At 72.9% G+C, this 114,772-nt stretch carries 111 protein-coding genes, 3 tRNA genes and 2 pseudogenes (2 of these 116 running past the window's edge); 69 read left to right on the top strand and 47 right to left on the bottom strand.

What is annotated here, in order from left to right:
* The 4 genes in view from BJ989_RS02140 to BJ989_RS02155 are tightly spaced (at most 30 nt apart) and all read left to right on the top strand, a layout consistent with a single transcriptional unit that may run on beyond the window.
* Positions 1-27: the end of an extracellular solute-binding protein gene (locus tag BJ989_RS02140; RefSeq protein WP_179516809.1), read on the top strand. The gene continues 1,227 nt to the left of window position 1, outside the view; 27 of the gene's 1,254 nt are visible here — the last part of the coding sequence; its start codon lies beyond the left edge, outside the window; the stop codon is at positions 25-27.
* Positions 28-978: an ABC transporter permease subunit gene (locus tag BJ989_RS02145; protein WP_218848676.1), complete on the top strand. Its 951-nt coding sequence runs from the start codon at positions 28-30 to the stop codon at positions 976-978.
* Complete coding sequence (locus tag BJ989_RS02150; protein WP_179516810.1) at positions 978-1,832, top strand: carbohydrate ABC transporter permease; 855 nt, start codon at positions 978-980, stop codon at positions 1,830-1,832. Before BJ989_RS02145 ends, BJ989_RS02150 begins: the two co-directional genes overlap by 1 nt.
* Before the next feature lie 30 nt (positions 1,833-1,862).
* Complete coding sequence (locus BJ989_RS02155) at positions 1,863-2,189, top strand: DUF202 domain-containing protein (RefSeq protein ID WP_179516811.1); 327 nt, start codon at positions 1,863-1,865, stop codon at positions 2,187-2,189.
* A gap of 3 nt (positions 2,190-2,192) precedes the next feature.
* Here BJ989_RS02155 and BJ989_RS02160 read toward each other — a convergent pair whose 3' ends face one another.
* The 7 genes from BJ989_RS02160 to dnaB form a co-directional block, all read right to left on the bottom strand.
* Positions 2,193-3,116 (bottom strand): MBL fold metallo-hydrolase, encoded by a 924-nt coding sequence (locus BJ989_RS02160; protein ID WP_179516812.1) that lies wholly within the window; start codon positions 3,114-3,116, stop codon positions 2,193-2,195.
* A gap of 36 nt (positions 3,117-3,152) precedes the next feature.
* A complete protein-coding gene (locus tag BJ989_RS02165) occupies positions 3,153-3,518 on the bottom strand; it encodes a hypothetical protein (protein WP_179516813.1) in 366 nt (121 codons plus the stop codon).
* A gap of 19 nt (positions 3,519-3,537) precedes the next feature.
* The gene (locus tag BJ989_RS02170) at positions 3,538-4,788 is read right to left on the bottom strand and encodes an MFS transporter (protein WP_179516814.1); all 1,251 of its coding nucleotides are present in this window, start codon (positions 4,786-4,788) and stop codon (positions 3,538-3,540) included.
* 125 nt (positions 4,789-4,913) lie between these two features.
* Positions 4,914-5,858, bottom strand: coding sequence for a GNAT family N-acetyltransferase (locus BJ989_RS02175; protein WP_179516815.1), 945 nt, complete (start codon positions 5,856-5,858; stop codon positions 4,914-4,916).
* Positions 5,859-5,925: 67 nt separating this feature from the next.
* Positions 5,926-6,309, bottom strand: a complete 384-nt coding sequence (locus BJ989_RS02180) for a DUF4232 domain-containing protein (RefSeq protein ID WP_179516816.1) — start codon at positions 6,307-6,309, stop codon at positions 5,926-5,928.
* A gap of 420 nt (positions 6,310-6,729) precedes the next feature.
* Positions 6,730-6,888 (bottom strand): hypothetical protein, encoded by a 159-nt coding sequence (locus BJ989_RS02185; protein ID WP_179516817.1) that lies wholly within the window; start codon positions 6,886-6,888, stop codon positions 6,730-6,732.
* A 104-nt stretch (positions 6,889-6,992) separates the two neighbouring features.
* Complete coding sequence (gene dnaB / locus BJ989_RS02190; RefSeq protein ID WP_179516818.1) at positions 6,993-8,402, bottom strand: replicative DNA helicase; 1,410 nt, start codon at positions 8,400-8,402, stop codon at positions 6,993-6,995.
* 534 nt (positions 8,403-8,936) lie between these two features.
* Between dnaB and BJ989_RS02195 the strand changes: the two genes are divergently transcribed.
* The 3 genes from BJ989_RS02195 to BJ989_RS02205 are packed head-to-tail and all read left to right on the top strand — an operon-like array spanning position 8,937 to position 12,173.
* Positions 8,937-10,313: an MATE family efflux transporter gene (locus BJ989_RS02195; protein ID WP_179516819.1), complete on the top strand. Its 1,377-nt coding sequence runs from the start codon at positions 8,937-8,939 to the stop codon at positions 10,311-10,313.
* The gene (locus BJ989_RS02200) at positions 10,310-10,876 is read left to right on the top strand and encodes a hypothetical protein (protein ID WP_179516820.1); all 567 of its coding nucleotides are present in this window, start codon (positions 10,310-10,312) and stop codon (positions 10,874-10,876) included. Before BJ989_RS02195 ends, BJ989_RS02200 begins: the two co-directional genes overlap by 4 nt.
* 58 nt (positions 10,877-10,934) lie before the next feature.
* Complete coding sequence (locus BJ989_RS02205; RefSeq protein ID WP_179516821.1) at positions 10,935-12,173, top strand: hypothetical protein; 1,239 nt, start codon at positions 10,935-10,937, stop codon at positions 12,171-12,173.
* A 111-nt stretch (positions 12,174-12,284) separates the two neighbouring features.
* Here BJ989_RS02205 and rplI read toward each other — a convergent pair whose 3' ends face one another.
* The 4 genes from rplI to rpsF form a co-directional block, all read right to left on the bottom strand.
* Entirely contained in the window at positions 12,285-12,731 is a 447-nt protein-coding gene (gene rplI, locus BJ989_RS02210; RefSeq protein ID WP_179516822.1) for a 50S ribosomal protein L9, read from the bottom strand.
* Between the two features lie 14 nt (positions 12,732-12,745).
* Positions 12,746-12,982, bottom strand: coding sequence for a 30S ribosomal protein S18 (gene rpsR / locus BJ989_RS02215; protein ID WP_154612378.1), 237 nt, complete (start codon positions 12,980-12,982; stop codon positions 12,746-12,748).
* A 100-nt stretch (positions 12,983-13,082) separates the two neighbouring features.
* Complete coding sequence (locus tag BJ989_RS02220; protein ID WP_179516823.1) at positions 13,083-13,649, bottom strand: single-stranded DNA-binding protein; 567 nt, start codon at positions 13,647-13,649, stop codon at positions 13,083-13,085.
* Between the two features lie 98 nt (positions 13,650-13,747).
* Positions 13,748-14,038: a 30S ribosomal protein S6 gene (rpsF, locus tag BJ989_RS02225; RefSeq protein WP_179516824.1), complete on the bottom strand. Its 291-nt coding sequence runs from the start codon at positions 14,036-14,038 to the stop codon at positions 13,748-13,750.
* A gap of 193 nt (positions 14,039-14,231) precedes the next feature.
* Between rpsF and BJ989_RS02230 the strand changes: the two genes are divergently transcribed.
* The 4 genes from BJ989_RS02230 to BJ989_RS02245 all read left to right on the top strand — a co-directional run bounded on the left by BJ989_RS02230 (position 14,232) and on the right by BJ989_RS02245 (position 18,575).
* The gene (locus tag BJ989_RS02230; protein WP_179516825.1) at positions 14,232-15,050 is read left to right on the top strand and encodes a deoxyribonuclease IV; all 819 of its coding nucleotides are present in this window, start codon (positions 14,232-14,234) and stop codon (positions 15,048-15,050) included.
* Positions 15,047-16,216, top strand: a complete 1,170-nt coding sequence (gene galK / locus BJ989_RS02235; protein ID WP_179516826.1) for a galactokinase — start codon at positions 15,047-15,049, stop codon at positions 16,214-16,216. The genes BJ989_RS02230 and galK overlap by 4 nt, the downstream gene beginning before the upstream one ends.
* A gap of 98 nt (positions 16,217-16,314) precedes the next feature.
* Complete coding sequence (locus BJ989_RS02240; protein WP_343049016.1) at positions 16,315-17,463, top strand: lipid II:glycine glycyltransferase FemX; 1,149 nt, start codon at positions 16,315-16,317, stop codon at positions 17,461-17,463.
* Entirely contained in the window at positions 17,460-18,575 is a 1,116-nt protein-coding gene (locus BJ989_RS02245) for an alanine racemase (protein WP_179516827.1), read from the top strand. Before BJ989_RS02240 ends, BJ989_RS02245 begins: the two co-directional genes overlap by 4 nt.
* Here BJ989_RS02245 and BJ989_RS02250 read toward each other — a convergent pair.
* Positions 18,536-19,957, bottom strand: coding sequence for a glycosyltransferase 87 family protein (locus BJ989_RS02250; RefSeq protein WP_179516828.1), 1,422 nt, complete (start codon positions 19,955-19,957; stop codon positions 18,536-18,538). The two genes, BJ989_RS02245 and BJ989_RS02250, sit on opposite strands and share 40 nt — an antisense overlap.
* Positions 19,958-19,961: 4 nt before the next feature.
* On the bottom strand, positions 19,962-22,253 hold the full coding sequence (locus BJ989_RS02255) for a transglycosylase domain-containing protein (protein ID WP_179516829.1): 2,292 nt from the start codon (positions 22,251-22,253) through the stop codon (positions 19,962-19,964).
* A gap of 157 nt (positions 22,254-22,410) precedes the next feature.
* On the opposite strand from BJ989_RS02255, the gene BJ989_RS02260 reads away from it, so the two are divergent.
* On the top strand, positions 22,411-23,004 hold the full coding sequence (locus BJ989_RS02260) for a PadR family transcriptional regulator (RefSeq protein ID WP_179516830.1): 594 nt from the start codon (positions 22,411-22,413) through the stop codon (positions 23,002-23,004).
* A 97-nt stretch (positions 23,005-23,101) separates the two neighbouring features.
* Positions 23,102-24,184: an inositol-3-phosphate synthase gene (locus BJ989_RS02265; protein WP_179516831.1), complete on the top strand. Its 1,083-nt coding sequence runs from the start codon at positions 23,102-23,104 to the stop codon at positions 24,182-24,184.
* Between the two features lie 252 nt (positions 24,185-24,436).
* Here the strand turns inward: BJ989_RS02265 and BJ989_RS02270 are convergent, their stop codons facing one another.
* Positions 24,437-25,393, bottom strand: a complete 957-nt coding sequence (locus tag BJ989_RS02270; protein ID WP_179516832.1) for a hypothetical protein — start codon at positions 25,391-25,393, stop codon at positions 24,437-24,439.
* 368 nt (positions 25,394-25,761) lie between these two features.
* On the opposite strand from BJ989_RS02270, the gene BJ989_RS02275 reads away from it, so the two are divergent.
* Positions 25,762-29,130, top strand: coding sequence for an immune inhibitor A domain-containing protein (locus tag BJ989_RS02275; protein ID WP_179516833.1), 3,369 nt, complete (start codon positions 25,762-25,764; stop codon positions 29,128-29,130).
* A 73-nt stretch (positions 29,131-29,203) separates the two neighbouring features.
* On the opposite strand, the gene BJ989_RS02280 is transcribed toward BJ989_RS02275, so the two are convergent.
* Positions 29,204-29,689, bottom strand: coding sequence for an SRPBCC family protein (locus BJ989_RS02280; protein WP_179516834.1), 486 nt, complete (start codon positions 29,687-29,689; stop codon positions 29,204-29,206).
* 182 nt (positions 29,690-29,871) lie between these two features.
* The gene (locus BJ989_RS02285) at positions 29,872-31,287 is read right to left on the bottom strand and encodes a CCA tRNA nucleotidyltransferase (RefSeq protein WP_343049483.1); all 1,416 of its coding nucleotides are present in this window, start codon (positions 31,285-31,287) and stop codon (positions 29,872-29,874) included.
* Between the two features lie 180 nt (positions 31,288-31,467).
* On the opposite strand from BJ989_RS02285, the gene BJ989_RS02290 reads away from it, so the two are divergent.
* The 7 genes from BJ989_RS02290 (at position 31,468) to trxA (ending at position 41,288) form a co-directional block, all read left to right on the top strand.
* Complete coding sequence (locus tag BJ989_RS02290; protein ID WP_179516835.1) at positions 31,468-33,834, top strand: hypothetical protein; 2,367 nt, start codon at positions 31,468-31,470, stop codon at positions 33,832-33,834.
* Positions 33,831-35,693, top strand: a complete 1,863-nt coding sequence (gene murJ, locus BJ989_RS02295) for a murein biosynthesis integral membrane protein MurJ (protein WP_343049017.1) — start codon at positions 33,831-33,833, stop codon at positions 35,691-35,693. Before BJ989_RS02290 ends, murJ begins: the two co-directional genes overlap by 4 nt.
* 117 nt (positions 35,694-35,810) lie before the next feature.
* On the top strand, positions 35,811-38,003 hold the full coding sequence (locus tag BJ989_RS02300; protein WP_179516836.1) for a protein kinase domain-containing protein: 2,193 nt from the start codon (positions 35,811-35,813) through the stop codon (positions 38,001-38,003).
* Between the two features lie 20 nt (positions 38,004-38,023).
* Positions 38,024-38,728, top strand: a complete 705-nt coding sequence (gene sigM, locus BJ989_RS02305; protein WP_179516837.1) for an RNA polymerase sigma factor SigM — start codon at positions 38,024-38,026, stop codon at positions 38,726-38,728.
* A 51-nt stretch (positions 38,729-38,779) separates the two neighbouring features.
* Entirely contained in the window at positions 38,780-39,670 is an 891-nt protein-coding gene (locus tag BJ989_RS02310) for a hypothetical protein (protein WP_179516838.1), read from the top strand.
* A gap of 125 nt (positions 39,671-39,795) precedes the next feature.
* Entirely contained in the window at positions 39,796-40,848 is a 1,053-nt protein-coding gene (gene trxB / locus BJ989_RS02315) for a thioredoxin-disulfide reductase (RefSeq protein ID WP_179516839.1), read from the top strand.
* Between the two features lie 113 nt (positions 40,849-40,961).
* The gene (trxA, locus tag BJ989_RS02320; RefSeq protein WP_343049018.1) at positions 40,962-41,288 is read left to right on the top strand and encodes a thioredoxin; all 327 of its coding nucleotides are present in this window, start codon (positions 40,962-40,964) and stop codon (positions 41,286-41,288) included.
* Here the strand turns inward: trxA and BJ989_RS02325 are convergent.
* Positions 41,278-41,994 (bottom strand): GNAT family N-acetyltransferase, encoded by a 717-nt coding sequence (locus BJ989_RS02325; RefSeq protein ID WP_218848682.1) that lies wholly within the window; start codon positions 41,992-41,994, stop codon positions 41,278-41,280. The genes trxA and BJ989_RS02325 overlap by 11 nt on opposite strands.
* A gap of 102 nt (positions 41,995-42,096) precedes the next feature.
* Between BJ989_RS02325 and BJ989_RS02330 the strand changes: the two genes are divergently transcribed.
* Entirely contained in the window at positions 42,097-42,897 is an 801-nt protein-coding gene (locus BJ989_RS02330; protein ID WP_179516840.1) for a 1-acyl-sn-glycerol-3-phosphate acyltransferase, read from the top strand.
* Between the two features lie 130 nt (positions 42,898-43,027).
* Here the strand turns inward: BJ989_RS02330 and BJ989_RS02335 are convergent, their stop codons facing one another.
* From BJ989_RS02335 to rpmH, 8 genes are all read right to left on the bottom strand, one after another.
* On the bottom strand, positions 43,028-44,146 hold the full coding sequence (locus tag BJ989_RS02335; protein ID WP_179516841.1) for a ParB/RepB/Spo0J family partition protein: 1,119 nt from the start codon (positions 44,144-44,146) through the stop codon (positions 43,028-43,030).
* Complete coding sequence (locus tag BJ989_RS02340; protein ID WP_179516842.1) at positions 44,143-45,081, bottom strand: AAA family ATPase; 939 nt, start codon at positions 45,079-45,081, stop codon at positions 44,143-44,145. Before BJ989_RS02340 ends, BJ989_RS02335 begins: the two co-directional genes overlap by 4 nt.
* A 165-nt stretch (positions 45,082-45,246) precedes the next feature.
* Positions 45,247-45,978, bottom strand: coding sequence for a 16S rRNA (guanine(527)-N(7))-methyltransferase RsmG (gene rsmG, locus BJ989_RS02345; RefSeq protein WP_343049019.1), 732 nt, complete (start codon positions 45,976-45,978; stop codon positions 45,247-45,249).
* Positions 45,979-46,031: 53 nt separating this feature from the next.
* A complete protein-coding gene (locus BJ989_RS02350; protein WP_179516843.1) occupies positions 46,032-46,634 on the bottom strand; it encodes a Jag family protein in 603 nt (200 codons plus the stop codon).
* Positions 46,635-46,726: 92 nt separating this feature from the next.
* The gene (gene yidC, locus BJ989_RS02355) at positions 46,727-47,797 is read right to left on the bottom strand and encodes a membrane protein insertase YidC (protein WP_179516844.1); all 1,071 of its coding nucleotides are present in this window, start codon (positions 47,795-47,797) and stop codon (positions 46,727-46,729) included.
* A gap of 13 nt (positions 47,798-47,810) precedes the next feature.
* Complete coding sequence (gene yidD / locus BJ989_RS02360; RefSeq protein WP_179516845.1) at positions 47,811-48,050, bottom strand: membrane protein insertion efficiency factor YidD; 240 nt, start codon at positions 48,048-48,050, stop codon at positions 47,811-47,813.
* Complete coding sequence (rnpA, locus tag BJ989_RS02365; protein WP_179516846.1) at positions 48,051-48,422, bottom strand: ribonuclease P protein component; 372 nt, start codon at positions 48,420-48,422, stop codon at positions 48,051-48,053. It lies immediately after the preceding gene.
* Between the two features lie 25 nt (positions 48,423-48,447).
* Positions 48,448-48,585, bottom strand: coding sequence for a 50S ribosomal protein L34 (gene rpmH, locus BJ989_RS02370; RefSeq protein ID WP_011758123.1), 138 nt, complete (start codon positions 48,583-48,585; stop codon positions 48,448-48,450).
* A gap of 414 nt (positions 48,586-48,999) precedes the next feature.
* Here rpmH and dnaA point away from each other — a divergent pair, with 414 nt between their 5' ends.
* The 12 genes from dnaA to BJ989_RS02425 all read left to right on the top strand — a co-directional run bounded on the left by dnaA (position 49,000) and on the right by BJ989_RS02425 (position 62,675).
* Positions 49,000-50,649, top strand: a complete 1,650-nt coding sequence (dnaA, locus tag BJ989_RS02375; protein WP_179519303.1) for a chromosomal replication initiator protein DnaA — start codon at positions 49,000-49,002, stop codon at positions 50,647-50,649.
* A gap of 414 nt (positions 50,650-51,063) precedes the next feature.
* Positions 51,064-52,203: a DNA polymerase III subunit beta gene (dnaN, locus tag BJ989_RS02380; RefSeq protein WP_179516847.1), complete on the top strand. Its 1,140-nt coding sequence runs from the start codon at positions 51,064-51,066 to the stop codon at positions 52,201-52,203.
* A gap of 125 nt (positions 52,204-52,328) precedes the next feature.
* Positions 52,329-53,303 carry a phosphogluconate dehydrogenase (NAD(+)-dependent, decarboxylating) gene (gnd, locus tag BJ989_RS02385; protein WP_179516848.1) on the top strand — a complete coding sequence of 325 codons (975 nt, stop codon included), beginning with the start codon at positions 52,329-52,331 and terminating at the stop codon, positions 53,301-53,303.
* Positions 53,304-53,311: 8 nt separating this feature from the next.
* On the top strand, positions 53,312-54,505 hold the full coding sequence (gene recF, locus BJ989_RS02390; RefSeq protein WP_179516849.1) for a DNA replication/repair protein RecF: 1,194 nt from the start codon (positions 53,312-53,314) through the stop codon (positions 54,503-54,505).
* Complete coding sequence (locus tag BJ989_RS02395) at positions 54,502-55,242, top strand: DciA family protein (RefSeq protein WP_343049020.1); 741 nt, start codon at positions 54,502-54,504, stop codon at positions 55,240-55,242. The genes recF and BJ989_RS02395 overlap by 4 nt, the downstream gene beginning before the upstream one ends.
* A gap of 340 nt (positions 55,243-55,582) precedes the next feature.
* Positions 55,583-57,661 (top strand): DNA topoisomerase (ATP-hydrolyzing) subunit B, encoded by a 2,079-nt coding sequence (gene gyrB, locus BJ989_RS02400; RefSeq protein WP_179519305.1) that lies wholly within the window; start codon positions 55,583-55,585, stop codon positions 57,659-57,661.
* A gap of 138 nt (positions 57,662-57,799) precedes the next feature.
* Complete coding sequence (gene gyrA / locus BJ989_RS02405; RefSeq protein ID WP_218848977.1) at positions 57,800-60,475, top strand: DNA gyrase subunit A; 2,676 nt, start codon at positions 57,800-57,802, stop codon at positions 60,473-60,475.
* Positions 60,475-61,092 (top strand): DUF3566 domain-containing protein, encoded by a 618-nt coding sequence (locus tag BJ989_RS02410; RefSeq protein WP_179516851.1) that lies wholly within the window; start codon positions 60,475-60,477, stop codon positions 61,090-61,092. The genes gyrA and BJ989_RS02410 overlap by 1 nt, the downstream gene beginning before the upstream one ends.
* A gap of 128 nt (positions 61,093-61,220) precedes the next feature.
* Positions 61,221-61,294, top strand: a tRNA-Ile gene (locus BJ989_RS02415).
* 24 nt (positions 61,295-61,318) lie between these two features.
* Positions 61,319-61,444, top strand: a complete 126-nt coding sequence (locus BJ989_RS17390; RefSeq protein ID WP_343049021.1) for a DLW-39 family protein — start codon at positions 61,319-61,321, stop codon at positions 61,442-61,444.
* A 35-nt stretch (positions 61,445-61,479) separates the two neighbouring features.
* A tRNA-Ala gene (locus BJ989_RS02420) sits at positions 61,480-61,555 on the top strand.
* Between the two features lie 64 nt (positions 61,556-61,619).
* The gene (locus BJ989_RS02425) at positions 61,620-62,675 is read left to right on the top strand and encodes a hypothetical protein (protein WP_179516852.1); all 1,056 of its coding nucleotides are present in this window, start codon (positions 61,620-61,622) and stop codon (positions 62,673-62,675) included.
* 31 nt (positions 62,676-62,706) lie between these two features.
* On the opposite strand, the gene BJ989_RS02430 is transcribed toward BJ989_RS02425, so the two are convergent.
* Both BJ989_RS02430 and BJ989_RS02435 read right to left on the bottom strand, forming a co-directional pair.
* Positions 62,707-63,435, bottom strand: coding sequence for a sterol desaturase family protein (locus BJ989_RS02430; RefSeq protein WP_179516853.1), 729 nt, complete (start codon positions 63,433-63,435; stop codon positions 62,707-62,709).
* Positions 63,432-64,157, bottom strand: a complete 726-nt coding sequence (locus tag BJ989_RS02435; RefSeq protein WP_179516854.1) for a FadR/GntR family transcriptional regulator — start codon at positions 64,155-64,157, stop codon at positions 63,432-63,434. Before BJ989_RS02435 ends, BJ989_RS02430 begins: the two co-directional genes overlap by 4 nt.
* Positions 64,158-64,328: 171 nt before the next feature.
* Here BJ989_RS02435 and BJ989_RS02440 point away from each other — a divergent pair, with 171 nt between their 5' ends.
* From BJ989_RS02440 to BJ989_RS02455, 4 genes are read left to right on the top strand one after another with little or no spacing between them, the layout of a single operon-like run.
* Complete coding sequence (locus BJ989_RS02440) at positions 64,329-65,219, top strand: SURF1 family cytochrome oxidase biogenesis protein (RefSeq protein ID WP_179516855.1); 891 nt, start codon at positions 64,329-64,331, stop codon at positions 65,217-65,219.
* Positions 65,216-65,611 (top strand): DUF3817 domain-containing protein, encoded by a 396-nt coding sequence (locus tag BJ989_RS02445; RefSeq protein ID WP_218848684.1) that lies wholly within the window; start codon positions 65,216-65,218, stop codon positions 65,609-65,611. The genes BJ989_RS02440 and BJ989_RS02445 overlap by 4 nt, the downstream gene beginning before the upstream one ends.
* Positions 65,612-65,649: 38 nt before the next feature.
* Complete coding sequence (locus BJ989_RS02450) at positions 65,650-66,492, top strand: patatin-like phospholipase family protein (protein ID WP_343049022.1); 843 nt, start codon at positions 65,650-65,652, stop codon at positions 66,490-66,492.
* A 35-nt stretch (positions 66,493-66,527) separates the two neighbouring features.
* Complete coding sequence (locus BJ989_RS02455) at positions 66,528-67,547, top strand: 1-acyl-sn-glycerol-3-phosphate acyltransferase (RefSeq protein ID WP_179516856.1); 1,020 nt, start codon at positions 66,528-66,530, stop codon at positions 67,545-67,547.
* A gap of 22 nt (positions 67,548-67,569) precedes the next feature.
* Here the strand turns inward: BJ989_RS02455 and BJ989_RS02460 are convergent, their stop codons facing one another.
* The gene (locus BJ989_RS02460; RefSeq protein WP_179516857.1) at positions 67,570-68,334 is read right to left on the bottom strand and encodes a F0F1 ATP synthase subunit B family protein; all 765 of its coding nucleotides are present in this window, start codon (positions 68,332-68,334) and stop codon (positions 67,570-67,572) included.
* A gap of 209 nt (positions 68,335-68,543) precedes the next feature.
* Between BJ989_RS02460 and BJ989_RS02465 the strand changes: the two genes are divergently transcribed.
* Both BJ989_RS02465 and BJ989_RS02470 read left to right on the top strand, forming a co-directional pair.
* Complete coding sequence (locus tag BJ989_RS02465) at positions 68,544-69,059, top strand: peptidylprolyl isomerase (RefSeq protein WP_179516858.1); 516 nt, start codon at positions 68,544-68,546, stop codon at positions 69,057-69,059.
* Between the two features lie 51 nt (positions 69,060-69,110).
* The gene (locus BJ989_RS02470; RefSeq protein ID WP_343049023.1) at positions 69,111-70,055 is read left to right on the top strand and encodes a rhomboid family intramembrane serine protease; all 945 of its coding nucleotides are present in this window, start codon (positions 69,111-69,113) and stop codon (positions 70,053-70,055) included.
* Positions 70,056-70,282: 227 nt separating this feature from the next.
* Here BJ989_RS02470 and BJ989_RS18555 read toward each other — a convergent pair whose 3' ends face one another.
* Positions 70,283-70,747 (bottom strand): cell division protein CrgA, encoded by a 465-nt coding sequence (locus BJ989_RS18555; RefSeq protein WP_179516859.1) that lies wholly within the window; start codon positions 70,745-70,747, stop codon positions 70,283-70,285.
* A gap of 51 nt (positions 70,748-70,798) precedes the next feature.
* Between BJ989_RS18555 and BJ989_RS02480 the strand changes: the two genes are divergently transcribed.
* Positions 70,799-71,545, top strand: a complete 747-nt coding sequence (locus tag BJ989_RS02480; protein ID WP_179516860.1) for a DUF881 domain-containing protein — start codon at positions 70,799-70,801, stop codon at positions 71,543-71,545.
* Positions 71,546-71,576: 31 nt separating this feature from the next.
* Here the strand turns inward: BJ989_RS02480 and pknB are convergent, their stop codons facing one another.
* The 7 genes from pknB to BJ989_RS02515 are packed head-to-tail and all read right to left on the bottom strand — an operon-like array spanning position 71,577 to position 80,584.
* Positions 71,577-73,340, bottom strand: coding sequence for a Stk1 family PASTA domain-containing Ser/Thr kinase (gene pknB, locus BJ989_RS02485; protein WP_179516861.1), 1,764 nt, complete (start codon positions 73,338-73,340; stop codon positions 71,577-71,579).
* Positions 73,337-75,031 carry a protein kinase domain-containing protein gene (locus BJ989_RS02490; protein ID WP_179516862.1) on the bottom strand — a complete coding sequence of 565 codons (1,695 nt, stop codon included), beginning with the start codon at positions 75,029-75,031 and terminating at the stop codon, positions 73,337-73,339. The genes pknB and BJ989_RS02490 overlap by 4 nt, the downstream gene beginning before the upstream one ends.
* Entirely contained in the window at positions 75,028-76,494 is a 1,467-nt protein-coding gene (locus tag BJ989_RS02495) for a penicillin-binding transpeptidase domain-containing protein (protein ID WP_179516863.1), read from the bottom strand. The genes BJ989_RS02490 and BJ989_RS02495 overlap by 4 nt, the downstream gene beginning before the upstream one ends.
* A complete protein-coding gene (locus BJ989_RS02500; protein WP_343049025.1) occupies positions 76,491-77,906 on the bottom strand; it encodes an FtsW/RodA/SpoVE family cell cycle protein in 1,416 nt (471 codons plus the stop codon). The genes BJ989_RS02495 and BJ989_RS02500 overlap by 4 nt, the downstream gene beginning before the upstream one ends.
* Positions 77,903-79,321 (bottom strand): PP2C family protein-serine/threonine phosphatase, encoded by a 1,419-nt coding sequence (locus tag BJ989_RS02505; protein WP_343049027.1) that lies wholly within the window; start codon positions 79,319-79,321, stop codon positions 77,903-77,905. Before BJ989_RS02505 ends, BJ989_RS02500 begins: the two co-directional genes overlap by 4 nt.
* A 43-nt stretch (positions 79,322-79,364) precedes the next feature.
* Entirely contained in the window at positions 79,365-79,844 is a 480-nt protein-coding gene (locus BJ989_RS02510; protein ID WP_179516864.1) for an FHA domain-containing protein FhaB/FipA, read from the bottom strand.
* A complete protein-coding gene (locus tag BJ989_RS02515; protein ID WP_179516865.1) occupies positions 79,841-80,584 on the bottom strand; it encodes an FhaA domain-containing protein in 744 nt (247 codons plus the stop codon). Before BJ989_RS02515 ends, BJ989_RS02510 begins: the two co-directional genes overlap by 4 nt.
* A gap of 217 nt (positions 80,585-80,801) precedes the next feature.
* On the opposite strand from BJ989_RS02515, the gene BJ989_RS02520 reads away from it, so the two are divergent.
* Positions 80,802-80,885, top strand: a tRNA-Leu gene (locus tag BJ989_RS02520).
* Positions 80,886-80,993: 108 nt separating this feature from the next.
* Positions 80,994-82,352, top strand: coding sequence for a tyrosine-type recombinase/integrase (locus tag BJ989_RS18560; protein ID WP_179516866.1), 1,359 nt, complete (start codon positions 80,994-80,996; stop codon positions 82,350-82,352).
* An 84-nt stretch (positions 82,353-82,436) separates the two neighbouring features.
* Here BJ989_RS18560 and BJ989_RS18950 read toward each other — a convergent pair whose 3' ends face one another.
* Positions 82,437-82,694: a helix-turn-helix domain-containing protein gene (locus BJ989_RS18950; RefSeq protein ID WP_179516867.1), complete on the bottom strand. Its 258-nt coding sequence runs from the start codon at positions 82,692-82,694 to the stop codon at positions 82,437-82,439.
* Positions 82,691-82,939, bottom strand: coding sequence for a hypothetical protein (locus BJ989_RS02535; protein ID WP_179516868.1), 249 nt, complete (start codon positions 82,937-82,939; stop codon positions 82,691-82,693). Before BJ989_RS02535 ends, BJ989_RS18950 begins: the two co-directional genes overlap by 4 nt.
* Positions 82,940-83,141: 202 nt before the next feature.
* Between BJ989_RS02535 and BJ989_RS18955 the strand changes: the two genes are divergently transcribed.
* The 5 genes from BJ989_RS18955 to BJ989_RS02560 all read left to right on the top strand — a co-directional run bounded on the left by BJ989_RS18955 (position 83,142) and on the right by BJ989_RS02560 (position 87,429).
* Entirely contained in the window at positions 83,142-83,594 is a 453-nt protein-coding gene (locus BJ989_RS18955; protein ID WP_179516869.1) for a helix-turn-helix transcriptional regulator, read from the top strand.
* A 303-nt stretch (positions 83,595-83,897) separates the two neighbouring features.
* Complete coding sequence (locus tag BJ989_RS02545) at positions 83,898-84,584, top strand: SAF domain-containing protein (RefSeq protein WP_242530422.1); 687 nt, start codon at positions 83,898-83,900, stop codon at positions 84,582-84,584.
* A gap of 3 nt (positions 84,585-84,587) precedes the next feature.
* The gene (locus BJ989_RS02550) at positions 84,588-85,427 is read left to right on the top strand and encodes a MinD/ParA family ATP-binding protein (protein WP_179516870.1); all 840 of its coding nucleotides are present in this window, start codon (positions 84,588-84,590) and stop codon (positions 85,425-85,427) included.
* Positions 85,424-87,103 (top strand): TadA family conjugal transfer-associated ATPase, encoded by a 1,680-nt coding sequence (locus BJ989_RS02555; protein ID WP_179516871.1) that lies wholly within the window; start codon positions 85,424-85,426, stop codon positions 87,101-87,103. Before BJ989_RS02550 ends, BJ989_RS02555 begins: the two co-directional genes overlap by 4 nt.
* A complete protein-coding gene (locus BJ989_RS02560; RefSeq protein ID WP_179516872.1) occupies positions 87,100-87,429 on the top strand; it encodes a hypothetical protein in 330 nt (109 codons plus the stop codon). The genes BJ989_RS02555 and BJ989_RS02560 overlap by 4 nt, the downstream gene beginning before the upstream one ends.
* On the opposite strand, the gene BJ989_RS18960 is transcribed toward BJ989_RS02560, so the two are convergent.
* Together BJ989_RS18960 and BJ989_RS18965 are read right to left on the bottom strand one after the other, a co-directional pair.
* Positions 87,390-88,082: a DDE-type integrase/transposase/recombinase gene (locus BJ989_RS18960; RefSeq protein WP_179516873.1), complete on the bottom strand. Its 693-nt coding sequence runs from the start codon at positions 88,080-88,082 to the stop codon at positions 87,390-87,392. The genes BJ989_RS02560 and BJ989_RS18960 overlap by 40 nt on opposite strands.
* 59 nt (positions 88,083-88,141) lie before the next feature.
* The gene (locus BJ989_RS18965; RefSeq protein WP_218848685.1) at positions 88,142-88,435 is read right to left on the bottom strand and encodes a transposase; all 294 of its coding nucleotides are present in this window, start codon (positions 88,433-88,435) and stop codon (positions 88,142-88,144) included.
* Between the two features lie 56 nt (positions 88,436-88,491).
* Between BJ989_RS18965 and BJ989_RS02575 the strand changes: the two genes are divergently transcribed.
* Positions 88,492-88,794: a DUF2243 domain-containing protein gene (locus BJ989_RS02575; RefSeq protein ID WP_218848686.1), complete on the top strand. Its 303-nt coding sequence runs from the start codon at positions 88,492-88,494 to the stop codon at positions 88,792-88,794.
* A gap of 51 nt (positions 88,795-88,845) precedes the next feature.
* On the opposite strand, the gene BJ989_RS02580 is transcribed toward BJ989_RS02575, so the two are convergent.
* Positions 88,846-90,024, bottom strand: coding sequence for a cytochrome P450 (locus BJ989_RS02580; RefSeq protein ID WP_179516874.1), 1,179 nt, complete (start codon positions 90,022-90,024; stop codon positions 88,846-88,848).
* Between the two features lie 623 nt (positions 90,025-90,647).
* Here BJ989_RS02580 and BJ989_RS02585 point away from each other — a divergent pair.
* Both BJ989_RS02585 and BJ989_RS02590 read left to right on the top strand, forming a co-directional pair.
* A complete protein-coding gene (locus tag BJ989_RS02585) occupies positions 90,648-91,247 on the top strand; it encodes a TetR/AcrR family transcriptional regulator (protein ID WP_179516875.1) in 600 nt (199 codons plus the stop codon).
* A gap of 29 nt (positions 91,248-91,276) precedes the next feature.
* The gene (locus tag BJ989_RS02590) at positions 91,277-93,595 is read left to right on the top strand and encodes an MMPL family transporter (protein ID WP_179516876.1); all 2,319 of its coding nucleotides are present in this window, start codon (positions 91,277-91,279) and stop codon (positions 93,593-93,595) included.
* A 575-nt stretch (positions 93,596-94,170) separates the two neighbouring features.
* Here BJ989_RS02590 and BJ989_RS02595 read toward each other — a convergent pair.
* From BJ989_RS02595 to BJ989_RS02610, 4 genes are all read right to left on the bottom strand, one after another.
* Positions 94,171-94,806, bottom strand: coding sequence for a hypothetical protein (locus tag BJ989_RS02595; protein WP_179516877.1), 636 nt, complete (start codon positions 94,804-94,806; stop codon positions 94,171-94,173).
* A gap of 58 nt (positions 94,807-94,864) precedes the next feature.
* On the bottom strand, positions 94,865-95,452 hold the full coding sequence (locus tag BJ989_RS02600) for a TetR/AcrR family transcriptional regulator (RefSeq protein WP_068124016.1): 588 nt from the start codon (positions 95,450-95,452) through the stop codon (positions 94,865-94,867).
* A 224-nt stretch (positions 95,453-95,676) separates the two neighbouring features.
* Complete coding sequence (locus BJ989_RS02605; protein WP_179519313.1) at positions 95,677-96,171, bottom strand: PaaI family thioesterase; 495 nt, start codon at positions 96,169-96,171, stop codon at positions 95,677-95,679.
* 1 nt (position 96,172) lies between these two features.
* A complete protein-coding gene (locus BJ989_RS02610; RefSeq protein ID WP_179516878.1) occupies positions 96,173-96,784 on the bottom strand; it encodes a TetR/AcrR family transcriptional regulator in 612 nt (203 codons plus the stop codon).
* Between the two features lie 100 nt (positions 96,785-96,884).
* Here BJ989_RS02610 and BJ989_RS02615 point away from each other — a divergent pair, with 100 nt between their 5' ends.
* The 3 genes and pseudogenes from BJ989_RS02615 (at position 96,885) to BJ989_RS17410 (ending at position 99,448) form a co-directional block, all read left to right on the top strand.
* A complete protein-coding gene (locus BJ989_RS02615) occupies positions 96,885-97,982 on the top strand; it encodes a BtrH N-terminal domain-containing protein (protein WP_068124011.1) in 1,098 nt (365 codons plus the stop codon).
* 823 nt (positions 97,983-98,805) lie between these two features.
* Positions 98,806-98,994 (top strand): annotated as a pseudogene (locus BJ989_RS17405) (transglutaminase); the annotation flags it as partial.
* A 58-nt stretch (positions 98,995-99,052) separates the two neighbouring features.
* Positions 99,053-99,448, top strand: a complete 396-nt coding sequence (locus tag BJ989_RS17410; protein ID WP_246284552.1) for a hypothetical protein — start codon at positions 99,053-99,055, stop codon at positions 99,446-99,448.
* An 11-nt stretch (positions 99,449-99,459) separates the two neighbouring features.
* On the opposite strand, the gene BJ989_RS02625 is transcribed toward BJ989_RS17410, so the two are convergent.
* Entirely contained in the window at positions 99,460-100,431 is a 972-nt protein-coding gene (locus BJ989_RS02625; protein ID WP_277500430.1) for a helix-turn-helix domain-containing protein, read from the bottom strand.
* Between the two features lie 165 nt (positions 100,432-100,596).
* On the opposite strand from BJ989_RS02625, the gene BJ989_RS02630 reads away from it, so the two are divergent.
* The 15 genes and pseudogenes from BJ989_RS02630 (at position 100,597) to BJ989_RS02700 (ending at position 114,340) form a co-directional block, all read left to right on the top strand.
* Positions 100,597-100,917 carry a 2Fe-2S iron-sulfur cluster-binding protein gene (locus tag BJ989_RS02630; protein ID WP_068121188.1) on the top strand — a complete coding sequence of 107 codons (321 nt, stop codon included), beginning with the start codon at positions 100,597-100,599 and terminating at the stop codon, positions 100,915-100,917.
* 16 nt (positions 100,918-100,933) lie between these two features.
* Positions 100,934-102,331 (top strand): annotated as a pseudogene (locus tag BJ989_RS02635) (cytochrome P450); the annotation flags it as partial.
* A 5-nt stretch (positions 102,332-102,336) separates the two neighbouring features.
* On the top strand, positions 102,337-103,539 hold the full coding sequence (locus tag BJ989_RS02640) for an NAD(P)/FAD-dependent oxidoreductase (RefSeq protein ID WP_179516881.1): 1,203 nt from the start codon (positions 102,337-102,339) through the stop codon (positions 103,537-103,539).
* A 194-nt stretch (positions 103,540-103,733) separates the two neighbouring features.
* Positions 103,734-104,366 (top strand): lysophospholipid acyltransferase family protein, encoded by a 633-nt coding sequence (locus tag BJ989_RS02645; RefSeq protein WP_179516882.1) that lies wholly within the window; start codon positions 103,734-103,736, stop codon positions 104,364-104,366.
* A 66-nt stretch (positions 104,367-104,432) separates the two neighbouring features.
* Positions 104,433-105,044, top strand: a complete 612-nt coding sequence (locus BJ989_RS02650) for a TetR/AcrR family transcriptional regulator (protein WP_246283383.1) — start codon at positions 104,433-104,435, stop codon at positions 105,042-105,044.
* Positions 105,045-105,177: 133 nt separating this feature from the next.
* Complete coding sequence (locus BJ989_RS02655; RefSeq protein ID WP_179516883.1) at positions 105,178-106,275, top strand: BtrH N-terminal domain-containing protein; 1,098 nt, start codon at positions 105,178-105,180, stop codon at positions 106,273-106,275.
* Positions 106,276-106,519: 244 nt separating this feature from the next.
* Positions 106,520-106,723, top strand: coding sequence for a hypothetical protein (locus BJ989_RS02660; RefSeq protein ID WP_179516884.1), 204 nt, complete (start codon positions 106,520-106,522; stop codon positions 106,721-106,723).
* 173 nt (positions 106,724-106,896) lie between these two features.
* A complete protein-coding gene (locus BJ989_RS02665; protein ID WP_179516885.1) occupies positions 106,897-107,118 on the top strand; it encodes a hypothetical protein in 222 nt (73 codons plus the stop codon).
* A gap of 79 nt (positions 107,119-107,197) precedes the next feature.
* Positions 107,198-107,557, top strand: coding sequence for a hypothetical protein (locus BJ989_RS02670; protein WP_179516886.1), 360 nt, complete (start codon positions 107,198-107,200; stop codon positions 107,555-107,557).
* Between the two features lie 791 nt (positions 107,558-108,348).
* Positions 108,349-109,422: an NAD-dependent epimerase/dehydratase family protein gene (locus BJ989_RS02675; protein ID WP_179516887.1), complete on the top strand. Its 1,074-nt coding sequence runs from the start codon at positions 108,349-108,351 to the stop codon at positions 109,420-109,422.
* Positions 109,419-110,270 (top strand): UbiA family prenyltransferase, encoded by an 852-nt coding sequence (locus BJ989_RS02680; RefSeq protein WP_218848688.1) that lies wholly within the window; start codon positions 109,419-109,421, stop codon positions 110,268-110,270. Before BJ989_RS02675 ends, BJ989_RS02680 begins: the two co-directional genes overlap by 4 nt.
* The gene (locus BJ989_RS02685; protein ID WP_179516888.1) at positions 110,270-111,448 is read left to right on the top strand and encodes an NAD(P)/FAD-dependent oxidoreductase; all 1,179 of its coding nucleotides are present in this window, start codon (positions 110,270-110,272) and stop codon (positions 111,446-111,448) included. The genes BJ989_RS02680 and BJ989_RS02685 overlap by 1 nt, the downstream gene beginning before the upstream one ends.
* A 53-nt stretch (positions 111,449-111,501) precedes the next feature.
* On the top strand, positions 111,502-112,629 hold the full coding sequence (locus BJ989_RS02690; RefSeq protein WP_179516889.1) for a 3-oxoacyl-[acyl-carrier-protein] synthase III C-terminal domain-containing protein: 1,128 nt from the start codon (positions 111,502-111,504) through the stop codon (positions 112,627-112,629).
* Positions 112,626-113,306, top strand: coding sequence for an isoprenylcysteine carboxylmethyltransferase family protein (locus tag BJ989_RS02695; RefSeq protein ID WP_179516890.1), 681 nt, complete (start codon positions 112,626-112,628; stop codon positions 113,304-113,306). The genes BJ989_RS02690 and BJ989_RS02695 overlap by 4 nt, the downstream gene beginning before the upstream one ends.
* The gene (locus tag BJ989_RS02700; RefSeq protein ID WP_179516891.1) at positions 113,303-114,340 is read left to right on the top strand and encodes an NAD(P)/FAD-dependent oxidoreductase; all 1,038 of its coding nucleotides are present in this window, start codon (positions 113,303-113,305) and stop codon (positions 114,338-114,340) included. The genes BJ989_RS02695 and BJ989_RS02700 overlap by 4 nt, the downstream gene beginning before the upstream one ends.
* A 14-nt stretch (positions 114,341-114,354) precedes the next feature.
* Here the strand turns inward: BJ989_RS02700 and BJ989_RS02705 are convergent, their stop codons facing one another.
* Positions 114,355-114,772, bottom strand: partial view of a phospholipase D-like domain-containing protein gene (locus tag BJ989_RS02705; protein ID WP_179516892.1) — the final stretch only. The gene runs 710 nt beyond the window's last position; 418 of the gene's 1,128 nt are visible here — the last part of the coding sequence; its start codon lies beyond the right edge, outside the window — the gene reads right to left on this strand; its stop codon occupies positions 114,355-114,357.

Here is a 114,772-nt window from a genome sequence, read left to right on the forward strand (position 1 = left end):
GGCGTCGACGCGGCGATCGCCGGCTAGGTGGCGAGCGAGGTCGGGGTGGGCGCCGCTCGGGTCGCCCGCCGCGGGGGCACCGGCACCGGGCGCACCCGGCGCACCCGGCGCTCGCGCAGCACCGCCTTCTCGTGGGCGATGGCCGGGCCCAACACCGCGGTCGTCGCGCTCTTCCTGCTGCTGCCGCTCGGCTGGGCGGTGTGGCTGAGCTTCCGCGACGCCGGCACCTTCGGGCCGACCCGATTCACCGGCCTCGAGAACTACCGCCGGATGTTCTCCGACGAGGTGTTCTGGCAGGCCGTGGTCAACACCGCGGTCTTCACGCTCGCCACCGTCCCGACCTCGATCCTCCTCGGCCTGGGCCTCGCCGTGCTCCTCGACAGCGCGCTGCCCGCGCAGCGGGTGTGGCGCACGGTCATCTACCTGCCGATCGTCCTCTCGGGTCTGGCCACCGCGCTGATCGGCTCGCTGCTCTTCGAGCAGAGCATCGGCATCGTCAACAAGCTGCTCGCGGCCGTGGGCGTCACCGGGCCCGACTGGCAGACCGACGGCGCGTGGGCGATGGCCTCGCTGGTGCTGGTGACGGTCTGGGTGCGCGTCGGCTTCTCGATGGTCATCTACCTCGCCGGGCTGCAGGACGTGCCGCGCGACCTCTACGAGGCGGCCCGCCTCGACGGCGCGGGCGCGTGGCAGCAGTTCCGGCAGGTCACGGTGCCGCTGGTGCGCCCCACGACCTTCTTCCTGGTCGTCCTCAACGTCATCTACTCCTTCCAGGTCTTCGACCTCGTCTACGCCATGACCAACGGCGGGCCCGGCTTCGCGACCACCACGCTGCCGTTCTTCGCCTACCAGTACGGCTTCGAGCAGCGCCAGCAGGGCTACGGCTCCGCGATCGGGCTCGTGCTCTTCCTCGTCGTGCTCGCCTTCACCGCGCTGCAGTGGCGCGGCCAGCGCGGCGCCGTCCAGGGAGGTGCGTGATGGCCGCGCGCGACGGCGTACGCCCGTCCCGGCCGCCGCGGGTGCGCCTTGGGCTGCTGGCGCGCACCGTCGTGGCCGCGCTCGCGGCGCTGGTGGTCTTCGTGCCGATGTACTCCATGGTGGTCATCGCCTTCTCCCCGCGGCGCGACGTCTTCGACCGCGAGCTGCGCCTGCTGCCGTCGTCGTGGACGACCGAGAACTTCCGCGAGCTGTTCGCCGACTACCCGGTGTGGCTGTGGATGGGGAACTCGTTCACCGTCGCGGCGCTGACGACGGTGCTGACCGTCGCGCTGAACCTCTCCGCCGGCTACGCCTTCGCCAAGACCCGCTTCCGCGGCGACACCCTCGTCTTCCTGCTGCTGCTCTCCACGCTGATGATCCCGCTGCAGGCCGTGGTGATCCCGCAGTTCCGGCTGGTGTCCGAGCTCGGCATCTACGGCACCTTCTGGGCGGTGATCCTGCCCGGCGCGGCCTCGGCCTTCGGCATCTTCCTGGCCCGCCAGTTCATGACCGCCATCCCCGACGAGCTGCTCGAGGCGGCCCGCATCGACGGGGCCGGGGAGCTCGCGATCTTCTTCCGGATCGTCCTGCCGCTGTGCCGGCCGCTGATCGCGGTGCTGACGCTGCTGACCTTCATGTACCACTGGAACGACTTCCTGTGGCCGCTCATCGCGCTCAAGGAGCGCGAGCTGTACAGGCTGCCGGTGGCGCTGGGCTTCCTCAACGGGCAGTACGAGACCAACTACGGCGGCGTCATGGCCGCCACGCTGGTCAGCTCGATCCCGATGGTGGTGCTGTTCCTGCTCTTCCAGCGCTCCTTCGTCGCCGGCTTCGCGCGCTCCGGCATCCGCTGAGGCGGCGGCGCCGGGTGCGAGACTGCCCGGGTGGACCCCGACCCGGCCGACCCGCGCTACTCCCTGGCCAACGAGCGGACCTTCCTGGCGTGGATCCGCACCGCGCTCGGGCTGCTCGCCGGCACGGCCGCCCTGCTCGCGGTCGACCTGCCCTGGCCCGAGGCCGCCGTGGAGGTCCTCGCCTGCCTGCTCGCCGCGGTCGCCGCCCTCGCCGCCGGCCTCGCGTGGGACCGGTGGCGGCGCGTCGAGGCCGCGATCGCCGCAGGCCGGCCCGCCCCGCCACCGCGTGCGCACGTGGTGCTGGCGCTGGCGGTCGTCGGCGTGGCGGTGGCCGCGATCGTGCTGACGCTGGCCTGAGGCTCACCGCCGCGGCGGCAGCGGCACCCGGTCGAGGTCGCGCGCGGCGTGCACGTCACCGTGGTGGCGGCCCGCCTCGAGCGCGAAGACGTCGGTGCCGGGGTGGCGCGCCGAGAAGTGCATGAGCACCAGTCGCCGCGCCCCGGCGTCGGACGCGAGGCGGCCCGCCTGGTCGGCGGTGAGGTGGGCGTAGCGCTCGGCGAGCTCGGCCTCGTCCGCCAGGTAGGTCGACTCGGTCACCAGCAGGTCGACGCCGCGGGCGAGCGCGGCGACGCCGTCGCAGACCCGGGTGTCCATCACGAAGGCGAAGGCCTGCCCGGGTCGAGGGGTGCTGACCTCGTCGAGCCGGACGACGCCGTGCGGGGTCGTCACGGAGCCGTCGCGCACCAGCCGCCCGACGGCGGGCCCGGCGAGGCCGCGCGCGGCCAGCCGTTCCGGGAGCAGCCGCACGCCGTCGTCCTCCTGCACCCGCCACCCGAGCGCGGGCACGCGGTGGTCGAGGGGCGCGGCGAGCAGCCGCAGGCCGCCCCAGCGGTCGACCACCTCCGGCTCGGGCCCGCCGACGGTGACCGGGTGCTCGCGGACCTCGGGGAGCACCGCGGTGGCGGTCGAGCGGCGCAGGCGGTCGACGTACGCCTGTCCCGCGGCGGGGTAGTAGAGGTCGACGGGGGCGGTGGTGCCGTCGTGCAGCCGGCGCTGGAGCACGCCGGGCAGGCCCAGGCAGTGGTCGCCATGCAGGTGGGTGAGGCAGATGCGGGTGACGCTGGCGGCGGAGACGCCCGCGAGCGTGAGCTGGCGCTGCGTGCCCTCGCCCGGGTCGAGCAGCACGACCTCGTCGTCCCACAACAGCACGGCGCCGGGGTGGGCGCGGTCGCGGGTCGGCACCGCCGAGGAGGTGCCGAGGACGACCAGCTCGCGGCGGCTCACCTGAGGTCCCTCCCGAGGCGTGCCACCGCGCGGCCCTCAGGCCCGGCGGTGGGCGTCGAGCGCGGCGCGGAGGCGCATGGCCACCTCCGCGGCGTCGGGCAGCGAGACGAGCAGCTCGTCGACCCGCTGCCCTGCGAGCGCGACCCGCACCGCCGGCACGCCGCGGCGCACCGAGACCACGCAGCGGTGGCCCCGCTGCCGGCGCCAGGTGCCGAGCCTGCGGCCGGGCACTGCCAGGCCGGGGGCGCGCAGCCCGGCGACCGCGGCGACCGCGTCGGCCTCGACACGGACGTCGGTCACGGCGCTGAGGGGGACCTCGAGGTCGCGCAGCAGTCCCCCCACCTTCTCGGCGCGGGTGAGCCGGAGGGTCAGCGAGCCGGACGCGGTCTCGAGGGTGGCCATGCCGGCATCCTCCCAGGGCTCACGCCCCGACCGGCGCGCCCACCCGCTCGAGGTGACGCTGCGCCGCCCGGGCGGCCGGGTGCGCGACCACCGCGGCGGCGACCCCGATGGCGGCGATGACCACCCAGCCCGGGGTGCCCCACTCGAGCGCGAGGTAGGTGAACAGCGCCGGGAAGACCAGCGGCTCGACCTGGTAGCCCAGGCCCCACACGCCCTGGTAGTCACCGAGGCGGCGGTGGTCGGAGAGCTCGGAGGTGAGACCCCAGTCGGCGGCGGACTGCCACAGCTCGGCGCCGGTGATTGTGATGTGTCCCGCCCAGATCAGCACGATCGAGACCCAGCCGACGGTGTCGTGCGTGACGGCGATGACCGCGCACGAGACGACGAAGGCCCAGCCCGACCACCGCACGGCCCGCAGCGACCCCTGCACCGAGTCGGCGACCCGCGAGGCGCGCACGGTGAGCAGCACGGCGAGCACGGTGTTGGTGCCGAAGAGCCACGCCAGCAGCACCGGCGGGGCGTCGGTGCGCTCGACCAGCCACAGCGGCACCACGACGTTGAGGAGCACCTGGTTCGAGGCGAGCACGCCGTTGCAGGCGGACAGCACGACGAAGCCGGTGTTGCGCCAGGCCGCGGGCGAGGCGGCGATGCCGTCCTCGACGGTGTCGACGTGCACGGTGCGGCTCACCGACGGCAGCACGAGCGCGATCATGACCGCGTTGACGACCAGCAGCACGCCGGTCAGCAGCGGCACGAGGCGCACCGCGTCGGTCCCGAGGCCGAGCGCGACGCCGGCCGCGCCGGCGCCCAGGGTGTAGCCGACGTTGCGGGCGGCGCGCATGTAGGCCAGCGCGCGGACCCGCACCTCGCGCGGGAAGACCGTGATGCGGTAGACGTTGCGCGCGTTGCGCCCGGCGGTCTCGAAGACCGCGAGGACCGACAGCATCGCGACGAAGCCGACCATGCCGCCGATGAGCGGCCACGCGAAGTAGAGGGCCGCCTCCACCGCCGACGCGACCACCCAGAGCGTCTTCGCGCCCACCCGGTCGGCGAGCCGTCCCGCGGGCAGCTGCAGCAGCAGCGCGACGGCGGCGGAGGCCGAGAGGCCGAGGCCGACCTGCGCTCCGGACAGGCCGACGACCTGGGTGAAGAAGACGGCGGTGCCGGTGAGGAACGAGCCGGTCGCGAAGGCCGACAGCACGCACTGCACCGCCAGGTCGCGCTCGAGCCCCGACTGCGGGAGCGCGCCGCTCCACCACCTGGTCCGCACGACCGCTCCCCCGTGTCTCTCGACGTCGAGACATCCTCGCCCGTGGGGTGCGTCCGGGTCCAGCCGGTTCCGCGCGCGCCCGGTCGCGCACGTACCGCCCGGTGGGTCGGGCCGGCCGGGCGGCGTCAGAGCGTCAGGGCGCGGTTGACCCAGGTCGAGGCGACCTCCATGCCGACGCGTTCGTAGAGCCCGCGCGCACCCGCGCGGGTGTCGGTGGAGAGGTAGCAGCGCTCGGCTCCGTGGGCCCGGGCGAGCCCGAAGGCGTCGACCAGCATCGCCGGGGCCAGCCCCCGTCCGCGGTGGTCGGGGCGCACGGCGACCTTCGCGACGTACGCCGCGTCGCCCGCGAGGTGCACGTGCGTCGCGCCGACGAGGGTGCCGTCGGGGGCGTGGAGGAGGCGCAGGTTCCACGGCTCGGCACCGGGTCGCCCCCAGACCCGCGCACCGAAGTCGTCGAGGGACACCCGCGCGCGGTCGGACCACTCGAGGAAGCAGTCCTCGAGCAAGGTCCAGGCGGCCTCGTGGTCGGCGGGCGCCGCGTCGCGCAGGGCGTAGCCCTCGGGCAGCGGCCGGGCCTCGAGCTCGCGGCCGGGCGGGAGCTCGAGGTCCCACGCCGTCCAGCGCAGCGCGTAGCCGTGGTCGCGCATGAAGCGGTCCGCCGCGCTGCCCTCCGGCACCTGGGTGCCGATGCGCGTCGCACCGGCCGCCCGGGCGGTGGCCTGCAGCCACGCCGCGAGCGCAGTGCCGATGCCGCGACCCTGGTACGCCGGGAGCACGGCGGTGTAGACGACGTCGCCGCCGCTGTGGTCGGCGTAGGCGACGAGCAGGTCGCCGTCGAGGACACCGACCGTGCTGGCGGTGATGTCGTAGCTCGGGCGCTGCCAGTCGGACAGCACGTCCTCGAGGGTCATCTCGGCCTCGCCGAGGTCGGCGACCTCCTCCGCCGCGATCGCGGCGTGCACCGCTTCGGCGTCGGCGAGGGTCAGTGGGCGGCTGGTGAGGCCGGCCGGCAGGCCGGTCAGCGGGCGAGGCGTGGTGGCGGCGGGGCCGGCTGCCGTCGTGGGAGTCATGGCAGGAGTGTGGGTGACAGGCCGTGCGGCCCGCTCGCGGTTTTCCGGTGCCCGGGCCGGTCGGACCTCAGAAGACGCCCTCGGGGTCCCGGGTCCAGGGGTAGTGGTCGATCCGGCTGTCGAGCCGCAGGTCGAGCACGTCGAGGGTCAGCAGGTCGGGAAGGTCCTCGCGCGCGCCGGTCACGAGCCGCAGCTCGACCAGTCGACCCGAGCGCGGTGCCGCTCGCCATGCGATGCCCGCACAGGCAGTCCCGCCGGGCGGGAGCACGAGGGGCTCGTCCGGCCTGCCGGCCACCGGGGTCGCGGTGACCCGCAGCGTCCCGCGGCGCCCTGACGCGGTCTCCCCCGTGAGCACCGGTTGCTTCAGCACGACCTCCCGCGTCGTGCAGTTGCGTGCGTCGACCCGGAGGAAGCGCCGGCCCAGGGCGCTGTCGACGACGCCGTGGCCCACGGCGACCGCGTCGCCGCTGCGGCACACAGGCGCGACAGGCGTCGGCGGGCTGGCGAGCGGCGCCTGCGGCACGGGCAGGGCCGGCGTCGGGGACGGGCGTACGCCGGCTGCTGCCGGACCCGGGTCGGCGGCTCGGTCCCCGCTGCGGGCCTCCCCGCACCCGCCGAGAACGGCCAACGCGCAGACGGCCGCGACCACGGCCGCCGTGCGACGCCACCGCCCTGTGCGCCTCAGCATCCCCCCACCCCCACGTCGCCCATCAGACCACGGCTCGTCGGCCGACGGTCGAGGCGTCGGGGAGGGCCAGCGCCCCGAGGTGGGCGATGTGCCCGGCGCGGTCGGTGCACGTCGTCAGGCGACCGCGGACCACGAGTGACGCGTACGGCACGGGCCGGCGGTCCGCGAGGCGTGCCCCACGCGTCACTCGATCGCCGACTCTGCGGCGCGATCTGTCGCTGACTCGACCAGGTCCGCGTCGAGGCCCGGGTCGAGGACCGGCCACGCGTAGGCGACCAGGAACTCCACCGCCAGCAGCAGCGGCACCCCGCTGCGACGCTCCCACCGCCCCACCCGACTCATGCCCGCACTCTGGCGCAGACCACGGCGCCGGCCTCGACCGCGCGCACTCGAGCCCTCGCGAGGCAGGCCTCCGCGCGGTCACGCATCACACGGTCGCGGCCTCGTCAGTGCGCCATGTCGACGAAGCGGCTGTAGTGGCCCTGGAAGGCCACGACGATGTCTCGAGTAGGTCCGTTGCGATGCTTCGCCACGATCAGGTCGGCCTCGCCCGGCCGCGTCGACTCCTTCTCGTAGACGTCGTCGCGGTGCAGCAGGATCACCATGTCCGCGTCCTGCTCCAGGGACCCGGACTCGCGCAGGTCGCTCATCATCGGGCGCTTGTCGCCGCGCTGCTCGGGGCCACGGTTCAGCTGGCTCAACGCGATGACGGGCAATTCGAGCTCCTTGGCGAGGAGCTTGATGTTGCGCGAGAACTCCGAGACCTCGAGCTGACGCGACTCGACCTTCTTGCCCGAGCTCATCAGCTGCATGTAGTCGATGACGATCAGCTTGAGGTCGTGCTTCTGCTTGAGCCGCCGCGCCTTCGCGCGGATCTCCATCATCGTCATGTTGGGGCTGTCGTCGATGAACATCGGCGCCGAGGAGACCTCGCCCATCTTGCGCGCGAGCTTGGCCCAGTCGTCGTCGTTCATCTGCCCGGTGCGGATGTGGTTGAGCGGCACCTTCGCCTCGGCCGAGAGCAGGCGCATGAGGATCTCGGAGCGGTTCATCTCCAGCGAGAAGAAGACGCTGGTCATGTTGTGGTGGATCGACGCGGCGCGGCAGAAGTCGAGGGCCAGCGTCGACTTGCCCATGGCAGGGCGCGCCGCGACGATGATCATCTGGCCGGAGTGCAGGCCGTTGGTGAGGTCGTCGAGGTCGGCGAAGCCGGTGGGCACGCCGTAGAGCCCGGCCTCGCGGTTGCCGATGGCCTCGATCTCGTCGAGGACGCCCTCCATGATGTCGCTCAGCGGGGCGTAGTCCTCGCTGGAGCGCTTCTCGGTGATCTTGTAGACCTCGGCCTGCGCCTCGTCGACGACGTCGTCGACGACGCCCTCGCCGGCGTAGCCCATCTGCACGATCTTGGTGCCGGCCTCGACGAGGCGGCGCAGGATCGCCTTCTCACGCACGATCTCGGCGTAGTAGCCCGCGTTGGCGGCGATCGGCACGTTGGCCGACAGGGTGTGGAGGTAGGGCGCGCCGCCGACGCGCTGCAGCTCGCCGCGCCGCTGCAGCTCGGCGGCGACCGTGATCGGGTCGGCCGGCTCGCTGCGGCCGTAGAGGTCGACGATCGCGTCGTGGACCAGCTCGTGGGCCGGACGGTAGAAGTCGGTGCCGCGCAGCACCTCGGAGACCTCGGCGATCGCGTCCTTCGAGATCAGCATCGAGCCGAGGACCGATTGCTCCGCCGCCATGTCCTGCGGCGGGGTGCGGTCGCCGGGCCCGCTGCGCGGGGCCTCGCCGGGCGCGAACGTCGCCGGCCCGTCGTCCCACTCCGCCGGCGGCTCGGTGTCGAACAACCCGGTCGAGCTCATCGCGCTCCCTCCTGCCGGACCCGCTCAGGGCCCGTCCCGACGACGCCTCTGACGCTAGGACGCGCCACCGACACCCGGCCCGGCACCGAGGCCGACCCCAGGGCCGGCACGGGCACCGGTGCCACCGTCCGCCCCACGCGGACGAGCGACCGTACGTCGCCCGGCAGGCGCCCGGACAGCACCTTGTCCACAGCCCCCTGTGGAGAACTCCCCGCACCCGTGGACGACACGCCACCGGGGTGTGCACAGCCTGGGGAGCACGTTGTGGACGACCGGGAGTCCAATGTCGAGAAATGGGCTGTGACCTGGGGAAATGCTCCTCCCCACCTGTGCACGAGGAGAAAGTCCGGGCGAGTCGTCACCGTGTTGGCCGGCGACCCAGCGGCCCTGTGGTGGCTTTGTCGACACGGCGCGTCAGCATCGACATCCACAGCCGGACCCGCATTACCCACAGGTCGCGCCGCTGTCAAAGGGTAGGCCTCGAGTCACCCCCACGTGGCCGAGTGGTCCTTACCCGGGTCTAGACTCCCGGCGGTGCCCACCCCCGCCGCCACCCGGGCCGAGCGCCGCGCTCAGGACCGCGAGATCGTGCGGCTCGCGGTGCCGGCCTTCCTCGCCCTCGTCGCCGAGCCGCTCTTCCTCCTCGCCGACGCGGCGTTCCTCGGGCGGGTCGGCACCACCGAGCTCGCCGGCCTCGGCATCGCCGCCGCCGTGCTGCAGACCGTGGTCGGCCTGTGCGTCTTCCTCGCCTACGGCACGACGGCCGCGGTGGCGCGCCGGCTGGGCGCCGGGGACACCCGCGGCGCCCTCGCCCTGGGCGTCGACGGCCTGTGGCTCGCCGTCCTGGTCGGCACCCTCGTGACGGCCGTCGGCATCCCGCTCACCGGTCCCTTGGTCGCCGCCTTCGACCCGGGCGAGGCGGTCGCCGCCGAGGCCGTCACCTACCTGCGCATCGCGTGGCTCGGCACGGTCCCGCTGCTGGTGCTCCTCGCCGCCACCGGCGTGCTGCGCGGTCTGCAGGACACGCGCACCCCGCTGGTGGTCGCCGTGGGCGGCAACGCCCTCAACGTCGTGCTCAACGCGCTGCTCGTCTTCGGCCTCGGCCCGCTCCCCGCGCTCGGCATCGCGGGCTCCGCGGTCGGCAGCGTCCTCGCCCAGGTCGCCATGGCCCTCGCCGTGACGGTCGTGGTCGTGCGCGGCGCCCGCCGCGCCGGTGCCCCGCTCACCCCCGACCGCCGCGGCATCCGCGCCGCCGGCCGCGCAGGCGTGCCGCTGGTGGTGCGGACCCTCACCTTGCGCGCGGCCCTGCTCGTCACGACGTACGCCGCGACACTCGCGGCCACCTCGGGCCCCGGCGACGGCGCGCCCGGGATCGCCGCGCACCAGCTCGCGCTCACGCTGTGGAGCTTCCTGGCCTTCGTGCTCGACGCCGTCGCCATCGCGGCCCAAGCCCTCACCGGCCGCTCCCTCGGCGCCGGCGACGTCGCCGGCACCCGCGCCACCACCGCGCGGATGGTGCGCTGGGGCCTGGCCAGCGGCGCCGTCACCGCGGTCGCCCTGGCCGCGGCCGCGCCCGTCCTCGGCCCCGTCTTCTCCCCCGACGAGGCCGTCCACGACCTGCTGTGGCCGCTGCTCCTCGTCGCCGCGCTCGGTCAGCCCCTCGCCGGCGTCGTCTTCGTGCTCGACGGGGTGCTGATCGGCGCCGGCGACGGCCGCTACCTCGCCTGGGGCGGCGTCGTCACCCTGGTGCTGCACGCGCCCGTCGTGCTGCTCGTCGCGGCCGCGGGTGGCGGCCTGGTCGGGGTGTGGGTCGCCCTGGTGGGCGTCTTCATGGGGGCGCGCGCCGTCGTGCTGCTGCGCCGAGCCCGCGGCGACGCCTGGCTGGTCACCGGCCCTACCATCACCGCGTGACCCCCCTGCAGCAGATCGCCGTCGGCCTGCTGCTGGTCGTGCTCGACAGCACCACCGCCTACGACACGCTGCCGGACCCCGTCGGCTGGGTGCTGGTCCTGCTCGCCGTGGCGCTCCTGCCCGAGCGTCGGCGCGGCGCCCCGCTGGCGGTGGGTGCCGTCGCCGCCGTCGCCGCGACGGCCACCTACCTGCCCGCGGCCCGCGCAGCCGTCGCCGACGCCGACGCCTCCCTCGAGTGGGCCTTCCTGCTCGTGCCCGACCTCGCCTTCGCCTGGGTGCTCTGCCGTGCCCTCGCCGCGACCGCCGGCGACGCGGGTGACCTGCGCAGCGCCGCGTGGCTGCGCATCACCGGCACCGTCCTGCTCATCCTCGCCCTGGCCCCGGTCCCGTTCCTGGCCACGGACCGCGCGGTGCCGGGCGACCTCGGCTTCGTGCTCCAGCTGACCTGGCTGCTGGTCGTCGTCCTGCTCTTCGCCTACCACCGGCGGCCCTGGGCCCCGCCGCGCCGCGGCCGGGCCGTCCAGATGCCCGGTTCCGGCCCGGAAGCGCCTGCTTCGTCGTAGCCTCAGCACGATCCGGGCCTCGGGCACCCGGTCGTCGACACCCGGGGAGCACACACGCATGCGCACGACCACCACCCGCCGTACGTCCGTCCGCCGCGCCGCGGCCGCCACCGGGCTCGTCGTGCTCGGCGGCCTGCTGCCCGCCCTCGCGATCGCCGCACCGGCGCAGGCCGCGCAGGAGTGCACCGACGAGACACCCGAGGTGTTCCTCGGCGTCGAGACCGGTCGCTGCGACGACGTCACGCCGCCGCAGACCACCCTGCAGCCCGTCGCGCCCGCCCCCAACGCCGCGGGCTGGCTGCGCACCCCCGACGTCACCCTGACGTTCGGCTCCGACATCGTCAGCACCCGGGACGAGACCGACCAGGGCGTCGTCACCTTCCAGTGCCGCCTGACCGGCCCGAGCCAGGCCCACGGCTGGCAGGCCTGCACCAGCCCGCGCACCTACACCGGCCTGGCGGACAGCCCGGCGGGCAGCTACGCCTTCTCCGTGCGTGCGCTCGACTCCGACGACCACGACACGACCCCGCTCAGCACCGACCCCGACGGCACGCTCTACCCCGCGGGCGGGCCGCTCGCGCCCCTCGGCCAGCCGGCCTACCCCGCCGAGGCCGTGGCCGACTTCGACGCCACCCCCGCCACCACGTCGTGGCGCATCGACACCCGCGCGCCCGTCGGCCTGCTCTTCGGCGCCCCGGTCGACGCCTTCACCCCCGACGAGCCGGTGCTCCCCTCGCAGGTGCTCGCGCTGACGCTGCGCGCCAACGAGACCGGCGCCACCTTCACCTGCCTGCTCGACGACCGGTCCGTGCCCTGCGCCGCGGGCCGCAACACCTTCGGGCCCCTGCGACCCGGCGCCCACACCTTCCGGGCCGCGCTGGTCGACCCGGCGGGCAACGTCGGCTCGGGCGACCTCGAGACCGCCTTCTGGTCGGCCCACGACCTGCTCGGCACCCGCGCCCAGCGCGCACGCTGGAAGGTGCGCCGAGACCCGGCCGCCGTCGGCGGGTCCTACCTCGAGACCACCACCCGCGGTGCACTGCTGACCGTGCCCGCGCGCCGCCTGGGCGAGCTGCGCCTCATCGCGCGCACCGGCCCCGGCGCCGGCAAGGTGCGGGTCCGCGTCGGGCGGGCCCGCTGGACCACCTACGACCTCAGCAGCACCGCGGCCGAGGCGCAGGACCTCGCGCAGTTCCAGGTGCGCGGCCCCTTCCGGGCGCGCACCACCGGCACCGTGCAGGTGCAGGTCACCAGCTCGGGCAAGCCGGTGCGCGTCGACGGGCTGGTCCTGCGCTGACCGAGCGCCGACCTGCTGCCTGGCCCGGCACCTGACCAGGCTCCTCGTCCTGGACACGCAGCGAGGCCCGCCCCCCGACGGGGAGCGGGCCTCGCTGCTGTGCTGGGTGGCTCAGCCGGGGACGACGTTGAGCGCCACGGTGGCGGAGACGTCCTCGTGCAGCTTGACGACCACCTGGTGGGCGCCGAGCGAGCGGATGGGCTGGTCGACCACGATCGTGCGCTTGTCGACCGACGCACCGGTCGTCGCGGTGATCGCCTCGGCGATGTCGGCGACCGACACCGAGCCGAAGAGGCGACCGCCCTGGCCGGCGCGCACGGTCACGTTGACGGTCTGGCCCTGCAGCGCGCCCTGGAGCTGCTCTGCGTGGCCGAGGTCGCGGACCGCCCGCGAGGAGCGCGCAGCCTTGATCGAGTCGACGGTCTTCTGGCCGCCGCGGGTCCAGCGGGTCGCGAGACCGCGGGGGACGAGGTAGTTGCGGCCGTAGCCGTCCTTGACCTCGACCACGTCGCCGGGGGCACCGAGGCCGGTGACCTCCTGGGTCAGGATGAGCTTCATGTCTCCCGCCTTCCTCAGCGACCGGTGGAGGTGTAGGGCAGCAGGGCGACCTCGCGGGCGTTTTTGACCGCGGTCGCGACGTCGCGCTGGTGCTGCACGCAGTTGCCGGTCACGCGACGCGCGCGGATCTTGCCGCGGTCGGAGATGAACTTGCGGAGCAGGGTGGTGTCCTTGTAGTCGACACCGGTCGCCTTCTCCTTGCAGAACTGGCAAACCTTCTTCTTCGGCTTGCGCATCACTGCCTTGGCCATTGTGGTGCTTCCTCTCTCGAAGCCCGGCGAGCGCCGGAATGGTTCAGGGGATGGGTGGTGGGTGGTGCTGCGGTCCGCCGGGACCCGGCGGACCGGACGATCAGAAGGGCGGCTCGTCCGAGCCGACGCCCGGGGCACCCCAGGGGTCGTTGCTCGGCGCGCCGCCACCGCCCGAGGGCGGAGCGGGGGTGGCCCACGGGTCGTTGTCGCCGCCGGACTGCTGCCCGCCGCCGTAGCCGCCCTGCTGGCCGCCGCCCTGGCCGCCCTGGCCGCCGCCGTAGCCGCCGCCCCCGCCACCCTGCCGGCTGGCACGGGTGACCTTGGCGGTGGCGTACTTCAGCGAGGGACCGACCTCCTCGACCTCGATCTCGAAGACCGTGCGCTTCTCGCCCTCGCGGGTCTCGTAGCTGCGGGACTTCAAGCGGCCCTGGACGACGACGCGCATGCCGCGCTGCAGCGACTCCGCGACGTTCTCCGCGGCCTGGCGCCACACCGAGCACGACAGGAAGAGGGCCTCGCCGTCCTTCCACTCGTTGCTCTGGCGGTCGAAGGTGCGCGGCGTCGAGGCGATCCGGAAGTTCGCCACGGCCGCACCCGAGGGGGTGAAGCGCAGCTCCGGGTCGTCCACGAGGTTGCCGACGACGGTGATGACGGTCTCGCCTGCCATGGGGTGGCTCCTAGGGGTGGTCTCGCTGGTCTGGGTCCTGCGTGGTCGCGCTCATCGTCGCCGTTGGCGCCGACATCCGCGACCGGTCGTCCCCAGGCTCAGTGGAGCTCGGGGCGGAGCACCTTGGTGCGCAGGATCGACTCGTTGAGCGTGAGCTGGCGGTCGAACTCCTTGACCGTGGCCGGCTCGGCGCTCAGGCGCACGATGGCGTAGATGCCCTCGGCGTTCTTCTTGATCTCGTAGGCGAGACGACGACGGCCCCAGACCTCGACCTCCTCGACGGTGCCACCGTCGGTGCGGATGACGTTGAGGTACTTGTCGAGCGACGGCGCGATGGTGCGCTCGTCGAGGCTCGGGTCGAGGATGACCATGACTTCGTAGGCACGCACGGCGTGGCCCACCTCCTCTGGACTCGGCGGCCACGGTCTCTCCGTGGCAGGAGGGTCTGCTTCGGTCCGGCACGGGTGCCGGGTCGTCCCTGGCACTCCCGTTCGGCGGGCGCTCGGAGACGACGGGCCAGGCTAGCAGCGCAGCCGGACCCCCCGGAAATCGTTGTCGGCGCCGGGTGGCAGTCTCGGACGCATGGCTGCCGCACCGACACCCGCACCGCTCCCGGCACTCGGGGCCCACGTCGCCCAGGAGGACCCCGTCGGCGAGGCGCTCGCGCGCGGGGCCGCCCACGTGCAGGTCTTCCTCGGCGACCCGCAGTCCTACAAGGGCCCCGCCCTGCGCCACGACGGCGGCCTCGCGGGCCTGCGCGCGGCCGCGGAGGAGGCAGGTGTCGGCATCTACGTCCACGCCCCCTACGTCATCAACGTCGCGACCACCAACAACCGGGTGCGCATCCCCAGCCGCAAGCTGCTGCAGCAGCACGTCGACGCCGCGGCCGAGCTCGGTGCGCTCGGCGTGGTGGTGCACGGCGGCCACGTCGGCAAGGACGTCGACCCCGCGGTCGGCGTCGACAACTGGCGCAAGGCGGTGGACGCGACCGACCTGAAGGTCCCGCTGCTCCTCGAGAACACCGCCGGCGGCGAGGGCGCGATGGCGCGACGCCTCGACCGCCTGGCCGAGGTGTGGGAGGCGATCGCCGGCTGCGAGCAGGCCGACCGCGTCGGCTTCTGCCTCGACACCTGCCACGCCCACGCCGGCGGCATCGAGCTCGACCAGGTGGTCGAGCGGGTGCGGGCGATCACCGGTCGCATCGACCTGCTGCACTGCAACGACAGCCGCGACGACTTCGACTCCGGCGCCGACCGCCACGCCTCCGTCGGGGCGGGTCGCATCGGCGCCGACGTCCTCGCCGACCTGGTCCGCGCGGCCGGGGCACCGGTGGTGCTCGAGACCCCCGGCGGCGCGGAGGAGCACCGCGCCGACATGGAGGCCCTGCGGAGCCGGCTGTGACCGCGACCCCCTCCGCCCCCTCGGCAGGCACCGCCTCCGGCACCTGGTCGGCGCCCGGTCGGGTCAACCTCGTCGGCGACCACACCGACTACAACGACGGCCTCGCGCTGCCCTGCGCGCTGCCCTTCCGCACCACCGTGCACGCCCACGCGGTCGAGACCGGCGAGCGCGTGCTGCGCGCCTCGTCGGCCGGTCACGACGACCTCGAGGTCGCCCTGCCCGGCGCACCGGGCGAGGTCGCCGGCTGGGGGGCCTACGTCGCGGGCACGGCGTGGGCGCTCGAGCACAGCGACCTGCTGGGCGGGCGGCCGGTGCCGTCCGCCGAGCTGCGCGTGAGCGGTGACGTGCCGCTCGGGGCCGGCCTCTCCTCCTCCCACGCGCTGCAGTGCGCGGTGGCGCTCGCGCTCTGCGGCCTCGCCGGCGTCGACGACCCCGACCGCGACGCGCTCGTCGAGGTGGTGCGCCGGGTCGAGAACGACTACGTCGGCGCCCCCACCGGCACCCTCGACCAGTCCGCGATCCTCCACGGCCGCACCGACCACCTGCTGCTCTTCGACGCCCGGTCGGGCGAGGTCGACCCCGTGCCGGCGCCCTTCGACGCCGCGGGCGCCGCCCTGGTGGTCGTCGACAGCCGGGCACCGCACCGGCTCACCGACGGCGCCTACGCCGAGCGCCGCGAGCAGTGCGCCCGCGCGGCGCAGGCACTCGGCCTCGCGGCCCTGCGCGACCTCGACGTCGACGGCCTGCCCGCGGCGGCCGAGGCCCTCGTCGGTCTCGACGACGGCGAGGTGCTGCTGCGCCGCGCCCGCCACGTGGTCACCGAGGACGCCCGCGTGCGCGCGGTGGTCGACCTGTTGCGCGACGGTCGCCGGGAGGCCGTCGCGGCCGTCGGACCGGAGCTCACCGCGTCGCACCTGAGCCTGCGCGACGACTTCGAGAGCTCCGTGCCGGAGGTCGACCTCGTCGTCGACACCCTCCTCGAGGTGGGCGCCCTGGGCGCCCGGATGACCGGCGGCGGCTTCGGCGGATCCGTCGTCGCGCTCGTGCCGCTCGACCGGCTGCCCGCCCTCGCGCCCGCGCTCGGCGCCGCCACCGCGGGCGCCGGCCACCCCACGCCCGAGGTGCACGTCGTGCGCCCCGCCGACGGCGCCCGCCGCGACGGGTGAGCGACCGAGCCGCCGACCGGTGGGCGACACGTGAGCCCCTGGCGGCGGCCCACCCCGACCGTCCGGCGGCGACCCCGGCCACGGGTAGCCTCGCCCGGGTGACCACCCCCCTGCACGTGCGCCCGGTGACCGAGGCCGACCACCTCGCCTTCGTGCGCAGCCGGCCCTCGGCCAGCTTCCTGCAGACGCCCGCCTGGGGGCAGGTCAAGACCGAGTGGCGCCGCGAGTCGATCGGCTGGTTCGACGACCGCGACGAGCTCGTCGGCGCCGCGCTCGTGCTCTACCGCCAGCTGCCCCGGCTCACGCGCTACCTCGCCTACCTGCCCGAGGGCCCGCTCGTCGACTGGGAGAGCGCCGACCTCGCCGCCTGGCTCGACCCGATGGTGGCCCACCTGCGCGGGCAGGGCGCCTTCGGCGTGCGCATCGGCCCGCCCGTCGTCGTGCGCCGCTGGGACACCGCCGCGGTCAAGGACGGCATCGCCGACGAGGGTGTGCGGCTGCTCTCCGAGGTCCCGCCGACCGAGCGGTCGCAGGTCGGCGCCCGCGTCGTCAGCCAGCTGCACGAGCTCGGGTGGCGCCCGCAGTCGGTCGCCGGCGGCTTCGCGGCCGGCCAGCCGCAGTTCGTCTTCCAGCTCCCGCTCCGCGACGCCGCAGGCGAGCCCCGCAGCGAGGACGACCTGCTCAAGGGCATGAACCAGCAGTGGCGGCGCAACATCAAGAAGGCCGACAAGGCCGGTGTCGAGGTCACGCTCGGCGGCCCCGCCGACCTGGCGGCCTTCCACGCGCTCTACGTCCACACCGCCGAGCGCGACGGCTTCACGCCGCGCCCGCTGTCGTACTTCCAGAAGATGCAGGCCGCGCTCGGCGCCGAGGAGCCCGACCGCTTCCGCCTCCACCTCGCCCACCACGAGGGCGACCTCGTCGCCGCCACCATCGCGATCCGGGTCGGCGAGCACGCGTGGTACTCCTACGGCGCCTCCTCCACCGAGAAGCGCGACGTGCGCGGCTCCAACGCCGTCCAGTGGGCGATGGTGCGCGACGCGCTCGCCGCCGGAGCGGCCGTCTACGACCTGCGCGGCATCACCGAGACGCTCGACGGCGACGACCCCCACGTCGGGCTGATCCGCTTCAAGGTCGGCACCGGCGGCGAGGCCGTCGAGCTCGCCGGCGAGTGGGACCTGCCGGTCAACCGCCCGCTGTACGCCGCGTTCGCGGCGTACCTGCGTCGGCGCGGGGGGTCCTCGTGAGCCTCGACCTGACCGTCGACGGTCCCCGCTGGCGCGCCCACCTGGAGCGCACCGCCGCCGAGGTGCCGGGCCTGGTGCCGGTGTGCAAGGGCAACGGCTACGGCTTCGGGCTGGGCCGGCTCGCCCGCAAGGCGCAGTGGCTCGACGACCGCGCCGCCACGGCGCGCGAGGCCGACCCCGACGGTCCCGGCGCGGGGCGCACGCCGGTCGACACCATCGCCGTCGGCACCTACGACGAGCTCGCGCACGTGCGCACCCGCTTCGGCGGCTCGCTGCTGGTGCTCACCCCGTGGCGCCCCTTCGGCACGGCCGCCGAGACCCGCGACCCGCGCGTCGTGCACACCGTCAGCCGCCTCGACGACCTCGAGGCGCTGCTCGCCCAGGACCCCGACGCGCGCTACGTGCTCGAGCGCCGCACCTCGATGCTGCGCCACGGCATGGACGCCCGTGACCTGTGGCGGGCCGCCGACCTGCTGCGCCGCCCCGCGGCCCGCGGCGGACGCGGTCTGGAGGGCGTCGCCTTCCACCTGCCCCTCGAGCAGGGGTCGCACCTGGGCGAGGTGCAGCGGCTGATGACCGACGTCGTCGCCGCCGGCCTGCCCACCACCACGGTGTGGGCCAGCCACCTGACGCACCACGAGCTCGCGACGCTGCGCACGCAGTACGCCGACTACACCTGGCGCCCGCGCGTCGGCACGTCGCTGTGGCTCGGCGACCGCAGCGCGCTGAGCGTCACCTCCACGGTGCTCGACGCGCACCCCGTCGAGCGCGGCGACGCCTTCGGCTACCGCTCGCGCACCGCCCCGAAGGCCGGGCACCTGCTCATCGTCTCCGGTGGCACCGCCCACGGCATCGGCCTCGAGGCGCCGACCGGCGAGTCGTCGGTCAAGGCGCGGGCGGCAGCCCTGGCGCGCGGCGGCCTCGACGCCGTGGGCTTCGTGCGGTCCCCCTTCTCCACCGACGGCAAGCAGCGGCTCTTCGCCGAGCCGCCCCACATGCAGGCCTCGATGCTCTTCCTGCCCGCGGGCGCACGGGTGCCCGAGGTCGGGGAGAAGGTGCCGGTGCGGGTGCGCTACACGACGACGACGTTCGACCGGGTCGTCGTCAGCTGAGGTCCTGACCGCTCCTCCACCACGGGGTCGTGCGCGGGCCGCAGCACGTCGCGCGTCACGACGCCGACCAGCCACAGCTGCGCCAGCACCCGCACGACGATCGCCACCCAGTAGGCCCCGGCGTCCCCGCCGCCGCCCGGCTCGAGCACGCCGCCGAGGTACCACCACACCATCGCGAAGTAGAAGACCTCGCCCGCCTGCCACACCAGCAGGTCGCGCCACCGCGGTCGCGCGAGCACGGCGAGCGGCAGCAACCACAGGACGTACTGCGGGGAGTAGACCTTGTTGACCAGCAGGAAGCCGGCCACCACGAGGAAGCCGAGCTGCGCCAGCCGGGGGTCGAGCGGTGCGCGCAGGCCGAGCACCAGCACCCCGAGGCACCACAGGCCGAAGCCGGCCGTCGAGACGTCGTTGAGCACCGACGGGCTGATCGCGAGGTCGCCCGCCTGCGCCACCACCAGCCACAGGGACCCGAGGTCGGGGCCGCGGTCGGCGTTGAAGCTCCAGAAGACCTGCCACTGCGCCGGCCCGCTCAGGTAGGCCGGGAGGTTGGCCACCACCCAGGCCGCGGTCGCCGCGCCGACCACGACCGCGAGCTCGCGCCAGCGACGGCGGCGCCAGCAGAGCACCAGCACCCCGCCGAGCAGGAAGAGCGGGTAGAGCTTGGTCGCGGTCCCGAGCCCCACGAGCACCCCCGTCAGCACGGGTCGCCCGCGCGCCCACGCCCACAGCGCCGCCGCGACGAGCACGACCGCGAGCAGGTCCCAGTTCACCAGCCCCGTCAGCGCGAGCGTCGGGGCCGCCGCGAAGCCGGCCGCGTCCCACGGCCGTCGGCGGTGGACGCGCGCGAGGAACCAGGTGGCGAGCAGCGCGCACACCGCGAAGAGCAGGGCGTGGACCACCACGAAGGCGCGCACCTCGGCGAGCACCTCGGCGTACGCCGGGGCCACCGCGGCGCGGGCGTCGAGGTCGGGGCGGCCGGTGACCAGGTGGGTGACCGCGGCGGCGGCCCACGCGGCGTACCCGATGCCGACGGGGTACTCCATGACCTCGTAGCGCTCGCGCACGACGGCGTCGTCGGTCCACGGCCACGCCAGCTCGGCGAACCCGCGGCCGGTGTAGAGGTAGGGCAGGTCGGAGTAGCACATCGCGGCGTACGACTCCTCGGTCCAGGAGTCCTCCCAGCAGGGCGCCTTCTGCAGCATGCCGACCGCGAGCACGACGGCGGTGAGGGCGAGCAGCACCCGCACCGGGCTCCACCACGGGTGTCGACCGGCGCGGGTGCCGACGGGACCGCCGACCGAGGCCGACCAGCCCGCCAGCACCGCGTCGTCGCGGGTGGGGTGCACGTGGGGCTCGGCCGACGCCCCCGCGCGGGTCACGCCGTCACGGCCTGCCGGTCGGGCTCGGGCGCGTGGACGGGCGACTGCCGGCGGTCGGCGACGGCGAGGAGCTCGTCGGCTGGGGCTCCGGCGTCGGGGTGGGCGTCGGTTCCTGCGGCTCCTCCGTCTCGCAGCCGCCGATGAGCGAGCAGTCCGTCGGCTCGGGCTCCGGAGTCGGCGTCGGGGTCGGCTCCTGGGTCGGCGTCGGCTCCTCGCTCGGCTCCGGCTGCGGCTCGCGGGTGCGGGTGGGCTGCGGGGCCGGCTCGGGCTCGGGGGCCTCGGTGGGCACCGGCTCGTAGCCGTCGCTCGGGGCGTCGCCGTCGACGAAGGCCGGCTCGGCCAGCTCGAGGACCTCCTCGCCCTCGAGCGCCCGGGTCATCACGTCGGTCCACGTGCGCGCGGGGTAGGACCCGCCGAAGAACTCCGGCAGCCATCCGTCGAGCTGCCCGGTGCCGTCGCCGCGGACGTACATGACCGCGGTGGCGAGCTGCGGGGTGAAGCCGGCGAACCACGACGACGACACGGCGCCGCCGGTCTTGGTCGCGGTGCCGGTCTTGCCGGCGGCCGGGCGACCGAGGCCGAGCGCCGCGGTGCCGGAGCCGGACTGCACGACCTGCTCCATGGCGTAGGAGACGTCGGCCGCGATGTCCTCGCTGATCGCGCGCTCGGACTCGTCGCGGTGCTGGTAGCGGGTCTCGCCGCTCTCGTCGACGACCTTCTCGATGACGTACGGCGCCGCGGCGCGACCGCCGGCGGCGATGGTGGCGTAGCCCGCCGCCATGTTGACCGGGCTCACCGTCTGCGAGCCGAGCGAGACGCCGAGCACGGGCTCGAGGCCGGGGGTGCGGTTGGGGAAGCCGGGGGCCTTCGCGAAGCGGGGCTCGGCCGGCGGGATGCCCATCTTGACGGCGGTCTCGATGATCGACTCGGGGCCCTCCTCCATGCCGAGGGTCATGTCGATGAAGGCGGTGTTGATGGAGTTCTCGGTCGCGGTGAGCATGTCGACGCGGCCGTAGTCGCTGTCGCCCTGGTTCTCGACGTCGGTGCCGTCGGGCAGCACGAGCGGGCTGTTGCCCTCGAAGGTGTCGCGCAGGCTGAAGCCCTGCTCCAGCGCCGCCGCGACCGCGAACGGCTTGAACGTCGAGCCGGCCTGGCCGCCCGCGACCGCCCAGTTGATCTGCGACTGCAGGTAGTCCTGGCCGCCGTAGATGCCGCGCACGGCACCCGTGCCGGGCTCGACGCTCGCGACGCCGACGTGCAGCTGCTGGGGTCCGAAGCCCTCGGGGCGCTGGGCCTCGACGCCCTCGCGCGCCGCGTCCATCGCCTGGCGGGTGAAGGTGGTGGTGACGCGCAGGCCGCCGCCCTCGATCTCCTCCTCCTGGAAGCCGAGGCGCAGCAGCTCGTCCTTGACCATGGTGAGCACGTGGCCGCGCTGCCCGCCGTACTGGTTGTCGGCCTCGATCTCGGGGAACTTCGGCAGCCGCTGCATCGCGCGCTCGGCGCGCTGCTCGTCGATGGCCTCCGTCTCGGCCATCTGGGTCAGGACGTACTCGTAGCGCCCGCGCAGTCGCTCGCGCGCGTCCTCGCCGTTGGCGGGGTCGAGCGCGCTGGGGTTGTTCAGCACGCTGGCGAGCACCGCGGCCTGGCGCAGGTTGAGGTCCTTCGCCTCGACGTCGAAGAACGCCTCGGAGGCGGCCTGGATGCCGTAGGCGCCGCGGCCGAAGTAGATGGTGTTGAGGTAGCCCTCGAGGATCTCGCGCTTGCTCTGCTGGCGCTGGACCTTCAGCGAGAGGAAGGCCTCCTTGATCTTGCGCTTGAGCGCCCGCTCCTGGGTGAGGTAGAGGATCTTGACGTACTGCTGGGTGATGGTCGACGCACCCTGGACCGCGCCGCCCTGGGCGTTGTTGAACGCCGCGCGCACGATGCCCTTCGGGTCGATGCCCTGGTCGGTCCAGAAGGTCTGGTTCTCCGCGGCGACCACGGCGTCCTGGATGTTCTGCGGCATCTCGCTGAGCGGGATGGAGTCGCGGTTCTGCTCGGCGAACTGGCCGAGCTCGCGCTCGCCGTCGGCGTAGTAGACGAAGGTGGTCTGGGTCTGGAAGTCCTCGTTGGGGTCGGGGATCTCGATCGCCTGGTAGAGCACGACGAAGGTCGCCGCGCCCAGCAGGGTCAGGACGAGGAAGCCGATGCCGCCGAAGGCGGCCGCGCGCTGCAGGCGCTGCTTGCGGGTGCGCTTCGGCCCGGGCTGGGGGCGCTTGGTCGAGGCGGGGCCGTCGGCGCGGCGCTTTCCACTCACTTCGCTGGATCTCCGGATCGGTCCGAGGCAGGGTCTCTGGGCTCGCCCCGGGCGGCTGAGGGCAGGGGGCACCGGCGCCAGGGGCACCACGAGCGTACGCCGGGACCCCGGCACGGGGTGGTTCGACACCGTGCGATGTATCGCTACGATAGGTCGCATGGCACGTCGTGGGGAGACCGTCGAGCTCGCAGTCCTCGGACTGCTGCACGAGTCACCCATGCACGGCTACGAGCTGCGCAAGCGGCTCAACCTGATGCTCGGGTGGGGTCGGGTGCTCTCCTACGGCTCGCTCTACCCCGCGCTGAAGAAGATGCTCCGCGCCCAGCTGATCGCCGAGTCCACGACGGTGGCGCCCGTCGTCGGCAAGCGCCCGCGCATCGTCTACCAGCTCACCGAGGCCGGCGAGCGGGAGTTCGCGCGGCTGATGGCCGAGGTCGGCCCGACGGCGTGGGAGGACGACGGCTTCGACATCCGCTTCGCCTTCTTCAGCCGCACCGACATGGAGATCAGGCTGCGGGTGCTCGAGGGCCGGCGCAGCCGGCTGCAGGAGCGGCTCGACCGGGTGCAGGGCCAGCTGGCCCGCACCCAGAAGGAGGTCGACCGCTACGCGGCCGAGCTCCAGCGCCACGGGGTGGAGTCGGTCGAGCGCGAGGTGCGCTGGCTCTCCGACCTCATCGACGCCGAGCGCCAGGACGGCGACCGTCGCACCCGCGACGAGCGGCTCGAGGAACCACCCACCGCCAACCGCTGAGCGCGGCGGGCGAGCGCATGACGTACGACACCACCAGCACGACACCACCAGCAGGAGCGGAGCCCACGGCCCGCCGAGAGAGAACGAGGGGAATCCCATGGGTTCGGTTCGAGTAGCGATCGCGGGGGTCGGCAACTGCGCCGCCTCGCTGGTCCAGGGCGTGGAGTACTACCGCGACGCCGACGCGTCGACGACGGTGCCCGGCCTGATGCACGTCGTCTTCGGCGACTACCACGTCGGCGACGTCGAGTTCGTCGCCGCCTTCGACGTCGACGACAAGAAGGTCGGCAAGGACCTCTCCGAGGCGATCGGCGCCTCGGAGAACTGCACCATCAAGATCGCCGACGTGCCGACGCTCGGCGTCGAGGTCCAGCGCGGCCCGACGCTCGACGGCCTCGGCAAGTACTACCGCCAGACCATCGAGGAGTCCGCCGCCGAGCCGGTCGACGTCGTGCAGGCGCTGAAGGACTCCGGCGCCGACGTCCTCGTCTCCTACCTCCCCGTGGGCTCGGAGGAGGCCGACAAGTTCTACGCCCAGTGCGCGATCGACGCCGGCGTGGCCTTCGTCAACGCGCTGCCCGTCTTCATCGCCTCCGACCCCGAGTGGGCGGCGAAGTTCGAGGCGGCCGGCGTGCCGATCGTCGGCGACGACATCAAGAGCCAGGTCGGCGCGACCATCACCCACCGCGTCATGGCGAAGCTCTTCGAGGACCGCGGCGTCGCGCTGGACCGCACCTACCAGCTCAACGTCGGCGGCAACATGGACTTCAAGAACATGCTCGAGCGCGAGCGCCTGGAGTCCAAGAAGGTCTCCAAGACCCAGGCCGTCACCTCGAACCTCACCGGTGAGCTGGCCGACAAGATCGACAGCCGCAACGTCCACATCGGCCCGTCCGACTACGTCGCGTGGCTCGACGACCGCAAGTGGGCCTACGTCCGCCTCGAGGGCCGTGCCTTCGGCGACGTGCCGCTGAACCTCGAGTACAAGCTCGAGGTCTGGGACTCCCCCAACTCCGCCGGCATCATCATCGACGCGATCCGCGCGGCGAAGATCGCCAAGGACCGCGGCATCGGCGGCCCGATCATCTCGGCCTCGACCTACCTCATGAAGTCGCCGCCCGTGCAGATGGCCGACGACCTCGGTCGCGCCGAGGTGGAGAAGTTCATCCGCGGCGAGTGAACCCTCGGGGCACCCGCCCCCTGCTGCGAGCGACGGCGCAGGCCCTGCTGGGGCCTGCGCCGTCGGCGTGTCGTGAGTGCGGTGGTGTGCCGCTGTCAGGGCGGCGGATCTCGGGGCCGCCGTCGAGTTGGGCGCAATTGTGCGGGACTCGACTGTGGAACCAGCCAGTAACCGTCCTGCTCAGCACAATTGTGCCCATCGCGACGGCCACGGACCCGCGCGACGCGGCAGGTCTCAGGACGCCGCGCGGCCCTAGCCCGGGAAGTACTCCCGGTACGCCGGGGAGAGTGGTCCCACCTCGACCCCGCGCGACCGCAGCGCCGTCGCGACCCGTTCCAGCGTCCGGTCGGGCTCCCGGTAGACGCCGCGGCTGACGACCTTGAGCAAGATCCAGCCCCGTTCCTCTCGCAGCTCGGCGTCGCGGTCGACGTCGTCGAGCCACGTGTCGATGCGTTCCACGTGGTGGCGCCCGTCGTACTCGACCGCCACGCGCGGGACCGGGTACGCGAGGTCGAGCCGCCGCAGGACGACGCCGTCAGCGTCCACCAGGTGGTGGTCGACCACCGGCTCCGGCAACCCGGCCAGGGCCATCAGCATGCGTAGGCGGGTCTCCATCGGCGAGTCCACGCCGTCGCGGACGAAGCCGGCAGCCCACCGCGCGCGTCCGCTCCAGTACGAGGTGCAGTCTGCGAGCACCCGCCGCAGCCGGTCGGCGCTCCAACCGGTACGGCGTACGAGCGCGTCGCCGAGCACCACCAGGTCGACCAGGTCCACCAGCCCTGCCATCTCCACCATCAGCCGGTCGGGAGGCGAGACCGGCAGGCCGGAGCGCCTCCACGGCACGATGCCCGCGGGCGAGAGGTGAGACATGACGCCGGGCCGCCACCGCCGCTGGTCGGCGTCCGGCACGCTGACGTGCACCCGTGGGTCGACCGGCACCGGCACGGTGTAGAGCGCGGCGGCGCTGTGGTGGCTCGCGCGGGCACCGGCGGGGTGCAGCAGGAGAGCCGCCTGGATCCGCTCGAGTTCGTCGGGAGGCCGGTCCGCACTGACGTAGACGTCGCTGAACACCCGGCGGAACCGAGGGCCGTTCAGTCGGCGCGGAGTGATGCCGGCCCCGACGCCGCGTGCCCGCAGGAACGGACGCGAGGTGTCGAGCGGCTCATCCGCGGTGGTCGGGTCGGGTGTCGGCGAGTCCTTCGGCTCCACCCTTGCAGGCTGCCTGGACGGCGCCGCCTGTGCGTCTGTTCATCCACAGGGCCGACGCGACCGGGCCGATCCGCACAATTGTGCGGATCAGCACTGTGGAACCAATGGGTAACCGTCACGGGCAGCACAATTGCGCTCAACTCGCCCCCCTGGCCCGAAGCGGGCCAGCAGGAGGGGGGACGGCGGCAGGACGCCGGCCATAACGCGGGCACGGGCAGCGTCGTTGCTGCAGCGACCGCAACCGCGGACCGCGGACCGCAGACCGCGGACCGCAGACCGCGGACCGCAGACCGCGGACCGCAGACCGCAGACCGCAGACCGCAGACCGCGGACACGCCACCCGCCAGGCCCGATCCCACGAGGACGTCATGAGCCCAGACCAGCCCACCACCCGCCGACGGCGGACGTCGCGCGCGTCCACCGGGGCGCTCGCCCTGGCGGCCGCCACCGCCCTGACGGCAGCCCTGCTGCCCGGCCTCGCCCAGAGCGCCACCGCGGGCCCCGCCGCCACCGGTCCCGCCGCCGGCCTGCCCGCCGCCCCGGCGATCACCGCCGAGGACCGCCGCGCACCCGCGTCGACGGTCGGCGAGCAGCTGCTCACCGCCACCCTCACGACCCCGACCGCGCCCGTCGACCGTGGTCAGCCCTTCGCCGTCACCGGCACCGTCAGCACGGTCGCGGAGGGCGTGGTGGGCCGCGCCCTCGACGGCGTACCGGCCGACTTCACGCTGCAGGTGACCGACCCCGAGGGCCGCGTGCTCGCCGAGCGCAAGCTCACCGCCGGCCCCGACGGCCGCTTCCGCACCACCGTCCCCGGCTCGGTCACCGCCGACGCCCCGGGCACCGAGGCGACCGCGCTCGGCGTGCGCGTCGTCGACGCGCGGTACGCCGGGTTCGCGGCCGCCGACGCCGGCGCTGCGCCGGTCTCGGTGCGCGCCGCCGCCCGCACCCTGCAGCTGCGCAACAGCTTCGTCTCGGCCGTGGGCTGGGTGAAGCCGGGGCAGACCTACCCCTCGCGCATCGTGGTCACCAACCCGACCGGGCGCGCGCTGTCGGGCGCCCGCGTCGTCGTGACCGCCCCCCGCGGCACCACCTTCCGCTCCGCCCGTGGCGCGGGCGCCCGCTCCGTGTCCGCGAAGCGCATCACCTGGCGCCCCGGCACGGTCCGTCCCGGCCGCACCGTGACCCTGGTCGTCACCAGCCGGGCGCAGACCCTGCGCCAGCAGCCGACCCTGGTGTGGCGCGACCTCTCCACCCGCGCCACCCTCACGCAGGGCACGGTGCGCCGCACGGTGCGCAGCCACGGGCCCAAGGTCATCCCGCCCAACGAGACCTACGAGACCGCCCGCTACGGCGACCGCCCGTTCCCCGTCGTGCCGGTCCAGTACGTCGACCGCTCCTTCAGCGCCTCGCACTCCGGCGGCGACCTCGACCGGGTCATCAACGCCCGCTCGCTGCCCGGCTCGACGTTCAACCTCTTCCAGGAGATGAGCCTGGGCCAGCTGTTCCCGAACGGCACCGTGCCGTCGGCCGGCATCGCCACCGCCGGGTTCGACTACGCGCCGGGCTTCCCGCTGACGACGACCGACCCGGCGACCGTCAACACCTGCACCGGCGTCACCTTCGCCGACTCCCCGGTGCCCGCCCAGGGCACCCCGCTCTACCCCGAGCGCATCACGGACGGTGTCTACAACCTGCCGGGCACGACGCAGTACTACGGCGCCGACGCCAACGGCTCGGCCGTCATCGGCTCCCTGGCGGGCGTCGCCGCGCTGCAGCAGATCGACTCCGGCTGCGGCCCCACCGGCAAGATCGTCGCCGACGCCGCGGCCCTGGCCGACCCCGAGGTCGACTACAGCGACTTCGACACCGACAAGGACGGCGTGGTCGACTTCTTCATGGCCGTCTTCGCCGGCTGCGGCGGCAACGGCGCCAGCCAGCTCGGCGCCTGCACGGACGAGGCGACCGACGCCGCGCCGTACGACAACATCTGGCCGCACTCCTCCTCGCTGGAGTTCTACCTCACCGACCCGGTGACGGGCCTGCCCGGCTTCGCCACCGACGACCAGCTGAAGGACCTGCAGGGACGTCCCCTCTACTGGGCGGACGCGTCGTACTCGCGGATGACGACGAAGAAGACCTCCCGCAAGGTCTTCGTGCGGGTCGGCCCCTACAACCTCAACCCCGAGACGGCGATCGACAAGGCCAGCGTCATCAGCCACGAGTACGGCCACTCGCTCGGCCTGCCCGACTTCTACTCGCTCGGCGGTCGTGAGACCTACGGCGACTGGAACCTCATGGCGACCGACAAGTCGCAGCACATGGACGCCTACTCCCGCCAGGAGCTCGGCTGGGTCGTGCCGCGGGTGCTGCCCAAGCGCCGCACGCTGACCGTCGACCGCTTCACCGACTCCAAGCAGGACATCGGCACCATCACCTGGCGCACGCCGGGCGGCAAGCCTTACACCCTGCGCCGCGGCCGCGACGGCATCGTGCAGAACTCCCTCATGTACGTCGCGCGGCTCAAGGGTCGCAAGCTCCTGGACCCGGCGAAGTTCGCGACCGGCGACGGGGCCACCCGCAGCCACGCGTGGTTCTCCGGCTCCGGCAACGACTTCGGCTGCGCCACCGACGGCGGTGGTCGCAACCTCGACATCGCCCTGCCCGGCGCCCGCACGCTCCCGGCCGGCTCGACGATCTCGGTGTCGATGAAGTCGATGTGGGACATCGAGTGGGACTACGACTACGGCTACGTCCTGACCTCGCGCGACGGTCGCGACTTCGCCTCGCACCCCTCTGAGAACGGCTACACGACGTCGAACACCGACCCGCTGTCCGGCAACCCCAACCAGAACGGCTGCCAGGCGGCCTACGACAACGGGCTCACCGGCACGAGCGGCTCCTACGACGCCGGCACCGAGGCGGTCGACCGCAAGCTCGGTGAGACCCCCGAGGCGATCTTCCTGGCCGACTCCTACGACGTCTCCGAGCTGGTCGGCGCGAAGAGCCCGATCCTGCGCTTCAGCTACGCCACCGACCCGGGCCTGGCCCGGCCCGGCTGGTTCGTCGACGACGTGGTCGTGACCGCGACGCTGCCGAACGGCTCGAAGCGCACGCTCTTCCGCAGCGACTTCGAGCGCAGCGGCAGCCCCGAGGACCCGCAGGTCTTCAACGGCGGGTGCAAGGCCGACGGCCCGGGCACCTGCACACTGGGCTGGAACTACGTCCAGGCCGGCCAGGCGGCCGACTTCGACCACGCCTACTACCTCGAGATGCGCGACCGGTCCGGTTTCGACCTCGACGGCAAGGGGCAGGTCGACCGCGACCCGATCGCCTTCCAGCCGGGCCTCTCGCTGGTCTACACCGACGAGGCGCACGGCTACGGCAACGCCGGCACGGACGACCCGCCGGCGCAGTCGCCGCTCGACGCCACCCCGACGCCGGGCAGCGCCACGCCGGACCTGTCCGACGCGGCGTGGACGGCGGCGAAGGGCCGCAACACCTTCAGCGACGCAGGGAAGGGCCACGTCGACAACTACACCGACCCGAGCCGCCAGGGCCGTGACGGCTCCGGTGACACCGCGTGGCGCTTCGACTTCGGCTGCCTCACCTTCCGGGTGCTGTCGATGTCGGGCCAGCGCGTGGGCCCGAAGCGCGCCGACGGCGACCTGACCGGGCGGGTCCGCTTCACCACGGGCAGGGGCTGCGGGCCGTTCGACTACGGCTACCGCCGCTGACCCCAGCACGCGCAGACGGGCCCGGACGCAGCACGCGTCCGGGCCCGTCGTACGTCGTGGGGTGCGGGCGTCCTCAGGCCCCCGCGTCGGCCCGGGTGTCGGCCTCCACCTCGGCCTTGATCCGCGCGAGCGTGGTGCGCATGCCCTCGCGCAGCTCGGCGGTGAAGCTCTCGGTGCCGCCCATGAAGGCGTTGACCAGCTTGGTCGAGATCGGCTTGATGCCGTCGGGGGCCTCGCGCCGCTGCACCACGCGGGTGCCCCCGTCGGCGGTGGGCTCGAGGGTGAGGGACCAGATCGTCGCGTTGTCCTTGATGCGGAAGGCGATCTCGCGGTGCGGCTCGAAGCGCACCACCTTCGCGCGCGTCGGCCACACCAGCAGGCCGCGGCGGTTGACGTTGAGCGTCTGCGCGCCGAGGCGCACGTGGCCGCCGCGCACGACCGTCTTGGCGACCTGCGGGCTCCAGCGCGCCATGCGCGGCAGGTCGGAGACCAGGGCCCACACCGCCACAGGCGGGGCGGCGACCTCGACGGTCTCCTCGAGGAGGTAGGTGTCTGTCATACCGAGGGAATGTAGTGCAGGGGGCGGCGCCGCGACGGTCGAGTCCGGCGCAATTGTGCTGGACTCGACGGTGCTACTCACGGGTAACCGCCATCTCCAGCACAATTGCGCCCACCTCGACGGCCCGCCCACGCGACAGCCCGCCCACCGCGATGGCCCCGCACCCCCAGCAGCGCGGCAGGTCAGCCCTCCCGCTCGGCCCACCACGCGAGCAGGGCCTCGCGGGCGCGCTGCTCGCCGACGACGCCCTCGTCCATGCGCAGGTCGAGCAGGAACTGGTAGGCGCGGCCCACGTCGCGACCGGGCCCGATGCCGAGCAGCTCCATGATCTGGTTGCCGTCGAGCTCGGGACGCAGCGAGGCCAGCTCCTCCTCCTCGGAGAGCCGGGCGATGCGCTCCTCGAGGTCGTCGTAGGTGCGCCGCAGCCGCTCGGCCTTGCGCCTGTTGCGCGTGGTGCAGTCGGCGCGGGTGAGCACGTGCAGGCGCTCGAGCTCGTCGCCGGCGTCGCGCACGTAGCGGCGCACGGCCGCGTCGGTCCACTCGCCGGAGCCGTAGCCGTGGAAGCGCAGGTGCAGCTCGACGAGGCGGCACACCGCCTCGGTCTCGTCGTTGGAGAAGCGCAGCGCTTTCATCCGCTTGCGCGTGAGCTTGGCGCCCACCACGTCGTGGTGGTGGAAGGTCACCGACCCGTCGTCGAGGAAGCGGCGCGTGCGGGGCTTGCCGACGTCGTGCATCAGCGCGGCGAAGCGCGAGACGAAGTCGGGCCGCGGCTCCTCGCCCTCCGGCGCGAGGCGGTGCTCGAGGTCGATCGACTGCTCGAGCACCGTCAGCGTGTGCTCGTAGACGTCCTTGTGCCGGTGGTGCTCGTCGCGCTCGAGCGCGAGTGCGGGCAGCTCGGGCAGCACCCGCTCGGCCAGGCCGGTCTCGACGAGGAGGGTCAGCCCCAGGCGGGGGTACGGCGCGCACACCAGCTTGACGAGCTCGTCGCGGACCCGCTCGGCCGAGATGATCGAGATCCGGTCGGCCATCGCGGTCATCGCGGACACGACCCCGGGGTCCACCCCGAAGCCGAGCTGCGCGGCGAAGCGCGCGGCCCGCAGCATCCGCAGCGGGTCGTCGCCGAAGGAGTCCTCGGGCGACCCCGGCGTGCGCAGCACCCGGTGGGCGAGGTCGACCACCCCGCCGTACGGGTCCTCCACCGCCCGCCCCGGCAGCGCCACCGCCATCGCGTTGACGGTGAAGTCGCGCCGGCCGAGGTCGCCGGCGAGGGAGTCGCCGTAGTCGACGTCGGGCTTGCGGGAGTCCGGGTCGTAGGTCTCGGAGCGGTACGTCGTGATCTCGACCTGCCAGGGCCCCTTGCGGCAGCCGATGGTGCCGAAGGCGCGACCGATGTCCCACACCGCGTCGGCCCAGCCCTTCACCAGCCGCTCGGTGACCTCGGGGCGCGCCGAGGTGGTGAAGTCGAGGTCGGTGTGCGAGCGCCCCAGCATCGCGTCGCGCACCGGACCGCCGACGAGCGCCAGCTCCTCGCCGGCGGTGGTGAACCGCCCGCCCAGCTCGTCGAGGAGCGGCGCGAGCCGGTCGAGCTCCCGGGTCACGGCCGCCTGGACGTCGGCGATCTGCAGCGGCGGCAGGTCGGGCTGCGACGCGGCGCCGCCACGGGTGGGCTCGGGGGCGGGCGCGTCGGACACGGGGCACCACTCTAGTGCCGCGGCGGTGCCGTGCGGCGCGGCCACCACGGCCCGGCCGGGCCCACCCGGACGGATACAGTCGACGCCGTGCCCCACCCCCGCCCGTCCTCGCGCGCCCGCGCGAGGGGCCCGGCGCGGCGAGCGGCGGTCGCAGCGGCACTCGCCGTCGGCCTGGGGGCACTGCCCGTCGCGAGCCCGGTCGCCCCGGCGACCGCGGCACCCGGCACGGTCCCCACCACCTCCCGCACCGCCGCCGCCCCCGCCGACCCCGACCAGCCCCTGCAGCTGCGTCTGGACACCCTCGCCCCCGCGGTGCTGCCGGCCAGCGGGCGGGTGAGGATGACGGGCTCGGTGACCAACACGAGCGACGAGCCGTGGACCGACGTGCGGCTCTACGCCTTCAGCGGGGACCAGCCGGTCGGCGACCGCGCCGCCCTCGCGGCCGCGGTGGAGACCGACCCCGCGGTCGAGGTCGGGGCCCGCACCACCGACGCCGGCACGTTCGACACCGTCGACGAGCTCGCCCCGGGCGAGACCGCGCGCTGGAGCATCCGGGTGCCACGACGCGCCCTCGAGGTGCCGCTGCGCACCCCGGGCGTCTACTGGCTCGGGGTGCACGCGCTCGGCACGAGCTCGGCAGGCCGCGACACCCTGGCCGACGGTCGCGCCCGGACCTTCGCCCCCGTCGTCGGCGACGGCGCCGACCCGGTGCCGGTGTCGCTGGTGCTGCCGCTGCGCCGCCCGGTCGTGCACGCCCCCGACGGCTCCTTGGCCCGGGTCGGTCGGTGGGTGCGCGACCTCGGGCCCGACGGGCCGCTCCGCGCCGTGCTCGACCTCGGCGCCAGCGCCGGCGACCGCGCCGTCACCTGGCTGCTCGACCCCGCCCTGCTCGCCGCCGTGCACCGGCTGGCGGCCGGCAACCCCGGCCGCTCGCTGGCTCCCACCCTGCCGCTCGAGGGCGAGGCGCCGTCGGGCGACGGCGCGTCGCCCACCGAGGGTGAGGGTCCGAGCGACGGCGCCGCACCGGGTGGACCCGACGACCCGTCCGCCTCCCCGACACCGTCACCCACCGACGGCGCCGACGAGGGCCCGGAGGACGGGGGCGAGGACGGGGGCGAGGACGGGGGCGGGGACGACGCCGGCGAGGGCAGCGCGGACGACGCCGAGCCGCCGACCGCGCTGGAGCAGGAGGCGGCCGAGCTCGCCCGCGCCTGGCTGGACCGCGCGGTCAACCTGCTGCGCGAGGACGCCGTGCTCGCGCTTCCGTACGCCGACCTCGACGTCGCCGCGGCCGTGCACCGCGCGCCCGACCTCCTCGCCCGCGCCACCGACCTGTCCGCCACCACGCTGGAGGCGCTCGAGGTGCCCTCGACCCCGACGGCCGCGCCGCCCGGCGGCCGCCTCGACGCGACCTCGGTCGCCGCGCTCGCCGACGACGCGCTCGTGCTGCTCGCGCCCGACGCTCTGCCCGAGGTCGACCGGTCGGTCGTCGAGCTCGACGGACGGCGGGTGGTCACCACCGACCCCGCGGCCACCGCCGGCGGACCCGGTCCGGACGACCCCCAGGGCAGCGTCGCGGTGCGCCAGCGCCTCCTGGCCGAGGCGGCGCTGGTCGCCCTGGGCGACGCGGGCACCGGCGGGGACGCCCCCGAGCCGGTCGTCGCCGTGCTGCCGGACCGGTGGGGACCCACCGACGCGCTCGGTTTCTTCACCGGTCTCGACGACGCGGACTGGCTGCGCCTGCAGACGGTCGAGGCGGCCGCCAGTGGGGAGACGCGCAGCGTGGCGCCCGCCGTCCTCGCCTACGACGACGCCGCCACGCGCGCGGAGGTCGGCACCCGCGCGCTCACCATCGCCACCGAGACGGTCAGCACCGGTGCGGTGCTGCAGTCGGTGCTGACCCGCAACGACCAGGTGGCCCGGGTCGTGTCGCGCGAGGCGCTCGGCGCCGCCTCCTACTGGGCCCGCCGCGCACCCGTCGCCTGGCGCCGGGTCGTCGGGGCGGTGCAGGACGACCTCGAGGAGACGCTGCGGCAGGTGCGGGTCGAGGCACCCCAGGGCACGGTGACGCTGTCGAGCGAGGTCGGCGGCTTCCCGGCCGCGCTGGTCAACGAGCTCGACGAGCCCGTCACCGTGCGCATCGAGGCCCGCACCACCAGCCCGATCACGCTCAGGGCGCCGACCGAGGTGGAGCTGCAGCCGGGGGAGCGCACCTCCGTCGTGCTGCGGGCGAGCACCCGCCAGATCGGCCTGCACGAGGTGCAGCTGCTGGTGACGAGCACGGAGGGCACCCCGCTCGGGTCGTCCGACGTGGTCGAGATCCGCTCGGCGCAGGTCAGCTGGATCATCTGGGTCGTCATCGCCGCCGGCGGCACCCTGCTCTTCGGGGCGATCGGCGTCCGGCTGCTGCGCCGGGTGCGGGCGGCGCGTCGTGGCGCGGAGGCACCCGCGTGAGCCGCGCGTCCTACCCCGAGGACCGGCCCGGGCCCGACACCCACCCCGACACCCATCCCGACGCCCACCCCGACACCCACCCCGACACCCACCCCGACCACGAGCCCGGCCGCGAGCCCGGCGTGCAGCGCGCGGACCCCGTGCCCCCCGCGGGCCCGGCGGCGGCCGTGACCCCCGAGGCCGAGACCACGCCGTCACCCGACGGCGAGGCCCGCTCCCGGCTGCTCTCCAGCTCCGCGGTGATGGCGGCGGGCACGGCGGTGTCGCGGCTCAGCGGCTACGTGCGCACGGTGCTGCTCATGGCCGCGCTCGGCCTGCAGCTGCACGCCGACCTGTTCTCGCTGGCCAACACCGTGCCCAACATGCTCTACATCCTGCTGGCCGGCGGCGTCTTCAACGCGGTGCTCGTGCCTCAGCTGGTGCGCACGATGCGCGCCGACGCCGACGGCGGTGAGGCCTACGCCCAACGAGTGGTGACGCTCGCCGCGCTCTTCCTCGCCACCGTCACCGTGGTGCTGGTCGTCGCCGCGCCGTGGGTCATGGCCGTCTTCATGCCCTCGTCCCTGCAGGACCCGGCGCTGGCCGAGCAGCGGCAGTCGGTGGTCGACTTCGCCCGCTACTGCCTGCCCCAGGTGTTCTTCTACGGCATGTTCGTGCTGCTCGGGCAGGTGCTCAACGCCCGCGGCCGCTTCGGGCCGATGATGTGGGCCCCGATCGCCAACAACGTCATCGCCGTCGCCGTCCTCGCGGTCTACCTGCTGGTCTTCGGCCCGGCCCGCGGCTCCGAGCTCACCGGTGCCTTCACCGCCTCGCAGGAGCTGCTGCTCGGTCTCGGCTCGACGCTCGGCATCGTCGCGCAGCTGCTCATCCTGGTGCCCTACCTGCGCTCGGTCGGCTTCCGCCCGCGGCTGCGCTTCGACTTCCGCGGCTCCGGACTCGGCCACACCCTGCGGCTCGGTGTGTGGACGCTCGGCTTCGTCGTCGCCAACCAGGTCGCCTACACCGTCGTCGTGCGCCTGGCCACCGGCGCGACCGCCGCCTCGGCGGAGTCGGGCGAGGCCGCCGCCGGCTACACCGTCTACTCGTCGGCCTTCCTCATCATGATGGTGCCGCACGCCGTTGTGACCGTCTCGCTCGCCACCGCCGTGCTGCCGCGGCTCTCCGAGCACGCCGCCTCCGGCCAGCTGCGCGCGGTCGGTGCCGACGTCGCCGCCACGCTCCGCACCGCCCTCGCGCTCGTGCTGCCCTTCGCCCTGCTCCTGCCGGTCGTCGCCCGCGACGTGGCCAACGTCGTCAACGCCGGCGCCGCGCGCGAGGACATCGACCTCTACGCCCCCGTCCTCGCCCTCTTCGCGCCCGGACTCGTCCTCTTCACCGTCCACTACGTCGTCCTGCGCGGCTTCTACGCCCTCGAGCGGACCCGCACCGCCTTCCTCGTGCAGTGCGTCATCGCCGCGACCAACGTCGCCGGCGCCGCGCTCGTCGTCTCCCTGGTGGAGCCGGCGCTCGTCGTGCCGGGTCTCGCGCTCGCGTACGCCGCGGCGTACCTCGTCGGCTCCGCCCTCTCCTCCTGGGTGCTCGCCCGGAGGGTCGGCGGGCTCGAGGGTCGGCGCACCGGGCAGTTCCTGGCCCGGGTGCTGCTGGCCGGCGGTGCCGCCGCGGGCGTCGCGTGGGCGGCCTCCCGCGGGATGCACGCGCTCGTGGGCGACACGCCGACGCAGGTGGTCGCGGCCGCGGTCGGCGGCACGACGGCACTCCTCGACGTCGCCGTCTTCGTGCTGCTCGCGCGGCTGCTGCGGCTGCAGGAGGTCACCGAGATCACCGGGCTCGTCACGCGGCGCCTGGCTCGGCGCCGCTGACGCGGTCGGCGCGGCCCCTACGATGGCGGGGGTCGGGGGCGACAGGGCAGGACGAGGCGTGACGAGGCGTGACAGGGGCCCGGCAGGGCCGGGACGACGGGTCGAGACGGGAGGGACGTGCCGCACTCGAAGCGGCCGGGCGACGTGCTCGGGGGGCGCTACCGGCTGGTGGACCTGCTGGCGGAGAGCGCCGGCGCCCGCTTCTGGCGCGCGCACGACCGCGTCCTCGCCCGCCATGTCGCGGTGCACGTCGTGGCCACCGACGACCCCCGCGCCGAGCGGCTCCTCGACGCCGCGCGCGCGTCGGCCGCCGTCCACGACCGCCGCGTGCTGCGCGTGCTCGACGCCGACCGCGACGCCGAGCAGGTCTACGTCGTCAACGAGTGGGGCGCCGGCACGTCGCTCGACCTGCTGCTGAGCGACGGCCCGCTCGGGCCACGCCGCGCCGCCTTCGTCGCGGCCGAGGCCGCCGACGCCCTGGCCGCGGCCCACGCCGCCGGCATCGCGCACGGCCGGCTCGTCCCGGAGAACGTCCTCGTCGACCACGCCGGGCACGTCCGCCTCATCGGCCTCGCGGTCGACGCGGCGCTCCACGGCCTCCCGCCCGGTCACCCCGACGACGACCTCGTCGACCTCGCCGGGCTGCTGTACGCCGGCCTCACCGCCCGCTGGGCCGGCACCGCCACCTCCCGGGTCGAGGCCGCGCCGCGCGACGCCGCCCGGGTGCTGCGGCCGCGGCGGGTGCGGGCCGGCGTGCCGCGGTCGCTCGACCACCTCTGCGACGGCCTGCTCAACGACCGCGACGCCACCAGCACGGGCGGGCTGCCGGCCTTCTCGCTCGCCACCACCGGAGCGGGGCCCTTCCTCCCGCGCGGTGACGCCCGCCCCCCTCTGCCGGCCACCGCGGGCGACCTGGCCACCTGGCTGACCGACTTCGTGGGCGACCCCGCCGGTCTCGCGGCGTCGCTCGCCACCGCTGCCGGGCCCCGGCCCCGCACCGGCCCCGGCCCGTTGCCGGACACCCCCGCCTTGGGCACGCCCGCGCCCGCCCCGCACCACCCCGCGCCCGCCCCGCACGACCCCGCACCCGCAGATCGCGACCCGGGCCCCGCCCCGCAGGACCGGCCGGCGGAGGGAGCCGCGCCGCCGGCGGAGGCCGGCGCGGCCGACGACGGCCCGTCGGCCCTCGACGCGCCGACCCGCGTGGTGCCGCTGGCCGCGGGCGGAGGGGCAGGCGCCGAGCCGGGCGCGGCGTCGGCGGCCGCGGCCCCGGCCGGCGAGCCCACCGTCGCCGAGCCCCGCCCCGAGCCCACGGTCGCCGAGCCCCGCCCCGACCCCACCGTCGCCGAGGAGCGCCCCGAGCCGGGATCCTCGGAGCACCCAGCGGGACCCCCCGCGTCGACGCGGCCGGCCGGCGACCCCGCCGCGACCGACCTGCCCACCGAGGCCGGCGTCCCGATCTTCCACGACGACGACGTCGACTGGCTGCGCAGCCGCGCGGTGCAGCCGCCACCGCCGCCGCCCTTCGAGGAGGTCCCCGAGCGTCCCCTCTTCGCCCCCGACCCCGCGCCGGGCGAGCCGCTGCGCCGCCCCCGCCCCGGCGCCGCGACCGCACCCCCCTCCGACGACCACTGGCCGTGGGGCGACACGGGGTCCGGCACGGGGAGCACGGCCCCGATGGTCACCGACGAGCCGGAGGAGGACGACCGCGTCCCGGGCCGGCGCACGCTCCGGGTCGCGCTGCTGCTCGCCCTGGTGCTCGTCACGGCCCTCGCCGTCGTGTCGGCCTTCGACCTCGGCCGCGGGGTCTCGCCGCTCGGCAGCGCCGACGACCCCGAGGACGAGCCGAGCGCGACCGCCACCCCGCTCGAGGCGCTGACGGGCCTGACGGCCACCGACCTCGACCCGCAGGGCGACCCGCCGGAGGAGAACCCCGACCTGGCGCCGCTCGTCGTCGACGGCGACCCGGGCACCGCCTGGCGGACCTCGACCTACGCCCAGCAGCTCGGCCCGGCCGGGCTCAAGACCGGGGTGGGCCTCGTCGTCGACCTCGGCCGCTCCGCCACGCCGCGGGAGGTCGTCGTCACCACGCAGGGCGGGCCGACGACGGCGCAGCTCTACCTGGCCGACGGACCCCCGGACGCGGTGGCCGGGCTGGACGTCGTCGCCCGGGCGTCGGGCGAGGGCGAACTCACCTTCGAGCTCGACGGCGCGGCGAGCGGCACCCACCTCGTCGTCTGGCTGACCTCGCTGCCGCCCGTGCCGGACGGCTTCCGGGGTGAGGTCGCCGAGGTCGAGGTCCGCGGGTGAGCCCGGGGGTGAGCCCGGGGGTGGCCGACACGGACGGCCGCGACGACGCCGCCCTGCTCGCCGCCCACGTGGCCGGCGACCCCGACGCCTTCGGGGTGCTGGTCGCCCGGCACCGCGACCGGCTGTGGGCGGTCGCCCTGCGCACGACCGGCCACCTCGAGGACGCCGCCGACGGTCTGCAGGACGGCCTGGTCGCGGCCTACCGTCGGGCAGGCAGCTTCCGCGGCGACGCCGCCGTCACGACCTGGCTGCACCGGGTCGTGGTCAACGCGTGCCTCGACCGGCTGCGCGCCGAGCGGGTGCGCGCCGCCGACCCCCTGCCCGAGGGCCTCGACGAGCGGCCGCCGGCCGCCCACGCCTCGGCCGGGTCACCCCGCACGGCCGGGGCGCCCGGAGCGCCGGTCGACCCGCAGGAGGCCGTCGTCGCGGCCGAGCGACGCGACCGGGTCGTGGCGGCGCTCGCCGCGCTCCCGGTCGAGCAGCGCGCTGCGCTCGTGCTCGTCGACGTCGAGGGGTGGTCGGTGGCCGAGGCGGCCCTGGCCCTCGACTGCGCCCCCGGCACCGTGAAGTCGCGCTGCTCCCGCGGCCGGGCCCGGCTGGCCACGCTCCTCGCCGACCTGCTACCCGAGCGTGCCACGACGGTGCTGCCCGGCGCCCCGCGGAACCCCGCTGCCGCCGCCGACGTCGGACCCCTGGAGCCCCGCGGCCCCCCGACCGGTTCCTGACGCCCGCCGGACGGACCCCCGCCCGTCCCCGCCATCGAGAGGAGGTCACCTGTGGTCGAGCCCGACCGCCCCGAGCCCGCCGACGCCCCTGACGGCACGGGCCGAGACGACGCGCTGCGACGCCTGCTCGCCGACGTGCGCGTCACCGAGCCCGCCCCGCCGCACGTGGTGGCCCGCCTCGACGCCGCCCTCGCCGCGCTCGCTGCCGAGCGGGGTGCGGGGGTGGACCTCGGCCCGACCGTGCAGGTCGCCGGCTCGCAGACCCCCGGCCGGCCGACCCCCCGTGTGCCCTCTCCCGGCGGGACCCCCGCGGACCGCACCCTCGACCACGAGCTCGCCGCCCGCCGTCGTCGTCGCCACGGGCGGCGCCGGGCGGGCCTGGCCGCAGCGGCGGCAGTGGTCGTGGCCGGCCTCGGCGCCACGCTGGTCGACGACCTCGGCCCGCTTCCTGGCGCCGGTGGTGACACCGCCACCTCCGACGCGGCCGGGGAGGCGGAGGGCGGTGAGGCGGGCGGGGCCGCCTCGAGCGAGGCGGAGTCGGCCCCCGGTGCCGCGGAGGCGCCGGCCGAGGACCGCGACCTCGGCAGCACGACGTACGCCGTGGGCGGCGTCCCCGCGCTGACCTCCGCCGGGTTCGACCAGGAGGTGCGCCGGGTCCTGGGCACGGAGCCGCCCTCCGCCCTCGTCGACGAGCAGCGCTCCGGCGCCGACGTCGTGCGCGCACTGCAGGCCTGCGGCCTCGGGCCCGCCGCCGGTGACGACGCGTCGCTGCCCGTCACCTACGACGGCATCCCGGCCCTGCTGCTGGTGCGCGACGACCCGGACCGGCCCGGCGGCGCGGTGCTCGTCGAGGTCGTCGCCTGCGCCGACGGACCCGCGCCGGGCGGCACGCGGACGCTGCGCACGGCGCGGAGCGAGCGCGCGGGCCCGGTCGCGCCCTGAGCGCCCCAGCGCGCGGAACATCGCTGGCCTACGATCGGTTGAGCAGGCAGAGACACCCGTGCCCGTCCGGGCACACCGCCGTCCCGTCGGGGACGGACGCAGCCGAGCGGAAGGAGCACCCGCGCATGACCGCGCCCGAGAGTCCCGAGAGCGCCGTGAGCCCCGAGGACGCCGCGATCCGCGACGTCATCGTGATCGGCTCCGGCCCGTCCGGCTACACCGCCGCCGTGTACGCCGCGCGTGCCAGCCTGTCCCCCCTCGTCTTCGAGGGGTCGGTGACCGCCGGCGGTGCCTTGATGAACACCACCGAGGTCGAGAACTTCCCCGGCTTCCGCGACGGCATCATGGGTCCGGCCCTCATGGACGAGATGCGGGCCCAGGCCGAGCGCTTCGGCGCCGAGCTGGTGCCCGACGACGTCGTCGAGGTCGACCTGACCGGCCCGGTGAAGGTCGTCAAGACCGCGACCGACACCTACCGCTCCCGCGCGGTCGTGCTGGCGACCGGCTCCGCCTACCGCAAGCTCGGGCTGCCCCGCGAGGACGAGCTGTCCGGGCGCGGCGTCTCGTGGTGCGCCACCTGCGACGGCTTCTTCTTCCGCGAGCAGGCGATCGCCGTCGTCGGCGGCGGCGACTCCGCGGTCGAGGAGGCCACCTTCCTCACGCGCTTCGCCTCCAAGGTCTACCTGGTGCACCGCCGCGACGAGCTGCGGGCCTCGAAGATCATGCAGGAGCGCGCTTTCGCCGACCCCAAGCTCGAGATGGTGTGGAACGCCGAGGTCGCCGAGATCCACGGCACCGACCGGGTCGAGTCGGTCACGCTGCGCGACACGGTGACCGGTGAGACCCGCCCGCTGGAGGTGACCGGGCTGTTCATCGCGATCGGCCACGACCCCCGCAACGAGCTGCTCACGGGGCAGGTCGACCTCGACGACGAGGGTTACGTGCTCGTCCAGCAGCACTCGACCGCCACCAACCTCCCCGGGGTGTTCGCGGCCGGTGACCTGGTCGACCACGTCTACCGCCAGGCGATCACGGCGGCCGGCACGGGGTGCGCGGCCGCGCTCGACGCCGAGCGCTACCTCGCCGAGCTCGACCACACCGACGCGCAGGCCGAGCAGGCCCAGCGCGACGTCGCGGCCGAGGGCGTCACCCAGGAGCCGCAGACCGCCGGTCTCTGACCGTCGTCCCGGCCTGCCCCCGGGCGGCCGGGCCGCTCGGAACAACCTCACCGGTCCCGGTGTTGGGACCAGCACCACCCAGTGCACGTGACACCCCCAGGAAGGGAGCCCCCGTGGCGAACATCGCTGCCGTGACCGACGCCGAGTTCGAGGCGCAGGTCCTCAAGTCCGACAAGCCGGTCCTCGTGGACTTCTGGGCCGAGTGGTGCGGCCCGTGCCGCCAGGTCTCCCCCATCCTGGAGGAGATCGCGGCCGCCCACGGTGACAAGATCACGTTCTTGAAGATGAACGTCGACGAGAACCCCGTCACCCCGGCGTCCTACCGCGTCACCGGCATCCCGACGCTCAACGTCTACCAGGGCGGCGAGGTCGTGAAGTCCATCGTGGGCGCGAAGCCGAAGGCGGCGCTGCTCGGCGAGCTCTCCGACTTCACCGGCTGACCCCGACGTCTCGCCGAGGTCGGCGCCCCAGCCGACCCACCCGCACCACCCGGCCCACCCGTGTCGCACGGGTGGGCCGTGGTGCGTGCGGGGGCACGACCGCGCCGCGCAGCCGCTCGACGGCCGCCTCGACCTCGTCGCGCCAGCGCAGCGCCGTGCGGAGGTCCATGCGCATGCGGGGCACCGACGCGTGCGGCCGGTGCGTGCCGAAGCCGACGCTGCTCAAGAAGTCGGCGGGCAGCAGGCAGGCCGTGCTCGTCACCCCGCCGACGCGCCCCGCGGCGCCCGGCCCGCGGGCGAAGGCCTCGACCGCCCGGACGCCGCCACGGGTCACCAGGTCGCGGGCCACGGCCTGCACCAGCACCCGCCCGAGGCCGCCACGGGCGCCGGGTCGGACGTACGCCGTGGTCAGCAGCACCGCGTCCGGGCTGACCGGCGCCGTCGGGAAGGCCTCCGCCCCGGGCACGAAGGCCGGCGGGGCGTAGACGGCCCAGGCGACGACCTCGCCGTCCACCCGCACGACGCGACCGCACGAGCCCCACTCGCGCAGGACCCACGAGAGCCACGCCGCCTTCTCGTCCGCGACCTCCGTGGCGCCGACGCGCGCGCGGCGCACCGGGTCGAGCTCCCAGAAGAGGCAGTCGCCGCACGGGCCCGGGAGCAGCGCCAGGTGGTCGACCGTCAGCCGCTCGACCGTGCGTCCCACCCCGGCAGCGTACGACGCGCCGCTGCGTCGCGCCACGGGTGCGAGACTGTGCCCGCGCACCCGTCGCGCCCCCCCGACGCCCTCCGCAGCCCAGGAGCAACCGTGCTCGACCTGACCTACCCCCCGATCATCGCTGCCGCCAAGACCAGCTTCCGCCTGCTCGGCCAGCGGTTCCAGATGACCGGCACCGAGCACGTGCCGCGCCGCGGGGGGGTCCTGCTGGCGTGCAACCACATCGGCTACGTGGACTTCGTGTACGGCGGCCTGGCGGCCAACCCGTCCGGGCGCAAGGTGCGCTTCATGGCGAAGCGGGAGATCTTCGACCACCGCATCGGCGGACCCGTCATGCGCTCGTTGCACCACATCGAGGTCGACCGCGGCGAGGGCCTCGCGTCCTTCCGCACGGCGGTCGACTACCTGCGGCGTGGTGAGGCGGTGGGGATCTTCCCCGAGGCCACCATCTCGCGCTCCTTCGAGCTGAAGGAGTTCAAGACCGGGGCGGTGCGCATCGCGGCCGAGGCCGGCGTGCCGCTCGTGCCCGTGGTGATGTGGGGGACCCAACGCATGCTCACCAAGGGCCACCCCAAGGACTTCTCCCGCGGCAAGACCATCGCGCTCACGGTCGGTGAGCCGCTGCACCCCACCGGGGCCGACCCGGTCGCCGAGACCGCGGAGCTGCGGAGCGCGATGGCGCGGATGCTGGACGAGACCATCGCTGCCTACCCGGCCGACGAGCAGCCGCCGGGGTCGTGGTGGCTGCCCGCCCGCCTCGGTGGCAGTGCGCCGACGCCTGAGGAGGCGCACGAGCTCGACCTCGCCGAGAAGCGCGAGCGTGCGGCGCGGCGGGCGGCCAAGCGGGCGGCAGGTCAGCAGCCGACCACCGACCTCAGCGCAGGCGAGTAGCGCGAGCGACGCCCGGCGTGTCGCCGGCCCAGCGCGTCGCCCCCGTTCGTTCCACGTGGAACGCGAAAAAAGTCGGTTCGTCTGTTTGTCGACATGTAGATCTGCCGATTTGCGCCGGGTTCCGGTCCGGTCAGATCGGTCGGTCCGAGCGGTTGCGCGGGTCCATCACCTCGACGATGCGCCGCAGGTCGTCCAGTGAGGCGAACTCCACGGTGATCTTGCCCTTGGACTTGCCGAGGTCGACCTTCACCCGGGTCTCGAACCGGTCGGCCAGGCGGTCGGCCAGCTCGGACAGGCCGGGGGCCGTGGGCCTGTTCCGTGCGGAGCGAGGGGCGCCCCGTCCGTGGTCGCCGACGGCCACGATCTCCTCGAGACCGCGCACGCTGATGCCCTCTGCCACGACGCGTTGCGCGAGGCGGTCCTGCAGGTCCGCGTCGTCGACCGCGAGCAGGGCGCGGGCGTGGCCCGCGGAGAGCACCCCGGCCGCGACTCGTCGCTGCACTGCCGGGCTGAGCTTGAGCAACCGCAGGGTGTTGGAGATCTGGGGGCGTGAACGGCCGATGCGCTGGGCGAGCTCCTCGTGGGTGCAGCCGAAGTCCTCCAGGAGCTGGCTGTAGGCGGCCGCCTCCTCCAGCGGGTTGAGCTGGCTGCGGTGGAGGTTCTCGAGGAGGGCGTCGCGCAGCATGGCGTCGTCACCGGTCTCGCGCACGATCGCCGGGATCGTGTCCTGGCCGGCCTCCTGCGAGGCGCGCCACCGCCGCTCGCCCATGATGAGCTCGTAGGCGTCCTCACCGGTGCGTCGCACCACGACGGGCTGGAGCAGGCCCACCTCGCGGATGGAGTGCACCAGCTCGGCGAGCGCCTCCTCGTCGAACACCTGGCGCGGCTGCCAGGGATTCGGCACGACCTGCGTGATCGGCAGCTCCGCGAAGTAGGCCCCTGCCACGGCGCCCGCAGGTGGGCCGGGCGGGGTCTCACCGGGGGAGGTGGCTGCCGGGTCGGGGCCGGCCGCCCCAGCCTCGCCACCAGACCCGGCACTCGAGGACGCCAACGCGTCGCGCGACGACGCGGGGACGATCCCGGCACTGCGTGCCTCGTCACCTCCCGCCTCGTGACCTCCCGCCTCGTGACCTCGCGCCTCGTCGCCCCCTGCGCCGCTGGGGCCCTCGGCCGGGCCGGCCGGAGCCGTGGGGATGAGCGAGCCGAGCCCGCGGCCGAGGCCGCGCCGCGCCGGACGGGGCTGGTTCACCGAGGGGCTCCTTGGCTGGCGATCTCGCGGGCGGCCTCGAGGTAGCTGAGCGCACCGGGTGAGCCGGGGTCGTAGGTCATCACGGTCTGACCGTAGGAGGGCGCCTCCGAGACCCGCACGCTGCGCGGGATCATGGTGCGCAGCACCTGCTCACCGAAGTGCTCCCGCACCTCCTCCGCCACACCGGCCGCGAGGCGGGTGCGGCCGTCGTACATGGTCACGAGGATGGTCGAGACCTGCAGCTGCTGGTTCAGGTGGGCCTTCACCATCTCCACCGTCTCCAGGAGCTGACCGAGGCCTTCGAGGGCGTAGTACTCCGCCTGGATCGGGATCAGCATCTCGTCACCGGCGACGAGGGCGTTGAGCGTGAGCAGGCCCAGGCTGGGCGGGCAGTCGACCAGCACGTAGTCGAGTCGGTCGTCTCCCACCTCAGCAGCATGGCCGACGCGCGGGTGGGCGTGGATCGCCTTGCGCAGACGGCCCTCGCGCGCCACCACGCTCACCAGCTCGATCTCGGCACCGGCGAGGTCGATCGTCGCCGGCACCACCCACAGCCGCTCCTGGTCGGGGCACGGCTGCTCGACCTCCTCGATGGCCGCGCCGTCGACCAGGAGGTCGTAGGTCGAGGCCACGCCACGTCGGTGCTCGATGTTCAAGGCCGTGGACGCGTTGCCCTGGGGGTCGAGGTCGACGACGAGCACCTGGAGCCCGAGCTGCGCCAGGGCGGCGGCGACGTTGACCGTCGACGTCGTCTTGCCTACCCCGCCCTTCTGGTTCGCGACCACCATGACGCGGGTGCTCTCAGGCCGCGGCACCGGGGCGCCGAAGCGTGCGCCGTGCCGGGCCAGCACGGAGTGCTCGGCCGCCCGCGCCAGCGGCGTCGACTCGTCGTGCAGTCCCGCCGGCACGTCGGCGAGGTCCGCTGCGGTACGCACCGTGAAGGTGCCCGCGGACCGCGCGGCCGTCGCCGAGGCCTGGTCCGGTGTTTCACGTGGAACCACGGTTTACCCCATCTGGTCGAGCTTGTGGACAACGACCGGTCGAACCTGCAAAATCCCCTGCGGCACGCGCAATCCGGCGGTGGACAAAACTGTGGAGAACTACCGGTGCTGACGTCGTGACGGCCCGCCGCGACCACGCCCACCGCGCGTGCTGCGGCGTCGCACAGGCCCAGCAGCCTGCTGCGGCGCACGCGGCGACGGGTGCGGACGGAGCGGCCAACCTACTCGCTCCGGCTCTGCCCAGGAAACCGTCAGGACCGTGGTCGGCGGGTCCACCACACCACCGCCCACGTGCAGGACCGCCGGCGCGGCAGCGGACCAGGACGCGAGCTCCGGCGCGGCCTCGACGACCTCGTCGTGCACGCGCGCCCCCTTCATCACGACGAGCCGGCCGGTGGGCGCCACCAGCGGCATGGACCACCCGAGGAGGCGCGGCAACGGTGCCACCGCCCGCGACGTGACCACGTCGAACACCTCGTGACCGTGCAGGTCCTCGGCCCGCCCCCGGACGACGCGCACGTTGTCGAGCCCGAGCGACTCGACCACCGCGCCGAGGAAGGTGGTGCGCCGCAGGAGCGGCTCGACCAGCGTCACCGCCAGGGCGGGGTGTCGCAGTGCCAGCACCAGGCCCGGGAGACCTGCGCCCGAGCCGAGGTCGACCAGCGTCCGGTCCGTCGGCCTGAGCGCGTCTCCGACCACGGCGCAGCCGAGGAGGTGGCGCTCCCACAGCCGGGGCACCTCACGCGGTCCGATCAGCCCCCGCACCACGGCATCGTCGGCGAGCAGCGCGGCGTACTCCTCGACGAGCGGCAGACGGTCAGCCGGGAACACCTGCGCGGCCGTATCCGGCACCGCGGATGTTCCACGTGGAACATCGGGCACGATCAGCCCGGGAGCACCACGACGAAGCGACGCGGCTCGACGCCCTCGGACTCCGAGGCCAGGCCCGCCGCGGCCACCGCGTCGTGCACGACCTTGCGTTCGAAGGGGCTCATCGCCGCGAGCGAGACCTTCTCGCCGGTCTCGCGCGCCTGGGCCACCGCCTCGGCGGCCACCCGCTCCAGCTCCACCTTGCGCTGCGCACGGAAGCCGGAGATGTCCAGCATCAGGCGCGAGCGCTCGCCGGTCTCGCGGTAGACGGCGAGGCGCGTCAGCTCCTGCAGCGCCTCGAGGACCTCGCCGTCCCGACCCACGAGCTGGGTGAGGTCGGCACCGACCACCGACACGACGGCTCGGTCACCCTCGACGTCGATGTCGAGGTCGCCGTCCAGGTCCGCGATGTCGAGCAGCTCCTCGAGGTAGTCGGCGGCGATGTCGCCCTCAGCCTCGAGCCGCTCGACACGGGAGGGCCGCTCCGACCCGGCCGTGCCGTCGGCATCGCCACCGGGAGCGGCACCTGCCGACTCGGCAGCGCCCTCCTGCGGCGTCTCGGGCGCGGTGTCGGTGTCGTCCGCTCGCGCGGCGGACTCGTGCGGGGCGTCGGTCACGGGGGGTGCTCCTCGGTCGTGCGTACAGGTCGTGGGGGGCCGGGTCCACGCGCGCCGCGGCGGCGAGCCAGGGACGGCCCGGTGAGCGCTGGTCAGCGCTTCTTCTTGGACGCCTTCGTCGCCGGCTTGGCGCCGGCCTTGGTCGAGCCACCGGTGGTCGCCCCGCCGGGGCCCGCGCCGCGCTGGGCGGGACGACCGCCGGCAGTGCGCTGGCTGCGGGTCTGCCGCTTCGGCTGCTGCCGGGCGGCCGCACGACGAGCCGCGGCCTCGGCCTCGGCGGCCGCGGCGGCCTCCTGCGCCTGCTCCTCGGGGGTGGGGCCCAACCCCTTGCGGGCGGCGCGGGCCTTGTCGCGCTCGGCCTTCGCCGTCGCCGCGGGCGTGCCCGGGGCCGGGTTGCGGCGGATGACGTAGAACTGCTGGCCCATCGTCCACAGGTTGGAGGTGGTCCAGTAGATGAGCACGCCGATGGGGAAGGCGACGCCGCCCACCGCGAAGACCAGCGGGAGCACGTAGAGCAGCAGCTTCTGCTGCTGGGCGTAGGGGCCCGAGAGTGCGTCGGCCGGCATGTTCTTGCTCATCAGCTGGCGCTGGGTGAGGAAGGTGGTGACGGTCATCGCCACGACGAGCGCGGCCGCCATCAGCATCACGCCGACGTCGCCACCAGCGCTGATGAACGTCTCGGAGATGTCCACGCCGAAGAGCCGCGCTGCCTGGAACTGCTGCGCCTGCTCGTCGGTGAGGACACCGCGACCCTCGCCGTTCTTCGCTGCCTGGTCGATCAGGCGGAACAGGCCGAAGAAGATCGGCATCTGCAGCAGGATCGGCAGGCAGGAGGCGAAGGGGTTGGTGCCGGTCTCGCGGTAGAGCTTCATCGTCTCCTGCGCGAGACGCTCCCGGTCGTGGCCGTACTTCTTCTGCAGCTCCTTCACCTTGGGCTGGATCAGCTGCATGTTGCGGCTCGACTTGATCTGCTTGACGAACAGCGGGATCAGGAGCATCCGGATGACCAGCGTCAGGCCGACGATCGACAGCGCCCACGCGGCACCGCTGTCGGCCGGCAGGCCGAGGGCGGTGAACAGCTCGTGCCAGCCGACCATGATCGCCGAGATCACGTAGTAGAGCGGCGTCATGATGAAGCTGCCGATGGCGGAGAAGAAGCCCACGGGGAGTCCTCTTTCAGGTCCTAGGGCCGACCCGCGCGGGGCGGGTCGGGACGGGGTCGTAGCCGCCGGCCGCCCACGGGTGGCAGCGGGCGAGCCTGCGGGCCGAGAGCCACGTGCCGCGGAGGCTGCCGTGCTCCTGCACGGCCTCCAGGGCGTAGGCCGAGCAGGAGGGGTGGTAGCGGCACACCTGGCCGTAGAGCGGGCTGATCAGCAGCCGGTAGCCGCGCAGCAGCGCGACGAGCAGGTGCTTCACTCAGTGCTCCTCGGGGCCGCGGTCGACCGGCGACAACCGGTCGAGACAACGGTCGAGCGCCGCGCCGAGTTCCGCGTACGCCGCGTCGGCCGCGGCTGGCTGGGCCCGCACCACGAGCACGCAACGGCCCGGGAGCGACGCGAGTCTCTCCCGGGCCAGGTGGCGCAGGCGGCGCTTGACGCGGTTGCGGACCACGGCGTCGCCGACCGCGCGGCTGACGACGAAGCCCACGCGCGGGCCGCTCGACACCGTGTCCTGCTCGTCGACCTCCAGGAGGTGGACGACCAGGAGCCGCGAGCCGGAGCGGCGGCCCCGCCGCACGGCGCGCCGGAACCCCTCACCCGAGGTGAGCCGGTGCTCGGCCGCCAGCACGTCAGGTCCGCGCGCGCTGCGCGGCTCAGACGGCCAGGCTCTTGCGGCCCTTGCGGCGGCGCGAGGACAGGATGGCGCGACCCGCACGGGTGCGCATGCGCAGGCGGAAGCCGTGCACCTTGTGGCGGCGACGGTTGTTCGGCTGGTACGTACGCTTGCTCACTGCTTGATCTCCCGGTGTGTGGACGTGCGGCACCCGTCGACGTGCTGGGCGACCGATCCACGGTACGCGGTCGTCTCCGACAGGGTCAAACCTGCGCGCACCGGCCTCCCGGCGGCCCGACGGGGCCTGTGGACAACATCTTGCCCGCCGTCTCCACACGTTGTTACCTTCGCGCCTCCGGGTCTCCCCTCCACCGACCCGGTCGGCACCGCCGAGCGCCCGGTCCGCACGACGGCCGCGACGCCCCAGCACTGCCCCTGACCTGCGACGACGCAGGCGGCAGCAGCCGGCCGGTGGTGTGCCGGTGCCCTACCCAGACCCCCGGGTCACCGTGGTTCACAACCTGTGGAGAAACTTGTGGACCGAGCAGCAGGGCCGCTCACCGGCGGCACCACCGAGGAGGCGCAGCAACGCATGCACGACGGCGACCCCACCCGGCACGAGCCCCCCTCGGACGGCAGCGGCGCGGACGGGTCGGCGCCACTCGACCTCGCGGGTGCGTGGCACGCCGTCGTGGCCGACCTGCAGCCCCACCAGCGGGCGTGGCTCAGCGCGAGCAGGCCGGTCACGCTGCACGAGAGCACCGCCATCGTCGCGGTGCCGAACGACTTCACCCGCGGCCAGCTCGAGGGCCGGCTGCGACCGCAGCTCGAGGACGCCCTGAGCGAGGCCTTCGGCCGCGAGATCCGCATCGCCGTCACCGTCGACCCGGACCTCGAGCCCGACGAGGCCGGTCAAGGTGCCCCCGCGCCGCGCCAGTCGACGGCCCCTCCCGGGTCCGTGGGCGCCGGCGCCGGTCCGTCCGCACCCGCCGACCTGACCGCCGTGCCCACCTACCCGGACACCGCCGCACCGGTCGCCCCGATCGCTCCCAACCCCCGGTTCCACATCGACTTGTCGACAAACCGACAGGTCGACTCGGCTGGCGGTTGGGCAGCCCCGACGGCCTCGCCCACCCCGCCGCGCGCCGTACCCCCGCCCGCGCCGGCACCGGGCGCCGACCCGGCGCAGGGCACGGCCGGTGCGCTCGAGACGCGGCTCAACCCGAAGTACACCTTCGAGACCTTCGTCATCGGCTCGTCCAACCGCTTCCCGCACGCCGCGGCCGTCGCGGTCGCCGAGGCACCGGGCAAGGCCTACAACCCGCTGCTCGTCTACGGCGACTCCGGCCTCGGCAAGACCCACCTGCTGCACGCCATCGGCCACTACGTCCGCTCGCTCTACGCCGGCGCCAAGGTGCGCTACGTGTCGAGCGAGGAGTTCACCAACGAGTTCATCAACGCGATCCGCGACGACCGGCAGGACCGGTTCAAGCGCCGCTACCGCGACGTCGACGTGCTCCTCATCGACGACATCCAGTTCCTGGAGGGCAAGACCCAGACCCAGGAGGAGTTCTTCCACACCTTCAACACGCTCCACAACGCCAACAAGCAGATCGTGCTGACCTCCGACCGCGCCCCCAAGCGGCTCGAGGCGCTCGAGGACCGGCTGCGCAACCGCTTCGAGTGGGGCCTCATCACCGACGTCCAGCCGCCCGACCTCGAGACCCGCATCGCGATCCTGCGCAAGAAGGCCGCGATGGACCGCCTCACCGCGCCGCCCGACGTGCTCGAGTTCATCGCCAGCAAGATCCAGACCAACATCCGCGAGCTCGAGGGCGCGCTGATCCGGGTCACGGCCTTCGCCAACCTCAACCGGCAGGAGGTCGACCGCACCCTCGCCGAGATCGTGCTGAAGGACCTCATCCCCGAGGGCGGCGAGCCCGAGATCACCGCGGCCGCGATCATCGCGCAGACCGCGGCCTACTTCGGCGTCTCGATCGAGGACCTCACGGGCCCGAGCCGCGGTCGTCACCTGGTGCAGGGTCGCCAGATCGCGATGTACCTCTGCCGCGAGCTCACCGACCTCTCGCTGCCCAAGATCGGCGCGCAGTTCGGCAACCGCGACCACACGACCGTCATGTACGCCGACCGCAAGATCAACCAGCTGCTCGCCGAGCGGCGCTCGGTCTTCAACCAGGTCAGCGAGCTCACCAACCGCATCAAGCTCCAGGCCCGCGGCTGACCGCACCGCACGTCCCCGGCGGCCCCGCCGCCTGTGGACGAGGGGTACGACGAGCGGTCCCGGCCGCGGGACGGCGTGTGGAGGAGCAGCGACCCGGCAGGGACGTGTGGTTCGCCGCCCACAGGTGCGGGCAGCGCAGCCGCTCGTCGTGCACACCCCCTGTGGACGTGCGACACGCGGGCTGACCTGCGCGGACCGCGCTCGTCCACAGACTGCACAGAACCTCCTACGACGCACACCCTGGACACGGATCGATCCCCGGGAAACGTCCTGCTCGGCCCCGACCTGTGGACCACCTCCCCCCGGCCCTGACCGCTGCCTCCCGCGGACCGCCCCGCGCATGGCAGGATCAGCCCCCCGGCGCCGGGATCCCGCGCCGCAGGACGCCCGCCGAGGACCCCGGAGGACCCCGCTGTGAAGTTCCGCGTCGAACGTGACGTGCTCGCCGACGCCGTCGCCTGGGCGGCCCGCAGCCTCCCGGTCCGTCCCAGCGTCCCCGTGCTCGCAGGCCTGCTCGTCGAGGCGAGCGACGAGGGCCTCGTGCTCTCGACCTTCGACTACGAGACCTCGGCGCGCGCCACGCTGGCCGCCGAGGTGTCCGACGAGGGCAAGGCCCTCGTGAGCGGCCGGCTGCTCGCCGACATCTGCCGCAGCCTGCCGGCGAAACCGGTCGAGATGGTGCTCGACGGCACCCGCGTCTCGCTGACCTGCGGCTCGGCGCGCTTCAGCCTGCAGACGATGCCGGTCGAGGACTACCCCTCGCTGCCGCAGATGCCGACCGCGACCGGCACAGTGCGCAGCGACGTCTTCGCCCACGCGGTCGCCCAGGCCGTCACCGCCGCGGGCCGCGACGACATGCTGCCCGTGCTCACCGGCGTGCGGCTCGAGATCGACGGCTCGACGATCTCGCTGCTCGCCACCGACCGCTTCCGGCTCTCCCACCGCGAGCTCGCGTGGGAGCCCCGCACCCCCGACGAGTCGATGGCCGCGCTGGTGCCGGCCAAGGTGCTCGCCGACACCGCCAAGTCGCTGACCTCGGGTGCCGAGGTCACCATCGCGCTCGCCGCCGGCGGCAGCGGCGAGGGCATCATCGGCTTCGAGGGCGCCGCTGCCGGCGGTGTGCGGCGCACCACGACGCGACTGCTCGACGGCGAGTTCCCCAAGGTCCGCAGCCTCTTCCCGACCGAGCACCTCACGGTCGCCCGCGTCGACAAGGCCTCGCTGGTCGAGTCGGTCAAGCGCGTCTCCCTCGTCGCCGAGCGCAACACCGCCGTGCAGCTCGCCTTCGCCGACGGCGTGCTCACGCTCGACGCCGGCTCGGGCGACGAGGCCCAGGCCTCGGAGTCCATCGAGGCCACGGTGAGCGGCGAGGACCTGACGACCGGCTTCAACCCGCAGTTCCTGCTCGACGGCCTCACCGCCATCGACGAGACCACGGTCGAGCTGGCCTTCACCCAGGCCTCCAAGCCCGTGGTGATGTCGGGCTCCGTCGACGACGGTGCCGCCGACCCCGGCTTCCGCTACCTGCTCATGCCGCGCCGCCTGCTGTCCTGACGCACCGGGGCGCCTGGCCCGGGCCGGCGCCCCGACCCGCGGGCGACCCGGCGACCGCGGGTCGGGTCTACGGTGGACGACGGGCGGACCCCGCCCCACCGACGTACGCACTGGAGGGACAGCAGATGCACCTCGGCCTCATCGGGCTCGGCAAGATGGGCGGCAACATGCGCGAGCGGCTGCGCCGCGCAGGGCACACCGTCACCGGCTACGACCGCAACCCCGAGCTCGCCGACGTCGGCTCGCTCGAGGAGCTGGTCGCCGCGCTGCCCTCCCCGCGCGTGGTCTGGGTGATGGTCCCGGCGGGCGGCCCGACCCAGGAGACGATCGACGCGCTCAAGCCGCTGCTCGCCGAGGGCGACGTCGTGGTCGACGGCGGCAACTCGCGCTGGACCGACGACGAGGAGCACGCCCGCGACCTGGCCGAGGCGGGCATCGGCTTCGTCGACTGCGGTGTCTCCGGCGGCGTGTGGGGCCTGGAGAACGGCTACGCGCTGATGTACGGCGGCTCCGCCGAGGACGTCGCCAAGGTGCAGCCGGCCTTCGACGCGCTGAAGCCGGAGGGCGAGCTCGGCGCCGTGCACGCCGGCCGCGTCGGCGCGGGCCACTTCTCCAAGATGGTCCACAACGGCATCGAGTACGCGATCATGCAGTCCTACGCCGAGGGCTGGGAGCTGCTCGACAAGGCCGGGCTGGTCGACAACGTGACCGAGGTGTTCCGCTCCTGGCGCGAGGGCACGGTCATCCGCTCCTGGCTCCTCGACCTGCTGGTCGCCGCCCTCGACGACGACCCGGGCCTGGCCTCGGTCGCGGGCTACGCCGAGGACTCCGGTGAGGGCCGGTGGACGGTCGAGGCCGGCATCCAGCACGCCGTGGCGACCCCGGCCATCACGGCCGCGCTCTACGCCCGCTTCGTCTCGCGGCAGGACGACTCGCCGGCCATGAAGGCGGTCGCCGCCATGCGCAACCAGTTCGGCGGCCACGCGATGCGCACGTCGGCTCCCGAGGGCGGTGACGTCGCGGACGGTGGCACCCCGGACCAGGCGGAGGCAGCCCGGCAGGCCGGGTCCGGCTCGGCGTCCGAGCCCGCGGAGAGCTAGCACCGCCCGTGCACGTCGCCCACCTCTCGCTGCACGACTTCCGCTCCTACGCCGCGCTCGAGCTGGCGCTGGAGCCGGGCGTGACGGCGTTCGTGGGACGCAACGGGCAGGGCAAGACCAACCTGGTCGAGGCCGTCGACTACCTCTCCCGGCTCGGCTCGCACCGGGTCGCGGGCGACGCGCCCCTGGTGCGGGCCGGGGCCGAGCAGGCGGTGGTGCGCGCGGTGGTGGTGCGCGACGGCCGACCGGCGACCCTCGAGGTCGAGGTCAACCCCGGACGCTCCAACCGGGCCCGCATCAACCGCTCACCGCTGCCCCGGGCGCGCGAGATCGTCGGGCTGGTGCGCACGGTCGTCTTCGCCCCCGACGACCTGGTGCTGGTCAAGGGCGACCCGTCGGACCGGCGCCGCTTCCTCGACGACCTGCTGGTGCTGCGCACCCCGCGCCTGGCCGGGGTGCGCGCCGACCACGACCGCGTGCTGAAGCAGCGCAACTCGCTGCTCAAGACCGCCGGTGCCGCCCGCCGCGGCAGCAGCGCGCAGGAGGGGGCGCTCGCCACCCTCGACGTGTGGGACGACCACCTCGCCCGGGTCGGCGGTGAGCTGCTGGCCGCCCGCCTCGACCTCGTCGACGCACTGCGGCCCTTCGTCGGCACCGCCTACGAGGCGGTCGCGCGCGGTGCCTCCCGCGCCGACGCCGCGCTGGACTACAAGCCGTCGTTCGACCTGCCCGACGGCGGCGTGCACGTCGCGGAGGGTCGTCGCTCCCCGGAGCTGTTCCGCGACGCCCTGCTCGGCGCGCTCGGCGAGCGGCGCCGCGACGAGCTGGACCGCGGCGTCTCGCTCGTGGGCCCGCACCGCGACGACCTCGTGCTCTCGCTCGGCAACGGGGAGCTGCGGCTGCCGGTGAAGGGCTACGCCTCGCACGGGGAGTCGTGGTCCTTCGCGCTCGCGCTGCGGCTCGCCTCCTACGACCTGCTGCGCAGCGAGGGCGACGACCCGATCCTGGTGCTCGACGACGTCTTCGCCGAGCTCGACACCGGCCGCCGCGACCGGCTCGCGGAGCTCGTCGCGGGTGCCGAGCAGGTCCTGGTCACCGCCGCCGTGCCCGAGGACGTGCCGGCCGCGCTCGCCGGTGCCCGCTTCCGCGTCGCCGACGGCGCGGTCACGCCGGTGGTCGACACCGTGGCGGACGCCTCGTGAGCAGGTCGCAGCGCGAGGGCGCCGGCCAGGAGCCCGCCGGGGAGCCCGCCGGGGAGCTCGCCTCGGACGCCGAGCGGCCGGGGGGCCCCGACCAGACCGGGCACGACCAGACCGGGCACGACCAGACCGGGCACGACCAGACCGGGCACGACCAGACCGGGCTCGAGCTGGCCCGCGCGCTGACCCGCGCCACCGCCCGCGCCCGGCCCGCGACCGGTCCGGGCAACCCGGGCGGTCGGGGTCGCGGCGGCGCGGGTGGCCAGGGCGGTGCGGGCGCGGGTGGTCGCGGGGCCCGACGGCCCCCCGACCTCGACGACGACGGCAAGCCCGACCCGGTGGCCCGGCGACGCGGCGGGTTGTCGGGCGCGCACCCCGACGAGCGTGACCCGCAGACGCTCGACACCACGCTGGGCCGCCTGGTCGCCGACCACGGCTGGGCGCTCGACCTGCGCGTGCACGGCGTCGTGGGGCGGTGGCGCGAGCTGGTCGGCGAGGAGGTCGCCGACCACTGCACACCGGAGTCCTTCGCCGACGGCCGGCTGTCGGTGCGCACCGACTCGACCGCGTGGGCCACGCAGCTGCGGCTGCTCGCCCCCACGATCGTGCGGCGCCTCAACGAGGAGCTCGGCCACGGCACGGTGACCTTCCTGGAGGTGCTGGGCCCGCACCTGCCGAGCTGGAGCCGCGGCCCGCGCCGGGTGCGCGACGGACGCGGTCCGCGCGACACCTACGGCTGAGCCCGGGGACCGCTCCTGTGCCCGCCCCGCGTGCGCGTCAGCGTACGGGGGCCCGGCGGACCCCCTGCGCGGCGCCGCAGGAGGCCCTCACAGGGCGCTGCGGGGCGTTCTGCGCCTCGTGTCGTCCCCAGCCCGGGGGCGCGTCGCGTGTCAGCGGCCCGCTGGCGGGGTAGCATGGCCTCGGGCCGCCACGCTCCTCGACCGGCGGCCCCTGGCATGTTCCGGGTCGAGAAGTGAAGAGGTTCGCGTGACCGAGCAGACAGCGTCCGAGGGCTCCGCCGCCACCCCCGAGCCGACCGGTCCCGAGCCGACCGGTGCCGCAAGCGCACCGGCGCCCGAGGTGGTGGCCGAGGCCCTCTCCTCGCGGTCGGCGACCGGCGACGCGGCCTACGACGCCTCCGCGATCCAGGTGCTCGAAGGCCTGGAGGCGGTGCGCAAGCGCCCGGGCATGTACATCGGCTCCACCGGCGAGCGCGGCCTGCACCACCTGATCTGGGAGATCGTCGACAACGCCGTCGACGAGGCGCTCGCCGGCCACTGCGACCGCATCGTGGTGACGGTGCTCGCCGACGGCGGCATCCGCGTCGAGGACAACGGCCGCGGCATCCCGACCGACACCGCGCCGGGGCAGGAGCTGCCGGCGCTGACGCTGGCGCTGACCGTGCTCCACGCCGGCGGCAAGTTCGGCGGCGGCGGCTACAAGGTCTCCGGCGGTCTGCACGGCGTGGGCGTGTCGGTGGTCAACGCGCTGTCGAGCCACGTCGTCGCCGAGGTGAAGAACCGCGGTCACCTGTGGCGCCAGACCTTCACGGTCGGCGTGCCCGACGGCGGGCTGGAGCAGGTGCGGCCCCTCGAGCCCGGCGAGCGCACCGGCACGACGGTGACCTTCTGGGCCAGCCCCGACATCTTCGAGACCACGCACTACAACTTCGAGACCATCACCTCGCGCATCCGCGAGATGGCCTTCCTCAACAAGGGTCTCGAGATCGTCGTGCGCGACGAGCGCCCGGCGGCCGACGAGGTCGCCGACGCGGTCGAGGACGACACCGTCCCCGACGACGTCGACCAGGCCGGCGCCGACGCGCTCAAGCGCGCCGAGGGCGGCGGTGTCGAGCAGGTCTTCCGCTACGACCGCGGCCTCGTCGACTACGTCGACCACCTCAACCGCCGCAAGGACAAGGCCAACCCCACCGTCATCGCCTTCGAGGCCGAGACGCCGGCGTCGGTGGAGAACCACCAGAGCCTCGAGGTGGCGATGCAGTGGACCACCGCCTACACCGAGTCGGTCCACACCTTCGCCAACACCATCAACACCCACGAGGGCGGCACCCACGAGGAGGGCTTCCGCGCGGCGCTCACCTCCCTGGTCAACCACTGGGGCGAGGAGTGGGGCCTGGTCAAGAAGCCCGAGGACCGCGTGAAGGGCGACGACATCCGCGAGGGCCTCACCGCGATCATCTCGGTCAAGCTCGGCGAGCCGCAGTTCGAGGGCCAGACCAAGACCAAGCTCGGCAACACCGAGACCAAGGGCTTCGTGCAGCGGGTGGTCAACGAGCAGCTCGGCGACTGGTTCGAGAAGAACCCCGCCGAGGGCCGCGAGATCGTGCGCAAGGCGCAGGCGGCCGCGTCCGCCCGCATCGCGGCACGCAAGGCGCGCGACCTCGCCCGCGGCCGCAAGGGCCTGCTCGGCGGCGGCGGCCTGCCGGGCAAGCTGTCGGACTGCCAGTCCACCAACCCCGCCGAGTGCGAGGTCTTCATCGTCGAGGGCGACTCGGCGGGCGGCTCGGCGCGCCAGGGCCGCGACCCGCGGGTGCAGGCGATCCTCCCGATCCGCGGCAAGATCCTCAACGTCGAGAAGGCGCGCATCGACAAGGTGCTCGGCAACGCCGAGGTGCAGTCGATCATCTCCGCCCTCGGCACCGGCATCACGGAGGAGTTCACCCTCGACAAGCTGCGCTACCACAAGGTCGTGCTGATGGCCGACGCCGACGTCGACGGCCACCACATCAACACCCTGCTGCTGACGCTGCTCTTCCGCTTCATGCGCCCGCTCATCGAGCACGGCCACGTCTACATGGCCCAGCCGCCGCTCTACCGCCTGCGGTGGAACAAGCCCCACGAGCACGAGTTCGTCTACTCCGACGCCGAGCGCGACGCGCTGGTGCGCGCGGGGCTCGAGGCCGGCAAGAAGCTGCCGAAGGAGAACCCCGTCCAGCGCTACAAGGGCCTCGGCGAGATGAACGCCAAGGAGCTGTGGGAGACCACGATGGACCCCGACAACCGGCTCATGCTGCAGGTGACGCTCGACGACGCCGCCCAGGCCGACGAGATCTTCTCGATCCTCATGGGCGAGGACGTCGAGCAGCGCCGCTCCTTCATCCAGCGCAACGCCAAGGACGTCCGATTCCTCGATATCTAGGTCTCTAGTCCAGACCCTAGACAGACCTAGCGCACGGCATCGAGAGCGAGAGAGAAGCACGTGACCGAGACCCCCACCAGCGGCGGCACCCCTCCCGGGCCCGGCGGCCGCATCGAGCCCGTCGAGCTGCAGACCTCCATGCAGCGCGCCTACATCGACTACGCGATGGCGGTCATCGTCGGGCGGGCCCTGCCCGACGTGCGCGACGGCCTCAAGCCGGTGCACCGCCGCGTCCTCTACGCGATGTACGACGGGGGCTACCGGCCCGACCGCGGCTTCAGCAAGTGCTCGCGCGTCGTGGGCGACGTCATGGGCCAGTACCACCCCCACGGCGACACCGCGATCTACGACACCCTGGTGCGCCTCGCGCAGCCCTGGGTGATGCGGGCGCCGATGATCCAGGGCCAGGGCAACTTCGGCTCGCCGGGCAACGACGCGGCCGCGGCCATGCGCTACACCGAGTGCCGGATGGCGCCGCTGGCCATGGAGATGGTCCGCGACATCGACAAGGACACCGTCGACTTCCAGCCCAACTACGACGGCCGCTCTGCCGAGCCGGTCGTGCTGCCCTCGCGCATCCCCAACCTGCTGGTCAACGGTTCTGCCGGCATCGCGGTCGGCATGGCCACCAGCATCCCGCCGCACAACCTGCGCGAGGTCGCCGAGGGCGCGCGCTGGGCGCTCGAGCACCCCGACGCGACCCGCGAGGAGCTGCAGGACGCCCTCATCGAGCGGGTGAAGGGCCCCGACTTCCCCAACGGCGCGCTGATCGTGGGGCGCCAGGGCATCGAGCAGGCCTACCGCACCGGTCGCGGCTCGATCACCCAGCGCGCGGTGATCGACGTCGACGAGGACTCCCGCGGTCGCACCTGCCTGGTGATCACCGAGCTGCCCTACATGGTCAACCCCGACAACCTCGCGCTGAAGATCGCCGAGCTCGCCGACTCGGGCAAGGTCCAGGGCATCGCCGACGTGCGCGACGACACCTCCGACCGCACCGGTCAGCGCCTCGTCGTCGTGCTCAAGCGCGACGCCGTGGCCCGCGTCGTGCTCAACAACCTGCTCAAGCACACCGAGCTGCAGACCAACTTCAGCGCCAACATGCTGGCCCTGGTCGACGGCGTGCCGCGCACGCTGAGCATCGACCAGTTCATCAGCAACTGGATCACCCACCAGGTCGACGTGGTGCGCCGGCGCACCGAGTACCTCCTGCGCGAGGCCGAGGAGCGGGCCCACATCCTGCGCGGCCTGGCCAAGGCGCTCGACCTGCTCGACGAGGTCATCGCGCTGATCCGCCGCTCCCCCGAGGTCGACGACGCCCGCGACGGCCTGATCGAGCTGCTCGACATCGACGAGGTCCAGGCGATGGCGATCCTCAACCTCCAGCTGCGGCGCCTCGCCGCGCTGGAGCGGCAGAAGATCGTCGACGAGCTGGTCGAGATCGAGCGCACCATCGCCGACCTGCAGGACATCCTGGCCAACGTCTCGCGCCAGCGGCAGATCGTCTCCGACGAGCTCGGCGAGGTCGTCGAGAAGTACGGCGACGACCGGCGCACGCAGATCATCGCCGCCGACGGCGACCTGTCGATGGAGGACCTCATCCCCGACGAGGAGCTCGTCGTCTCCATCACCCGCGGCGGCTACGCCAAGCGCACCCGCGCCGACCAGTACCGCACCCAGCGGCGCGGCGGGAAGGGCGTGCGCGGGGCCAGCCTGCGCGGCGACGACGTCGTGCAGCACTTCATCGCGACCTCCAACCACCACTGGCTGCTGTTCTTCACCACCGCCGGCCGGGTCTACCGCACCAAGGCCTACAACCTCCCCGAGGCGTCACGCGACGCGAAGGGCGGCCACGTCGCCGGGCTGCTGAGCTTCCAGCCCGACGAGGAGATCGCGCAGGTGCTGGCGATCCGCGACTACGCGCAGGCGCCCTACCTCGTGCTCGCGACCCGCAACGGGCTGGTGAAGAAGACCCGCCTCGCCGACTACAACTCCCCGCGGCAGGCCGGCGTCATCGCGATCAACTTCCGCGAGGACGACGACGCTCTCATCGGCGCCGAGCTGGTCAACGCCGACGACGACATCCTGCTCGTCTCGGTGAAGGGCCAGGCGATCCGCTTCAAAGCCGACGACACCCAGCTGCGACCGATGGGTCGCGCCACCTCGGGCGTCTCGGGCATGAAGTTCCGCGAGGGTGACCACCTGCTCTCGATGTCGGTGATCCGCGCCGCGCAGGTCGCGGCCGAGAAGGCCGCCGAGGCCCGGGCCGAGGCGGCGGGCGAGTCGACCGCCGCCGGTGACCTGCTGGGCGTCGCCGAGCAGTACGTCTTCACCATCACCGACGGCGGTTTCGCCAAGCGCACCCGGATCTCGGAGTACCGCCTGCAGTCGCGCGGCGGCCTCGGCATCAAGGCGATGTCGCTGGCCAACGAGGAGCGCGGCGGGCTCGTCGGCGCCTTCATCGTCGAGGAGGGCGACGAGGTCCTCTCGATCACCCAGGCCGGCCAGGTCGTGCGCAGCCGCGTCGACGAGCAGTTCCGCGCCACGGGCCGCTCGACGATGGGCGTGAAGTTCGTCAGCCCCAAGAAGGGCGACGCCGTCGCGGTCGTCGCGCGCTCGGTGGAGTCGCAGGTCGCCGAGGAGGCCGAGGCGGCCGCGGAGGAGAGCGCGGCGCAGGCTGCGGAGGCCGCCGCGGAGACCGTTGACCGCACAGGTGCCACAATCGACGGGACCGAGGGCGACGTCGAGGCCGCGGAGACCGCGACCGACGCCGGCGACGCCCCCCGCGACCCTGACGGGGAGAGTGGACGCTGATGGCCGACCGCCCGAGCGAGCAGCAGGCCCGACCGACCGCCGCGGCCCCGCCGAGGGGTCCGGCGGGGAGCGCGCCGGGGAGCGCGAAGGGCACCGCGACCGACGAGCGGCCGCCGCTGACCCAGCGGCTCTCGGCGATGGTCTCGGGTGCCGCCGACGAGCACCGGGCCAACGCCCGGCCCGCCGCGGAGCGCCCGGCGGCCTCGCCCGGCCCCGCCGCGGGCGGCGCGGCGGGTCGTCGCCCTCCGCGGCGCGCGCGGCTGCGGCTGACCCGCATCGACCCGTGGTCGGTGATGAAGACCGCCTTCCTGCTCGCGGTGGCGACCGCCGTCGTCACCGTGGTCTCGGTCGCGATCGTGTGGAGCGTGCTCGGTGCGGCCGGGGTGTGGGAGTCGATCAACGCGACCGTGGCCGACGTCGTGGGCACCGACGCGACCAGCGGCTTCGACGTGCGCGACTACGTCGGCACCTCGCGCATCCTCGGCTTCACGATCCTCGTCTCGGCCGTCAACGTGGTGCTGCTCACCGCGATCGCGACGCTGGCGGCGTTCCTCTACAACATGGCCGCGGCCCTGCTCGGCGGCGTCGAGCTGACGTTGGCCGAGGACGACCGCTGACGCACCACGGGTGACGCGTCCGGCGGCGCCGGGGCCGTTTTGTCGGCCTCGGAAGCCGTGCGGTAGTGTCCACCCGGCGCGCTGCGGCGCGCCGTACGACTGCTCGGGGTTGCTGCCCCGGGCGTCGCGGGCCTATAGCTCAGACGGTTAGAGCGCTTCCCTGATAAGGAAGAGGTCACAGGTTCAAGTCCTGTTAGGCCCACTCCCGCTCGTTGAGGAGAGATGCGTGAAGAAGGTCCTGCTCGTCCTCCTGGCCGGCCTCGGCGCGGCCTTCGCGAAGAAGCGCCTCGACGAGGGTCGCCGTGAGCAGGCCCTGTGGGCCGAGGCCACCGACCCGGTCCGCAAGGCCTGAGCCGCACCACCGCGGCACCCACGCTGCACCCACCCGGGGCCTTGGCGCAATTGGTAGCGCACCTGCTTTGCAAGCAGGGGGTTAGGGGTTCGAGTCCCCTAGGCTCCACCAGCCGCACGACCGGCCTCGGCGTTCGGGCCCGCCGAGGGCCCCGGCTCGCCTAGGCTCTCCCCACGTGAGTCCTCGTCGTCCTCTGCGCGGTCGTCGTGCGCCCGCCCTCGTCGCGGGCACGGCCCTGGCGCTCGTCGCGCTGTCCGGGTGCAGCGACGACCCCGCGCCGCCGGCCCCGGCCACCGCCGAGCCGGCAGCCGTCGACCCCTTCGCCGACGTGGCGCCCGAGGAGCTCTCCGTCGTCGCGCGGGCCGCCGCCTGGGCGCCGGTGGAGGCGACCGAGGTGCGCGTCACCGACTGGGACCGCGTGCGCGACCGGCTCGGCCTGCCCTCGCTCACCGGTGCCTCCGAGACCGGCGACCGCGCTCGCTTCTGGCGCGAGGCCCGTGACGGTGCCGTGGTGCTGACGCCCTCGACGCTGCACGCCCTCGACGACCGGCTGCTGCGCGACTTCGGCTTCACCGCCGACGACGTCGACTGGCAGGCCGACGTGCGCGGACCCGGCGGTGAGGGGAGCGTGCTCGCGCTGCGGCCCGACCTCCCGCTCGACGGCGTACGCCGTGCGGTCGCCGCCGGCGTCGGGACGCTCGAGGGCGCCCGGCTCGTGCCGGACGCGCAGGTCGTGCTGACCGGGGCGCTCGCGGACGCCGCCGCCGGCCCCGGCGAGGACAGCTGGCGCACCGACCCCGCACTCGCCGAGCTCCTCGTCGGCACCGCGCGGGAGAGCGCGCCCGAGTCGGTGCTGCTGCGCCGCGGCTGCCTGCCGCTCGACGACGTGCTCGGCGGAGACGTCGCCGGTGGAGGCGGGGGCGACGAGGCAGCGCGGGTGCGGGCCGCCCACGACCTCGGCGACCTCGAGGACGTCGCGGCCTCCTCGGTGGCCTTCGGCGACCTGGTCGCCACGGTGCGCCTCGGGCTCGAACGCGCCGACCTCTTCGAGCGGGCCGAGCTGGTCGGGGACTGGCCGCCGGTGGGTCGGCCGACCTTCGCCGCCGCCTTCGGGCCCGACCCGGTGGTCGACCCGTCGACCGGCCGCCTCGGCCTGATGGTCGACGACCCGGCCGCCGCCGCCGCGGTCACCCGCGCTGGCGTGCTGCCCTGGGCGGTCTGCCCCGACTGAGCCCGGGGAGGCACGGGGCCTGCGCGAACCCTCAGCCGGTCTCGGTGGCCGCGTGCAGTGACCGGACGGTGGGCGAGGTGGGGACGCTCGCCTGGTCGGGGTAGGTGCCGAGCAGCCGGTCGGCGGTGCCGGCGGTGGTGACCGTGAACCAGTAGTGCTCGTTCTTGTAGTGGTGCAGGCGGTGGTTGCGCCACACCGCGCGGAACCACCGTGACCGCGGGCGGTAGTCACTGTGCACCAGGTAGTGCGTCCACTCGTAGCCGAGCTTGAGGGCGTAGACGGACACCAGGGCGGTGAGCGCCCACGTCGTGGCGGGCACCGCGAGCAGCAGCAGGACGGCGTACGCCGGGAGCAGCACGACGAGCGCACCCGTCGGGATGAAGACCAGGGGGAGGTCGCGCGGGTCTGCGTGGTGGGCGCGGTGCTTGCGGGCGAGCAGCGGGTCGACCGTGACGGGACCGAGGCGCCGCGGGCGCCAGTGGAGGACGACGACGTGGACCACCCACTCGATGAGCGGGAACGCCGCGACGAGGCCCAGCGGCACGCTGAGCTCCCACCAGCTGCCACCGCCCACCGCCACGCGGGCCGCGACCGCGGCGGCGAGGCAGGCGCTGATCAGCCACGGCGACGGGGCACCCAGGAAGCGGCGGGCGGCGGCGGCGAGCGAGAGCGGCGTACGCCGGGGGTTCGCGGCACGCGCCTCGTCGTCGGCGAGGCGGGCGCGGGCGGCCACCTCGACCGCGGGGTCGGGTCGGGTCACGGGGTCTCCTCGGTCAGGGCGTCGAGCGCGGTCAGGAGGGCGGTGGTGGCGGGGCGCAGCACCCGCTCGGCGGCGGCGCGGGCGGTGTCGGGGTCGCCGCCCCCGACGGCGACGGCGAGCACGCGGTAGGCCTCGACCTGGGAGACCTCCTCGGCGAGGAGGGGGGCGAGGGCCCCGATCGCCGGCTCGTAGGCGGCACGCAGGCTGTTGAACATCAGCCGGAAGGTGAGCGAGTCGGCGCCGTCGACGACGGTGTCCCAGAAGGCGAGTGCGGCGTGCTGGGCCGCGACGTCGTCGCCGGCACGGGCGAGCTCGTCGACCTGGGCCTCCAGGGCTGGCTGCAGGGTGCGGCCGGCGCGCTGCGCCGCCAGTGCTGCGACGCCGGGGCCGACCACGAGCCGCGCCTCCACGATGCTGCGCCCGACGGCGGCGTCGACCCGGCCCCCGCGCACGAGCAGGCGCGGCAGCAGGTCGAGCCCGGCGTGCCGTCGGAAGTCGCGCACGGTCGTGGCGCCCCCCTGGCGCACCTCCACCAGGCGGGTCTGCGCCATCCGCTGCAGGGCCTCCCTCACGGCGGGGCGGCTGACGCCGAGCACCTCGGCCAGCCGCCGCTCGCTCGGCAGCGCCTCTCCCGCGCTCAGCCCGCCCTCCACGACCTCGGTGAGCACCTGGTCGAAGACCTCGTCGGGCACGGAGCGGCGGGTCACGGGTTGCAGGGGCATGTTGTGACGCGAGGCCCCCGGCGGCCGGAGGTCAAGTGGTCAGACCAGCCTGGTGGCAGTTGTGGCCCAGGTCCTGCACTTGTGCCCCGAGTTCTCGGGCCACAAGTGTCGGAGTCCCCGGCTGACCGGTGACTCCGACAGCGGGCGGAGGGAGCGACGTACGCTGGAGGGGTGCACCCCCTGCTCGCGCCCCGCCGGTGGGGCGGGCACGTGGTGGCGTTGGTGCTGGTCACGATCGCGCTGGCCCTGGGCGCGTGGCAGCTCGACCAGTGGCGCGAGGCGCGGGCCGCCGCGGCGCAGGACCTGAGCCAGGCCGAGCCGGTGCCGCTCGACCAGGCGCTCGGGCCCGACGAGGCCTTCCAGCAGGACGCGGTGGGCCAGCCGGTCACGCTCAGCGGCACCTGGCTGCCGGAGTCGACGGTCCTGGTCAGCGACCGGGAGGTCGACGGCGTCGAGGGCTGGTGGGTCGCCACGCCCGTCGCCGTCGGCGGAGGCGACGGGTCAGCGCTCTACGTCGTGCGCGGCTGGACCGCCGACCGTGACGACGTGCCCCCGGCGCCGCAGGGCGAGACCTCGCTCGTCGCCACGCTGCAGCCCCCCGAGGGCAGCGGCGCGGTCGACCCGAGCCCCGGCGACGACGAGCTGCCCCAGCTGCGCACCGCCGACCTGGTGCAGCAGGTCGACCAGGACCTCTACGGCGGCTACGCCGTCCTCGTCGACGCGGCCGCCTCGCCGGGCGGCCCGGCCGCCGCCGCGGGGCTTGAGCCCGCCGCGCTCGAGCAGCTGCCGGCCGCCGGCGCGTCGACCGCGCTCCGCAACGTGCTCTACGCCCTCGAGTGGGTGCTCTTCGGGATGTTCGCCGCCTTCGTGTGGTGGCGGTGGACCCGCGACGTGGTCCAGGCCGACCGCGCGGCCGACGGCGGTGGCGATGACCGTGGTGGCGACGACGGTGACGGGGGTGACGGTGGTGGGGGTGACGGTGGTGAGGGTGACGGCGACGGAGGAGAGCCCGGGGACGGGCCGCGGCCGGCTTCGCGCCGCCCGGTAGCGTCGAGCCCGTGAAGGCGCTGCTCCGCTACCGCGTGATGGCCACCGTCGTCGGTGTGCTGCTGGTCGTGCTGATCCTGGTCGGCGTGCCGCTGGCCAACTTCGACGGCACCGGCATGTGGTACGTCATCCCCTCCACCCCCGACCTCTTCGCCGTCGGGAGCACGCCCCACGAGGTCGGCGAGGCCATCACCGAGTACCTCGGCGTCGCGCACGGCTGGCTCTACATGATCTTCCTGGTCACCGCCTTCCTCCTGGCCCGCCAGGAGCAGTGGGACCTGCCCTTCACCCTCGTCACCCTCGTCAGCGGCACCGTGCCGGTGCTGTCCTTCTGGGCCGAGCACCGCGCCACCCGCCGCGTCCGCGCCGAGCACGCCGCGCTCGCCGAGCTCGACGCCCGGGCCTGAGCGCCTGTGTGCGCCCGTGAGCACGCCGTGAGCGCCCCGTGACCACGGCCTTCGTGCTCGGCGGCGGCGGCGTGCTGGGCGCGGTCGAGGTCGGCATGCTCCGGGCGCTCTTCGACCGCGGCGTGCGCCCCGACCTGGTGCTCGGCACCAGCGTGGGCGCGCTCAACGGCGCGCTGGTCGCGCGCGACCCCACGCCGGCGGTGGTCGAGCGGCTGGTCGAGCTGTGGGAGCAGGCGGCGGGGTCCAAGGACGTCTACGGCGACCGGCCCCTGCGAACCGTCCGCCGCGCGCTCGCGACCGGCACCCACGTCTACAGCCCGAAGCCGCTGCGGCAGCGGCTCGCGGAGGAGCTGGGCGACCTGCGCTTCGAGGACCTGCCGGTGCGGCTGCAGGTCTGCGCGGCGAGCATCGAGCGGGCGGCCGAGCACTGGTTCGACTCCGGCCCGCTGGTCGACGCGGTCGTCGCGAGCGCCGCGGTGCCCGGGCTGCTGCCCCCGGCCCGGGTGGGCGACGAGCACTACCTCGACGGCGGCATCGTCAACTCGATCCCCGTCGGCCGGGCCGTCGAGCTCGGCGCGACCCGCGTCTTCGTGCTCCAGGTGGGCCGGGTCGACCGCCCCCTGACCGTGCCGCGCCGGCCGTGGGAGGTCGCGCGGGTGTCCTTCGAGATCGCCCGGCGCCACCGCTTCGTCCGCGAGGTCGCCGCCCTGCCCGACGACGTCGAGGCGCACGTGCTGCCCGCCGCCGGCACCGGCCCGCGCGACGACTCGGTGCTCGCCTACCGCGACTTCGCCTCCGTGCGCAGCAGGATGGAGCTCACCTGGGAGGCCTCGCTCGCGCACCTCGACGAGGCCGGGGTCGACGACCGACCGGTCGACTGAGCCACCGCGCACCGCCCGCCCGCGAGGAGACCACCGTGCACGTCGTACGCCGTGGCGTCGTGGCCCCGCTCGTCGTCGTGCTGGCGGTGGTGCTGTGGGTGACGCTGCCGCTGTGGCTGCTGGTCGCGGCGGCGCTGTCACCACTGCTGCCGGGCCGGTGGCGGGCGCTGCGCCTGTTGTGGCTGCTCGTGCTCTACCTCAGCGTCGAGGCCCTGCTGCTGCCGACGCTGCTCGGGACCTGGGTCGCGAGCGGCTTCGGGCGGCGGCTGCGCACGCCCTACTGGGAGGGCATCCACTACGACCTGGTGCAGGGCGTGATGTGGGTGCTCTTCCGCGAGGCGCGGCGGGTGGCGCACCTCGAGGTCGCGACGCAGGGCCCCAGCCCCGACGCGCACCCGGGCCGGCCACTGCTCGTGCTGTGCCGCCACGCGGGGCCCGGTGACTCCTTCACCCTCGTGCACGCCCTCATGCACTGGTACGCCCGGGAGCCGCGGGTCGTCCTCAAGGACACCCTCGCGTGGGACCCGGTGATCGACGTCCTGCTGCGGCGGGTGCCGGCACGCTTCATCTCGCCGGGGTCGGGCGCGGACCTCGAGGCCGAGATCGGTGCCCTGGCGAGCGGGCTGGACCGCGACGACGCCTTCGTCATCTTCCCGGAGGGCGGCAACTTCACCGCGGCCCGGCGCGACCGGGCGATCGCGCGGCTGCACGGCCTCGGGCTGCACCGGATGGCCGAGCGCGCTGAGTCGATGGTGCACGTGCTCGCGCCCCGCCCCGGCGGGGTGCTGGCCGCGCTGGAGGCGGCGCCGGAGGCCGACGTGGTGCTGGTGGCCCACACCGGGCTCGACCACCTGCTGACGGTGGCAGACATCTGGCGCGAGCTGCCGATGGACAAGCGCATCACGATGCGGTGGTGGCGGGTGCCCCGCGACGAGGTCCCGACGGGGCGCGACGCCCAGATCGAGTGGCTCTACGACTGGTGGGAGCGCATCGACGACTGGGTGGCGCAGCACCGGCCCGAGGAGCTGCCCTCGGGCCGGTCGCAGCGACGGTGACCGCCCGCGGGCGGCCGGTGGGTCAGGACTTGTCGGGGTCGTCGATCTCGACGGTCTCGAGGGGCTCGTCGGGGGTGGTGGTGACGTGGGGCTCCTCGACCTGGTCGGCGACCGCCTCGTCGGGCGTGCCGCCACCGGGGTCGGTCGTGGTGCCGGCCGCGCCCGCCGCACCCGCCCCGCCCGCACCACCGGCCGCGGCGCTCGGGCCGGTCGCGGCGTGCTTCGGCGGGGGAGCCGGGGTGTAGGAGCTCTGCCACGGCGACTCCTGCCGGCCGCCACCGAGCTTCTTCGCGGCGACCGCGCCACCACCCGCGAGGAGCGCGAGCAGCAGCAGCTTCTTCAGCCTGCCGCCGCCCGTCGAGGCGGGAGCAGCCGGCTCGCCCTTCAGCTCGGCGACCTTGGCGTCGGCCAGGCCGCGCAGGGCGGTGGCCTTGGCGCCCGCCGCGGCGGTGCCGGCGGCGATCACCGGCGCGGCCTTGGTCTGCGCGTCGGCGAGGCCCGACGCGGCGCGCTCGCGGGCCTCGGCGAGTGCGGGGCCGGCCTTGGCGCGGGCGTCCGCGACCACGGGGGCGGCCTTCGCCCGGGCGTCGGCGAGGCTCTCGACCGCGCGCACCTTGGCGTCGGCGACGACCGGAGCGGCCTTGGCGCGGGCGTCGGCCAGCACCGGGGCGGCCAGCTCGCGCGCCGAGTCGACGGCCTGCTCGAGGTGGGGACGCACGGCGTCGGCGAGGTCGCCGGCCTGCTCCACCGCCTGGTCGAGGAAGGACTTCTTCTTGCGCAGACGCATCAGGGGCATCCTCTCGTCGGTTCGGGTCCACCCAACCATGCCCCTGCGCGGCCCAGACCATGCCTGTGGGTGGGGCGGTTGCCGCTGCGTGGGACACTCCTGGAGTGCGTCCCCCGCCCCGCGGCGGACCGGGCGCCGCGCTGCGGCGCGACTCCCGCACCACCCACCGAACCCCACGCGGCCGGCGACGGACGCGGCGAAAGGCAGTCATGGCCGACCTCCAGGCGACCCTGAAGACCACCCAGGGCGACATCGTCGTCACCCTCTTCCCCGACCACGCGCCGACCACGGTCGACAACTTCGTGGGCCTGGCCGAGGGCACCAAGGACTACCAGGCCGACGGCGGCAAGAGCAGCGGCCCGTTCTACGACGGCCTGGTCTTCCACCGCGTCATCGACGGCTTCATGATCCAGGGCGGCTGCCCCACCGGCACCGGCACCGGCGGCCCCGGCTACACCTTCAAGGACGAGATCCACCCCGAGCTCGCCTTCACCAAGCCCTACCTGCTCGCCATGGCCAACGCCGGCCCGGGCACCAACGGCTCGCAGTTCTTCATCACCGTCGGCGCCACCCCGTGGCTGACCGGCAAGCACACCATCTTCGGCGAGGTCGCCGACCAGTCCTCGCGCGACGTGGTCGACAAAATCGCCACCACGCGCACCGGCGCGATGGACAAGCCGACCGAGCCCCAGGTGATCGAGTCGGTCACCATCACCCGCGGCTGACGCGCCCGGCCACGGCCGACCCCGCGCCCACCCGCTGACGACGGCCGACCCGTGAGCGAGCCCAGCCCGCCGCCCGGACCCGCGACCGGGGTGCCCACGTGCTACCGGCACCCCGGCCGCGAGACCTGGATCCGCTGCCAGCGGTGCGAGCGGCCGATCTGCCCCGACTGCATGCGCGACGCGGCGGTCGGCTTCCAGTGCCCCGGGTGCGTGGCGGAGGGCGCGCGGTCGACGCGGCAGGGCCGCACGGCGTACGGCGGTCGTCGCAGCGGTGACCCCACCCGCACGTCGCTGGGGCTCATCGTCGTCAACGCGGCTGTGTGGCTCCTGGTGCTCGCCACCGGTGGCGCGGGCAGCGCGTGGGTGGCGCGGCTGGCGCAGTCGGGGGTCGGCGTGTGCCGCGACGGCGACTACCGCGGCTACTACCCGACCGCCGACGAGCGCATCTGCGACGCGATCGGCGGCGCGGTGTGGACGCCCGGCGTCGCCGACGGCGCGCTGTGGCAGCTGCTCACCAGCGCCTTCACCCACGTCGAGGTCTGGCACGTCGGCTTCAACATGCTGGCGCTGTGGGTGCTCGGCCCGCAGCTCGAGGCGGTCCTGGGGCGCGGCCGCTTCCTGGCGCTCTACCTGCTCTCGGCGCTCGCCGGCTCCACCGCGGTGCACTGGCTGACGGCCCCCGACGTCACGACCCTCGGGGCCTCCGGCGCCGTCTTCGGTCTCATGGGAGCGCTGCTGGTCGTGGCCCTCAAGGTCCGCGGCAACGTCTCGCAGATCCTCACCTGGCTCGGCATCAACGCGGTCATCACCGTGGTCGGGTCGAGCTTCATCTCGTGGCAGGGCCACCTCGGTGGCTTCCTCGGCGGGGTCGTCGTGATGGCGGTGCTGGCCTACGCGCCGCGCCGCTCGCGCACCTTCTGGCAGCTGTGCGGCCTCGGCGCGGTCGCCGCGGTGCTGCTGCTGCTCGTGGCCGTGCGCACCGCGCTCCTGCTCTGACGCCCCAGGCCTCCGGGTGACGGGCCGCCCGCGGCGCCCCGCCGCCGGGTCCCGTCGTCCCCAGCTGTGCACTCACCTGTGGAGAACTACACGCGTGTCATTCCTCCCCAGGGTTCTCCACAGCTGGGGACAACTCCGGGGCCCCGGACGCACGGAGCCCCGGCCCACCGCAGGGTGGACCGGGGCTCCGGGTGCGTCGAGCGCGTCGGCTGCGAGGTGGCGCCAGGTCACTCCCACCGGGTGGCGTAGACGAACCCGACGGCCATCAACCCGATGCCGACGACGAGGTTCCACTGGTCGAGGTCGGTGATCACCGGCACGTCGGTCGCGGTGTTGGTGAAGACGTAGAAGGTGCAGATCCAGATCAGCCCCACCAGGAAGCAGAAGAGCATCCCGACGACGACCCCACGGCCGCGGCCGAGCGGGGTGGTGGGGTGGGCGGCCACCGCGAGGCCGAGCAGCGCGGCGCCGAAGCCGATGACGTAGTTCCAGCGGCCCAGGTCGGCGATCGCGCCGGGCCCGCCCGGTGCCTCGCCGAAGCCGTCGGGGCGCACGACCGTCCAGTAGTAGACGATCCAGGCGACACCGACCACGAACAGCAGCAGCGCGAGCACGGAGCGCACCGACAGCACCGAGGGTCGCGGGCGGCCGTCGGTGCGGAGCGGGTCCTGCTCGGACTTGGACTTCGCCACGGGTTCTCCTCGATCGGTGGTCGGCGGGGGCCGCCCGTTAGCCTAGACGGCATGGAGCCGACGCGACCGAGGAGTCCCGCGTGGCGCCTCGGCACGCCCGTGATCGTGCTGCTGTGCGGGGCGCTCTTCGTCGTCAGCGCGGAGGACAGCCAGGGCACCGACCTGCGCCCCGGCCGCTTCTCCGACCTCTCGACCGTGGTGGACAACGAGGCGGCTCGGGTCGCGGACCTGCGCGAGCGCACCGCGCAGCTCGACGCCGAGGTGCGCGCGCTGAGCCAGCGCGTCAGCGACCGCACGGTCAACCGCTACCGCCGCCAGATCGAGGTGCTGGGCGACCCCGCCGGCACCGAGCCCCGCAGCGGACCCGGCGTCACGGTGACGCTCTCCGACGCGCCCGCCGAGCTCATCGAGTCGGTCGAGGCCGTGCGCGGCGACGTCAACCCGCTGGTCGTGCACCAGCAGGACATCCAGGCGGTCGTCAACGCACTGTGGAAGGGCGGCGCGACCGCCGTCACCATCCAGGGCCAGCGCGTGGTGTCGACCACCGGCATCAAGTGCGAGGGCAGCTCGGTGCAGCTGCAGGGCTTCCCCTATCCCCAGCCCTACGTCATCTCCGGCATCGGCGACCAGCAGGAGCTGCTCGACGCCCTGGCCGACGACCGCAACGTCGGCGACTACCGCGCCGCCGCCGCCGACCCGACGATCGACGTCGGCTTCGACGTCGAGCTCGACGACTCGCTGTCGGCCCCCGGCTTCAGCGGCGTCCTCGACCTGCAGTACGCCGAGCCCCTCGGCTGACGCTCCGGCCGGGCGGGGCTTCTCGCGCGGGTCAGGAGGGCGAGGGGCTCTCGCTGGGCAGCGGCAGGGTGGGCGACTCGGTGGGCGACGGCGACTCCGTCGGCGTGGGGGTCGGCGTGGGCGTCGGCTCCTCCAGGTTGGAGACCACCAGCGTCACGACGTCGCCCTGGTCGGCGGTCTCGCCGCCGTCGGGGTTCTGCCCGATGACGGTGCCGCTCGGCTGGTCGGTGTCGTTGCTGAAGACCACCTCGACGCGGAAGCCGGCATCCTCGAGGATGCTGCGGGCGCGGTCCTCCTGGCGCCCCACCACGTCGGGCACCTCCTCGGGCCCGTCGGAGTAGAAGACGGTCACCGTCGAGCCCTCGGGCACCGTCGTGCCTGCGGCGGGGTCGGTGCGGGTGACCCGGCCCTGGTCCTCGTCGGAGTCCTCCTCGCGCAGCCGCACCCGCAGGCCGGCGGCCTCGAGCTGCGCCCGGGCGTCGACGCGCTGCAGGCCGGTCACCGACGGCACCGCCAGCGTGGGCCGGCCGCTGGAGACGACGAAGGTGACGGTCGTGCCGGGGTCGACGAAGGTGTCGCGGTTGGGGTCCTGGCTGATGACCTGCCCCTCCGGCACGTTGGGGTCGGTCGCGAAGTCGGGCTGGCCGGCGACCAGGCCGGCCTCGACGATGAGCGCCTCGGCTCGGCCCTCGGTGAGGCCGACGAGGTTGGGCACCTGCACCTGCTCGGGCGGCGACTCGACGAGCCGCGGCAGCAGCACCGCGGCCAGCACCACGAGCGCGACGACCAGGAGCGCGACGACGGCGACGAGGCCGCCGCGGCGGCGGTCCTCCGCGGGCTCGGCCGTGCGCCCGGCGGCGGTGGGGACGACCGCGGTGGGCGCGGGGTCGGCGTACGACGGGGGGACCGGCGCGACCGCGGGCGCCTGCACCGGCCGCCCGGCGAGGTAGCGCTCGATGTCGGAGCGCATCGCGGCCGCGGACTGGTAGCGCTCCTCGACCCGCTTGGCGAGCGCCTTGACGACGATGGCGTCGAGCTCGGGCGGGATCTCGGTGTCGTGGTGCGACGGTGGCACGACCGGCTCGCGCACGTGCTGGTAGGCCACCGCGACCGGGCTGTCGCCGACGAACGGTGGGCGGCCGGTCAGCAGCTCGTAGAGCAGGCAGCCGGTGGAGTAGACGTCGGAGCGGGAGTCGACGGTCTCGCCGCGGGCCTGCTCGGGGGAGAGGTACTGCGCGGTGCCGACGACGGCGGCGGTCTGCGTCATCGAGGAGGCCGCGTCGCTGACGGCGCGGGCGATGCCGAAGTCCATCACCTTGACGTCGCCCGACGGCGTCAGCATCACGTTGCCGGGCTTGATGTCGCGGTGGATGATCCCCGAGCGGTGGCTGTAGTCGAGCGCCGAGAGCACGCCCGAGGTGATCTCGAGGGCCCGCTCGGGCAGGATCTTGCGACCCTCGCGCAGCACGTCGCGCAGCGTGCGGCCGGCGACGTGCTCCATCACGATGTAGGGCTGGGCGACGTCGGAGCCGTCGGTCGCCATCTCCTCGCCGGTGTCGTAGACCGCGACGATGGCGGGGTGGTTGAGCGAGGCCGAGCTCTGCGCCTCGCGGCGGAAGCGCGCCTGGAAGGTCGCGTCGCTGGCGAGGTCGGTGCGCAGCCGCTTCACCGCGACCGTGCGGCCCAGCCGCAGGTCCGTGCCCTTGCGCACCTCGGCCATGCCGCCGCGGCCGAGCAGCTCGCCGAGCTGGTAGCGCCCACCGACGAGGGGTCCGCCGGATCCCGGCTCGGTCATCGCTGGCCTCCTGCCGCGGTGCGGGCTGCGGGGGTCGTGGGGGCGGGCTCGGCGGCCGGCTCGCTGGGGGCGTCGGCCGGGGCGTCGCCCTCGGTCGCGGGGTCGGTCGGCTCCGTCGGCGCGGGAGCCTCGGTCGGCTCGGGGCTGGGGGTCGGCTCCGGGGTGGGTGCCGGCTCCTGCGGCTCCTCCTCGTCCGGCTCCTCCTCGTCGGGCTCCTCGACGGGGTCGGGCTCCGGGCCCCAGTAGGACACCGTCACCCGGTCGCCCTCCTCGAGGTCACCGGCCGGGTCGACGGCGGTGACGATCCCGGGCTCCTCGCCGCCGGGGTTGTCGACCTCGTCCTCGCGGACCTCGAGGCCGAGCGAGCGCAGGTCGGCGACGACCTCGTCGAGCGGGCGGCCGACGTAGTCGTCGGGGTCGACCAGCACGCTCGTGTCCTCCGACGCCGTGGCCGTGGGCGAGGGGCGCTCGGTCGGCCCGGCGGTGGTCGGGGCGTCGGTCGGCTCGTCGTCGTCGCCGCGACCGGCGAGCAGCAGCGCGGCCACCGCAGCCGCGACGACGAGCAGGAGCACGAGGGCCACCACCGCCGTACGCCGGCCCGCACCGTCACCGGGTCGCTCACCGGGTCCCTCACCGGAACCGGCGCCGCGGCCGCCACCCAGCGGCGTCGCGCCGGTGCTCGCCGCGCCCGGCACCACGGCGGTCGGCGCGGTGCCGGCCGCGGCGGGGCCCACGGCACCCGCCACGCCGGCGCCCACGGCACCCGCGCCCGCCGCGCCGGCGACGAGGCCGGGCACGACACGGGTGCGGTCGTCGTCGGGGCCGCCGGCCACGATCGCCGTCGCGGCGGTGGCCGGGTCGCGCAGGGCGGCCGCCAGTGCGGCGCCGTCGGCGAAGCGGTCGGCGGGGTCCTTCGCCAGGCAGGTGCGCACGACGGTGGCGAGGTCGGCGGGCACCGCGGCCGGGAGGTCGGGCACGGGCTCGCGCACGTGCGCCAGCGCGGCCGCGACGGGTGTGGGGCCGTCGAAGGGGCGCCGACCCGCCAGGCACTCGAAGGCCACCACGCCGAGGGAGTAGACGTCGGAGGCGGGGGAGGCGGGCGCGCCCTGCGCCTGCTCGGGGGAGAAGTACTGCGGTGTGCCCATGACCTGGCCGGTCTGGGTCAGCGCCATGCCCTCGGCGGCGCGGGCGATGCCGAAGTCGGTGATCTTCACCTGCCGGTCGGGGGTGACGAGCAGGTTGGCGGGCTTCACGTCGCGGTGCACGATGCCCGCGGCGTGGGCCGCGCCGATCGCGTCGGCCGCCTGCGCCAGCAGCCCGGTGACGGCGGTCGCGGCCATCGGCTGGCCCGGGCGCAGCAGCGCCGAGAGCGGCTGGCCGTCCACCAGCTCCATGACGAGGTAGGGGCGCGGCACGCCGGAGCCGTCGTCGGCCGCGGTCTCGCCGAAGTCGTAGACCGCGGCGACGTGGGGGTGGTGCAGCGCGGCGGCGTGGCGGGCCTCGGTCTCGAAGCGGGCGCGGAACGTCGCGTCGTCGGCGTACTCGGGCTTGAGCAGCTTGACCGCGACCGCACGGTCGAGCACGGTGTCGCGCGCGCGCCAGACCTCGCCCATGCCGCCGGTGGCGATGCGCGACTCGAGCGCGTAGCGACCGGCGGGGTCCACCGTGCGCGGGCCTGCGGGGGTCGTCACCGGTTGACCACCGCCTCCATGACCGCCTTGGCGATCGGGCCGCCGAGCGCGCCACCGGCGATCTCGTCGCGCGCGACGTCGGTCGACTCCACCAGCACCGCGACCGCGACCTGGGGGTCGTCGGCGGGGGCGAAGGAGACGAACCACGCGTAGGGCGGCCGCTCGGGCGTGCTCTGCGCGGTGCCGGTCTTGCCCGCGACGTCGACCCCGGGGATCTGCGCCGGGGTGGCGGTGCCGCTCGACACGGTGGCGACCATCATCTCGGTGAGCGCCTCGGCGGTCGCCGGCGACGTGGCGCGGGAGAGCTCGGTCGGCTCGGTGCGCTCGAGCACGTCGAGGTCGGGGGAGGTCACCTCGTCGACGAGGTAGGGCTTCATGACCACCCCGTCGTTGGCGATGCCGGCGGCCACCATCGCCATCTGCAGCGGGGTCGCGGCGACGTCGGACTGCCCGATGCCGGCCAGCGCGGTCTGGGCCTGGTCGAGGTCGCCGGGGAAGCGGGACTCGGCCTGGGCCGGCAACGCGTCGAGGTACTCGGCGTTGAAGCCGAACGCCTCGGCCTGGTCCTGCAGCGCCTCGACCCCCAGCTCGTCGGCCATGGCGAGGAAGGTGGTGTTGCAGGAGTTGGCGACCGCCTGGGTGAAGGAGACGGTCTCGGAGCCGCACGAGCGGCCGCCGTTGTCGAGCAGGCCGGTCGGGCCGCTGGTCAGCGGCAGCTGGTAGGTGTCGCCGCCCGGCACCTGGTCGCCGAGCTCGTAGAGGCCCTCCTCGAGCGCCGCCGCTGCCGTCACGAGCTTGAAGGTCGAGCCGGGCGGCAGGGTGGTCTGGATCGCGCGGTTGAGCAGCGGCTGGTCCTCGCGGGCCTCGAGCTCCTCGTAGGCCTGCGTCACCGCACCGAGGTCGTGGCTGGCCAGCCGGTTGGGGTCGAAGCTGGGCGAGGAGACCATCGCCAGCACCTTGCCGGTGCCGGGCTCGAGCGCCACCACGGCGCCCTGCGTGTCCTCACCGAGCGCGCGCAACCCGTCGTACGCCGCCACCTGGGCGTCGCGGACGAGGGTCGTCTGCACGTTGCCGCCCTGGGGGTCGGCCTGCGTCAGCAGGTCGGCCAGGCGGGTCACGAAGAGCCGGGAGTCGTCGCCGGAGAGGACCTCGTTCTGGCTGCGCTCGAGGGCGGTCTGGCTGTAGTAGGAGAAGTAGCCCGTGGTGTGGGCGTAGCGCAGCGGCTCGGGGTAGGTGCGCTGGAAGTCGAACTCGTCGTCCGACGGCACGCTCTCGGCGATCGGGTCGCGCCCGGCGAGGATCGCGCCGCGCTCGCGGGAGAAGGCGGCGACGACGACGCGGCGGTTGCGGTCGTCGGCGTTGAGCTCGTCGGCCTGGACGTACTGCAGCACCGTCACGTTGACGAGCAGCGCCACGAAGAGCAGCAGGGTGAAGAGCGAGAGCGTGCGGATGGGCTTGTTCACGCGCGCACCGCCTTGACGACCTGGGTGGCCTCGTCGTCGCCGGAGCCGACCGGGTCGGAGAGGTCGGGCACGGGGCGGCGGGCCTGGTCGGAGATGCGCAGCAGCAGCGCCACGATCACCCAGTTGGCCACCAGCGACGACCCGCCGTAGGACAGGAACGGGGTGGTGAGGCCGGTCAGCGGGATCAGCCGGGTGACGCCGCCGATGACCACGAAGACCTGCACCGCGAAGACGAGCGCGAGGCCGGTGGCGACCAGCTTGCCGAAGGCGTCGCGGCACACCAGCGCCGCGCGCAGGCCGCGCTCGACGATGAGCCCGTAGCAGAGGATCACGGCCATCACGCCGGTGAGCCCGAGCTCCTCGCCGAGGGCGGCGAGCACGAAGTCGGACTCCGCGAAGGGCACCCGCTCGGGGCTGCCCTCGCCGAAGCCGCGGCCGAGCAGCCCGCCCCACGCCATGCCGAACATCGCCTCGACCGGCTGGAAGGCGGTGTCGTCGGTGCCGGGACCGTAGTGGTCGAAGGGGTTGAGCCACACGTCGAAGCGCCGGCGCACGTGACCGAAGGCCTGGTAGCCGAAGAACGCGCCCACGGCGAAGAGCCCGCCGCCGACGACCAGCCAGCCGGCCCGCTCGGTCGCGACGTAGAGCATGACGAGGAAGAGCCCGAAGAACAGCAGCGACGAGCCGAGGTCGCGCTGGAAGACCAGCACGCCCAGGCTCACCAGCCACATGGCGAGGATCGGCCCGAGGTCGCGCCCGCGCGGCAGGTCGACGAAGAGCACCCGCCGCCCGGCCAGCGCGAGGGCGTCGCGGTGCAGCACGAGGTAGCCCGCGAAGGTGACGACCAGCAGGACCTTGGCGACCTCGCCGGGCTGGAAGGAGAAGCCCGCGACGTTGATCCAGATGCGGGCGCCGCGCACCTCGTTGCCGATGACCGGCAGCAGCGGCAGCAGCAGCAGCACGATCGCGGCCAGGCCGGAGGTGTAGGTGAAGCGCTGCAGGACCCGGTGGTCGCGCAGCAGCAGCAGGGTGCCGGCGAAGAGCAGGACGCCGAGCGTCATCCAGACCAGCTGCTTGGCCGCGTCGGAGCTGTCGGTCGCGAGGTCGAGGCGGTGGATCACCGCGAGCCCCAGCCCGTTGAGCGCGCCGACGACCGGCAGCAGCACGGGATCGGCGTACGGCGCGGTGAACCGGACCAGCACGTGGGCGCCGACCAGCAGCGCCGTCAGCGCCCCGCCGTAGCCGAGGACGTCGGTCGGCACCTCGCCCTCGACCCCGATGCCGACGGCGACGTAGGCGCCGATGCCCACCGCGAGGGCGAGCACGAGCAGGAAGAGCTCGGCGCCGCGGCGGCGACGGTGCACGAAGCCCAGGACGCCGGACTGCGCCGGCACGGCGGACGTGGCGCTCACGGGGTGGCCTCCTCGCTGGGCTCGGCGGTGGGCTCGGCGGTGGGCTCGGTGGTGGGCTCGGTGGTCGTCCCGGTGGCGGGCTGGTCGGCCGGCTCGGGCTCCTGGCGGGCGGCCAGCCGCTCGACGGTGGCGCGGGCGCCGGCGAGGCTGTCGGACTCGATGCCGGCGCGCACCATGTCGGCGTCGAAGCCCGAGAGCCGGTCGAGGTCGACGTCGTAGGTCTCGCGCACCGAGGACAGCTCGAGGCCGAGGAGGTCGGCGTTGAGGCCGCGGAAGATCGCGACCTGGCCGTCGACCTCGGCGACGTAGTGCTGGCGCTGGCTCCAGGCCCACGCCGCCGCGGCGGCGACCCAGACCAGGCCGGCGAGCAGGCAGAGCACGAGGGCCCGGCGCACCCAGGTGAAGCGGCGCGGGGGGCGCGGGGCGTAGCGCGCGGCCTCGGGGTCGAGCGGGTCGGCGGGGATGGCGTACTCGACGTGGGGGGGCAGGTCGGCCGGGACGGGCGGCTGCTCGGGCACCTCGCCGGGGCGGTGGGTGCGGAAGAGGCCGGTGCGGGGGCCGCCGCGGCGCGGCAGGTCGGCGGCCGCGCCGACGAGCAGCGGCTGCAGGTCGGGGGAGAGCCGGGAGGGGTCGTCGGTGACGTCGGCGACCACGCAGGTGACGTTGTCGGTGCTGCCGGCCTCGAGGCTCTCGCGCACGAGCTCGACGGCGGCGAAGTCGGGGGTGCCCTGGGCCAGCAGGGCGGCGATGCGGTCGTCGTCGAGCGAGAGCACGCCGTCGGAGCACACCAGCACCCGGTCGCCGGGCTCGAGGTCGACCAGGAAGAGGTCGGGCTCGACGTCGTGGACCGCGTCGAGCGCGCGCAGGATGAGGTTGCGGTGGGGGTGGGTGCGGGCCTCGGCGGGCGTGATGCGGCCCTCGTCGATGAGGCTCTGCACGAAGGTGTGGTCCTGGGTGATCTGCGTCAGCGTGCCCGCGCGCAGGAGGTAGGCCCGGCTGTCGCCGACGTGGCCGACCCCGAGGCGGTGGCCGTCGAAGAGCGCCACGGTGGCGGTGGTCGAGGTGCCGTTGAGCTCGGGGTCGTCGTCGACGAGCTCGGCGATGCGGTCGTGCGCGCGGTGCAGGGCACCGGCGACGAGGGCGAGCAGGTCGGCCCCGGCCGGGTCGGCGTCGAGGCGCCGCAGCTGCCCGACGGCCGTCGACGAGGCGACGTCGCCGCGTGCGGCACCGCCGACGCCGTCGCAGACGGTCAGCAGCCAGGGTCCGGCGTAACCGCTGTCCTGGTTGTCCTTGCGGACGCGACCGACGTCGGAGAGCGCCGACCAGTCGAGCAGCAGGCCACCGGCGACGGGGAGCGTGCCGGTGTCCTGGTCGTCGGCCTCCGGCGTGCCGGGCGTGGGCGCGCCGGGCGTCACCGCGCGGCCCCGGGCGCCTGGGGGTGCCGGACCGGTCCGGGGGTCACTTGCGCAGCTCCAGCACCGTCTTGCCGATGCGCACCTGGGTGCCCATCGTGATCGCGGTGGGCTGGGTGATGCGGGCGCTCCCGACGTAGGTGCCGTTGGTGGAGCCGAGGTCCTCGACGAACCACTGGTCACCGCTGGCCACGACCCGCGCGTGGCGGGTGGAGACGTAGTCGTCGTCGAGGCGGATCGCCGCGTCGGTGCCGCGGCCGACGAGGATCGGCGCCTCAGACAGCTCGGCGCGGTCGCCGGTGTTGGCGCCCTCGACCACCAGCACGTGGGTGGGAGAGCCGCGGCGGCGCGGCGGCTTGGCGGTGGCCTGCCGCTGCCCGCCCCGCGGCGCGGAGCCGGCCCGCTCCGCCTGCGGCACGCGGGCGCCGAACATGTCGGAGCGGATCACCGAGATCGCCGACAGCACGAAGATCCACAGGATCGCGAGGTAGGCGAAGCGGACGAGGAAGAGGGTGAGCTCGCTCATCGGTGCGCCTCCCCGGTCGAGGCGCCCGAGCCGTCGGGGTCGGGCACGAGGCGGACGGTGAGGGTGGTGTTGCCGACCTTGACGACCGAGCCGTCGTCGAGCGGGGACTGCGCGACCTTCTGGCCGTCGACGACCACGCCGTTGGTCGAGCCGAGGTCGCGCACGGCGAGGCGCACGGTGCCGTCGGCGCCGCGGCTGACGCCGAACTCGGCGTGGCGCCGGCTCACGCCCGGGTCGTTGACCCGGATGTCGGCCTCGGTGCCGCGTCCCACGACGACGCCCGGCGGGTGCAGCGCGTGGGTGGTGCCGTTGACCTCGAGCACCGCGCGGGCCCGGCCGACCTGGGTGCGGGTGTCGTTGCCGCTGACCTTGGCCTCGGCGCGGCTGCGCACGCGGAAGCGCCCGGTCGTCAGGTCGGCGGCCTCCTCGAAGGCGATGCGCACCGGGCCCGGGAAGACGTAGGCCTGCTGGGCGGCGTGGTCGCGCAGGGCGTCGGTGAGCTCGGCGGCCATCGCGGAGTCGTAGGGCGCGAGTCGCTCGAGGTCGACGGGCGAGAGCTCGACGTGGAAGGAGTTGGGGACCAGGCGCCGGTCGCGGCTGAGGATCTGTGCGTTGTTGTCGAGCTCGCGCTGGAGCGCTGCGGAGATCTCGACCGGCTGCACGGCGCTGCGGAAGGCGCGGGCGAAGGCGCCGGAGATCGCCTGCTCGAGGCGGTTCTCGAACTTCTGGAACGCACCCACGCCTGTCCACCTCCCGTCTCGCTGCTCGTCGGCCCGCTCCGCGCCGCGTCGTGCCGCCCCGTGCGGGGCGTGCTGCGCGCAGCGGCAGGCGGACCTGAGTGTCGTGCCCGGTCGAAGGCCGATCGTAACGGGGCGCGGCTGCGGCCCCCGCTCCCCCCGCGGGCGGCACCGGTTTGGGCGCCGGGTCGGCGGTGGGATAGCCTCCCTCCTGCTTCACGCGCGAGTGGCGGAATAGGCAGACGCGCACGGTTCAGGTCCGTGTGCCCGAAAGGGCGTGGGGGTTCAACTCCCCCCTCGCGCACGTGAGTGGCCCCGGGGATGACCTGGGGCTTTACTCATTTCCGGAGTTAGCCTGAGCCCCCAAGGGCGCACGAAGGGTGCACCAGCCTCTACTCGGAGAGGTTTGGACGTGGCATACATCGAGAAGCGGCGCCGCACCGACGGCGGGATCTCGGCGCGCGTGAAGTGGCGCCTGGGAGGCACGCGGGACGGCGCGGTACAGCTCGAGGTCTTCAGCGCGGGCACCGACGCGCAGAACCTCGCCCGGGCCGAGGGCTTCAAGAAGATGGTGGACGCTGCCGGCCAGCGATGGCCAGACGGCTGGGTGAAGGGCGAGGGCTTCGTCCGACCAGCCAGCGAGGCAGATCCGCTCACTGAGCCGCCGCGTTTCGTCGACATCGGCGAGGAATACGTCCGCCAGATCGTCGACCTCTCGCCCGGCCAGCGCAAGCGCTATCTGGGCCACCTCCGCGTGCTTGAAGTAACCAGGATCCGAGGATCGCTGATCTTCACCAAGCCGGTCACGGCGATCAGCGAGGCAGACCTCAAGGACTGGTTGATCGACTGGGACCGGTCCCTCAAGACGAAGGCGAACTATCACGGCCTGATCCACGGAGTCTTCGGATACGCAGTCAAGCGCGGCTGGCTGTCGGCGAACCCTGCCGTCGGGACGGCCCCACGGATGTCCAGGGTGAAGCAGTCACGACCGGAGCTGCGGTTCCTTACGGAACGAGAACTGCAGCGTGCGGTCGAGCTGGCCGGACCCTACGCCGACCTCCTGACCGTGGCCGTGGGCACCGGCATGCGGTTCGGCGAACTCGGAGCTCTCTGGGTTTCCGATGTGGACCTCGAGCGCCGCACAGTCCGAATCAACAAGGCGTGGAAGCGCAACGGAGAGGACGATGCCACTGACGTTCCAGGGTGGCTCGCCAAGCTGTTGAAGCCCAAGCACACGATGCGCGACCACCACTTGGGCGTGCCCAAGACAACCAAGTCGCGCCGGACGATCACCATCTCGCCCGCCCTGTTCACCGTCTTGCGCAAGCGCATTGAAGGCAAGGCTGCTGATGACTTCGTGTTCGTTTCAAACGCTGGATACCCGCTGCACAACGGGGACTTCAGCACGCACGTGTGGCGAAAGCTGATGACGGCGCTCGAGGCCGAAGGCATTGCTCGATTCCGATTCCATGACCTGCGGCATACCCACGTCGCGTGGTTGGTGGCTGGCGGCGCGCCCTTGCCTCACATCCAGGCCCGGTTAGGGCATGAGTCGATCACGACGACGATCGACACCTATGGCCACCTGCTCCCAGCTGGTGACGAACTCATCTCCGGCATCATCGACACTGCATTGACCGGAGGGACGATCCGCCCCGGCCCTGGATCGTCGATGGGAAAGAAGGGCAAGGGAAAGAAGTCCGAGAAGCGCACCAAGCCGGCTCGGGATCAGGGCGTGTCGCGTTCGGTGGAGAAAGAGGCCGCGACATGAGGGCGGTTGATGCCTTCACAGTCGAGGCCTTCACCGCGCCGCGGGCGTGCTGCCGTCTTTGCCGGAAGGACACTCGCGCCCTGCTCACAGCTTTGAGCGGCGACGGTTAGAGTTCGGCGGCCGGACAACGCTCAGCGTGTGAGGTGATGCGGAGACTGGCTGCTCGCCTGCGTCGATCAACTCATCGAGGTGTTCCGGACGGAATCGGATGTGCTTGCCGATCCGCGTGCAGCGCACCCTCCGCTCCCGAACAGCATCTGCCACCCACCTCGTCGGAACGTTGAGGTAGGTAGCCGCCTCCTCAACGGTGAGCAAGGGACGCCAACTCGATGCCTCGCTCACCGTCGGCCCCCTAGTTCACCGTCTCGAAGATCAATCGCGGCGGATCGTGGGGCGACCCAACGCCGCACCTCGTCGACCGTCGTATAGAGCCGGCCGGTGCCGTTGAACCTCCAGAACCGCGGGCCGATGCCTCGTGCCTGCCAGGAGCGCACCGTCCCCTGCGGCGTGCGAGCAAGAGAACAGAACTCCTCGATGGTCAGCAGCGCGCTGCCGTTCCAGTCGGCGGGAATGTCGATGGGCTGCAAGAGACTGCTCCTCTCAGTGTCCGGACGGTCTCCTAAGTCCGGGCAGCCCCCTGCGGCGATCAAGTCCGGCCAACTTGCACGAGAACAGAGCGGCGCGAGGAGGTCGGTCCCGGGTCGGTAGCCCGGAGGGCAGCAGTCCTCAGGACGCAGTCAGATCAGAAGGCGCAAGCCCACAGCAGTTGGGCGGTAGGGTTCGTCGCTGATGGTTTCCGGTCTTGACCCCTCACAACTGCGGGCTGCTCGCGAGAAGGCGGGTCTGACTCAGCATGAGTTGGCGCGTCTGGTCGGCGCGGCCGGGGGTGAACGCGTATCCCGGTGGGAGCTGGGCACGTCAGTTCCCCGCCCAGACTTCGTGGTCAAGCTCGCGCGGGCCCTCGACATCCCGCCGCATCGGCTGATCCACCTCGACGGCGACGTCTCGGATCTCAGGGCGCTACGGCTGCAGGCAGGGCTCACCGTTCTCGAACTCGCCGGGTCCGTGAACGTGGCTGTCCCGACGTACTACGCGTGGGAGCAAGGACGCTGGACTCGGCTACCCGGACCACAGTCGCTCGAAGGACTCGCGTCCGCACTCGGGGAGCCAGTGGAGCTTGTTGTCGCAGCATTCCGTGAAGCGCAACGGCAACGCCGCCGGAGCGAAACAGCCTCGGTCTAAACGTCTTCGTCGGGTCTGACCGATATCCACAGGGAGAAAACTCGTTCCGGGAGATCGGACGATTTTGTGGTCCCATGGACTCCGGATCGTTCGGAGGCGTTGATGCTCGGTCCCATCGGGGGGATTGAGCCGCGTAACCCTCTGGTCAGGACTGGGCGATGGCATCTCGGGATCGGTCACCTGTGGATATCGAGCGGAGCGATAGAACTGCACTAGTGTTGTTCTATCGAGTTGGGCTCGCGTTGATCGCTCCGGGCCCGTCTTGACACGTAGGTGATCGAGACACGAGAGGACTCGGGACCCATGCCGCAGAACACCGCTCAACCCCTGCCAGCCGAGACACCGCGCGCCACGGGCGCGATGCCCGCGCTTGACGGCCGTCCGCGACCGCGACCCAGGCGGCGCCGCCGGCCATGGGTGTTCGCCCTGTGCGTCGCCTTGGTTGTCGCCGGCGCCTTGGGAACGGCGTTCGTCTTCACGTCGGTCAACGACACCCGGGAGGTCCTCGTCGTCAGCCAGGACGTCAAGCGCGGCGAGATCATCGAGGCCGGCGACCTCTCGGTGGTTCGGGTGAGCGTCGATCCCGCGCTGACGCCGCTTCCTGGCAGTCAGAAGGCTGAGCTTGAGGGCAACCGCGCTGCGGTAGACCTGTGGGCCGGCACCCTGCTCACTGAGCAGGCCGTCACCGACAGTCTGGTTCCGGGGGAAGGGGAGTCCCTCGTGGGCATCAGCCTCACTCCCGGCCAGATGCCCTCGGAGCCGCTCTATGGCGGCGACGTCGTCCGGATCGTCACCACCCCCGGTGATCAGGGCGAGGTCACCGACAAGGACCCGGTCACCGTCGAGGCAATCGTCGTTGGTGTTAGCCGGGTTGAGGAGACAGGGGAGACCGTCGTCGACGTCTCGGTGCCCGAGGGTGATGCTGCCGACCTGGCTGCCCGTGCCGCCACCGGACGGGTTGCTCTCGTTCTGGACGCCCGGGAGCGCTGAGGCATGGCGCTGATCGTCCTGGCATCCGGAAGCGGTTCGCCTGGTGTCTCGACCACGGCGCTCGGGCTCACCCTCAACTGGCATCGCCCGGCGCTCCTGGTCGACGCCGACCCGACCGGTTCCTCCTCGGTCTTCGCCGGCTTCTTCCATGGCACCCAGGAGCCGACCGGCGGGCTGATCAACCTTGCCCTCTCCCTGCGCGACGGAACGCTGGCCGACGCCCTACCGCGCGAGACGCTGCTGCTGGACCCCGAGGCACCGGCCGAGCGCTCGGCGTGGTTCCTGCCCGGCATCCGGGCCCACGACCAGGCGCCCAGCCTTCTACCGCTGTGGGACCCGCTCACCGAGCAGTTGCGCGCTCTGGAGCGCAACGGCCACGACGTCATCGTCGACGCCGGCCGGCTCGGCCTGGCCGGCTGGCCCCAGCCGCTGATCGCCGCCTCCGACCTGACCCTGCTGGTCACCCGCAGCTCGCTTCCGGCCTTGGCCGGCGCCACCAGCTGGGCCAAGACCCTGCGCGCCCAGTTCGCCGGGGTCGGTGGCCTGTCTCGGCTCGGGGTCCTCGTCGTCGACGAGGAACGACGCTGGCCCGCGATGCCCACCGGCGCTCGAGTCCGGCCCTATAGCGCCCGCCACATCGCCAAGGCCCTGCAGATCCCCGTCGTTGCGTCGGTGGAGTGGGAGCCCGAGGTGGCCGAGGTCTACTCCCACGGCGCGCGCAAGCCCCGCAAGTTCGAATCCTCCGGGCTGCTGCGCGGCTACCGGGCCAGCGCCGCGGCCATCCAGTCCATCCTCGGCGCCAACCAGGCCGCCCTCGCTCCCACGAACGGAGGCCACGCATGAGCACCAACGGACACCACCCGGACACCAACGGCCGAGACCCGCTGCGCGCCGACGAGTGGCTCGAGGCCCGCCATGCCGCGAGCCGGGAGCAGACCTCGCCCTTCGCCCGCGGCCGCAGCACCAACTGCACCCCGCCGCCCCCGCCGTCGGTCGTCGAGGACCACGACCCGACCTCCCTGCCGATCTTCGCCGGCGCCTGGTCCAGCGAGCAGGAGCTTCCTGGCCGTGCTCGCTCGGAGTTCAGTCTGCGCCCGCTCGTGGCGCCCGCACCGGAGGAGCACCAGCACAACGTCCCCGGCGCGGACGGCCGGGTCGAACTGGACTGGGAGCTGATCGCGCAGTACCGCGCGGAGATCTCCTCGCGACTGACCGCCCGGCTCGACAAGGAAGGTGGCCGGGTCACCGACGAGGACCGCGAGCAGATGGGCCTCGACGTCATCGAGGAGCTCATCAAGTCCGAGGCCGAGACGCTGGTCTCCACCGGCCGGCCCCCGTGGACTAAGGACCAGGAGAAGGCGCTCAAGTCCGCCCTTCACGCCGCCCTGTTCGGGCTCGGCCGCCTGCAGCCCCTGGTCGAGCGCGAGGACGTCGAGAACATCATCGTCATCGCCCGCGGCCCGGTCTGCGCGGTGTGGCTGGAGCTCGTCGACGGCACCCTGGTCGAGGCCGACCCGATCGCCGACTCCGAGGACGAGCTGCGCGAGTTCCTCGCCGACCTCGGCGCCCGACAGAACCGGCCCTTCACCGAGGCCCGCCCGCACCTGGACCTCCGGCTGCCCGGGGGAGCGCGGCTCGCTGCCGGCTCCTGGGTGATGGCCTACACCTCGGTCGTGATCCGCCGCCACGGCATGCGCGAGGTCTCCATGGACGAGATGGTCTACGACCGGAAGGCCTGCACCGCGGTCCTGGCCGACTTCCTCGCCGCCTGCGTGCGGGCCGGCAAGAGCATCGTCGTCTCCGGCGTCCAGGGCTCCGGCAAGACCACCTGGGTCCGCGCCCTGTGCTCGTGCATCCCGCCCTGGGAGATGATCGGCACCTTCGAGACCGAGTTCGAGCTGCACCTGCACGAGCTTGTCGACCGGCACAAGATCGTCCACGCCTGGGAGCACCGCCCCGGATCCGGCGAAGTCGGCATCGACGGCCGCCAGGCCGGTGAGTTCAGCCTCGAGGAGGCCATCCACCACTCCTTCCGGTTCAACCTCGCCCGCCAGATCGTCGGCGAGGTCCGCGGCCCGGAGGTCTGGAACATGCTCAAGGCTATGGAGTCCGGCCCGGGCTCGATCAGCACCACCCACGCCCGCAGCGCCGAGCACACCATCGAGAAGCTCGTCTCCTGCGCCATGGAGAAGGGCCCCCAGGTCACCCGCGAGCTCGCGATCAGCAAGCTCGCCGCCGCCATCGACATCGTGATGTACCTGCGCTCCGAGGTCGTCCCCAACGGCGACGGCACCTTCCGCAAGCAGCGCTGGGTCGAGGAGGTCCTGGTCGTCCAGCCGAGCATCGACGCAGCCCGCGGGTACGCCACCACCCCGATCTTCGCGCCCAACCAGCTCGGCCAGGCCGTCGCGACCGGCAAGCTCGACAACTTCCTCGCCCAGGAGCTGGCACGCCACGGATTCGACCTCGAGGCGTACAAGGCCGAGTCCCAGGCCAACCCGGGGGTGGCCACCTCATGAGCACCGCGTTCCTGCCCGCCGTCTTCGGCGCCCTCATCGTCAGCGGCCTGATCGGCATGGTCTACGCGATGATCCCGGCGCCGCCCAAGCCGCCGAAGCCAGCCCGGACCACCACCCCGTTCGGACGGCTCGGAAGCTGGTTCGTCCGGCTCGACCGGCGTACCCGGATGCTCATGATCGGCGGGGCCGTGGCCGGCCTCCTGGTCGCGCTGGTGACCGGCTGGGTGATCGCCATCGTCCTCGTCCCGGCCGCGATCGTAGGCATCCCGCCATCCGCACCGCGCGCTCACGCAGCTCGGTCGGGTACTTCGAGGGACGTGCCATGAGAGTGATCCTTCCAACGAATCAGCTCTCCGGACTCGCCGGGGCGGTTCAATCCGACCATGTGGTGACGGTTGAGTGCACGGACGAATCTCCGGCTCCGAAATTGCGAGCCCCTGTCCGTGTGCACGATGCAGCCGACCACGCCGCCGCGCCTGGCGACCGCGTTGTTGAGCGCCGCGACCGCGAGCCGGGACTTCATCCTCGAGTCGATCGAATAGCCCACGATCCGGTTGGAGTAGACGTCCTTGAACGCGCAGAGGTAGAGTTTGCCTTCGCCGGTGCGGTGTTCGGTGATGTCGCCGATCCACAGCTCGTTCGGCCCATCGGCATTGAACTCGTGCCGGATCACGCCGTGCTTGTCGACGGTGGCGCACAGGTCGTCGTGGACCGGTGGGCCGGGCCTCTTCGCCTTCCCGCGCTTGGGCTTGCCGAACGCGCTCCACCAGCCCATGTCCGAGCAGATCCGCCACGCGGTCCGCTCCGCCATAGGCTCGCCGTCTTCGCGTGCCTCGTCGACCAGGAACTGGTAGCCGAACTCGGGATCGTCACGGTGGGCGTCGAACAGCGCATTGGCGCGGTAGGCCTCCTCCAGCTCGGCGTCGGTGACCGGACGCTGGAGCCAGCGGTAGTAGGGCTGACGCGCGATCTTGAGCACCCGGCACGTCACCGTAACGGGGATCCCGTCCACGGCCAGCTCGCGGACGAGCGGGTACATCATTTTCCCGGCAGGTTCGCCTGCGACAGATAGGCCGCCGCGCGGCGCAGCACCTCGTTCTCCTGCTCCAGCAGCCGGATCCTCTTCCTCGCCTCACGAAGTTCGGCGCTCTCGGCAGCGGTCGTCCCCGGCTTCACGCCATCCTCGACGTCTGCGGTCTTCATCCAGTTCGTCAGGCACGACTCGCTGATGCCGAAGTCGGCAGCGATCTGCTTGAGGTGGACTCCCGGCTCACGGTTCCTCGCGACGCGAACGACGTCGTCGCGGAACTCCTTGGGGTACGGCTTCGGCACAGTGCACATCCTTCCAGCGGCACCTCTCGGCACCACAGATCAGATGTCACCTATTCGTGCAGCAGTCCCCAATCAAGGCTTGGCGTGGAGGCCGTTTCGCTCCGAGTTGGTCCTTCCATTTCGGCCTGGTTCTCGCGGGGTGGGGGATCTTCAACCTGTTGGAGGGCATCGTCAATCATCACCTGCTCGGTGTTCACCATGTGCGCGACGACATCGGCGCCCCACTGTCGTGGGATCTCGGGTTCCTAGCGTTCGGCGTGCCACTGGTCATCAGTGGGTGGCTGCTGCACAAGCGCGGTTCAGCGGTGATGGAGCGACGGGCACGAGCAGTGGCACGCCGAGCCTCGGTCGGCAGCTGAAGAGGAACTGCGTGTGGCTGTCGCCCGCGCCGGACCTTCCGCCGACCTGCGCTACTCCAGGGGCAGGGACAGGTAGCCGCGGATGGGGCCAGAGCGGAGTCGAACGGCCGAATCCAGGTCGACTTCCCAGTCCGGTTGGCGGGCGAGGAGTGCCTGCAGCGCGATGCGCGCTTCGAGCCGCGCCAGCGCCGCGCCGAGACAGAAGTGGATCCCACGTCCAAACGCGACCTGCCGTTCGGGAGCGCGATGGAGGTCGAAGTGGTCGGCGTCTGAGAATGCCTGGTCGTCTCGGTTGGCGGAGCCGAAGAGCAGCAGCACGGTTTCGCCAGTCGCCATGTGTTGTCCGTGCACGTCGACCGGCCGGGTAAGGGTGCGCGACAGGCCCTGGACGGGGGAGTCGTAGCGGAGCAGCTCTTCGACGGCGCCGGGAACGAGTTCTGGGCGGTCCGCCAGTTGCCGGCGGCTATCGGGCTGCTGAGCGAGCACGACCGCGCTGTTGGAGAGCAGGTTCGTGGTGGTCTCGTGTCCGGCCACGAGCAGCAGCAGACAGAAGCCGAGGAGCTCATCCTCGCTGAGGCGTTCGCCGTCGGCGTCGGCCTGGACCAGCGCGCTCATGAGGTCGTCCTGAGGGCGCGCGCGTCGTTCAGCAAGAAACTCTGAGAAGTAGTCGTAGAGGGATGTGGCGGCCTCCAGACCGGGGCCGAACTCGCCACGGGCGGGGTTGGACTGTATGAGAGTGGTGGACCACGTGCGGAAACGGTCACGGTCTGCCCGCGGCACGCCCAGCATGTCGGCGATCACGATGGCCGGCAGCGGTCCGGAGAACCCAGAGACAAAGTCCCACCCATCCGACTTCGGTGAATCATCGAGCAGATCGTCCACGATGGAGTGGATGTGGGGTTCGAGTGCGGCGATTCGCCGGGGGGTGAACGCCTTGCTGACGATCTTGCGCAGCGCGGTGTGTCGCGGTGGGTCGGTCATGATGAGCATGGGCAAGAACAACTGGGTCATGTCCACCCCGGGAGGGGTCGGGAAGATCCCGGACGCAGAGGAGTAGGTCGCCGGGTCGGCGAGCGCCGCGCAGACGTCGACGTATCGGCTGAGCACCCAGGTGTTCGCCTGCTCCGACCAGTAGGCGGGGACTTCACTGCGCAGCTGCCGGTAGACCGGGTAAGGGTCAGCGATGATGTCGGGATCGAACGGGCTGTAGGTCAGCTGCTGGTTGCTCATCGGTATCTCCAGGTGGCTTCATCGTCTGCTTCGTTCCCAGGCGCCCTCGACGCCGCTCCACCTTCGAACGGCCGGATCTGGTGTGGCGTGTGGTTCGCCTGTGCAGTGCCGCGAGGGGCGCAACGGCAGGAGGCGGCGATCGGCCTGGGGCCGTGGACTATCAGACAACCCTCTCAGTTTCAACAATGAGTTTGTACTCTGAGTACAGCACACCCCGTCATGCAAGTCGAGACTCCTGGCGGCGCCAAAGTGTCGTCCGGTGCCGACTCAGCGCACCCCAGACGGAGGACTCACCCACGCCGCGCCGCTCGCCTCATGGCGAGGCCCAGAGCAGCGGTGATGACGATCAGGTCTTGGCTCAGCAGGGCGGTCGGCATTCCGAGGATCCGCTGGGGGATGCTGTGCTGGTCGTAGGGCGAGCTGCCGGGTATGAACCGGGTCAGGTTGAACGGCGCCGCCCAGCAGGGCGATCGGCAGCAGTGCCGCGCCGGTGACCAGCCGCTCCGAGGAGGGGTCGCGCGGCCGGCGACTGCGCAGCGGCCGGTCCGGGGGGGCGCGACCAGAATGTGATGTGCAGATCAGGCAATTTTGCCTGTTGGGCAAGTGCCTGGGAGGCTATGGTCGTGACCCAAGGCCTGAGGGAGAGGAAGCGTGCGGCGACGGCACAGGCGCTTGCCGAGGCTGCCTTTGGCCTGGCGAAGGAGCGCGGCCTGGACGGGTTCGTGATCGACGAGGTCGCAGAGTTGGCCGGCTACTCGCGTCGTACATTCGCGAACCACTACCCCTGCAAGGAAGCGGCGGTGGCATCGGTCGCCTACGCCGGTATTGAGGCTGCCGCCGACGCACTCGAGGACGTGTCGGATGGGCGCCCGTTACTGGACGCGGTCGAGGTCGTGCTGCGGCTGCAGTTGACGACAGCGGGGCTTTCCCGGATGCGGGAGGTGCTGGCGTTGGCGCGCGCGCATCTATCGTTGGCGCCTCACGTCTATCACGTCCAGCACCGGATGCGGTTGGAGGTCGAGGAGCGGGTGGCCGCCGTGGCGGCCGGACGCTATCCGGCTTCCTACCTCACCCTGTTGGTCGGCGCCGTCTACGGCATGGTCTCCACCGCGCTGGAGGGGCTCGTCGACGTCCGCCTTCCTGGCGATCCGCCGAGTCGCGACGCCGTGGAGTTCGACGAGTTCCTGACTGAGGTCTTCAATCACCTCCGTACCGGGTTCTGACCCGCACATCACTCGCTGAGGAGCAGCCCATGTCCACGTTCTTGTACCGCCTCGGGCGCGGTTGCTTCGGCAAGCCCTGGCCCATCATCGTCGGGTGGGTGTTGGTGCTGGCTGCCGTCGTGGCTGCACTGGTGGTCAACGGGGTGAAGGTGACCTCGGAGATGAAGATCGACAACACCGAGGCCCAGCAGGTTCTCGATCGGGTCTCTCGGGAGCTGCCGGAGGCATCGGGAGGCCAGGCCAGTGTGGTGTTCACCGTTCCAGACGGCGACCGGCTGGATACCCCCGCGCGGATGGCCGCGATCGCTGAGACGGTCCAGGACGTCTACGAGCTGGACCAGGTCATCAACCCGGCTGACTTGAGCCAGGGTCAGGGGCAGCCGCCGGGAGGGCCTGGGGCTGACCAGCCGGAAAGCGGGCCGGGGACGGCGCCGCCGTACCAGCCGCTGGTCCTCGACGGGACCCCGGTGCCGGGGGTGCTGGTCTCGACTCAGGCGCCAGTGGCGCTGTTCCAGTTCCAGTTCACCGTGCCGTCCACGTCGCTGACCGACGATCAGGTCTCCGCGGTCTTGTCGGTCGTCGAGGATGCGGAGCGGGGCACCGGTCTGCGGGTCCTGCCGAGTGACTCGCTGAAGGCGATCGAGATCCCGGTCGGCGCCGCCGAGGTGGTCGGTCTCGCGGTCGCGGCCGTGGTCCTCGTTCTTACGCTTGGCTCGCTCGTCGCCGCTGGCCTTCCATTGATCACCGCCCTCGTCGGGGTCGGGGTGGGCGTGGGAACGGCGTTTGCCCTGTCGACGACGGTGGAGATGAACACCGCAACCCCTGTCCTGGCGTTGATGATCGGCCTCGCGGTGGGAATCGACTACGCGTTGTTCGTGGTCAACCGGCAGCGGCGACTGATCATCGATCGCGACCTCGACGCCCGCGAGGCGGCTGGCCGGGCGGTTGGAACGGCAGGCAGCGCCGTGCTCTTCGCCGGTCTCACCGTGATCGTGGCCTTGGTCGCGCTCACCGTCATTGGCATCTCCATGCTCACCACCATGGCTCTGGTCGCCGCGGCCACGGTGCTGCTCGCTGTCCTCATCGCGCTGACCCTGCTGCCGGCTCTGCTCGGACTGATCGGGGAGCGGATCGTGTCGGCCAAAGCCCGCAAGAAGGGGCATACCCGCCGGGAGGAGGACAGCCACAGCGTGGCCGACCACTGGGTCAAGGCGGTGGTGCGGTTGCGTTGGCCGGTGATCCTCGGTGTAGTGGCGGTCTTGGGGGTGGGTGCTGTTCCCGCGGCGAGCATGGACCTCGGCTTGCCGACGGGTGCCAGCGCAAACACCGACACCGCCGCGCGGCAGAGCTACGAGGCGGTCACCCGCGGGTTCGGTGAGGGGTACAACGGTCCGTTGCTGGTGACCGTGGAGTCCGCCGATGGCGCCGCCGTCACGCCTCGGACCCTCGGCGCGGTGACCCAACAGCTCCAGCAGCGCAAGGAGATCGTCGCTGCGGTGCCATTGGGCACCAGTCAGGACGGGGAGATGGCAGTCCTCAGTGTCATCCCCACCTCGGGCCCAGACGACGATGCCACGGCCGACCTCGTTCAGGCGCTCCGTTCACCCAGCTCGGCTGTCGCCCAGGATCATGACGTCGTGATCGGCGTCACTGGCTTCACCGCTATCGGCATCGACATGTCCGACCGGCTCGCCGAGATCGTCCCGCTGTACCTGATCATCATTGTGGGGCTGTCGCTCCTGATTCTGCTGGTGGTGTTCCGGTCACTCGTCGTACCGATCCAGGCCACGCTCGGGTTCCTGCTCAGCATCTTGGCGACCTTCGGGGTGACCACTGCGGTGTTCTCTTGGGGATGGCTTGGCTGGATGGTGGGGGTCGACACCGGCGGGCCATTGTTCAGCTTCATCCCGGTCATTGTCACCGGAATCCTCTATGGGCTAGCGATGGACTACCAGGTCTTCCTGGTCTCCTCGATGCGCGAGTCCCACGTCCACGGCCACCACGGCGAGGCCGGCGTGGTTCACGGTTTCGATCAGGCCAGCCGTGTCGTGGTCGCCGCCGCGGTGATCATGGTCTCGGTGTTCGCCGGCTTCATCTTCAGCCATGACGTGATGATCAAGCAGATCGGCTTCGCGCTTGCGATCGGCATCCTCATCGACGCCTTCTTGGTCCGCATGACCTTGACTCCGGCGCTGATGTCGCTGTTCGGCGACAAGGCCTGGTGGTTGCCGCGTTGGCTGGACCGGATGCTGCCCGACCTCGATGTCGAGGGCGACAGGCTCCTGCGCATGCTCACGGAACGTCAGGACACGGAGGTGGCGCGTCGTCCTGAGGTCATCGGCAAGTAGTGGCCCGCCCTCACGGCCGCGTGCGAAGGAGGGGGCGGTGTGGCCGGGGCGCGTGCTGGTCTGCGTCACCGGCACATGTAGCGAGCCTGGCTCGGCCCGTACGGGATGAAGGGATCCGCCCGCTCGCGCGACTATCGAAGCGGCCTCGGTCGGCCGTGGCGTACCCTTGGCCGCGTCCCGCCGTGAGGCTCATTCACCGGCGGGGAGCACCGAAGCCGGAGGAATTCCTCGATCTCGCGCAGGCCGCGCGCGATGTCTCTGTCGATACGGCTCCTTCGTCGCTGCTCGCGCCGCTCAAGCCAGTCACGCTCCCATTGCTGCCACTCGCGGTAGCCGCCACATCCGAACCACCAGCAACTCCCGAAGGCCACCATTCCGCCATAGAGCCACCACGCCGCATGCCACACCACGTCGGAGAGCAGGTCCGCCATTGGCTGCCAGACAGGCCCGCGGTTCATTGGGTCACCCCCAACGGACGCGAACGGGAAGAGAGAAGCGTCCGGATGGCAGCACGCTACATGCCGTCGTGCATGCACGTAAGTCCGTCACGAGTGGGTAGCGCTCGGCCACCCGGATCACCAGAGGTTCGGGCCTGTCTTCTCATCGAGATTTCGCACATGCCGCGCGACACGTATGAGGATTCGCTGCAGTCGGTCGAAGTACCCGGGTAGCTGCTCGAGCACGGCGGTGCTCCGGTTGAGACGTTCCAGGCTCTCGGGGAGTGGCCCCGCGGTGTCTGCGAGCCTCCGCATCGGCCTCCTCACCTCCGTCAGTGGCTCGACGAGGTCGCGATCGAGCCGACGTAGCGAGGTCTGGAGGCCCTCGAGCTGCCCGGAGAGGGCCGCGATCTTGGGGGCGGCCTCGCCGAGCGGCTTGGAGGTCCGCTGCAGGGCCGCCAGGTCATCCAAGAGTTGGTTGATCTGGCCGGCGAGGGTTTCGATGTGCGGCGCGACCGCGGAGAGGTCCTCGGTCGCGGTGGCCACAGGGGGAGTGAGGCTCTCGACATTGCGGTCGATCCTCTCTACCTGGTCCAGGGTGTCCGGCGCTCGGTCAACCACTTCTAGGGCCGCCGGCATGTCGGAGGCCGCCCGCACCAGCCGGGGGATGTGCGGCAGCAGCAGGGCGACCGCAACGGTGAGGACGAACAGTGCCAGTGCGAGGACAGCGGCCAGTACGCGGACTGCCCAGATCGGCAGGGCTTGGTTGAGCACGTCGTAAGATCCTCGTCTGTCGGGACCGGCACCGTCGCTTGCGGCCGCGCGGTCGGGGTCAGCGCTGACGCAGCCGCAGGCCGTCGAGGACCAGGGTCGTCACGGCGCTCGCGATGCGCTCCTGGTCCAGGGCCTGGTCGGTGACAAGGTAGGACAGGGCGCTGATGGTGACCGCACCGAAGACCGCCATGGCACCCGACTCCGGATCGGGCACCTGCCGCAGCGAGCCCTCAGTCACGCCGTCCTCGATCAGCGACTGTACGGGCTGGTAGTAGGCCGCATGAATCATCGCTGCGATCTCAGGGATACGGCCCGCACGTCCTAGCTCACCCACCAAAGCCCGGCAGATCGCCGGCTGCTCCGCCATCACCCGCAACTGCGCTCGAATCACCTCGGCGAGCCGGGCCGCTGCCGACCCTTCCGACTCGACGGCGATGGCCACCTCATCCGCAACGCGGTTCAAGGTGTCGCGGAACAGAAAGGCAAGGATCTCCTCCTTGCCGGCGAAGTAGTAGTACAACGTCGCCTTGGGAATCCCAGTGGCAGCAGCGATGTCCTCGATCTTGGTCTGCTCGACACCGTGATCGGCGAACAGCTCCGCTGCGACGCTGAGTTTGACCGCCGTGTGAGCCGGGACAGTACGCACCGACGTGGATCCCTTCGCTGTGCTGGGCTTGTACCGAGAGTACAAACATGGCGTCCATCTGCACAACTGACCGCGTCAGCCGACGGCCCGGGGTCGGGGCCGGATTGGCGAGCCGCTCGAGTGGTCCCGATCCCGGGTGTGAGCGTCAGCGGATGCCCGGATTGGAGGCGCAGGCCGCAGGCCGCGAGCGATGGCCCGAGGCGGCCCTGCAAGGACGGGCGCGGTCAATCCGCAGGCACGCCAGGTGGACTGCCCTGAGCGAAGTGCTCGACAGACACTTTCACGAACACGGCCGTAGAAGTGATGACCGCGCGACCGGCTGGCTCGGTTGCACGGGCAGCGACGAACAGCTTGCGCCCTTCGCGCCGGACGACATCGGCCTGGAGTCGGTACTCCGCTCCGATGAGTACCGGTGCCAAATACTCGATCGTCAGTTGGCGGGTGACGGCAGGGCCTCCTTCGAGGAAAAGCAGGCAACCGTAAAGGTCATCGACAACGGTGGCGACTGCGCCGCCATGGACAATGCCCGGTGCGCCTACGTGACGATTGTCGAACGTGTGCCAAGCCTGCACACCATCCCCGTGCCGCAGGGCCCGGAGGTGGTGCCCATGGGGATTGTTCGGGCCGCACCCCAGGCAGTGGTCGTGGTGAGTCGGGAGTTCAGCCCCGTCCGGGTAGACGGTGAACTTCTCCGCCCACATGGCCAGCAGCGCTTGCATGTCAGCCACGAGGACCGCCCTGGAGGCGCTGCGCCCAGGCAGCCAAGACTTCGCTCTGCCGTTCATGGGAATGAGGAGCGAGCAGACCGCTAACCCCTCGACCGAGAAGGAGATCCAGGGTGAGTCGGATTTCGATGGGGTCCTGTGTGACGTAGGTGCGGCACATCTCGGCGAGCTCCGCGTTCACGCGGTCTTCGGTGGGGACCAACTCTGCCCGCAGCTCTTCGTGAGCGCGGGCGGCCACCCACAGTTCGAGGCTCGCCGCATACAAGGGCCCCGACAGCGCATCTGATAGCAGGCGGAGCGCCGTCCCTCGCCTCCTGTGGTCGGTCGCCCCCCCGTCCTCGGCGTCACGGAGCTCGAGCTGGGCCATCTGCTCTCGGACGCGGCGCAGGCGCTGCTGCGCCAAGTGCTCAACCGCCGCCACGACCAACTGGTCGCGTGTCCCGAAGTGGTGCAGCTGCGCGCCGCGAGAAAGGCCCGCTCGAGCCGCGACCGCGGCGCTGGTTGTCCCCGTATAGCCGAGCTCGGCAAGGCATGTGACCGTCGCGTCCAGCAATGCCCGACGGGTAGCAGCCGAGCGGTCTTCTTGTCGTCCTAGCTTCAGCGGCACAGCCTGAGTCTACATGCGTGCATGAATGCATGTAGATTCGCGCCCACCGTTTGACGGGCACACGCTCGCGCAGAGTGCTCCGACTACTCCAGGAGTTCCCATGTCAGTTGAGGTCGCTGCGCTTCGGCCGGAGCCGCGTCGAGTGCTGCTGGACTATCCCCACCGTCAGGCAGGTCATTGCGGGTCCGGAGCGCTGAGAGACCTCTTGGAGTGGGCCGGCCTGGGCTGGGAGGAGGTGCCGAGCGAAGGTCTGGTCTTCGGAATGGGCGGTGGGCTCGGCTTCACCTATCTGCGGGTGCCTGGTCTCACCCCGCCCATCTACGTCGTCGGGCGTAGCAGTGACCTTGAGGTGGATCTTCTTGCCAGGCTGGGTGCAGAGGTCGACGTCCGGCACACCGACGACCCCGCCACCGGTTGGGGTTGGGTCCGTGGGGAACTACGACAAGGTCGTCCCGTGCTGATGTGGGCAGACATCGCTGAGTTGCCCTACCTGAATGTCCGCCTCCAGATGAGTCGGCACGACATCGTCGTGATCGGTTACGACGACGAGACCCAGACCGCTTTCGTGGTTGACAACGACCGAGCCGAGGTGCAGGAGGTCCCCTACGATGCGCTTGCGCGGGCGCGCGCGTCACGATCCTTCCCCGTGCCCACCAGGCACACGACCTACTTCGTGAACTGGCCCCAGGTCCTGCCGGATCTCCGCCCGACCGCGGCTTCGGCCCTCGTCGCCTCCGTCGAGAACATGCAAGCGGCGGCGACCGCGATCATCCCGGACACCTCGGTGCTGCCGCCGGATGCCGTTGCTGGTGCCGGGATCGATGGAATCGGGGTCTTCGCGGAAGATGTCGGCCGGTGGCCGGAACTCATGCCCGAACCTGAGTTGGACGTCGCGCTGCGCTCTCTCCACGCCTTCGTGGAGAAGGCAGGGACCGGCGGCGGCCTGTTCCGCCGGTTGCAGGCGCAGTTCTGTGCCGACGTGGCGCGGCGAACGCGGTCCGCTGAGATGGCGAAGGCTGAAACTGCGCTCCTGCGCTGCGCGGCCACATGGTCGGCTCTAGCTGCCGCCGGCCGTAGCGACGGATCGACGCTCGCTCGCTGGCGACACGTCAATGAACTCGCCGCGACTCTCACCAGCGACGAGCACCATGCCATCTCCCAGATGCGCACTGCTGCGGGCGAACTCCGGGGTGGGTGACCGATCGTGGCCGGTCGGCGAACGCAATACGCGAACACCACCGCCGACGATCCCCGCTCCACAGCTTAAGCATTCCAAGCCGATCGCCGAGTCATCTCGACTCGTCTCCCATCGAGGTCCGCGGCGCGAACAGCTAGTGGCGGCGGCTGACGCGATCGAGGATCACGGCGCCGGGGTCGGCACCGCTCAGATCGCCGAACGCGCAGGCATGCGCGGCCCCACGTCTACCGCCACTTCGCAGCAAGGAAGATCTCGTCGGCGAGGTGCTGCGGTGCGCGGCGGACCAGGTCATCGACCACCCTTCGGCCCGCGATGCAGGTCAGTGGCACCGGCCCTGCCATCATCCGGGTGCCATCGGGGCTGCACTCGGTTGGGCGGCCGAGCATCCGACCCTCGATCGCTTCATGGCAGTGCGCCAGCAGAACAGGGAGATGCGTCGGGCCAGGCTTGGGGCGCACGCGGTTCCGGGGGAGTTGGTGGCCGCCGCGTCGGGCGTACCTGCGCAACCCCGAGGTCGACCTTCCGGGACGGCGTCATGGCGGGGCTGATGGGCACCCGGTCGATGCTGGGACCATCTGTTGGCTCGACTACCACGACGAGTCGCACGACGAGGTCGTCGCCCGGATCGCACACCAGGTGTGGTTGACCCGCGCAATCTCGCTGACAGCGTCGGGCTCGGCTTCGACGACGACAGCTACTTGAGCGTCCGATGAGGACCGCTCCAGCGTGTGGACGGCGCGCACTGTGCGCAGCCGCGTTGGGAAGAGGAGGCCGACGCATGGTCGTCGAGGTCGGGAAGGCCGACGACCACCTGGCGGTGGCGATGACGCCGACGGCGGGACCGCACCTTGAGTCGGCCTTCTTCCTCGATCACGACAGCGCTGCGGTGCGCGACTTCACGCAGCAGGTGGTCGCCGGCGCATCGACGCCGCGTGAGCGGGCGAGCCTGCTCTTCGCAGCGGTCCGGGACAGAGTCTGGTACGACCCCCATTCGGTGCCCCGAGACCCTGAGCACTACCGGGCCAGCTACGTGCTCGAGGCAGGCCGCGCCTACAGCGTTCCCAAGGCCGGTGCTGCTGACCGCAGCGCTGCGGGCCGTGGGCATCCCTGCCCGGGTGGGCTTCGCCGACTTCCTCAACCACCTGCGGACCGACAACTTGCGGGCCCTCATGGGTGGCGCGGACCTGTTCGTGTACCACGGGGTACTGCAGCGTCCACCTCGACGACCGATGGTTGAAGGCGACGCCGGCCTTCAATGGCGAGCTGTGCGAGAGCTTCGACGTGCCCCGATGGACTTCGACAGCTTCGACGACCTCTCGCTGGACCGGACCCTGACGGCCCTCGACCAGGCCTACGGCCGCATGACCCCCGGCTTAGGGGTTGCGGACGACACCTTCGCTGCTCCTGCCGACACCGGGGAGGCCACCGAGCATGCAGCCGTGAACCCGTCGGTGAGCTCGGACTGAGCACTCTCGCCTCATCGGTGCTCGTGCTCACCTCGGAAGTGGCTCGGTGAGCTGCCGGTCCATCTCTTGAAGGCGTGCGAGAAGTTGGTGAGATCGCTGTAGCCGAGCTCGTTGGCGACCTCGCTGACCGACGTGGAGGGGTCGAGAAGCCGCTTCCTGGCGCGGTCGACCATCGACTGCTGCAGCAGCTCCCGGAAACTGGTCCCCTCAGCGGCGAGGCGGCGCTTCAGGGTGCTCGAGGACATCGAGAACTCGTTTGCGACGGACTGGATCGTCCTCGCCCCGGGCCCGTCGTCGAGCAACGCCCGGACCCTGCGGGCGAACTCCGGGGTGCCGGCTCGGCGCGCGAGCGCCTGCTGGAGCTCGGTGACGGCGAGTCCGTAGGTGATCGGGTCGGGGAAGCGGCAGGCAGCACGAAGCGTCCTCGCGGGCATGTGCAGGTAGGAGAAGGGGGCGTCGAACTCGAGTCGGGACCGGCTCTCGGCCTCTCGGGGTAGCCCGCTCGGCTCCGGCCAGTGGCTGTGCATGGTCGCCTCCGACGGCTCGCCGACCAGCAGGTCGATCAACCGCATGAGTGCCAGTCCGCAGTAAGTGACGACCAGACAGTCGAGATCGGGGTCGCCTGCGTTCCCCAACAGCCTGATCGTCAGGTCGTCCTGCCGCGGATGGAACTGCGTGGTGACCGCTTTGGTGATCAAGGGCAGGTAGGTCAGCAGCTCCACGACCTCTGCGACGGTGCACGCGCTGACCAACGGGACACTCAACGGTCCGAAGGACGTGAGCTGTGCGTGTTCTGCGCAGGCGATCCCGAGCCGGGTGGCCTGCTCGCCGTCGAGGTCGGGATAGACCTCGCGGAACCACCGCAGCGGTGCCTCGCCCTGGGTCTGGATGAGAGTCAGCTCACCGGTTCCCTCGCGCGCCATGACGACGCGAAAACGCTCGACGGCGTCCTCGTCGATCGCCGGACTGCTCAGCAGCTGCACGAAGGCCAGCGACGGGACGCCTGGCTCGTCTGTCCACACAGGCAACCCTCACGTGATCCGAATTCACAACATACTGACACGATACGACATGGCTTTGCCAGCGGACCGCCGACAACAATCATCGCCAGAACGTCCATCCAGTAGGCAAAGTCAGGAGAATTGTCGATGGCAGTGGTCACCTTCATGTCACACGACGGGGAGCAGCACGAGGCCCCGCTCGAGGAGGGCAGTTCGCTGATGCAGGTGGCGACGAACAACGCCATCCCGGGCATCGATGCCGACTGCGGCGGCGAGGCCGCATGCGGCACCTGTCACGTGATCGTTGATCCCGCCTGGGCCGACAAGGTCGGCCGGTCCGGTCCCGAGGAGGAGGAGATGCTCTCGATGAACCCCGAGCGACAGCCGACGTCTCGCCTGTCGTGCCAAGTCAAAGTCTGCGAATCGTGGGATGGCTTGACCGTGCAGTTGCCCGAGTTCCAGATGTAGCAGGAGGTCAAGCCAGATGAAGTTCCCAGAAGTCAAGATCCCAGAAACAGTGAAGACGAAGGTCGAGTCCGCCATCCCCCTGGAGCGACAGATCCAGGGCGCGCGCCTCTACGACAAGGGCCGGCGGTGGCTCACCGGCGCGAACGGGCCGATGTTCGTCGAGGCCCCGATCCCGCCGGTCGAAGAGGTCCCCCTCGCCGAGATCGACCTCAGCAACCCGTTCCTCTACCGACAGGGGCGGTGGGCGTCCTACTTCGAGCGTCTGCGCAACGAGGCTCCGGTCCACTACCAGCCCCACAGTCCCTTCGGCCCGTTCTGGTCGGTGACGCGTCACGCCGACATCATGGCGGTGGACAAGAACCACGAGGTCTTCTCCGCCGAGCCTCTCATCGTCATCGGAACACCCCCGCGGTTCATGGACGTCGCGATGTTCATCGCCATGGACCCGCCCAAGCACGACATACAGCGGCGCGCCGTACAAGGTGTCGTTGCGCCGAAGAACCTCCATGAGATGGAGGACCTCATTCGCGAGCGCGTCAGGGACGTCCTGGACAACCTGCCCGTCAACGAACCGTTCGACTGGGTGAGCACGGTGTCGATCGAGCTGACCGCCCGCATGCTGGCCACGCTGTTGGACTTCCCCTTCGAGGAGCGGCACAAGCTCGTCGAGTGGTCGGACCTGGCAACCTCGATGGAGCAGACCAACGGCGGCCCGGCCACTACCGACAACGACGAGCTGTTCCGCGGCATGCTCGAGATGGCGCGAGGACTCACGGAACTCTGGCACGACAAGGCCGCCCGGCTCGCGGCCGGCGAAGAGCCCGGGTTCGACCTGGTCACGATGCTGCAGAGCGATGAGAGCACCAAGGACCTGATCAAGCGTCCGATGGAGTTCATCGGCAACTTCGTTTTGCTGATCGTGGGCGGCAACGACACCACACGCAACTCGATGAGCGGCGGAGTTCTCGCGCTGAACCAGTACCCCGACCAGTTCGAGAAGCTCAAGGCCAACCCGGACCTGATCCCGAACATGGTCTCTGAGATCATCCGCTGGCAAACCCCCCTTGCCTACATGCGGCGGATCGCCAAGACCGACACCATGCTGAACGGCCAGTTCATCCGCAAGGGCGACAAGGTGGTCATGTGGTACGCGTCCGGCAACCGCGACGAGACGGTGTTCGAGCGACCGGACGAGCTGATCATCGACCGGCCCAACGCCCGCAACCACATTGCTTTCGGCTTCGGCGTGCATCGGTGCATGGGCAACCGGCTGGCCGAGCTGCAGCTGCGGATCCTCTGGGAGGAGCTGCTCCCGCGCTTCGAGAGGATCGATGTGGTCGGGGAGCCGCAGTACGTGCAGTCCAACTTCGTTCGCGGCATCAGCAAGCTGATGGTCGAGCTCACCCCCAAGGGCGCCGGATGAGCACGGAACGCGCGGTGGTGGTCGGCGCCAGCCATGCCGGGGTACAGCTGGTCACCAGCCTCCGCCAGGAGGGTTGGTCGGGTGACATCGTGCTGGTCGGTGACGAGTCGGCGCTGCCGTACCAAAGACCTCCGCTGTCGAAGGGATATCTGGCCGGGAAGTGCTCGCTGAAGGAGCTGGCCATCCGGTCTGAGGACTTCTACGTCAAGCAGGACGTCGAGCCCCTGACTGCCAGCGTGCAGTCGATCGACCGGTCGGCGGGCGAGCTCGTGCTCGGCACCGGGGACCGCCTGTCCTATGACGCTCTTGCTCTTTGCACGGGAGCGCACCCCCGACGTCTCCGTGCCGAGGGTGCCGACCTCGACGGGGTGCACTACCTGCGTCGGTCGTCGGACGTGGAGCGGATTCGCGAGGACGCGATCCCCGGACGCAACGCCGTCATAGTGGGTGGTGGGTATATAGGGCTGGAGACCGCTGCCTCGCTGCGCTCGTCGGGCCTCCACGTCACGGTCCTCGAGGCCGCAGACCGGGTCCTCGAGCGGGTCACTGCCCCTGAGGTGTCGGCCTTCTTCACACGGATCCACCAAGAAGAGGGCGTCGACGTGAGGACGAACGCCTCGGTCGAGGCCCTGGTCGGCGACACCCGCGTGCGAGAGGTGGTGCTGGCCAGTGGCGAGTCGGTCCAAGCGGACTTTGTGATCGTCGGGATCGGGATCGAGCCGACCACCGAACTCGCCGAGGCAGCCGGCCTGGTCGTGGACGACGGGATCCTCATCGACGCCCACGCCCGCACCAGTGACCCTGACATCGTGGCGGCCGGGGACTGTACGTCGCAGGACATCCCCCGCTACGGCCGACGAATCAGGCTGGAGTCGGTCCCGAGTGCAGTGGAGCAGGCCAAGGTGGCAGCGGCGACTATCTGTGGAAATGACAAGGAGGTGGCGGCGCTCCCGTGGTTCTGGTCGGACCAGTATGACCTCAAGCTCCAGATCGCGGGACTCAACACCGCCTATGACGACATCGTCATGAGCGGTGACCCGACCCGTGACCGCGACTTCACCTGCTACTACCTCCGGAAGGGCGAGCCGATAGCTGCTGACTGTGTCAACCGTCCCCGGGACTTCATGACCACCAAACGCATGCTCACCCAGGGGACTGCGGCCGACATGGCCGCCCTGACAGCGGAGGTGGCGGTGTGAGAAGCCGCAGTGACCGCTGGTCGTGGTCACCATCGAGCCATTGCCCGCCGAGGTGAGCAAGGATGGCTTGGAGGTCGACGGTCTGGACGGCGATGGGAGTCCTGCGTATCGTTCCGGACTTGCGTGACTCGGGTCGGTCCGCGGGCGCGAGAGGCGTCCCCAGAGACGCCCGCGGGCCTGCGTGGTGGCTGGCGTTGCTCGTCTGTAAACCGCTGCTGCTGCTGGGCAGGAGAGCGGACTGGCGCGGTACCGAGCGCCTGCCCGGGTCGGGAGGCGCGGTGCTGGCGGCCAACCATGTCTCCCAGGCCGACCCGCTGTTCCTGGGGGAGATGATCCTCGCCCAGGGCCGGACCCCCCGGTTCATGGCCAAGGCGAGCCTGTTTCACCGTAGAGCAGTCGGCTGGTGGTTCCGGTCGGCCGGCCACGTCGAGGTCGATCGGTCCGACGGCCGGTCTGGGATCCGTGCCGCGGTCGAAGCCGTGGAGCGTGGCGCTCTTGTCGTGGTGTATCCGGAAGGATCGATCACGAAGCGACCGGATGGACGTCTGATGTCGCTCAGGTCGGGTGCTGTCCGCATCGCACTCGAGACGTCGGCTCCATTGATTCCCGTTGCTCAATGGGGCGTGCAGGCGATCGTGCCAGCCTACGAAGGGAGGGTGGTGCTGGGCCGCCGCCGTCGTCGGGTCACCCTGCTGGTCGGGGACCCGGTGCCACTCGAGGACCTCCGAGAGTTTCCGAGGGCGACGGCAGTGACTGTAGGGGTGCAGAGGCTTCAGGACACCCTCGCCGTCATGGTCGACCAACTGGCCGACGAGCACGCTAGGTAGCGTGCGGGCGTGTCCAGGTCAGGGACGCGAGTCGGTCGCGAGACACGAATCGCTAACCTCTCTGACATGCGGGCACCGTCCATGCGCGAACGGTTCAGGGAGCACATGCGCGCCGCTGTCCTCGAGGCTGCCCACGACCTGATCGGCGACCGCGGCTGGGACCGGGTGCGTATGGGAGAGGTCGCGGATCGTGCCGGGGTGTCCCGGGCGGTGCTCTACAAGGAGTTCGGTGACAAGGCCGGCCTTGGAGAAGCCGTCGTACTCCGCGAGGCCTCGCGCTTCCTGGAGGGCATCCAGAAGGCGCTGGAGGCACACATCGGCGATGCGAAACGCGGCATCGCAGCAGCCGTCGACTACACCTTGAACGAGGCCGAACGCAGCCCCCTGCTCAAGGCAGTGCTCATCTCCAACCGCGACCTGGATGCGGGCAGTCAGGCGTCCACGGGGATGCTCCCGCTGCTCACGACATCCGCGCGGCTTCTCGACCTCGCCTCCGACACCCTGGCCGGATGGGTGGCGGAGAGCTACCCGAGCCTTCCCCCAGACGACGTCGTCGACGCGGCCGACACCATGGTGCGCCTGACGGTCAGTCATCTGGCGCTGCCCAAGTGGGACCGGACCGCGATGGCGAGCAAGATCTCCGAAGTCGCCGTACGGTTCCTCTCCCTCGAATCGTGACCTGCACCAGCCCTCACAACCGCCGTCGACCGCGAGCCCCTGCGTGCCTGAGCTAAATGTAGAGTCGCGGAACCCACCGCGCCCGACCCACCGGCGTACGCACAGAGCGCTGCGAGCCGGTTCAGGAGTTGCCATGTCAGCTGAGATCCTGCCCCGACAACCGGAGCCGCGGCGGATCCTGCTGGACTATCCCCACCGTGAGGCCGGTCATTGCGGTTCCGGAGCGCTGAGAGACCTCCTGGAGTGGGCCGGTCTCGGCTGGGAGGAGGTACCGAGCGAAGGTCTGGTCTTCGGAATGGGCGGTGGTCTGGGTTTCACCTACCTGCGGATGCCCGGTCTCACCCCGCCCATCTACAGCGTCGGGCGTAGCAGTGACCTCGAGGTCGACCTTCTTTCGAGGCTGGGTGCCGAGGTCGACGTCCGTGGCACCGACGACCCCGTGACCGGCTGGGGCTGGGTCCGCCGCGAGCTTCAGCAAGGCCGTCCCGTGCTGATGTGGGCGGACATCGCTGAACTGCCCTACCTCAATGTCCGCCTTCAGATGAGTCGGCATGACATCGTCGTGATCGGTTACGACGACGACACCGAGGCGGCTTTCGTCGTGGACAACGACCGAGCCGACGTGCAGGAAGTCCCCTACGATGCTCTTGCGCGGGCGCGCGCGTCACGGTCCTTCCCTGTGCCCACGAGGCACACCACGTACTTCGTGAACTGGCCCCAGACCCTCCCCGATCTCCGCCCGACCGCAGCTTCGGCCCTCGTCGCCTCGGTCGAGAACATGCAAGCGGCGGTAACCGCAATTATCCCGGACACCTCGGCGCTGCCACCGGATGCCGTGGCGGCTGCCGGGATCAGCGGGGTCGCGGTCTTCGCCGAAGATGTCGACCGGTGGCCGGGACTCATGCCCGAACCGGAACTGGACGTCGCACTGCGTTCACTCCACGCCTTTGTGGAGAAGGCAGGGACCGGCGGCGGCCTGTTCCGCCGGTTGCAGGCACAGTTCTGTGCCGACGTGGCGCGGCTAACGGGGTCCGCTGAGATGGCCAAGGCCGGAACCGCGCTCCTGCGCTGCGCGGACACGTGGTCGGCTCTGGCTGCGGCCGGCCGTAGAGACGGAGCGACGTTCGACCGCTGGCGACGGGTGAATGAGCTCGCCGCGACGCTCCCCAGCGATGAAGACCATGCCATCTCTCAGATGCGCAAAGCGGCGGGCGAACTCAGGGATGGGTGACCAATCGTAGGCAAGTCAGCGGACGCAGCACGCGAGCACCACCGCCGAGGCTCCGTGCTTGGGGCAGTCCAGGCATTCCCAGGTCCATCGACCTTGACTGTTGTTTCTGCCATCGCTGCGCCGCCGTGCTGACGAACGCCTCTTGGAGCCATCTCGCCTTTCGACTTCCCCGAGATCTGAGGTCTCGTCACCCAGAGGATCGGGCTCGAGACGTAGGCTGGGGCGAACTGAATACGGCGACCTCGTGGACGCGGTCGACCCCGTGCTCTCCGGTGCGCTCGTCCACCCCGACACCCCGCCCTGGGTCGGCGGCCTCGAGCGGCCAGCCGACCTCGCCGCGCTCGCGGCGCGGTTGGAGGAGACGCTGGGGCCGCGAGCCGGCCGCCAGGTGGCTGCCGACACCGTCATCGACACCCTGACGCGGCAGCTGGCTCCGGCGCCGCGCTGATCGCGGGTTGCTCGCGGGCACGACCCGCTGGTGGAACCGGGCCGCCCACCCAGCCGGATGAACCGGGTTCGGCTTTCGGGGACGTTCTCCTGTCGCGAACGCGGCGCTTGAGTCACGGTGCGTGCGATGCGACCTTTCTCACACCGCGTCCGTGAGACGTAGGAGAGCCGCCCATGGCCACCGTTGTCCCCGTCGACGAGTTCGTGGCGGATGAGTGGTACCCCGGCTTCGAGCCGGCCCTGGACCATGCAGGCTGGCCGGTCGAGCCGTTCCGGACCTTCGACAAGTCCGACGAGGAGCGGTTCTGGTTCCTCGACTTCCACTGGCCCCGGGGCCTGACCCCGATGGGGCTGATCTGGAACGAGGACGGCTACTCCTGGGGACCCAGCTGGTAGCGGAGTCGCTGCCGCTGCCGCCCGGGCGCGGAATCACCAGCGGATCGTCGGGACGCACACCTACGCCGCCGCGGTCGACGTGACGGACGAGTGGGAGATCGGCGAACGGGCGCGCCGGATGATGCAGAACCTGCCGCGCTTCCTCAAGAACTCCGAGGGCATCTGGGCCGAGCGCCGCGCGGAGGTCGACTCCTGGTGGACGCACCTGCAGTCGGTCGACCTGCGGTCGCTGCAGCTTCCGGAGCTCGGCGCTCCGCAAGGCGCGCCAGTTCCACAAGCGTGCCTTCGAGATCCACTTCGAGGTCATGACCCGCTCATCGCCAACTACGTCGCCTTCTACGGCGCCTGCACCGAGATGGGTATCGACCCGGGACAGATCGCCAAGATGGTCGTCGCCGTCCATCAGATGCCTTCCTCCCGAGAGATGCAGCAGGCATGAGTCTCGCGGATCTCCCCGGCGCCCGTGACGCCGCCGACGGCGGGCTGTGGATAACAGGGCTTTCCGTCCGGTTCGCCGAGCGGGAGACTGGTCCTCTATGGACGACCAGGTTGCGTTGCTCAGCGCGTGGCCGTGGCCGCTGCTGCACGGCCGGACAGGAACGGCGAGAGGCCAAGCTCTTCAGCGCGTCGACCACCGCCTCGCGAACCGTGTCCGCGCTTGTCCATGCGGAGATACCCTCATGTGGGTCGACCGTCTCGAAGGAAGTGGACGAGCCGGACTTTTGCACGGTGTTGCGCCGGACGCATTTGTCCTATGCCCCAACTGCAAGAGGCGCATGCGCATAGGGTAGGTATCGAGCACTTGATGCTGACGTAACTGAAGAACGCTGGCTGGTGCACCCCTGGGGCGCACGCCCCCGAGGTAACGGGAGCGAACCGGAGGCAACGGGATCTCGGTTTCACGCTCAGGACGGCTGTTCGTGCGTGATCGAGAGTGGTGGTCCTCCGGTTCAACTCCCCCCTCGCGCACCGTGAGCGACAGGCCTCGGCCCGGGATCCCCGGCCGGGGCCTTCGTCGTGCGGGCGGGGTGGTGCGGGCCTGCGAGGACTACCGGCCGGTACGTCGGACGTCCGCCACCGCGGGCTCGCCGAGGCCGCGGCACGACGGGCCCGACGGTCGCGCCGACGCCGAACGTCCGACGTACCTGCCGGTAGCGGTGGCCGAGGCGGTCTGCCCCGGCCGTTCCGCACCCCCAGGGGTGGAGCGGGCCGACGCGGGTACCTCCCGCCGTGCGCATCGCGATCACCGGAGCGACCGGCAACCTCGGCACCGCCCTCCTCCGACGACTCTCCTCCGACGGCCACGAGCTGGTCGGCCTCGCGCGACGGGTGCCCGAGCCGGGCGCGCCGGAGCCGGTGGGCTGGCCGCGGGTCGCGTGGCACGCCGTCGACCTCACCGACGACGCGTCCCTGCCCACCCTCGAGGCCGCCTTCGCGGGCGCCGACGCGGTGGTCCACCTCGCCTGGGGTTTCCAGCCCTCCCACGACCTGGCGTACCTCCGTGAGCTCGGCGTCGGCGGCACCCGCCGGGTGCTGCAGGCCGTCACCGCCGCCGGGGTGCCGCACCTGGTGCACATGTCGTCGGTGGGCGCCTACTCCCCGAAGCAGGACGACGCCCCGGTGACCGAGGACTGGCCGACCCACGGTGTCCCGACCTCGCGCTACAGCCGCCACAAGGCGACCGCGGAGCGCCTGCTCGACGAGCACGAGGCCGCCCACGAGACCCTCGTCACCCGGGTGCGACCCGGCATCGTGGGTCAACGCGCGGCTGCCAGCGCCCTCATGCGCTACGGCCTGCCTGCCGTCGTGCCCGGTGCCCTCCTCGACCTGCTGCCGGTGCTGCCGCTGGACCGCGGCTTCACCATCCCGGTCGTGCACGCCGACGACGTCGCCGACCTGGTCGCCCGCGCGGTCGACCAGCGCGCCGGCGGCGCCTTCAACGTCGCGGCCGACCCGCCCCTGACCGCCGCCCTCTTCGCGGAGGTGCTGGGCGCCAAGCACGTGCACGTGCCGTCAGGGCTGATGCGCCCGTTGGTCTCCGCCTCGTGGCACCTGCACCTGCAGCAGGTCGACACCGGGTGGTTCGACCTCGCCTTCGCCGTGCCGCTCGTCGACACCACGCGGGCGCGCACCGAGCTCCGCTGGTCCCCCTCGCACGACGCGGCGGAGGTGATGCGCGAGGTCGTGGAGGGGATGCGCGACCGCGCCTCGGGCCCGACGCCGGTGCTGCGGCCGCGCAGCGTGCTCTCCGCGCTGGCCGACGCGGCGCGTCGCGGCCCGGCGGGGCAGCGGCACCTGCCGTGAGCGCGGCAGCGGCGGCGCCGCGGCACCTGGCGCCGCCGAGCACGCGCCCGCCCGTCCTCGCCGGTCTCGTCACCGCCTCCCACCCCGGACCCGCGGTCGCGGTGACCACCGTCGTGGCGCTGCTCGCCTGGTCGGCCGGGGTCACCCCCGCCCGGGGCGCGGCGCTGGTCGGCGCGGTCCTGGCCGGACAGCTGGTGATCGGCTGGGTCAACGACCTCGTCGACGTCGAGCGCGACCGCGCCGTGGGCCGCACCGACAAGCCGGTGGCGGCCGGCACCGTGCCGGTCGGGCTGGTGCGCGCCTGCGCGGCCGTCGCGCTCGTCGCCTGCGTCGTGCTCTCGCTCGCCACCGGGTGGCGCTCGGGCCTGGTGCACCTCGGGCTCGGGGTCGCCTCCGGGCTCGCCTACGACCTCGGCGTGAAGGCCACCGCCCTCTCGCCCCTGCCCTACGCCGTCGCCTTCGGCTCGCTGCCCGTCTTCACCGCCCTCGCCGCCACCGACGCCGCGCTGCCCCCGTGGTGGGTCGTGCTCGCCGGCGCCTGCGTGGGCGTCGGGGCGCACGCGCTCGACGCGCTGCCCGACCTCGCGCTCGACCTGCGCACCGGTGTGCGGGGGCTGCCGCACCGCCTGGGCGCCCGCGGCTCCCGGGTGGCCGCCGCCCTGCTGCTCGGGGCGGCCTCGCTGCTCGCCGCCCTCGGCCCGTCCGGCCCCCCGCACCCCGCCGCCGCGGCCGTGCTCGTCGCGGTCGCCGGGTGCGTCGTCGTGGCGCTGGTGGGGCGCGGCCGCGCGCCGTTCGCCGCGGCCGTCGGGATCGCGCTGCTCGACGTTTCCCTGCTGGTGGCCGCCTGATGCCGACCTGGGACCTGCTCGTCGTCGGCGCCGGCCCGGCCGGCGCCGCCACGGCGCTCGGGGCGCTGCACGAGGACCCGACCCTGCGCGTGGCGCTGGTCGACCGCGCCGACTTCCCCCGTGACAAGGCGTGCGGCGACGCCCTCGCCCCGCACGTGCTCGACGTGCTCGCCGAGGTCGGGGTCACCGCGTTGCTCGACGACGTCGCCCCTGTCCCGCGGCTGCGGGTGAGCCGCGGCGACCGCACGGTCGACCGGCCCGCGGCCCGCCCGTCGTACGTCGTGCCCCGGCGCGTGCTCGACGACCGCCTGGTCGAGGCGGCGCAGGGTGCCGGGGCGACGCTGCTCCGACACCGGGTGCGCGAGGTGCGCCCGGGGCCCGAGGGGGTCGTCGTCGACGGCCTGCTGGACGCGGCGGTCGTGGTCGGCGCCGACGGCGCGGGGTCGGTGGTGCGCCGCGGGCTCGGCCTCGGGCGCGGGTCGACGGGGCTGGCGCTGCGCGGCTACGCACCCACACCGGCCGGGCGGCGAGGCGCCCAGGTGATCGTCTTCGGCACCGGGCCGCAGCCGGCGTACGCCTGGTCCTTCGACCGCGGCGACGGCCTCGCCAACGTGGGCTACGGCGAGGTGCTCGGCGCTGCGCCCGCGCCCGGCCGCGCGGGCATGCTCGAGCGGCTCGAGGAGCTGCTGCCGGGCGCCACCGACGGGGCGGGCGACTGGCGCGGGGCCCACCTGCCGCTGTCGGGGCCGCGGTGGCGCGGGCCGCGCGGGCGGGTGCTGCTGGTCGGCGACGCCGCCCACCTCGTCAACCCCATCACGGGGGAGGGCCTCTACTACGCCGCGGCGACCGGGGTGGCGGCCGGGCGCGCCGCCGCGGACGCGATCGCGGCGGGCGATCCCGCGAGCGCGGGGCTGCGCCACGACCGGGCCGTCCGGCGCCACCTCGCCGGCCACCTGCGCCACACGGCGGCCACCGCGGCGCTCGCCCGCAGCGGCGCGGTGCTCGACGCCGGCCTGCGCGCCTGCGCCCGCGACCAGCGGGTGGTGGACGACCTCGCCGAGCTCGGCCTCGCCCGCGGCCGCGTCACCCCCGTCCTGGCCCGGGGGCTGGCCCGCGGCCTCGTGGGCGGCGTGCTCGGCGGGCTACGGCCCGGCGCGCTGGTGCCGCGCGGTGCCTGACCCCCTTCGACCGGCCCCCTGACCCTGCCCGACCACCACCCGAGGAGACCGCCGTGCAGATCCTGAGCGTCCGCGGAGCCCTGCCCGACCACCGCCACCGCCAGGAGGACGTCACCCGCGTCTTCGCCGAGCAGATGCTGCAGGGTCAGGTCGACCGGCGCGTCGTCGAGCGCTTCCACCGCAACGCGGGCGTCGAGACGCGGCACACGGCGCTGCCGCTCGAGCGCTACGCCGAGCTGCGCGACTTCGGGGAGTCCAACGACGCCTTCGTCGAGCACGGCACGCTGCTCGGCGCGCGGGCCGTGGTCGACGCGCTCAAGGCCGTCGACCTCACGCCCGCCGACGTCGACGTCGTCGTGTGCGCGACGGTCACCGGGCTGGCGGTGCCCACGCTCGACGCGCGGATCGCCCAGCTCACCGGGATGCGGGACGACGTGGTGCGGGTGCCGCTGGTCGGCCTCGGCTGCGTCGCGGGGGCGGCGGGGGTCGCACGGCTGCTCGACCACCTCGTCGGTCACCCCGACGCGGTCGCCGTGCTGATCTGCGTGGAGCTCTGCTCGCTGACGCTGCAGCGCGACGACACCTCGGTCGCCAACCTGGTGGCGAGTGGCCTCTTCGGCGACGGAGCGGCGGCGGTCGTCGCGGCGGGTGAGCGACGCGCGGCGCAGGTCGCCGCGGCCCCGACCCCGCAGCCCGAGGTGCTCGCCGCGCGCAGCCGGCTCTACCCCGACTCCGAGCGCACGATGGGCTGGGACGTCGGCGCCGGCGGCCTCAAGATCGTGCTCGACGCCGGCGTGCCCGAGGTCGTGCGCCGCTACGTGGGCGACGACGTCCGCCGCTTCCTCGCCGACCACGGCCTCACCTCCGACGACGTCGGGTGGTACGTCGCGCACCCCGGCGGCCCCAAGGTGCTCGAGGCCCTGCAGGACGCGCTCGGGGTCGACCGCGAGGCGCTCGGTGTCACCTGGGACTCACTGCGCGACGTCGGCAACCTGTCGTCGGCCTCGGTGCTCCACGTGCTCGCCGACACCCTGGCCACGCGCCCGCCTGCGCCCGGCTCCTACGGGCTGATGCTGGCCATGGGGCCCGGCTTCTGCTCGGAGCTGGTGCTGCTGCAGGCGCCGGGTGCGGGGTCCGGTGCGGGGTCCGGTGCGGGGTCCGGCGCGGGGGAGGTCGCGTGAGCAGCGAGGTCCTCTTCACGCTGCTGGTGGTGCTCGTCGGGCTGCAGCGGCTCGCCGAGGTGGTGCTGTCGCAGCGCAACACCGCGTGGCTGCTCGCGCGCGGGGGCGTCGAGACCGGGCAGCGGCACTACCCGGCCATGGTCGCGCTCCACACCGCCTTCCTGGTCGGCGTGCTGGTCGAGGTCTGGGTGCGCCGACCCGACCCGCTCGCCGCGCTGACGGTGGCCGCGCTCGTGGCCCTCGTCGTCGGTCAGGTGGTGCGGTGGTGGTGCGTCGCCGCGCTCGGGCGGCGCTGGGTGACCCGCGTCGTCGTGCTGCCGGGCGTCCCGCGCGTGCGCTCGGGGCCCTACCGCTGGCTCGCGCACCCCAACTACGCGGTCGTCGTGCTCGAGGGCCTGGCCCTGCCGCTGGTGCACAGCGCGTGGTGGACCGCGCTCCTCTTCACCCTCGCCAACGCGGTCTTCCTCACCGTCCGCATCGGCGCCGAGTCGCGCGCGCTGGCCGTCGCGGACCGGGCCTCGCCCGCTCCCGCGTCCTCGGCCGACGCCGTGGAGTCGGGCGGCACCGTCGAGTCGGGCGGCACCGTCGAGTCGGCCGCAATTGTGGGGGAGAGCGCGGTCATCACCGGGTTGCACAGTCGAGGTCGGCGCAATTGTGCGGAAGAGGTCGCCCGGTGAGGGACCTGCTGGTGGTCGGCGGCGGCCCCGCCGGCCTCGCGACCGCGCTGCACGCCGCGCGGGCGGGGCTCGACACCGAGGTGTGGGAGCCGCGCCTGGGCACACCGGGCGGGGTCGACAAGGCCTGCGGCGAGGGCCTGATGCCCGGCGCGCTCACGGGCCTGCTCGAGCTCGGCGTCGACCCGCCCGGCCACGACTTCGACGGCATCCGCTACCTGCGCGGGTCGACCACCGCGGAGGCCTGCTTCGCGGGCGCGCCGGGCCGCGGGATCCGGCGCACCGTCCTGCACGACGCACTCCTCACCGCCGCCCAGGACGCCGGCGTGCGGCTCGTCGGGCGGGCCGCACACGAGGTGCACCAGGACGACGAGGGCGTGGTCGTCGACGGCGAGCGGGTGCGCCACCTGGTCGCCGCCGACGGCCTGCACTCACCCGTACGCCGTGCCCTGGGGCTCGACGCGCCCGCGCGTGGCCGCGCGCGCTACGGGCTGCGCCGCCACCTCGCGGTCGCCCCGTGGACCACCAAGGTCGAGGTGCACTGGGCGCCCTCGGTCGAGGCCTACGTGACGCCGGTGGCCGCGGACGTCGTCGGCGTGGCCGTGCTCGCCTCGCGCAAGGGGTCGTTCGAGGACCACCTCGCCGAGCTGCCGGCGCTGCGCGAGCGGGTGCTGGCCGCGCCGCCGGCCAGCACGGTGCGGGGGGCGGGACCGCTGCGGCAGGGCGCGCGGCGCCGCGCCGCCGGCCGGGTGCTGCTCGTGGGCGACGCCTCGGGCTACGTCGACGCCCTCACCGGCGAGGGCCTGGCCCTGGGTCTGGCGCAGGCGGGCGCCGCGGTCCGCGCGATCGCCGGCGGCGAGCCCGAGCGCTACGACCGCGACTGGCACCGGCTGACCCGTCGCTACCGCTGGCTGACCGCGGCGCTGCTCGCCGGCACCCGCCCGCGCCCGCTGCGGCACGCGCTGGTGCCCGTGGCCCGGGCGCTGCCGCCCGTCTTCGGCGGCGCCGTCAGGTCGATGGCGCGGCCGGTGGGGTGAGGACGCCCCGCCCGTCAGCGGTTGAACAGCGAGTCGAAGTAGCGCACGTAGGCGCCGTGCGTCTGCCCGGCAGCGACCTGGAAGGTCAGCTCGTCGGAGCCGCGGGGCTCCGCGCCCCAGTTCTCCGAGCCGGCCCACACCCGGGTGCGGATGCGGCCGTCGGCCACCCACTTGGCGGTCATGAACTTGGAGTGCAGGTAGTTGCTGTCGCCGTAGTGGGCGTTGCGCACCGGGATGCCGGCGCCACGCAGCGTGTCGAGCACGGCTGCGCCGATGGGCTTGCCCGCCAGCACGAAGACCTTCGCGCCCGCACGCTTCTTCGCGGCCAGCGCCCGAGCCAGCGCGACGCCGCGCGGGTCACGCCAGGCCGCCATGCCGACCCGCACGACGAGGCCGTTGGTCGGCAGCGACTCGATGCGGCGCAGCACCGGG

This window comes from Nocardioides perillae, from assembly GCF_013409425.1.
Classification (GTDB): Bacteria; Actinomycetota; Actinomycetes; order Propionibacteriales; family Nocardioidaceae; genus Nocardioides; species Nocardioides perillae.

What these genes read in the sequence shown, in the direction of transcription:
- BJ989_RS02150 (WP_179516810.1), top strand. Translation starts at nt 978, where the DNA reads ATGGCCGCGCGCGACGGCGTACGCCCGTCCCGGCCGCCGCGGGTGCGC.
- BJ989_RS02165 (WP_179516813.1), bottom strand. Translation starts at nt 3,518, where the DNA reads ATGGCCACCCTCGAGACCGCGTCCGGCTCGCTGACCCTCCGGCTCACC.
- BJ989_RS02175 (WP_179516815.1), bottom strand. Translation starts at nt 5,858, where the DNA reads ATGACTCCCACGACGGCAGCCGGCCCCGCCGCCACCACGCCTCGCCCG.
- BJ989_RS02185 (WP_179516817.1), bottom strand. Translation starts at nt 6,888, where the DNA reads ATGAGTCGGGTGGGGCGGTGGGAGCGTCGCAGCGGGGTGCCGCTGCTG.
- dnaB (WP_179516818.1), bottom strand. Translation starts at nt 8,402, where the DNA reads ATGAGCTCGACCGGGTTGTTCGACACCGAGCCGCCGGCGGAGTGGGAC.
- BJ989_RS02205 (WP_179516821.1), top strand. Translation starts at nt 10,935, where the DNA reads ATGCGCACGACCACCACCCGCCGTACGTCCGTCCGCCGCGCCGCGGCC.
- rplI (WP_179516822.1), bottom strand. Translation starts at nt 12,731, where the DNA reads ATGAAGCTCATCCTGACCCAGGAGGTCACCGGCCTCGGTGCCCCCGGC.
- rpsR (WP_154612378.1), bottom strand. Translation starts at nt 12,982, where the DNA reads ATGGCCAAGGCAGTGATGCGCAAGCCGAAGAAGAAGGTTTGCCAGTTC.
- BJ989_RS02220 (WP_179516823.1), bottom strand. Translation starts at nt 13,649, where the DNA reads ATGGCAGGCGAGACCGTCATCACCGTCGTCGGCAACCTCGTGGACGAC.
- BJ989_RS02230 (WP_179516825.1), top strand. Translation starts at nt 14,232, where the DNA reads ATGGCTGCCGCACCGACACCCGCACCGCTCCCGGCACTCGGGGCCCAC.
- BJ989_RS02260 (WP_179516830.1), top strand. Translation starts at nt 22,411, where the DNA reads ATGGCACGTCGTGGGGAGACCGTCGAGCTCGCAGTCCTCGGACTGCTG.
- BJ989_RS02265 (WP_179516831.1), top strand. Translation starts at nt 23,102, where the DNA reads ATGGGTTCGGTTCGAGTAGCGATCGCGGGGGTCGGCAACTGCGCCGCC.
- BJ989_RS02275 (WP_179516833.1), top strand. Translation starts at nt 25,762, where the DNA reads ATGAGCCCAGACCAGCCCACCACCCGCCGACGGCGGACGTCGCGCGCG.
- BJ989_RS02280 (WP_179516834.1), bottom strand. Translation starts at nt 29,689, where the DNA reads ATGACAGACACCTACCTCCTCGAGGAGACCGTCGAGGTCGCCGCCCCG.
- trxB (WP_179516839.1), top strand. Translation starts at nt 39,796, where the DNA reads ATGACCGCGCCCGAGAGTCCCGAGAGCGCCGTGAGCCCCGAGGACGCC.
- dnaA (WP_179519303.1), top strand. Translation starts at nt 49,000, where the DNA reads ATGCACGACGGCGACCCCACCCGGCACGAGCCCCCCTCGGACGGCAGC.
- gnd (WP_179516848.1), top strand. Translation starts at nt 52,329, where the DNA reads ATGCACCTCGGCCTCATCGGGCTCGGCAAGATGGGCGGCAACATGCGC.
- gyrA (WP_218848977.1), top strand. Translation starts at nt 57,800, where the DNA reads ATGCAGCGCGCCTACATCGACTACGCGATGGCGGTCATCGTCGGGCGG.
- BJ989_RS02410 (WP_179516851.1), top strand. Translation starts at nt 60,475, where the DNA reads ATGGCCGACCGCCCGAGCGAGCAGCAGGCCCGACCGACCGCCGCGGCC.
- BJ989_RS02435 (WP_179516854.1), bottom strand. Translation starts at nt 64,157, where the DNA reads ATGCCCCTGCAACCCGTGACCCGCCGCTCCGTGCCCGACGAGGTCTTC.
- BJ989_RS02460 (WP_179516857.1), bottom strand. Translation starts at nt 68,334, where the DNA reads ATGCGTCTGCGCAAGAAGAAGTCCTTCCTCGACCAGGCGGTGGAGCAG.
- BJ989_RS02465 (WP_179516858.1), top strand. Translation starts at nt 68,544, where the DNA reads ATGGCCGACCTCCAGGCGACCCTGAAGACCACCCAGGGCGACATCGTC.
- BJ989_RS02480 (WP_179516860.1), top strand. Translation starts at nt 70,799, where the DNA reads ATGGAGCCGACGCGACCGAGGAGTCCCGCGTGGCGCCTCGGCACGCCC.
- pknB (WP_179516861.1), bottom strand. Translation starts at nt 73,340, where the DNA reads ATGACCGAGCCGGGATCCGGCGGACCCCTCGTCGGTGGGCGCTACCAG.
- BJ989_RS02510 (WP_179516864.1), bottom strand. Translation starts at nt 79,844, where the DNA reads ATGAGCGAGCTCACCCTCTTCCTCGTCCGCTTCGCCTACCTCGCGATC.
- BJ989_RS18955 (WP_179516869.1), top strand. Translation starts at nt 83,142, where the DNA reads ATGGTTTCCGGTCTTGACCCCTCACAACTGCGGGCTGCTCGCGAGAAG.
- BJ989_RS02545 (WP_242530422.1), top strand. Translation starts at nt 83,898, where the DNA reads ATGCCGCAGAACACCGCTCAACCCCTGCCAGCCGAGACACCGCGCGCC.
- BJ989_RS02550 (WP_179516870.1), top strand. Translation starts at nt 84,588, where the DNA reads ATGGCGCTGATCGTCCTGGCATCCGGAAGCGGTTCGCCTGGTGTCTCG.
- BJ989_RS02555 (WP_179516871.1), top strand. Translation starts at nt 85,424, where the DNA reads ATGAGCACCAACGGACACCACCCGGACACCAACGGCCGAGACCCGCTG.
- BJ989_RS02560 (WP_179516872.1), top strand. Translation starts at nt 87,100, where the DNA reads ATGAGCACCGCGTTCCTGCCCGCCGTCTTCGGCGCCCTCATCGTCAGC.
- BJ989_RS02580 (WP_179516874.1), bottom strand. Translation starts at nt 90,024, where the DNA reads ATGAGCAACCAGCAGCTGACCTACAGCCCGTTCGATCCCGACATCATC.
- BJ989_RS02590 (WP_179516876.1), top strand. Translation starts at nt 91,277, where the DNA reads ATGTCCACGTTCTTGTACCGCCTCGGGCGCGGTTGCTTCGGCAAGCCC.
- BJ989_RS02605 (WP_179519313.1), bottom strand. Translation starts at nt 96,171, where the DNA reads ATGCAAGCGCTGCTGGCCATGTGGGCGGAGAAGTTCACCGTCTACCCG.
- BJ989_RS02615 (WP_068124011.1), top strand. Translation starts at nt 96,885, where the DNA reads ATGTCAGTTGAGGTCGCTGCGCTTCGGCCGGAGCCGCGTCGAGTGCTG.
- BJ989_RS02630 (WP_068121188.1), top strand. Translation starts at nt 100,597, where the DNA reads ATGGCAGTGGTCACCTTCATGTCACACGACGGGGAGCAGCACGAGGCC.
- BJ989_RS02640 (WP_179516881.1), top strand. Translation starts at nt 102,337, where the DNA reads ATGAGCACGGAACGCGCGGTGGTGGTCGGCGCCAGCCATGCCGGGGTA.
- BJ989_RS02650 (WP_246283383.1), top strand. Translation starts at nt 104,433, where the DNA reads ATGCGGGCACCGTCCATGCGCGAACGGTTCAGGGAGCACATGCGCGCC.
- BJ989_RS02655 (WP_179516883.1), top strand. Translation starts at nt 105,178, where the DNA reads ATGTCAGCTGAGATCCTGCCCCGACAACCGGAGCCGCGGCGGATCCTG.
- BJ989_RS02665 (WP_179516885.1), top strand. Translation starts at nt 106,897, where the DNA reads ATGGCCACCGTTGTCCCCGTCGACGAGTTCGTGGCGGATGAGTGGTAC.
- BJ989_RS02685 (WP_179516888.1), top strand. Translation starts at nt 110,270, where the DNA reads ATGCCGACCTGGGACCTGCTCGTCGTCGGCGCCGGCCCGGCCGGCGCC.